101 protein-coding genes and 4 tRNA genes (2 of these 105 cut by a window edge) are annotated in these 115343 nt (G+C 39.0%); 55 read left to right on the plus strand and 50 right to left on the minus strand.

Annotated features, from left to right (window positions below):
* The 3 genes from ACTJJH_RS12025 to pheA all read right to left on the minus strand — a co-directional run.
* Nucleotides 1-165: the 5' end (the start) of a hypothetical protein gene (locus tag ACTJJH_RS12025; protein ID WP_002118252.1), read on the minus strand. 219 nt of this gene lie to the left of the window's left edge; the window shows 165 of its 384 coding nt (coding positions 1-165); it begins with the start codon at nt 163-165; the stop codon falls past the left edge of the window.
* A gap of 127 nt (nt 166-292) precedes the next feature.
* Nucleotides 293-2539: a bifunctional prephenate dehydrogenase/3-phosphoshikimate 1-carboxyvinyltransferase gene (locus ACTJJH_RS12030; RefSeq protein ID WP_440601169.1), complete on the minus strand. Its 2247-nt coding sequence runs from the start codon at nt 2537-2539 to the stop codon at nt 293-295.
* 107 nt (nt 2540-2646) lie between these two features.
* Nucleotides 2647-3756, minus strand: coding sequence for a prephenate dehydratase (gene pheA, locus ACTJJH_RS12035; RefSeq protein ID WP_002049199.1), 1110 nt, complete (start codon nt 3754-3756; stop codon nt 2647-2649).
* Nucleotides 3757-3940: 184 nt separating this feature from the next.
* Here pheA and ACTJJH_RS12040 point away from each other — a divergent pair, with 184 nt between their 5' ends.
* Complete coding sequence (locus ACTJJH_RS12040; RefSeq protein ID WP_440601170.1) at nt 3941-4885, plus strand: alpha/beta hydrolase; 945 nt, start codon at nt 3941-3943, stop codon at nt 4883-4885.
* A 108-nt stretch (nt 4886-4993) separates the two neighbouring features.
* Nucleotides 4994-5620 carry a hypothetical protein gene (locus ACTJJH_RS12045; RefSeq protein ID WP_440601171.1) on the plus strand — a complete coding sequence of 209 codons (627 nt, stop codon included), beginning with the start codon at nt 4994-4996 and terminating at the stop codon, nt 5618-5620.
* Between the two features lie 49 nt (nt 5621-5669).
* On the opposite strand, the gene ACTJJH_RS12050 is transcribed toward ACTJJH_RS12045, so the two are convergent.
* Together ACTJJH_RS12050 and ACTJJH_RS12055 are read right to left on the minus strand one after the other, a co-directional pair.
* Nucleotides 5670-6815, minus strand: a complete 1146-nt coding sequence (locus ACTJJH_RS12050) for an acyl-CoA dehydrogenase family protein (protein WP_002118240.1) — start codon at nt 6813-6815, stop codon at nt 5670-5672.
* A gap of 163 nt (nt 6816-6978) precedes the next feature.
* Nucleotides 6979-8337, minus strand: coding sequence for a dicarboxylate/amino acid:cation symporter (locus tag ACTJJH_RS12055; RefSeq protein WP_002118145.1), 1359 nt, complete (start codon nt 8335-8337; stop codon nt 6979-6981).
* Between the two features lie 503 nt (nt 8338-8840).
* Between ACTJJH_RS12055 and ACTJJH_RS12060 the strand changes: the two genes are divergently transcribed.
* Nucleotides 8841-9854 (plus strand): glycosyl transferase family protein, encoded by a 1014-nt coding sequence (locus ACTJJH_RS12060; protein ID WP_440601172.1) that lies wholly within the window; start codon nt 8841-8843, stop codon nt 9852-9854.
* Between the two features lie 201 nt (nt 9855-10055).
* On the opposite strand, the gene ACTJJH_RS12065 is transcribed toward ACTJJH_RS12060, so the two are convergent.
* Together ACTJJH_RS12065 and ACTJJH_RS12070 are read right to left on the minus strand one after the other, a co-directional pair.
* Nucleotides 10056-10328 carry a YeaC family protein gene (locus ACTJJH_RS12065; protein WP_044100998.1) on the minus strand — a complete coding sequence of 91 codons (273 nt, stop codon included), beginning with the start codon at nt 10326-10328 and terminating at the stop codon, nt 10056-10058.
* A complete protein-coding gene (locus ACTJJH_RS12070) occupies nt 10325-11233 on the minus strand; it encodes an NAD(+) kinase (protein WP_005073476.1) in 909 nt (302 codons plus the stop codon). Before ACTJJH_RS12070 ends, ACTJJH_RS12065 begins: the two co-directional genes overlap by 4 nt.
* 185 nt (nt 11234-11418) lie before the next feature.
* On the opposite strand from ACTJJH_RS12070, the gene mrcB reads away from it, so the two are divergent.
* Both mrcB and ACTJJH_RS12080 read left to right on the plus strand, forming a co-directional pair.
* Nucleotides 11419-13815 carry a penicillin-binding protein 1B gene (gene mrcB / locus ACTJJH_RS12075; RefSeq protein ID WP_440601173.1) on the plus strand — a complete coding sequence of 799 codons (2397 nt, stop codon included), beginning with the start codon at nt 11419-11421 and terminating at the stop codon, nt 13813-13815.
* 21 nt (nt 13816-13836) lie between these two features.
* A complete protein-coding gene (locus ACTJJH_RS12080) occupies nt 13837-14385 on the plus strand; it encodes a tetratricopeptide repeat protein (protein ID WP_284085734.1) in 549 nt (182 codons plus the stop codon).
* 24 nt (nt 14386-14409) lie between these two features.
* Here the strand turns inward: ACTJJH_RS12080 and ACTJJH_RS12085 are convergent, their stop codons facing one another.
* On the minus strand, nt 14410-15306 hold the full coding sequence (locus ACTJJH_RS12085; RefSeq protein WP_078225137.1) for an NUDIX domain-containing protein: 897 nt from the start codon (nt 15304-15306) through the stop codon (nt 14410-14412).
* A 136-nt stretch (nt 15307-15442) separates the two neighbouring features.
* Here ACTJJH_RS12085 and hemP point away from each other — a divergent pair, with 136 nt between their 5' ends.
* Nucleotides 15443-15613, plus strand: coding sequence for a hemin uptake protein HemP (hemP, locus tag ACTJJH_RS12090; protein ID WP_002118129.1), 171 nt, complete (start codon nt 15443-15445; stop codon nt 15611-15613).
* Nucleotides 15614-15685: 72 nt separating this feature from the next.
* On the opposite strand, the gene ACTJJH_RS12095 is transcribed toward hemP, so the two are convergent.
* The 4 genes from ACTJJH_RS12095 to ACTJJH_RS12110 form a co-directional block, all read right to left on the minus strand.
* The gene (locus ACTJJH_RS12095; protein ID WP_017402975.1) at nt 15686-17026 is read right to left on the minus strand and encodes a sensor histidine kinase; all 1341 of its coding nucleotides are present in this window, start codon (nt 17024-17026) and stop codon (nt 15686-15688) included.
* Entirely contained in the window at nt 17023-17685 is a 663-nt protein-coding gene (locus tag ACTJJH_RS12100) for a response regulator transcription factor (RefSeq protein ID WP_002118246.1), read from the minus strand. Before ACTJJH_RS12100 ends, ACTJJH_RS12095 begins: the two co-directional genes overlap by 4 nt.
* A 108-nt stretch (nt 17686-17793) precedes the next feature.
* Nucleotides 17794-18153, minus strand: coding sequence for a NirD/YgiW/YdeI family stress tolerance protein (locus ACTJJH_RS12105; RefSeq protein ID WP_002118236.1), 360 nt, complete (start codon nt 18151-18153; stop codon nt 17794-17796).
* Between the two features lie 80 nt (nt 18154-18233).
* Nucleotides 18234-19991, minus strand: a complete 1758-nt coding sequence (locus ACTJJH_RS12110; protein ID WP_440601174.1) for a GspE/PulE family protein — start codon at nt 19989-19991, stop codon at nt 18234-18236.
* Between the two features lie 255 nt (nt 19992-20246).
* Here ACTJJH_RS12110 and ACTJJH_RS12115 point away from each other — a divergent pair, with 255 nt between their 5' ends.
* The gene (locus tag ACTJJH_RS12115; protein ID WP_017398590.1) at nt 20247-21518 is read left to right on the plus strand and encodes an MgtC/SapB family protein; all 1272 of its coding nucleotides are present in this window, start codon (nt 20247-20249) and stop codon (nt 21516-21518) included.
* An 8-nt stretch (nt 21519-21526) separates the two neighbouring features.
* Here the strand turns inward: ACTJJH_RS12115 and tsaA are convergent, their stop codons facing one another.
* The gene (tsaA, locus tag ACTJJH_RS12120; RefSeq protein ID WP_440601175.1) at nt 21527-22258 is read right to left on the minus strand and encodes a tRNA (N6-threonylcarbamoyladenosine(37)-N6)-methyltransferase TrmO; all 732 of its coding nucleotides are present in this window, start codon (nt 22256-22258) and stop codon (nt 21527-21529) included.
* 101 nt (nt 22259-22359) lie between these two features.
* On the opposite strand from tsaA, the gene ACTJJH_RS12125 reads away from it, so the two are divergent.
* Complete coding sequence (locus tag ACTJJH_RS12125; RefSeq protein WP_002118187.1) at nt 22360-23139, plus strand: ferredoxin--NADP reductase; 780 nt, start codon at nt 22360-22362, stop codon at nt 23137-23139.
* 54 nt (nt 23140-23193) lie between these two features.
* Here ACTJJH_RS12125 and ACTJJH_RS12130 read toward each other — a convergent pair whose 3' ends face one another.
* Nucleotides 23194-24063, minus strand: coding sequence for a PhzF family phenazine biosynthesis protein (locus tag ACTJJH_RS12130; protein WP_440601176.1), 870 nt, complete (start codon nt 24061-24063; stop codon nt 23194-23196).
* Nucleotides 24064-24295: 232 nt separating this feature from the next.
* On the opposite strand from ACTJJH_RS12130, the gene ACTJJH_RS12135 reads away from it, so the two are divergent.
* From ACTJJH_RS12135 to abeS, 4 genes are all read left to right on the plus strand, one after another.
* A complete protein-coding gene (locus ACTJJH_RS12135; protein WP_440601213.1) occupies nt 24296-25762 on the plus strand; it encodes a PLP-dependent aminotransferase family protein in 1467 nt (488 codons plus the stop codon).
* A gap of 56 nt (nt 25763-25818) precedes the next feature.
* The gene (gene trhP / locus ACTJJH_RS12140; RefSeq protein ID WP_440601177.1) at nt 25819-27189 is read left to right on the plus strand and encodes a prephenate-dependent tRNA uridine(34) hydroxylase TrhP; all 1371 of its coding nucleotides are present in this window, start codon (nt 25819-25821) and stop codon (nt 27187-27189) included.
* Nucleotides 27190-27191: 2 nt separating this feature from the next.
* The gene (locus ACTJJH_RS12145) at nt 27192-27455 is read left to right on the plus strand and encodes a YfhL family 4Fe-4S dicluster ferredoxin (RefSeq protein ID WP_032035670.1); all 264 of its coding nucleotides are present in this window, start codon (nt 27192-27194) and stop codon (nt 27453-27455) included.
* A gap of 237 nt (nt 27456-27692) precedes the next feature.
* Nucleotides 27693-28022 carry a multidrug efflux SMR transporter AbeS gene (abeS, locus tag ACTJJH_RS12150; RefSeq protein ID WP_004700493.1) on the plus strand — a complete coding sequence of 110 codons (330 nt, stop codon included), beginning with the start codon at nt 27693-27695 and terminating at the stop codon, nt 28020-28022.
* Nucleotides 28023-28096: 74 nt separating this feature from the next.
* Here abeS and ACTJJH_RS12155 read toward each other — a convergent pair whose 3' ends face one another.
* The 5 genes from ACTJJH_RS12155 to ACTJJH_RS12175 all read right to left on the minus strand — a co-directional run bounded on the left by ACTJJH_RS12155 (nt 28097) and on the right by ACTJJH_RS12175 (nt 32363).
* The gene (locus ACTJJH_RS12155) at nt 28097-28873 is read right to left on the minus strand and encodes an ABC transporter ATP-binding protein (protein ID WP_440601178.1); all 777 of its coding nucleotides are present in this window, start codon (nt 28871-28873) and stop codon (nt 28097-28099) included.
* Nucleotides 28874-28882: 9 nt separating this feature from the next.
* Entirely contained in the window at nt 28883-29596 is a 714-nt protein-coding gene (locus ACTJJH_RS12160) for an ABC transporter permease (RefSeq protein ID WP_032035675.1), read from the minus strand.
* Nucleotides 29593-30282, minus strand: coding sequence for an ABC transporter permease (locus tag ACTJJH_RS12165; RefSeq protein ID WP_005073444.1), 690 nt, complete (start codon nt 30280-30282; stop codon nt 29593-29595). Before ACTJJH_RS12165 ends, ACTJJH_RS12160 begins: the two co-directional genes overlap by 4 nt.
* A gap of 91 nt (nt 30283-30373) precedes the next feature.
* A complete protein-coding gene (locus ACTJJH_RS12170) occupies nt 30374-31159 on the minus strand; it encodes an ABC transporter substrate-binding protein (protein ID WP_014207231.1) in 786 nt (261 codons plus the stop codon).
* A gap of 175 nt (nt 31160-31334) precedes the next feature.
* Nucleotides 31335-32363, minus strand: coding sequence for a LysR family transcriptional regulator (locus ACTJJH_RS12175; protein ID WP_440601179.1), 1029 nt, complete (start codon nt 32361-32363; stop codon nt 31335-31337).
* Nucleotides 32364-32563: 200 nt separating this feature from the next.
* Here ACTJJH_RS12175 and adeF point away from each other — a divergent pair, with 200 nt between their 5' ends.
* The 3 genes from adeF to ACTJJH_RS12190 are packed head-to-tail and all read left to right on the plus strand — an operon-like array spanning nt 32564 to nt 38458.
* Entirely contained in the window at nt 32564-33784 is a 1221-nt protein-coding gene (gene adeF, locus ACTJJH_RS12180; RefSeq protein ID WP_440601180.1) for a multidrug efflux RND transporter periplasmic adaptor subunit AdeF, read from the plus strand.
* Between the two features lie 6 nt (nt 33785-33790).
* Nucleotides 33791-36970, plus strand: coding sequence for a multidrug efflux RND transporter permease subunit AdeG (gene adeG / locus ACTJJH_RS12185; protein WP_440601181.1), 3180 nt, complete (start codon nt 33791-33793; stop codon nt 36968-36970).
* A gap of 12 nt (nt 36971-36982) precedes the next feature.
* Entirely contained in the window at nt 36983-38458 is a 1476-nt protein-coding gene (locus tag ACTJJH_RS12190) for an efflux transporter outer membrane subunit (protein WP_032035687.1), read from the plus strand.
* Nucleotides 38459-38518: 60 nt separating this feature from the next.
* Here the strand turns inward: ACTJJH_RS12190 and glyA are convergent, their stop codons facing one another.
* Nucleotides 38519-39772 carry a serine hydroxymethyltransferase gene (gene glyA / locus ACTJJH_RS12195; protein WP_002118126.1) on the minus strand — a complete coding sequence of 418 codons (1254 nt, stop codon included), beginning with the start codon at nt 39770-39772 and terminating at the stop codon, nt 38519-38521.
* Nucleotides 39773-39832: 60 nt separating this feature from the next.
* Here glyA and ACTJJH_RS12200 point away from each other — a divergent pair, with 60 nt between their 5' ends.
* Nucleotides 39833-39994 carry a hypothetical protein gene (locus ACTJJH_RS12200; protein ID WP_410561591.1) on the plus strand — a complete coding sequence of 54 codons (162 nt, stop codon included), beginning with the start codon at nt 39833-39835 and terminating at the stop codon, nt 39992-39994.
* Between the two features lie 23 nt (nt 39995-40017).
* Here the strand turns inward: ACTJJH_RS12200 and ACTJJH_RS12205 are convergent, their stop codons facing one another.
* Entirely contained in the window at nt 40018-41244 is a 1227-nt protein-coding gene (locus ACTJJH_RS12205; RefSeq protein ID WP_440601182.1) for an alpha/beta hydrolase, read from the minus strand.
* A 248-nt stretch (nt 41245-41492) separates the two neighbouring features.
* Here ACTJJH_RS12205 and ACTJJH_RS12210 point away from each other — a divergent pair, with 248 nt between their 5' ends.
* The 11 genes from ACTJJH_RS12210 to ACTJJH_RS12260 all read left to right on the plus strand — a co-directional run bounded on the left by ACTJJH_RS12210 (nt 41493) and on the right by ACTJJH_RS12260 (nt 50651).
* Nucleotides 41493-42179: a putative quorum-sensing-regulated virulence factor gene (locus tag ACTJJH_RS12210; RefSeq protein WP_032004601.1), complete on the plus strand. Its 687-nt coding sequence runs from the start codon at nt 41493-41495 to the stop codon at nt 42177-42179.
* Between the two features lie 144 nt (nt 42180-42323).
* Nucleotides 42324-42953, plus strand: a complete 630-nt coding sequence (locus tag ACTJJH_RS12215; protein WP_440601183.1) for a hypothetical protein — start codon at nt 42324-42326, stop codon at nt 42951-42953.
* A 102-nt stretch (nt 42954-43055) separates the two neighbouring features.
* Nucleotides 43056-43132, plus strand: a tRNA-Arg gene (locus ACTJJH_RS12220).
* A 117-nt stretch (nt 43133-43249) separates the two neighbouring features.
* Nucleotides 43250-44185 (plus strand): ABC transporter ATP-binding protein, encoded by a 936-nt coding sequence (locus ACTJJH_RS12225; protein WP_002118101.1) that lies wholly within the window; start codon nt 43250-43252, stop codon nt 44183-44185.
* Nucleotides 44182-44955, plus strand: coding sequence for an ABC transporter permease (locus tag ACTJJH_RS12230; protein WP_002118099.1), 774 nt, complete (start codon nt 44182-44184; stop codon nt 44953-44955). The genes ACTJJH_RS12225 and ACTJJH_RS12230 overlap by 4 nt, the downstream gene beginning before the upstream one ends.
* Entirely contained in the window at nt 44952-45764 is an 813-nt protein-coding gene (gene queF, locus ACTJJH_RS12235) for an NADPH-dependent 7-cyano-7-deazaguanine reductase QueF (RefSeq protein ID WP_005068224.1), read from the plus strand. Before ACTJJH_RS12230 ends, queF begins: the two co-directional genes overlap by 4 nt.
* A 23-nt stretch (nt 45765-45787) precedes the next feature.
* A complete protein-coding gene (locus ACTJJH_RS12240; protein WP_002118229.1) occupies nt 45788-46438 on the plus strand; it encodes a hypothetical protein in 651 nt (216 codons plus the stop codon).
* 126 nt (nt 46439-46564) lie between these two features.
* Nucleotides 46565-47707 carry a rod shape-determining protein RodA gene (gene rodA / locus ACTJJH_RS12245; protein WP_005068220.1) on the plus strand — a complete coding sequence of 381 codons (1143 nt, stop codon included), beginning with the start codon at nt 46565-46567 and terminating at the stop codon, nt 47705-47707.
* 19 nt (nt 47708-47726) lie between these two features.
* The gene (mltB, locus tag ACTJJH_RS12250) at nt 47727-48728 is read left to right on the plus strand and encodes a lytic murein transglycosylase B (protein ID WP_014207240.1); all 1002 of its coding nucleotides are present in this window, start codon (nt 47727-47729) and stop codon (nt 48726-48728) included.
* A gap of 289 nt (nt 48729-49017) precedes the next feature.
* Nucleotides 49018-49629 (plus strand): septal ring lytic transglycosylase RlpA family protein, encoded by a 612-nt coding sequence (locus tag ACTJJH_RS12255; RefSeq protein ID WP_002118141.1) that lies wholly within the window; start codon nt 49018-49020, stop codon nt 49627-49629.
* A gap of 572 nt (nt 49630-50201) precedes the next feature.
* On the plus strand, nt 50202-50651 hold the full coding sequence (locus ACTJJH_RS12260) for an Mpo1 family 2-hydroxy fatty acid dioxygenase (protein WP_440601184.1): 450 nt from the start codon (nt 50202-50204) through the stop codon (nt 50649-50651).
* A gap of 43 nt (nt 50652-50694) precedes the next feature.
* Here the strand turns inward: ACTJJH_RS12260 and ACTJJH_RS12265 are convergent, their stop codons facing one another.
* The 6 genes from ACTJJH_RS12265 to rpsB form a co-directional block, all read right to left on the minus strand.
* On the minus strand, nt 50695-51012 hold the full coding sequence (locus ACTJJH_RS12265; RefSeq protein WP_016145923.1) for an AzlD domain-containing protein: 318 nt from the start codon (nt 51010-51012) through the stop codon (nt 50695-50697).
* A gap of 1 nt (nt 51013) precedes the next feature.
* On the minus strand, nt 51014-51730 hold the full coding sequence (locus ACTJJH_RS12270; protein ID WP_032005283.1) for an AzlC family ABC transporter permease: 717 nt from the start codon (nt 51728-51730) through the stop codon (nt 51014-51016).
* An 88-nt stretch (nt 51731-51818) separates the two neighbouring features.
* On the minus strand, nt 51819-52643 hold the full coding sequence (locus ACTJJH_RS12275; RefSeq protein ID WP_440601185.1) for an AraC family transcriptional regulator: 825 nt from the start codon (nt 52641-52643) through the stop codon (nt 51819-51821).
* Nucleotides 52644-52748: 105 nt separating this feature from the next.
* Nucleotides 52749-53234: a DUF3465 domain-containing protein gene (locus ACTJJH_RS12280; protein ID WP_130118939.1), complete on the minus strand. Its 486-nt coding sequence runs from the start codon at nt 53232-53234 to the stop codon at nt 52749-52751.
* 65 nt (nt 53235-53299) lie between these two features.
* Entirely contained in the window at nt 53300-54175 is an 876-nt protein-coding gene (gene tsf / locus ACTJJH_RS12285; RefSeq protein WP_002118238.1) for a translation elongation factor Ts, read from the minus strand.
* Nucleotides 54176-54312: 137 nt separating this feature from the next.
* A complete protein-coding gene (gene rpsB / locus ACTJJH_RS12290) occupies nt 54313-55065 on the minus strand; it encodes a 30S ribosomal protein S2 (RefSeq protein WP_002118204.1) in 753 nt (250 codons plus the stop codon).
* Nucleotides 55066-55275: 210 nt separating this feature from the next.
* Between rpsB and map the strand changes: the two genes are divergently transcribed.
* From map to ACTJJH_RS12310, 4 genes are all read left to right on the plus strand, one after another.
* Entirely contained in the window at nt 55276-56103 is an 828-nt protein-coding gene (gene map, locus ACTJJH_RS12295) for a type I methionyl aminopeptidase (RefSeq protein ID WP_002118165.1), read from the plus strand.
* 203 nt (nt 56104-56306) lie between these two features.
* Nucleotides 56307-57425, plus strand: a complete 1119-nt coding sequence (locus ACTJJH_RS12300; RefSeq protein WP_069031302.1) for an OmpW/AlkL family protein — start codon at nt 56307-56309, stop codon at nt 57423-57425.
* Nucleotides 57426-57829: 404 nt separating this feature from the next.
* Nucleotides 57830-59176, plus strand: coding sequence for an MFS transporter (locus tag ACTJJH_RS12305; RefSeq protein WP_017480732.1), 1347 nt, complete (start codon nt 57830-57832; stop codon nt 59174-59176).
* A gap of 170 nt (nt 59177-59346) precedes the next feature.
* The gene (locus ACTJJH_RS12310) at nt 59347-60561 is read left to right on the plus strand and encodes an MFS transporter (protein WP_017480731.1); all 1215 of its coding nucleotides are present in this window, start codon (nt 59347-59349) and stop codon (nt 60559-60561) included.
* A 243-nt stretch (nt 60562-60804) separates the two neighbouring features.
* On the opposite strand, the gene sthA is transcribed toward ACTJJH_RS12310, so the two are convergent.
* Entirely contained in the window at nt 60805-62217 is a 1413-nt protein-coding gene (sthA, locus tag ACTJJH_RS12315) for a Si-specific NAD(P)(+) transhydrogenase (protein ID WP_002118117.1), read from the minus strand.
* Nucleotides 62218-62413: 196 nt separating this feature from the next.
* Here sthA and lipA point away from each other — a divergent pair, with 196 nt between their 5' ends.
* The 3 genes from lipA (at nt 62414) to ACTJJH_RS12330 (ending at nt 66658) form a co-directional block, all read left to right on the plus strand.
* Nucleotides 62414-63427, plus strand: a complete 1014-nt coding sequence (gene lipA / locus ACTJJH_RS12320) for a lipoyl synthase (protein WP_002118167.1) — start codon at nt 62414-62416, stop codon at nt 63425-63427.
* Between the two features lie 278 nt (nt 63428-63705).
* On the plus strand, nt 63706-66168 hold the full coding sequence (locus tag ACTJJH_RS12325; protein ID WP_440601186.1) for an acyl-CoA dehydrogenase: 2463 nt from the start codon (nt 63706-63708) through the stop codon (nt 66166-66168).
* A gap of 106 nt (nt 66169-66274) precedes the next feature.
* Complete coding sequence (locus ACTJJH_RS12330; protein ID WP_032005273.1) at nt 66275-66658, plus strand: carboxymuconolactone decarboxylase family protein; 384 nt, start codon at nt 66275-66277, stop codon at nt 66656-66658.
* 37 nt (nt 66659-66695) lie between these two features.
* On the opposite strand, the gene ACTJJH_RS12335 is transcribed toward ACTJJH_RS12330, so the two are convergent.
* On the minus strand, nt 66696-67232 hold the full coding sequence (locus ACTJJH_RS12335) for a cysteine peptidase family C39 domain-containing protein (RefSeq protein ID WP_320123613.1): 537 nt from the start codon (nt 67230-67232) through the stop codon (nt 66696-66698).
* Between the two features lie 221 nt (nt 67233-67453).
* Here ACTJJH_RS12335 and ahcY point away from each other — a divergent pair, with 221 nt between their 5' ends.
* From ahcY to ACTJJH_RS12365, 6 genes are all read left to right on the plus strand, one after another.
* Nucleotides 67454-68836, plus strand: coding sequence for an adenosylhomocysteinase (gene ahcY, locus ACTJJH_RS12340; protein ID WP_033847673.1), 1383 nt, complete (start codon nt 67454-67456; stop codon nt 68834-68836).
* 70 nt (nt 68837-68906) lie between these two features.
* Nucleotides 68907-69743 carry a methylenetetrahydrofolate reductase [NAD(P)H] gene (gene metF / locus ACTJJH_RS12345; protein WP_372552941.1) on the plus strand — a complete coding sequence of 279 codons (837 nt, stop codon included), beginning with the start codon at nt 68907-68909 and terminating at the stop codon, nt 69741-69743.
* Between the two features lie 18 nt (nt 69744-69761).
* Nucleotides 69762-70484: a 16S rRNA (uracil(1498)-N(3))-methyltransferase gene (locus ACTJJH_RS12350; protein WP_440601187.1), complete on the plus strand. Its 723-nt coding sequence runs from the start codon at nt 69762-69764 to the stop codon at nt 70482-70484.
* A 134-nt stretch (nt 70485-70618) separates the two neighbouring features.
* On the plus strand, nt 70619-73471 hold the full coding sequence (locus ACTJJH_RS12355; protein ID WP_440601188.1) for a putative bifunctional diguanylate cyclase/phosphodiesterase: 2853 nt from the start codon (nt 70619-70621) through the stop codon (nt 73469-73471).
* Nucleotides 73472-73707: 236 nt separating this feature from the next.
* Entirely contained in the window at nt 73708-75978 is a 2271-nt protein-coding gene (locus ACTJJH_RS12360; protein WP_002118176.1) for an NADP-dependent malic enzyme, read from the plus strand.
* A 91-nt stretch (nt 75979-76069) separates the two neighbouring features.
* Entirely contained in the window at nt 76070-77308 is a 1239-nt protein-coding gene (locus tag ACTJJH_RS12365) for a multifunctional CCA addition/repair protein (protein WP_347737813.1), read from the plus strand.
* A gap of 43 nt (nt 77309-77351) precedes the next feature.
* Here the strand turns inward: ACTJJH_RS12365 and ACTJJH_RS12370 are convergent, their stop codons facing one another.
* On the minus strand, nt 77352-78527 hold the full coding sequence (locus ACTJJH_RS12370; RefSeq protein WP_005068179.1) for a S1C family serine protease: 1176 nt from the start codon (nt 78525-78527) through the stop codon (nt 77352-77354).
* Nucleotides 78528-78721: 194 nt separating this feature from the next.
* On the opposite strand from ACTJJH_RS12370, the gene ACTJJH_RS12375 reads away from it, so the two are divergent.
* From ACTJJH_RS12375 to ACTJJH_RS12400, 6 genes are all read left to right on the plus strand, one after another.
* Nucleotides 78722-79480: a Nif3-like dinuclear metal center hexameric protein gene (locus ACTJJH_RS12375; protein WP_347737812.1), complete on the plus strand. Its 759-nt coding sequence runs from the start codon at nt 78722-78724 to the stop codon at nt 79478-79480.
* A 145-nt stretch (nt 79481-79625) separates the two neighbouring features.
* Nucleotides 79626-80252: a superoxide dismutase gene (locus ACTJJH_RS12380; protein ID WP_000208083.1), complete on the plus strand. Its 627-nt coding sequence runs from the start codon at nt 79626-79628 to the stop codon at nt 80250-80252.
* 146 nt (nt 80253-80398) lie between these two features.
* Nucleotides 80399-80474: transfer RNA gene (locus tag ACTJJH_RS12385), tRNA-Asn, on the plus strand.
* Nucleotides 80475-80482: 8 nt separating this feature from the next.
* A tRNA-Asn gene (locus tag ACTJJH_RS12390) sits at nt 80483-80558 on the plus strand.
* A gap of 181 nt (nt 80559-80739) precedes the next feature.
* A tRNA-Asn gene (locus tag ACTJJH_RS12395) sits at nt 80740-80815 on the plus strand.
* A 56-nt stretch (nt 80816-80871) separates the two neighbouring features.
* Nucleotides 80872-81315, plus strand: coding sequence for a DUF2726 domain-containing protein (locus ACTJJH_RS12400; protein ID WP_005068176.1), 444 nt, complete (start codon nt 80872-80874; stop codon nt 81313-81315).
* A 4-nt stretch (nt 81316-81319) separates the two neighbouring features.
* Here the strand turns inward: ACTJJH_RS12400 and ACTJJH_RS12405 are convergent, their stop codons facing one another.
* From ACTJJH_RS12405 to glnA, 5 genes are all read right to left on the minus strand, one after another.
* Entirely contained in the window at nt 81320-81520 is a 201-nt protein-coding gene (locus ACTJJH_RS12405; protein ID WP_000082753.1) for a hypothetical protein, read from the minus strand.
* Nucleotides 81521-81623: 103 nt separating this feature from the next.
* On the minus strand, nt 81624-82931 hold the full coding sequence (locus ACTJJH_RS12410; RefSeq protein WP_440601189.1) for a lipase family protein: 1308 nt from the start codon (nt 82929-82931) through the stop codon (nt 81624-81626).
* A gap of 109 nt (nt 82932-83040) precedes the next feature.
* The gene (gene ubiA / locus ACTJJH_RS12415; protein ID WP_284090356.1) at nt 83041-83919 is read right to left on the minus strand and encodes a 4-hydroxybenzoate octaprenyltransferase; all 879 of its coding nucleotides are present in this window, start codon (nt 83917-83919) and stop codon (nt 83041-83043) included.
* Nucleotides 83916-84425 carry a chorismate--pyruvate lyase family protein gene (locus ACTJJH_RS12420; RefSeq protein ID WP_032035713.1) on the minus strand — a complete coding sequence of 170 codons (510 nt, stop codon included), beginning with the start codon at nt 84423-84425 and terminating at the stop codon, nt 83916-83918. The genes ubiA and ACTJJH_RS12420 overlap by 4 nt, the downstream gene beginning before the upstream one ends.
* A gap of 125 nt (nt 84426-84550) precedes the next feature.
* Complete coding sequence (gene glnA, locus ACTJJH_RS12425; protein WP_002052696.1) at nt 84551-85966, minus strand: type I glutamate--ammonia ligase; 1416 nt, start codon at nt 85964-85966, stop codon at nt 84551-84553.
* Nucleotides 85967-86729: 763 nt separating this feature from the next.
* On the opposite strand from glnA, the gene ACTJJH_RS12430 reads away from it, so the two are divergent.
* The 6 genes from ACTJJH_RS12430 (at nt 86730) to ACTJJH_RS12455 (ending at nt 93548) form a co-directional block, all read left to right on the plus strand.
* Complete coding sequence (locus ACTJJH_RS12430) at nt 86730-88289, plus strand: peptide MFS transporter (RefSeq protein WP_078225155.1); 1560 nt, start codon at nt 86730-86732, stop codon at nt 88287-88289.
* Nucleotides 88286-90088, plus strand: a complete 1803-nt coding sequence (locus tag ACTJJH_RS12435; protein WP_440601190.1) for an aminopeptidase P family protein — start codon at nt 88286-88288, stop codon at nt 90086-90088. The genes ACTJJH_RS12430 and ACTJJH_RS12435 overlap by 4 nt, the downstream gene beginning before the upstream one ends.
* A gap of 295 nt (nt 90089-90383) precedes the next feature.
* Entirely contained in the window at nt 90384-90968 is a 585-nt protein-coding gene (locus ACTJJH_RS12440; protein WP_000925673.1) for an anthranilate synthase component II, read from the plus strand.
* A 9-nt stretch (nt 90969-90977) separates the two neighbouring features.
* Nucleotides 90978-92027: an anthranilate phosphoribosyltransferase gene (gene trpD / locus ACTJJH_RS12445; RefSeq protein ID WP_141314266.1), complete on the plus strand. Its 1050-nt coding sequence runs from the start codon at nt 90978-90980 to the stop codon at nt 92025-92027.
* Nucleotides 92028-92036: 9 nt separating this feature from the next.
* Nucleotides 92037-92843, plus strand: coding sequence for an indole-3-glycerol phosphate synthase TrpC (gene trpC / locus ACTJJH_RS12450; RefSeq protein WP_032035720.1), 807 nt, complete (start codon nt 92037-92039; stop codon nt 92841-92843).
* Nucleotides 92844-92852: 9 nt separating this feature from the next.
* A complete protein-coding gene (locus ACTJJH_RS12455; RefSeq protein WP_141314264.1) occupies nt 92853-93548 on the plus strand; it encodes a Smr/MutS family protein in 696 nt (231 codons plus the stop codon).
* Between the two features lie 10 nt (nt 93549-93558).
* Here ACTJJH_RS12455 and xdhC read toward each other — a convergent pair whose 3' ends face one another.
* Genes xdhC through xdhA form a run of 3 tightly spaced genes read right to left on the minus strand, consistent with a single transcriptional unit; the run spans nt 93559 to nt 98425 of the window.
* Nucleotides 93559-94542 carry a xanthine dehydrogenase accessory protein XdhC gene (gene xdhC / locus ACTJJH_RS12460; protein WP_284090301.1) on the minus strand — a complete coding sequence of 328 codons (984 nt, stop codon included), beginning with the start codon at nt 94540-94542 and terminating at the stop codon, nt 93559-93561.
* A gap of 6 nt (nt 94543-94548) precedes the next feature.
* Nucleotides 94549-96924 carry a xanthine dehydrogenase molybdopterin binding subunit gene (gene xdhB / locus ACTJJH_RS12465; RefSeq protein ID WP_440601191.1) on the minus strand — a complete coding sequence of 792 codons (2376 nt, stop codon included), beginning with the start codon at nt 96922-96924 and terminating at the stop codon, nt 94549-94551.
* A 1-nt stretch (nt 96925) separates the two neighbouring features.
* Complete coding sequence (gene xdhA / locus ACTJJH_RS12470) at nt 96926-98425, minus strand: xanthine dehydrogenase small subunit (RefSeq protein WP_440601192.1); 1500 nt, start codon at nt 98423-98425, stop codon at nt 96926-96928.
* A gap of 261 nt (nt 98426-98686) precedes the next feature.
* Between xdhA and folE the strand changes: the two genes are divergently transcribed.
* Nucleotides 98687-99235: a GTP cyclohydrolase I FolE gene (gene folE, locus ACTJJH_RS12475; protein ID WP_002118643.1), complete on the plus strand. Its 549-nt coding sequence runs from the start codon at nt 98687-98689 to the stop codon at nt 99233-99235.
* A 153-nt stretch (nt 99236-99388) separates the two neighbouring features.
* The gene (gene blaADC / locus ACTJJH_RS12480) at nt 99389-100540 is read left to right on the plus strand and encodes an ADC family extended-spectrum class C beta-lactamase (protein WP_262727777.1); all 1152 of its coding nucleotides are present in this window, start codon (nt 99389-99391) and stop codon (nt 100538-100540) included.
* Nucleotides 100541-100610: 70 nt separating this feature from the next.
* On the opposite strand, the gene ACTJJH_RS12485 is transcribed toward blaADC, so the two are convergent.
* The 4 genes from ACTJJH_RS12485 to hemE form a co-directional block, all read right to left on the minus strand.
* A complete protein-coding gene (locus tag ACTJJH_RS12485; protein WP_440601193.1) occupies nt 100611-102494 on the minus strand; it encodes an Lnb N-terminal periplasmic domain-containing protein in 1884 nt (627 codons plus the stop codon).
* A 70-nt stretch (nt 102495-102564) separates the two neighbouring features.
* Complete coding sequence (locus ACTJJH_RS12490; protein ID WP_440601194.1) at nt 102565-103035, minus strand: DUF3015 family protein; 471 nt, start codon at nt 103033-103035, stop codon at nt 102565-102567.
* Nucleotides 103036-103180: 145 nt separating this feature from the next.
* Nucleotides 103181-103975, minus strand: a complete 795-nt coding sequence (locus ACTJJH_RS12495; RefSeq protein ID WP_440601195.1) for a DUF817 family protein — start codon at nt 103973-103975, stop codon at nt 103181-103183.
* 5 nt (nt 103976-103980) lie between these two features.
* Nucleotides 103981-105054 carry a uroporphyrinogen decarboxylase gene (gene hemE, locus ACTJJH_RS12500; protein ID WP_440601196.1) on the minus strand — a complete coding sequence of 358 codons (1074 nt, stop codon included), beginning with the start codon at nt 105052-105054 and terminating at the stop codon, nt 103981-103983.
* Nucleotides 105055-105355: 301 nt separating this feature from the next.
* Here hemE and ACTJJH_RS12505 point away from each other — a divergent pair, with 301 nt between their 5' ends.
* Nucleotides 105356-106597: a L,D-transpeptidase family protein gene (locus ACTJJH_RS12505; RefSeq protein ID WP_440601197.1), complete on the plus strand. Its 1242-nt coding sequence runs from the start codon at nt 105356-105358 to the stop codon at nt 106595-106597.
* A 118-nt stretch (nt 106598-106715) separates the two neighbouring features.
* Here the strand turns inward: ACTJJH_RS12505 and basJ are convergent, their stop codons facing one another.
* From basJ to basE, 8 genes are all read right to left on the minus strand, one after another.
* On the minus strand, nt 106716-107885 hold the full coding sequence (gene basJ / locus ACTJJH_RS12510) for an acinetobactin biosynthesis isochorismate synthase BasJ (RefSeq protein ID WP_032005243.1): 1170 nt from the start codon (nt 107883-107885) through the stop codon (nt 106716-106718).
* Nucleotides 107886-108010: 125 nt separating this feature from the next.
* Nucleotides 108011-108766, minus strand: a complete 756-nt coding sequence (locus ACTJJH_RS12515) for a 4'-phosphopantetheinyl transferase family protein (protein WP_068557787.1) — start codon at nt 108764-108766, stop codon at nt 108011-108013.
* A 10-nt stretch (nt 108767-108776) separates the two neighbouring features.
* A complete protein-coding gene (basH, locus tag ACTJJH_RS12520; RefSeq protein ID WP_440601198.1) occupies nt 108777-109511 on the minus strand; it encodes an acinetobactin biosynthesis thioesterase BasH in 735 nt (244 codons plus the stop codon).
* Nucleotides 109512-109583: 72 nt separating this feature from the next.
* Complete coding sequence (barB, locus tag ACTJJH_RS12525) at nt 109584-111179, minus strand: acinetobactin export ABC transporter permease/ATP-binding subunit BarB (RefSeq protein WP_440601199.1); 1596 nt, start codon at nt 111177-111179, stop codon at nt 109584-109586.
* The gene (barA, locus tag ACTJJH_RS12530; protein ID WP_440601200.1) at nt 111176-112786 is read right to left on the minus strand and encodes an acinetobactin export ABC transporter permease/ATP-binding subunit BarA; all 1611 of its coding nucleotides are present in this window, start codon (nt 112784-112786) and stop codon (nt 111176-111178) included. The genes barB and barA overlap by 4 nt, the downstream gene beginning before the upstream one ends.
* Before the next feature lie 245 nt (nt 112787-113031).
* Nucleotides 113032-114183 (minus strand): acinetobactin biosynthesis histidine decarboxylase BasG, encoded by a 1152-nt coding sequence (gene basG, locus ACTJJH_RS12535; protein WP_440601201.1) that lies wholly within the window; start codon nt 114181-114183, stop codon nt 113032-113034.
* A gap of 116 nt (nt 114184-114299) precedes the next feature.
* Nucleotides 114300-115169: an acinetobactin biosynthesis bifunctional isochorismatase/aryl carrier protein BasF gene (gene basF / locus ACTJJH_RS12540; protein WP_440601202.1), complete on the minus strand. Its 870-nt coding sequence runs from the start codon at nt 115167-115169 to the stop codon at nt 114300-114302.
* Between the two features lie 17 nt (nt 115170-115186).
* On the minus strand, nt 115187-115343 hold the 3' portion of the coding sequence (gene basE, locus ACTJJH_RS12545; protein WP_440601203.1) for a (2,3-dihydroxybenzoyl)adenylate synthase BasE. 1472 nt of this gene lie beyond the right edge of the window; the window shows 157 of its 1629 coding nt (coding positions 1473-1629); the start codon falls outside the window, past its right edge; the stop codon is at nt 115187-115189.

A 115343-nucleotide genomic window follows, 5' to 3' on the forward strand; every position in this document is an offset into this window, starting at 1 on the left:
TACCTTTTCATGCTCATGCACAATATGCTGTGCATCGAAACCATAATGCCCCAATTGTTTAAATAATAAAGCCGCTACATATTCTTGAGTGATATGGCATTCATTTGGTGGATGATCAAGCACTCCATGTTGTGGGCAACTGGCAATAAATTGTAATTTTTTCATCCTTTGTCCTAACACTATTATCATTATCTGCACTTAGCATAAGCAATAAACAAACAGCAGCCAAGCCTTTAGCCCGCTGCTGCCGTTGCTATTGTGTTAGCAATTATAAAATGTGTCAGGTCAAAAGTTATTGGCTAACTTCGATTGTTAAGCCTGCACGATTCGCCAACTCAGTGAAAGTCGGAAAGCTTGTCGCCACAGTTTCAGTACCATGAATTGTAATCGGACCAGAATTACGAAGACCTGCCATACTAAAACTCATAGCAATACGGTGGTCATGATGTGATTCAATTTCGCCGCCAGCAAAGATTGGTGACCAATCGCCAGATTTGCCTTTACCTTCGATAATGATGCCATCATCAGTTGGCGTACAGTCAATACCCATGATTTTTAAGCCATCAGCCATGACCTGAATGCGGTCAGACTCTTTCACACGAAGTTCTGCCGCACCAGTTAATACTGTTTGACCTTCGGCACAAGCTGCTGCGATAAATAAAGCTGGGAATTCATCAATTGCCAAAGGTACTTGGTCTTCAGGCATATGGATGCCTTTAAGTGTGCGTGAACCTTTAATATGAATATCAGCAATAGGTTCTCCACCGGCAATACGTTCATTTTCAACAGTCAGGTCAGCACCCATCTGTTTTAAAATTTCAATTACACCAGTACGTGTTGGATTAATACCTACAGCTTCCAGAACAACATCGGAACCTTCAGTAATTGCAGCACCCACCATAAAGAAAGCAGCAGATGAAATATCAGATGGAACCTGAATATCAGTACCTACTAATTTTCCACCACCAACGAGTGAAATCTTGTTGCCTTCGGTTTTAACATCATAACCAAATGCACGAAGCATACGCTCTGTGTGGTCACGAGTTGGTTCTGGCTCAGTGACTGAAGTTTCACCTTCAGCCCATAGGCCCGCAAGTAAAATACCCGACTTCACCTGAGCAGATGCCATTGGCAAGTCGTATTGAATGCCTTTTAATTGCTGAGCACCAGTAATACTTACAGGTGGTGTACCTTTCTCACCTGTTGTCTGGATTTGCGCACCCATTAAACGCAATGGCTTAGCAATACGCTCCATTGGACGTTTAGAAAGTGATGCATCACCTGTCATCACTGAATCAAATTTTTGTGCTGATAACATGCCTGAAAGCAAACGCATGCTCGTTCCAGAGTTACCCATATACAAGGCACTCGCTGGTGCTTTTAAACCATGCATGCCCACGCCATGAATGGCCACTTCACCATTCTTAGGGCCTTCAATGCTTACACCCATATCACGGAAAGCTTGCAAAGTTGCCAAAGCATCTTCACCTTCAAGGAAGCCAGTGACATGAGTCGTGCCTTCGGCAATAGCACCAAACATAATGGAGCGATGTGACACAGATTTGTCACCCGGTACGGTAAATTTACCTTTAAATGCCTTATTTCCCGGTAAGATACTGAATTGCTGTGTCACCTTATTTTTCTCCATTAAAGGTTTTTTGGCTAACATATGATTGAAATGCTGACGTGCTGCCTGAGCATGGCCGAGTAAACCCATTAATGCATGAGAGTCTTCGTTTTCAATCAATTTTCTAAGTACGGTTAGTTGCTTTTCGAAGCCATCTACAGCATTTAATATGGCTGTTTTATTGGCAAAGAAAATGTCATGCCACATTTGTGGATCACTAGCTGCAATCCGTGAAAAGTCACGAAAGCCACCTGCTGCATAGCGGAAAATATCAAGATTATCTTCTCGGTTTGCAAGTTGCTCAACCAAATTAAATGCCATCAAGTGCGGTAAATGACTTGTATGTGCTAAAACTTCATCATGCTTGGCAACGTCCATACAAATGACTTCAGCTTTAGCAGCAGACCAAAGTTGAATCAGTTTATCAACAGCCCATTCTGCACTTGTTGACAACGGCGTTAAGATTACTTTGTGATTTGCAAATAAATCAACTTTACCCGCATGAACGCCCGTATGCTCACTACCAGCAATAGGATGTCCTGGTACAAAACCTGCGGGTAAATCTTCACCAAATACAGCTTTTGCTGCATCGACGACATTACCTTTTGTACTTCCCACATCAGTTACAATCGTGGTTTCTGTCAAATAAGGTTTAATTAGCTCAAGCACTTTTTGTGTCGCACGTACTGGCAAGGCTAAAACCACTAAATCAGCCCCTTTCACAGCCTCTACAGGATCAGAAAATCCTTCTTGTATTAAGCCAAGTGATTTTGCATCTTCTAAAGTTTTCTGTGAGCGTGTAGAAGCCACAATAGTTGTCGCCAACTTTTCGGCAACAATAACCCGTGCCAAACTCGACCCGATGAGTCCTAAACCAATAAATGCAACTTTTTTAAATAGGGGTTGTGACATAACTTCAACTTTGCTTTTGCTCAACGTGATTTAAACCTTTGAGCAATTTGTTTTTAAGCATAATGACATGACCATCTTGATGCATGTCATTATTCCAACATGAGTAATTAGAGAACAGCAGCAGGATAAGAACCTAAAATACGAAGCTCTTTTACCATTGGACGAATATCATTAATTGCTGCTGCAACATTTTCTTGATCGATATGGCCTTCTAAATCGATAAAGAATACATAGGCCCATTTTTCAGGTAATGCTGGACGAGTCTCAATACTCGTTAAACTAATATTATGTTTTGCAAACGGCGCTAAAATTTCTAATAAAGCACCAGCGCGGTCATGCGCTGAAATTAATAATGAAGTTTTGTCATTACCACTTTGTGGAATCTTTTCACGACCAATCACTAAGAAACGAGTGGTATTTTCCGGATTGTCTTCAATGTTGCTATGTAAGATTTCAAGGTTATACATGCCTGCTGCGATATCAGACGCGATTGCTGCTGAATGCCATTCGTTGCGAATACGACGTGCAGCTTCTGCATTTGAGTTTAAAGCAACACGTTCAACACCCGGATAATGCGCATCTAACCACTGGCGGCATTGAGCCAAAGTTTGCTGGTGGGCATAAATCTGTTTAATACTGTCTTTACGCGTATTTTCAGACACTAGGAATTGATGATGAATACGTAATTCAACTTCACCAATCACATTTAAATTCGATGTTTTAAAACAATCTAAAGTATGGTTCACAATACCTTCAGATGAGTTTTCAACTGGCACTACGCCGTAATGTGCACTACCCGCTTCTACTTCACGGAATACTTCATCAATTGTTGGTAGTGGACGAACAACTGCATCTTTACCAAAATGCTTAAGCACGGCAGATTGAGTAAAAGTCCCTTCTGGTCCTAAGAATGCAATACTTTGCGGAGCTTCTAAAGCAAGGCAAGCAGACATAATTTCACGGAACAAACGCGCCATGGTGACATCAGACAAAGGACCTTGGTTGCGCTCCATGACTTTGCGTAAAACTTGTGCTTCACGTTCAGGACGATAAAACAAAGGATTCTCTTCGGAAGCAAATTTAGCTTTAGCAACAGCTTCAGCAAGGCTTGCGCGGCGGTTTAATAATTCTTGAATCTGTTGATCTACACTATCAATATCTTCGCGAATTTGTTCCAAACTAAGAGAAGTCGTTTTGTTTTGATCATCGTTGATCATTAGAATGCAGCCTCAGTAAAATCATCTTTTGAACGAGAGTATAACAATAGTCTGCTTTGATTTGTTAGGCAATATGGCTGTAAAAGCTTTTTTCATTAACCTTTTTGCGCACATTTCTTTGATCACTTTATTTGATAATGATTTTCATTTATAATTTGCATAATAAATTTTATTATTCCCCATTATGCATAAATCATTTTTATTTTTATCTTCAAGTTTTTTATTAAGTACTTTAATAAGCTGTTCTGTTTTAGCTCAAACGCCTATACAAAATCAATCAAAAATCGTTTTTCAAAATAATCAGGCACAATTTCAAATTAAATCTAAAAATACAGGCCATGATTATCTTATTCAAATTTATAAACCACCTGTCGCCCCGCCCCAACATGGCTATCCAGTACTTTATATATTAGATGGAAATGCTACATTTCCAAGTGCTGCCAATATTGCTCAGTCGATTGGCGCTGGTTCTACCAAATTAGGACTAGATCCACTCATGATAGTAGCTGTTGGTTACCCTCAGCAAAAAACCTTTGATGTGCAAAAGCGTGCTTATGATTACACTCCAAAACCTTCTGCCCAATTTCAAGCACAAGGTAAATATAAATATGGGGGTGCTGATCAGTTTATTGCTTTTTTAAATAGCGAACTCAAGCCTACAGTTGCAAAACAATTTCCGATTAATAGCCAACAGCAAAGTCTTTATGGACATTCTTTTGGAGGTTTATTTGTGCTTTATCATTTTTTTCAAAAGCCAGATGCATTTCAGCGTTACTTTGCTGCAAGCCCTTCCCTCTGGTTTGACCAAGGCATGTTATTTCAGCAGTTAAATCATTGGCAAAGTCAGAAACCAAATTATTCCCCTTTACTCATGACCACAGTCGGTACACATGAGCAAGGTGGTCCTCACACTCAACTTAACAATAAATTTAATGAAGCAGATTTCTTTAAAGCCTTAGAAAATAAACGTTCAAACCAATTTAGTTATTGGCATTTTTATAATCCAGCTGAACAACACATTACAAATTTGTATGCGAGCTTGCCTAAAGCACTTATGTTTGCTTCTTGTCAAAATTTAGAAAGCTGTAAATCTTTATTTGATGGGCCATTGCAGCAGCCAGCCAAGTAAAAACATAATTATATTTAAAGATGATTATTTCGTTGTTCTTAAAGATAGTCCTCTTAATATATAGATTGTTTATACTGACCCAATATGTCATAACAACAGTAAAATAGAATGAATAAAATTATTGTTTTAAGCCTATTGGGTTTTACAACTTTTAGTTTAACGGCTTGTGGCGGTTGTCCAATAATTGCAGGTTGCAATGGTAGGGATAATTCTCCGTACTATATGACGAATGTCAGTAATCAAGTTCGTGGCATTCCAATTCCACCTCAAACCAAGCTGACATATCAGTCACAACATTTTAGGCAGAAATATGAGCAAACACATGCTTTAAAAGAGAAAAATTTATCAGGCATCTATTTACCACCAGATATAGCAATCATTTGGGGGGGTATGCCAGTAGATATGTTTATACAGTTTTCTAATCCCGAAATGAAAGGCTTCTCGGTCTATCCAGCACGAGGATTTAAAGCAGAATTATCAAATGAATTTTTACGTTTATGGAAAAGCTGTGAAAGTGATTTAAACATTAACTTAAAGAATCCAAATGATTGGTCATTTAATCCTGAAAATATGAAAATAACGGGTTGTGGTGTCGTCTTTCAAGAACGTAGTAAATACACCGAAGATTCATTCCATCAAGATGAAGCAGATGAGTTTTTAAGAAAGATGAATCATGCATTACAGCAATTACCGAAACAACAAGACTATCCTGTCATTCAACAGAAGACCAAATAGTTAAAAACAAAACAGCCCATTCTAGGACAGGCTGTTTTTCTCTGCTTAATTAAGCTTTGCCAATTAATCCACGCGCTACGATTTCTTTCATAATTTCATTTGTACCACCGTAAATACGTTGAATACGTGCATCTACAAAGAAACGTGAAATTGGATATTCAGTCATATAACCATAGCCACCAAAAAGTTGCAGCAAGTTGTCTGCGACTTTCATTTGCATATCCGTGCTGAAACTTTTAAGCGCTGCTGCTGTTTCAACATCAAGTTTACCTTCTTGATATAGAGCAACGTTTCTCTCGTAAAAAGCAGCTGTAGCAAGCTCATCAATTTTTGCTTGTGCTAAAACAAAACGAGTATTTTGGAACTGTGAAATAGGTTGACCAAATGCATGACGCTCTTTTACATAAGCAGTTGCCAAATCAATTGCACCACGAATAGCGCCAATTGCGGTAGATGCAATAGCTGTACGTTCACGTGGTAACTCTTGCATTAAATAAGCAAAGCCTTGTCCAGCTTGACCGAGTAACTGGTTTTTAGGAACCTTAACATTGTCAAAAAATAGCTCAGATGTGTCTTGAGAATGTAGACCGATTTTGTCGAGGTTGGTACCTTTCTTAAAGCCTTCCAGATGAGTATCTGCCAATAATAACGACACCCCTTTCGCACGCGCTTGAGGATCAGTTTTTACTGCAAGCACCACAAGGTCAGCATGTTGCCCATTTGAAATAAATGTTTTAGAACCATTTAGCAAATAATGGTCATCTTGCAAAATAGCGCTAGTACGCATTGATTGTAAATCCGAGCCTGCTCCAGGTTCAGTCATACCAATTGCACCAACCACTTCACCTGTCACCATTTTCGGCAACCAGTATTGTTTTTGCTCTTCTGTCCCAATATGTAAAATATATGGTGCAGCGATTTCAGAGTGGCAAGAAATCGCTGTTGATAAGGCACAAAAACCAGCACGTGCCGATTCTTCAACCAACATTAATGAATAATAGGTTGGCACACCATAACCACCGTATTCTTCTGGAACATCCACGCATAAAAAGCCATTTTCGCCCAGTTGATTCCAGACAGAGCGAGGCATAATTCCTTCGCGTTCCCATTGATCGTATTGCGGTGCAATATGCTCATTCATAAAACGTTTAAAATTATCACGGAATAATTCTAAATCTGCATCGTATGCCAACATAATATTTTCCTTCAGCTTTATTGTTTTATCGAATCTCATTGCTCTGCATGCTAATCATTTTTTTAGCAACTGTCATGGCATAGCTGCTCATTAAAACTGTACTTTTCAGTCAGCCAATAAAAAAGGAAGCCAAAGCTTCCTTTTTTATATAGGTTTATTTGAATTAATCTAAACCTTCAGCGACTTGAGGAGTTTTTTGCTCCATCATTTTTCTGTCGACTTCATCTGGATTATTTAAAGCATCATTTAGCTTATCTTTATCTAAAGCACCGACCCATTTTGCAACAACAATCGTTGCTAATGAGTTACCAACAAGGTTAGTTAATGCACGGGCTTCTGACATGAAACGGTCAATACCTAAAATCAATGCCAGACCTGCCACTGGAATATGTCCTACAGCAGATAAAGTTGCAGCCATAACAATAAAGCCAGAGCCTGTTACACCCGCAGCACCCTTAGATGAAATTAAGAGTACCAACAACAAAGTAATCTGATGTTGAATATCAAGCTGTGTATTTGTTGCCTGAGCAATAAAGATTGCGGCCATAGTCAAATAAATTGACGTACCATCAAGGTTAAATGAATAACCTGTTGGAATAACCAAACCAACTACAGATTTTTCACAACCTGCAATTTCAAGTTTACGTAACATGCGAGGCAAAACAGATTCAGAAGAAGATGTACCAAGTACAATTAATAACTCTTCACGAATCAGGCGAATCATCTTAAGGATACTGAATCCGCTAATACGGCTGATCGTACCCAAAATTAAGAAGATAAAGAGTAAGCACGTAATATAGAAGCAGATAATGAGCTGCCCTAATTGTACGAGTGAACCAACACCATATTTGCCGATAGTGAATGCCATTGCACCGAATGCACCAATCGGAGCTAATTTCATGACCATATTCACAATGTTAAAGAACACGTGTGCAACTTGATCAATAAATTTTAAAACTGGACGTCCTGCATCACCTAACTTATGTAAAGCAAAACCAAAGAGGATTGCAAAAAGAAGGACTTGTAAGATTTCACCATTTGCAAATGCACCAACCACCGTATCAGGGATGATGTGCATTAAGAAATCAATGGTAGATTGTGACTCACCAGAACTGACGTATTTTTGAATGCCCGAAGTATCGAGAGTGGTAGGGTCAACATTCATCCCTACACCCGGTTTAGCAATGTTAATTACAACAAGGCCAATTAGAAGTGCAATTGTTGAAACGATTTCAAAGTATAACAACGCAACGCCGCCAGTTTTTCCGACTGACTTCATGCTTTCCATGCCAGCAATACCGCTTACCACGGTACAGAAAATAACTGGAGCAATGATCATCTTGATCAAACGAATAAAGGCATCACCTAATGGCTTGAGTTTTTCACCTAACCCCGGAATATGCTGTTCGACACCATTGACAATTTGCGTTGAGCTTGGGGAAAAATGTCCTACCAAGATACCCGCAATAATCGCAATAATCACCTGAAAATAAAGTGATTTATAAATCGGTTTTTTAGCCATAACTTTACTTCAATCTATATTTCCAAGTCCGTTGGAAATACCAAAATGAAACGTCTATTCTTTACGAATACACAGCCCTAACCTTTCACATTAACACCGCAAAAGGGAAATGGTTTTTTGTGAACAAAAAACCTTCCTACTACCTCAATGAAAACAAAATCAATGTTTTCTAAAACAGGAGAATACCTGAAGTTTCTAACCACTTTGAGTAGCTCGAAATAACCTCTTACTTTTTCAATAAAAAGCTGAAGATATAGGAGAATCACATAAAATTATGATATGAGTGCTCAAAAAAGCACGGGAAAGTGTACTCGAATTAAATAACGATTCGATTAATTTTTTAGCTAATACGCATAAAAAACACTCAGGTAGCCTTAAGACTTTAGTATAAGAAACACTTTTGATATTTTTTCAGCAGCTTTTTATGTCATATTGATTAAATACCTGTGGACATTTCATTTTGAGCTGCCTACATCCCATCATTTTTATTGTTTTGAACTACGATGAATACTAAACGCAATATCTATAAAGATGCTGAACATCCCTTTGCTCAATATGTCCGTATTTTAGGTAAGGGGAAAACTGGATCTCGCTCTTTAAGTTATGAAGAAGCCTATCAAGCATTTACCATGATTTTAAAAGGTGAAGTGTTAGATGTGCAGTTAGGCGCATTTTTAATGCTACTTCGGGTTAAAGAAGAATCGATTGATGAACTTGCAGGGTTTGTGCAAGCGACCAAAGATCAGCTTCATTTTGAACCTTTAGATGTTGATTTAGATTGGTCATCTTATGCAGGTAAGCGAAAACACTATCCATGGTTTTTGTTAGCCGCTCTTACACTTGCCCAGCATGGCCATAAAATTGTTATGCATGGTGCATCAGGTCACACGCTTAATCGTGTTTATACTGAGCAAGTCTTAGAATATCTTGGTTATCAAATTTGCCATTCTGAACAAGAAGTTCGTACGCAATTAGCAGAACAAAATTTTGCTTACTTACCACTAGACGCGATTTCACCAGTTTTAAGCGAATTGATATCTCTAAGAAATGTCATGGGTTTGCGTTCACCTATTCATACTTTGGCCCGTTTAATTAATCCTTTTAACGCTAAGGCTACCTTACAAGCAATATTCCACCCTGCTTACAGAACTTCTCACCAACATAGCGCATTACGCTTAGGCTATCAAAATAGTGCCGTTATTAAAGGCGAAGGTGGTGAATTTGAACGAAACCCAGATGCTAAAACACTCATTTGCGGTATTAAAAATGGTGAGCTCTATGAACATGAGTTGCCAAAGCTCACACCTGAACGAAGCCCAATTGAAGAAGAATTAGATTTAGCAACGTTTAAAGCAGTATGGCTTGGTCAACAGCACCATGAATATGGAGAAATAGCAGTAACAGAAACCATCGGAATCGCGCTATATACCATGGGAGTTGTTGCTAGTTTTGAAGAAGCGATGCAAAAAGCAAAAGTGTTATGGGATACACGAAATTTAAGCAATCTTAATTCGTAGTTAACAAATGCTATCGTGAAGGTCGACATGGATGTCTACCGTATCACTGCGATACAGGAAGTATCGTCAGTGATACAAAGGATTTTTGGTTACTTTTGATCCTTCAAAAGTAATAAAAGCCTATATGCTATAACTTATGAAAAACATGCTATATAAGGCTGTATGGAATAACCAAAAATAATTTTTCTGTCTTATTAAGTTTTAAACAAAACGAATCGGTTTAAACTCTGGCTCATGCTTGTGATGGTCCTCATCACATTCTTCGCCTTCTTCTTTTGTACCACGGTCAATATAACCACTACGCTGATCTTCTGGTAAGTTCTTCAACTCCCAAGCGATTACAGCTTGCATACAAGTCTCACGCTGCTCTTTAGTTAAAACAACGCCATTTGGCCATTTACCAATTTCTACTGCTGTTTTTAAACGCTCTACAATTTCAGGGTTTAAAACAGATAGCATTTGTTCAATATTCATGATTCATCTCTTTGAAAAGATTCAAAATCTTGGTTCCAACCAAGTTTGGTACGGCAGGCCATATAGAAATCATAACCTGGTGGATGCAATAAACTTAGTTTAAATGGGTGTTTACGGATGTGTAAACTGTCTCCAACATTGAGCGAGACACTATGTTGTCCATCTGCACTCACCATTGGTAACACCCGATTTTCGCGAATAACGATTTTAATTTCGCTTTGACCACCGACTACGATGGGACGTGATGACAATGTATGGGGATGCATTGGAACTAATGCAATAGCATCCATACTTGGATGTAAAATTGGGCCACCACCTGACAATGCATAAGCCGTTGATCCGGTTGGCGTCGAAACAATTAAACCATCACTATGTTGGCGGTAAACATATTGACCATCAATATTAAGTTCGAAGTCAATCATGTGTACCGATTTGCCCGAATGCAAAACGACATCGTTTAAGGCAATCGCGTCATAAATGACTTCACCATTTGTTCGTACTTCCATTTCAAGTAAGAAACGACGGTCGAGCTGGAAATGCCCTTGAAGTACTTGGTCAAGTTTGAAAATGGCTTCTGAAGGTTTGATATCAGTTAAAAAACCTAACCGCCCGCGGTTGATACCAATAACAGGCGTATTGTAGCGAACTAAAGCTCTAGCAGCGTGGAGTAAAGAACCATCGCCTCCAACAACTATGACTAAATCAGCAACTTCACCCAATAAATGACGACTTACAATTTGTGCATGATCATAAGGCACTAATTCAGCAGTTTCCTGATCAAAAATGGGGTTTAAGCCTAGGTTCAACAAATGATCATGAATTAAACATAGTGTTTCTACTACTGATGATTTATCTGGTCGACCAATTAACCCGACGTTTCTGAAGGACTTATGTGAAATTTGCACGAATGAGTAAGCTCCGCTGCGATACTTGGCTATAATAACATTAACCTGATTAATTTAAAAAAACATAACAACAAGATGCTGTAAAATTCAATCTAAGTTTTCCAATTATTCACAGTTTTATCATTGCAAATTGATGACAAGCTATCGCATCATTACAGGCATTGTTAGGGTTTTATCTCATTTTTATGAAGTTTGAACGTGGTATCGGTTTCTTTGCACTAATCTTTTCCATTTTGGTCATTGGTGCTTTTATTGCTCTTAGTATCTATCTGATTCGTTTAGATAATATTATCCGTGAAAAATTTGAAGGACAACGGTGGGATATTCCTGCCAAAGTGTTCGCACGACCTTTGGAAATTTATAATAACGCACCTATTACCCAAGCAAATTTCACTCAAGAATTAAAACTCTTGGGTTACAAAACTTCAAGTAATTATGACAAGTCTGGAACCTATGTTGCTCAGGGTAGCAATATGTATATCCACACGCGTGGTTTTGATTACGGCGACAGTGTTGAACCCGAACAAGTACTAGAGTTAAGTTTTGCAAATGATCAGGTTGCTGAAGTTCGAAGTACAAAACCTTCTTCAACGGGTGTTGCGCGACTAGAGCCACTTCTGATTGGAGGAATCTACCCTCAACATAATGAAGACCGTGTTCTCATTAAACTGAATAATGTCCCTAAGCCACTTATTGAAGCCTTAATTTCAACAGAAGACCGTAATTTCTATCATCATCACGGTATTTCAATTCGTGGTACTGCCCGTGCATTAGTGAGTAATATCACAGGTGGTAAACGTCAAGGTGGTTCAACCCTGACTCAGCAATTAGTTAAAAACTTCTATCTCACACCTGAACGCACACTCAAACGTAAAGTTAATGAAGCATTAATGGCTTTACTCATTGAGCTGCATTACAGCAAAGATGAAATTTTAGAAGCCTACTTAAATGAAGTGAATCTAGGCCAAAATGGTAGCTACTCAATTAATGGCTATGGTTTGGCTTCTCAATTTTATTTTGGTTTACCGTTACGTGAACTTAGCGTTGCACAGCAAGCTTATTTAGTTGGTTTAGTGCAAGGCCCTTCTTTATATAATCCTTGGAAAAATCCTGAAGGTGCAAAAAAACGCCGCGATACCGTGTTAAATAACATGCGTGTAATGGGTTATTTAACTCAAGCAGAATATGAAGATGAAATTGCACGTCCTTTAAATGTGTTAAGTAAGCCAAGTTTAGGCCCTGCAAAATTCCCTGACTTTTTAGATATTGTGCGTCGTCAATTACGCACAGAATATCAAGAGAGTGACTTAACTAATCAGGGCTTACGTATTTTTACGACTTTAGACCCAATTACTCAAACTCAAGTTCAAAATGCGTTTAAAGCTTCAGTAGACCGCTTAGCAAATAGTAACCCAGCCCGTTTGAAAAACTTACAGGGTGCGGTACTCATTGCACATCCAGAAAACGGCGAGCTTGTTGCTGCTGTTGGTTCTACACAAGACTTTACTGGTTTTAACCGTGCTTTAGATGCAAAACGCCAAGTTGGTTCTTTATTAAAACCTGTCATTTATTTAAGTGCTATTGAATCTGGGCGTTACAACTGGGCAACCCAAATTGAAGATGCACCGATTAGTGTCCCTGTAGATGGTGGCAAAAGTTGGACACCTAAAAACTATAGTGGTGGCGGACATGGTGTAGTCAGCTTGAGTGAAGCTTTGGCAAATTCATATAACCTATCTGCTGTGCGCTTGGGTCAAGAGTTTGGTTTATCAACATTTACCAACAACTTAAGAAAGTTTGGTGTTGAGTCAACCATTCCTGCCTACCCTTCTATTTTCCTTGGGGCAGTCAATATGTCACCAATGGAGGTTCTGGGAATTTATGAGAACTTTGCTACAGGTGGCTTTAAATATCCGACTCGTGCGATTCGATCTGTCGTAGATGCCAATGGTCGCCTGCTTGACCGTTATGGCCTAAACGTACAACAAACCATTGATCCATCTGTTGGTTATATCATGAATTATGGTCTACAACAGGTCATGTCTTCGGGTACTGGTCGCGCAGCTTATAACAGCTTGTCTCCAGCTTTAAAATTGGCGGGTAAATCAGGTACGACTAACGATACACGTGACTCATGGTTTGCGGGTTACTCAGGTAACCACGTTGCTGTAGTGTGGTTAGGTTTAGATGACAACAAAGTGACTGGATTAACAGGTTCATCTGGTGCATTGCCAGTATGGATTAATGTGATGAAACAATTACGTCAAACGCCTGTAAACCTACGCCAACCAGACACTGTACAGTGGCAGTGGATTGACCGTGCAACGGGTGATTTATCTGCTCAAGCTTGTGATGGTGCTATGTATATTCCGATGCTAACGCATACTGTTCCGCACCGTGCTACGCCATGTGGAGCACCTTATTATCAAGTTGATCCAACATATACGCCACAAAGTGATAACACAATTCCTGACTCTCAGGATGATAATACCGACAGTTATATTCGTGAAAGTGAAAACCAGATGGAACAAGATCTATCAAACAACTCACGGGTAATTTCAAGTGGTAGTTATAACAACTAAGCGTTAACAGGAAATTAGGATATGTTGAAGAAAGGTGTTTTTTATATTGGTGCTGTTCTTATGGTCGGCTGCACAACTCTGCCCGATCATTCTGACTCCAAAGAGAAAACACCTACTCCTCCAGTCAAAAAGACGGAAACTCCATCAGGCGTAAAAATTACACCTTATGATCACCCAGAAATTCAACGTAAAAATTTGCAGGTGATTGTTCCGCAACAGAAAAAGCCTCAACATTTTAGTGATGATGGTAGCCAGTTACCTGCATTTAAAGTTTTAATGCAAAAAACACAGCAGGCTTATAAAAATCAGCAGTGGTCAGAGGCTGAGCGCTATGCGCTTCAAGCACAGCGTTTAGCACCACAAGCAGCTGAGACTTATTTATTTCTTGCGCTTACGGCAAATCATAAACAGCAATATTCTAACGCTGAGTCTTTAGCACGACGTGGTTTGAGTTTTGCCCAAAGTCAGGCAATGAAAAAGCAGCTGTGGTTAGTCATCTTAAAAGCTGGGCAACAACGCAATAATCAAAAAACTGTTCAAGAAGCACAGCAAGCATTAAAAGCCCTCTAGCTTTTAATGCTTTTAATTTTCTCATTAGAAATTACGAATACCTGCTAAGCCATATGCGCCATGCTGCTGCGCAGTGGCTAAATCATCAGGATGCACTCCTCCTAATGCAAAAACCGGAATCTGGCTATTTTGAGCGAGATCACTAAAACGTTCCCAACCTAATGCTACAGCTTCTGGATGAGTCTTTGTTGGTTTTACAGGACTAATAAAAACAGCATCGCAACCAATCTGCTGAGCTTGCTTTAGAGAAACGGCATCATGACAAGCAGCAATATAACGAACGCCCACTGTTAAATCGCCTTTATGTAAATTCATGAGTTGAGATTGTTTTAAATGAACGGTCTTTATTTGTTTTTGTAATTCAGGGCTTAATTGCCGCCAAATATCTACATTTATAATTAAATTTGATCGTTGCCCTTCATCTAAAGCAGTTAATTGCTCTATATATTGCGGCTCAAATTCTTCGATACGCCAGTACAATAAAGCATCACTACTTTCTACCGTTGAAAGCGTATTGCTAATTTTGATGAGATGAGGCCAATAGAGTCGTTTTATGATGTTTTTATTGGCTTTTGGAAAGTTTAAATGAAGTAGCTGATCACGTGTATACCATGCCCATGGCTGGTGAATAAGATTTAATAACTCATCAGGTACATAACTATGGAACAAATGAAGGTTGACGATAATGTCATCATATTCATGGTGAATATAATCAAACTGATGCCAATCTTTTAAACCAATACCCACCTCTTCATAAATCTCACGGCGGCAGGCTTCTTCTGGTGTTTCACCTTGTTCAACCTTTCCACCAGGGAACTCATGCTTTCCACCTTGATGTTGCTGCTCTTCGCGCCATCCAACTAATATTTTTCCACGATGGATCAAGATTGCTATAGCGACATCGACTATTGGTTTGGGCATCTTTTTACTCTCTAAAACTTTTCTCAAGTGTAAGCAAATTTTATCATTTTATAAAATCTTAAAAATCTAATTGACAGATCTATTCGATAATGATTATCATTTAAATCGTTCAAGAACATACCACGGAGCACAACAAATGAACGCACCTTTTAGCTTATTTACCCGTAACAATGACACAGCTCACGCCTTACCAATGTTACATTCTAATAACCTCTTTGCATTAGGCCGTGAAATTCGCATTATGCATGCTGGCGAGGAATATCGTTTACGCCTCACTCGCAACAATCGCCTAATTTTAACTAAATAAAAAACATACTCGCGTTTCAATAATATTCGTGGGAAAACAAAAAATGGATAGCATGGGTAACCATGCTATTTTTTATGAAGGAAGAATAATCTCTGCCCTCAGACCACCTTGTTCAGCATGCATAAAACGTAACTTGCCATTATGCAATTCAATAATTTTTCGAGTAATTGAAATTCCTAAGCCAGAACCTTGCTGTTGAGTACCGAGTACCCGAAAAAAACGCTGCCCTAACCGTAATAGCACTTCATCATCTACTCCATTTCCCGTGTCTTCAATAGACACCTTAATTTGCTGTTCATGCTGACTAATCTCAACATGAATAGAGCCTAATGTCGGGCTATAACGAATGGCGTTATCAAATAAATTTCTAAAAGCAATAAACAGTAATTCTTCATTCGCATATGTTTTAGTTTCTGCCGATAAGGTATTTACCTCTATCAACATCTGTTTAGCTTTCGCATCTAAATCTACAGTTTCAATCACTCTAGCCAGTAAGTAATTTAAATCGATAACTGTCTTAGGAAGTTCAGGCTGTTCAGCTTCATTAGGTTCTAAGCGGGCCAGAAGAAGTAAATTCTCAAGTATTTTTGTACTTCTAGAAACGTCTTCTTGTATGCGTTCAAAATCTTGATGAAGTTCAGGAAGATGTTGGTATTTACGCTGCAAGACCTGAAGACGCATTTGTATAGCAGACAAGGGAGAACGTAGCTCATGCGAAGCATCCGCGGTAAAACGCTGTTCAGCAACAAGAGCCCTTTGCAATCTCGCAAGCAATTGATTTAATGCATCTATAACAGGTTGAATTTCTGTAATGACATCTGGTTCTTGAATTGGCTCTAAATTTGATGCAGTTTTTTGAGCAATTCGTCTAGAAAGTAAATTGAGTGCAGCCAATTGATGCTCGGTACGCCAACTTACAATGACCCATTGCAGTAACCAAAACAACACCATAAGACCGCTATATCCAGCAAGTGCTTTGAGTACCTCTTCAACACGTGTACTCATTGGTTGAAAAACTTCAACTTGTAGCTGAGAGTCTTCTTGTTGTGCAGCCAGACTACGCCATAATTGGCCATCAAACCAAAAATACGAAAAACCTTCTGATAAGTTACCTTGTTCAAAAAGTTCATGCTGATAGGTATGAGAATGGGTAAGTACTTGGCCTGTGTTTAATAACTCATACTGAATATCAAATTCATCACTCAGCTCATCAAACTGTTTCATGGAATGTTCAGAAAGATCAGAAACCAGCAAAGTATCTGAAATTTCATCCATGATTTCGTCTTGCACTGACATGTTGTGATAGATCGAAAATATGGTGAGTAAGCTTAAAGCCAGTAATCCCACCACGATACTACTCCACATCGTAGTTTTAACCAGTTGCGACTGCAAAGATGAGCGATTCGATTTCATTTTAAATCTCCCATACGGTAGCCGAGCCCCCGTATGGTTTTAATACTGCTGCTTCCGATTTTTTTTCGAAGTTGATAAATAAATACTTCGATTGCGTTACTTTCAATTTCCTCGCCCCATGCATACAGTGCTTCTTCTAATTGATCACGGGTAATAATATGCTCGGGATGCACCATAAGCTTACGCAATATTTGGAATTCTTTTGCCGTTAAATCGATAGACTTGCCAGCGCTTAATACGACTTTCGCTTGTGTATCAAGTTGTAGGTCACCCCATGTTAAAACCGATTGCTGACTCAAAGTTTGTTTGCGTAATTGAGCGCGGATGCGAGCCGATAATTCTTCTAAACTAAAAGGCTTAACCAAATAGTCATTTGCACCTAAATCTAGCCCCTCTACCCGATCATGAATGCTGTCACGTGCAGTAATAAAAATAACAGGAACATTTTTTTGTTTATGGCGGATCGTTGTTAAAACCTTTTCACCAGCCAGTTGAGGTAGTCCCCGATCAAGCAAAATACAGTCATAATCATGCTGTTCGATTGCCGTAAGTGCATAATCACCTCTTTCGACCCAATCTACCTGATAACCGTCTAACTCTAACCATGATTGAATGCTTTCAGCTTGAGAGCGATCATCTTCTGCAAGCAAAATTCTCATCTATTTTTCCTGTTATATCCTGATTTGATCTTGCCAAGCCTTTATAAAAAAAGCAAAGCCGCATGATTTAAATGCGGCTAAAAGTAGTAGATCTACAGACCTTATTCATTAGAACTGAACTTGATCCACATCAATTTCTACGCGTTTTAAAGGTTTATAGTCAATGTCTACTTCACCAATTAAAGTCACATTTGTATTGGCTGAAATAGGGCGACCTTGCCAAAGTTCATCATCTACATCAATTGTAATGCTACCTGTCTTATCACGGAATTGATATTTTTCATCACCTAAAGACTTTACAACCTGACCATGTAATTTGATCGGTGTATTATCTTTTGAGGTTAATGCCTGTTTTACTGTGGTGACAGTTGCCGGAGCAATTGCAGCTTGATTCACTGGTGTATTCGCGACAACTACGCCAGCAGCAGTCATACCAGCAGTCATCAACATTACTTTAAGCATATTCATATTATTACCCTCTGTTTATGGTTCCCTCTTGGGATAAAGCAATTAAATCAACCATAAATGAGGTGAATCTTAAGAAAAACTTAATTTAATGGCACAACCCTCAAGACCTCTTCTAATGTCGTAAGTCCTTCAATCACTTTACGGGCTCCTGCAATTCTTAAAGGTTCTATACCTTCTTTTTTAGTTTGAGTTCTTAAATCATTTAATGTCACATGACTACTAATAAGGTGTTTAAGCTCAAGACTGACCGGCATAAACTCGTAAATACCGACTCGCCCTTTATAGCCTGTATGACGACATTCTTCGCAGCCTACCGCTTGATAAACCGTTTCAGGCATTTCCATAATATAGTCAAAGGTTAGGTGTTCCCACTCATCCTCATTAATATGAGTTTTTTGCTTACAGTGTGGGCAAAGCTGGCGGACTAAGCGCTGCGCGAGAACACCCAAAATTGTTGCAGCTGTCAGAAATGGCTGAACCTCTAGATCATGTAAACGAGTCAAACTAGACGGTGCATCATTGGTATGTAAAGTTGATAAAACCAAATGACCTGTTAATGCTGCCTGAATGGCCATATTCGCTGTATCTTGATCACGAATTTCCCCAATCATAATAATGTCAGGGTCTTGACGCATCAGTGCACGTACACCGTCTGCAAAGCCTAATTCAATTGCATTATTGACCTGCATTTGGTTAAAACTAGGCTCTAGCATTTCAATCGGATCTTCAATGGTACAGACATTGACCTGCTCGGTTGCAAGCTGCTTTAAAGATGAATATAGCGTAGTTGTTTTACCGGAGCCTGTAGGACCCGTGACTAAAATAATACCGTGGCTATTTTTTGTTAATTGTTGCCACTGTTGTAATAAACGCTCTTCAAAACCCAATTGCTGAAAAGAACGTACCAACACATCAGGGTCGAAAATACGCATAACCAGTTTTTCACCAAATGCGGTTGGTAAGGTTGATAAACGTAATTCGGTTTCTTGCCCTTTAGGTGTACGTGTTTTTAACCGGCCATCTTGTGGTTTACGTTTTTCCGCTACATTCAAACGTCCTAAAATTTTAATCCGAGAAATCACGGCGGTCAGCGTATTTGAAGGCATGTTATAAATGGTGTGTAAAACGCCATCAATCCTAAACCTGACTTTACCATTATCTTTACGCGGTTCCATGTGAATGTCACTGGCACTCTGCTCAAATGCAAACTGTAAAATCCAGTCGACTAATTTCACAATATGCTGATCATTAGCATCTGGGTTTTGGCTATCGCCAAGCTGCAAAAGCGCTTCAACATTTTTACTGTCATGGTCATGAGCTGCATCTTTTTGAGCAGAGTTTACCGCGCGACTCACCTGATAATATTCGCGCAAATAGCGTTGTAACTGTTCGGGATTAAGCAGTACCCGTTCAATTTTTTTAGGCGCTAGACTTCGTTCAAGGTTATTAAGCCAATCTGTTTGAAATGGTTGATCTGTTCCAATCACGATTCGGTCAGCACGAATTTCAACAGCTAAAATATGGTTGCGAATCGCAAACTCTTGTGACATGACCTGCGTTAAAGCGCTGACATCTGCCTTTAAAGGATCGATCACAAATAGAGGTAGCTGAACCCGATCTGCAAACCATAAACATAAGCGGTTTAAACTCAAATGGGCATGCGTGTGTTGCTGATCTTTTAAATTAAAATGTGCTATCCACTGTAATGGATGCCACTTTAACTGGTCTTTTTGGCGGTGACTTGTCTGTACCAGTAATTTATCTCGTTCTGTTATACGGCCTTCTTGTAATAGTTGTTCTAGACACCAATACGTATCTATTTCTACATGTGCATTCATGCGTTATCCCCAATATATTTTCATAATATAGCAGAGATGTTTTACATTTAAATATCCTTTAACATCAGTTAATTAAACAACTTCTCATCTTAATATTTTTTTGTGTCACAGGTCATATTTATAGAAATATTTTCTACATAGTTTTGTCTAAAAAAGACACTATGCTCACTATAATAAAAAGCATAAACTGAACATGAATACATGATTTTAAAATGATTCAAATCTACATATAACAATAAGCAAAGAGGAAGTAATATGGAGCTTCCAATGACAATGTCATTACAAACAGCATCATTTGAAGAATTCATTACAGTCATTGCTGCGGCGCTTGGTTGTGGCTTATTAATTGGTTTAGAACGAGAACGAAGTAAGCTTAAACATGAATATAAAACCTTTGCGGGATTTCGATCTTTTGCCATTAGTGCATTATTAGGAGCGGTCTGTTTTTTATTTGGCATTGAAATTGGAATTGTAGGTGCCTTACTCATTGGTGCCATTAGTATTGTTTCCCTCAAAAATCAACCCAATGACCCGGGCGTGACCACCGAACTCGCCTTTATTATGACTTATTTCATTGGGGCACTTTGTATTTGGAATATTTCGCTCGCTGCCGGCCTAGCTGTGATCATGACAACTATCTTAATAGCTAAGCAGTCTATGCATGGTATTGCCAGTCAGTGGATTACTGAATCGGAATTACGTGATGGTATTTTTCTACTTGCCTTACTATTAATTGCTCTGCCTTTAGTACCTAATAAGCCTTTTTGGGGACCAGTTTTAAATCCACATGTGATTTTAAAATTACTGACTTTAATCTTATTTGTGCAAGCCCTCGCTCATATAGCAAAGCGACTTTTGTCATCTAAAAATGCTTTATTGCTTTCTTCTTTAGCTTCTGGATTTGTTTCTAGTACAGCAACTATTGCCAGTTTAGGTTTAGAAGTACGCTCTGGCAAAGCCAATGCAACAACAAATGCAGGTGCTGCATTGATGTCTTGCGTTTCAACACTGATTCAAACCTTAATTATTGTGATCGGTATTAGCTTTGCTTGGTTCAAGCTGATTATATTTCCTACACTTATTGCCTTAGTAGTATTAGCAGTATGGGCCTTTATTTTATTACGTAAAGCCGAGCCTAGTACAGCTTCACCCGAGCTGGACTCAAGAATGTTCAGCTTAAAAGAAGCCATTATTATTGCAGGCACACTCACCCTCATTCAGGCAGGTGTTTATGGTTTAAGTCTATCTTTAGGCGATGCGGGATTAATCGCGGGGACTTTACTTGCTTCATTATTTGAAATACATGCAGCTATAGCGGCGGTCATTGTGCAAGGTGAACCTGATAGCGCACATATGACACCTTTATTAATTGCCTTTTTAGGAGGTTTTGCAGTTCACGCTCTTGCTAAAAGTGTGAACTCTGCAATTTCGGGCGGACTACGCTATGCTCTTGCTTTCGTTCCCGCCCAGCTCATTCATATGGCTATTTTTATTACTTTACTTTGGCTCAACATCCATTGGTTTTAAAATATCTATTATGCAAGCGCAGAAGTCTTCACCACATCAATGACGGTAACTACAAATTGATCGACCTTAAAATGAATATCAAAGTCTGAAAATTTCATTTTATAGATTCTTTCAGGGTCTTGTTGATAGGCAGGCCGAGGATCTAAAGCTAACACTTGCTCAAGCTCATCAATGTATTGCGAATCTATTTCTTTATTTTGCAGAAAATATTTTTGCGCTGTTAATGCAGCTTCAGTCCACATGACTGCCTTTCGTTCAGGTTCTGCATGTGCATAACCACTTTGAGCCTCCGCAATTGCATCAGAATATTGAATATAAGGTTTGATATCTAAAATTGGGGTGCCATTTAATAAATCACTTCCTGTGACATAGACACGCACAGACTTCCCCACTTTTTCCACTTTATTAAGTTTTACGACTGAAAGCCCGATTGGAGAAGGTCTATACATACTTCGTGTAGCAAATACTCCAATTTTTTCATTACCACCTAAACGTGGCGGACGAACCTGCGGACGGAACTTATCTGAACTGCCTTGATTTTTATTGTCATGAAACTGCCAAACTAACCAGAGATGACTAAATTGCTCAATTCCCTCAAATGCTAACAAGTCGTTATATGGTTCTACCATGTCAATATAAGACTCAATATTGACCAAATTAGGCTGGCGTGGAATACCAAATTTTTCACGATAGGGAGAGCACATGTGGCCAATGATGGGGAAGGTGACAGAATTGATCATCACTTTTTCTTATAAACACAATTAAATATATTCAGTTTATCGGGAATGAAATTAGATTAGAATAGCAATCTGTTTTCTTTTAATCGTGATCGAGACCTTTAATGGCTGCTTTTAACGTTGAACGCATTACTCATGTTCACCACTGGAATGACACTCTTTTCAGTTTTAAAACTACACGCGATACCAGCTTACGTTTTAAAAATGGTCAGTTCGTAATGATCGGACTTGAAGTGAATGGCAAACCGTTAATGCGTGCGTATTCGATTGCAAGTGCAAACTATGAAGAAGAGTTAGAATTCTTCTCAATTAAAGTACAAGACGGTCCTTTAACTTCGATTTTGCAAAAAGTACAAGTTGGTGATGAAATCTTAGTTTCTAAAAAACCAACAGGTACTTTGGTTCATGATGACCTTTTACCAGGTAAAAACTTATACCTTTTATCTTCTGGTACTGGTCTTGCTCCATTCTTATCAATTATTCGTGATCCAGAAACTTACGAACGCTTTGAAAAAGTAATCGTTGTTCATGGTACACGCTATATTTCTGAATTAGCTTATCAAGACCTTATCTTAAACGAATTACCAAACCACGAATTCTTTGAAGAGTTAGGTATTAAAGACAAGCTTGTTTACTACCCTACTGTTACTCGTGAACCTTTCCACACTCAAGGCCGTGTAACAACTGCAATTGAAACTGGCGCTTTATTTGAAAAAATCGGTTTACCACGCTTCAACCGTGAAACTGACCGTGCAATGCTTTGCGGTAGCCCTGCATTCTTAAAAGACGTTGCTGCATTACTTGACCAACACGGTTTAGTTGAATCACCTCGTATGGGTGAAATGGGCGACTACGTCATTGAACGTGCGTTTGTAGAAAAATAATTTTTTCTAGACATAAAAAAACCGAGGCAAAGTCCTCGGTTTTTTATGTCTGTTTTACAATTTAATTGTGCCATCGATACAGGTGACAGCGGTTCCACCCACTAAAATTTTATCTTGATACAATTCAAGTTGAAGTTGTCCGTCTCGACCTACCGCCCCACCTTGTGAAGAAAGTACGACATCATTTTGTGCGGGAAGAATCCCATAATAACGAATAAATGAAGCTACGCTACCATTACCACTACCACAAACAGGATCTTCATTTATTCCACATGAAGGAGCAAATGAACGAACTTCTATGTGTTTTTGTTCATCATTATTTTCATGAAAACCAAAAATTGTCGCACCCGTAACTTTCATTTCTAAGTCATGTTCTTTTAAAGCGGCAAAGTCTGGTTGGCTATCTGGAACAGCGTCAGCATTAACAGCTTGCAATACAATCCAGCGCGCCCCTACATCTACCAATGCAGCGTTCCATTGAGTATTAATTTCACATTTTAAAATTTCTGCTAATTTCTCAGTATGCATTGCATCTAGTGGAGTAATTTTAGGCTTAGGTAGTTCAAATGAAATATGACTTGATTCACTCACGGTCAGAGTCACCAAACCAGCACCGCACTGCTGTACCAGCTTACCTTCTTTCGCTTTAATTAGACCAGTCTCAAGTAAAGCATAGGCAGTACCAATTGTAGGATGGCCTGCAAACGGCAATTCACTTTGTGGAGTAAAAATTCGAACCTGATAATCAGCTTGTGAATCGGTCGCAGGGAGTACAAATGTGGTTTCAGAAAGATTGGTCCAGTTCGCAATGGCTTGCATCTGCTCAGACGTTAAGGTGCTGGCGTCCATAATGACCGCAACAGGATTTCCTTTAAATGCTTGTGAAGTAAAAACATCAACTTGTTTAAATGCAACAACAGACATAGACCCGCTCCTACTGATTTTGTAATTAAAAAATTATGGCTATTAAGTCCTTACCATTTCTTGATCTTACTGATTTATTTTTAATGGTCACAGTATCAGTTAATATTAAAAATAATAGACACAGTTGTTAAAAATAGATTCAAATTAAATGGATAAATCTATAAAACTAACAATATTTGAGATAATTAAAAGATCACTATAAAGTGTATCCATTGCTTTGGCTTTTTAATGAATTGACATGTACAAATATAAAAAAGTGAGTGATGACCTCACCCTTCAAATTCAAAATGGCAGGCAACCTGTGGGTTCTCGGTTGCCATCAATTCGAGATTGTGCCCAGCATTATCAGGTCAGTATTAACACTGTAAAAGAAGCTTATCGCCAGCTTGAAGATCAAGGTTTAATTTCAGTTCGTCCACAGTCTGGTTACTACGTTTGTCATGCACCTTCAAACTTACTAGAACTCGAAGAGCGTTATGTCAGTGAAGAAAAAGTATCTCTTTCAGGAATTAGCTGTTTTCTCGCACAAATTGTTAAAAAACAAATGGACCCCGACTATGTCAATTTGGCCCTAGCTTGCCCTTCTGGGGAAAATTTTTATCCAATTGAACGCTTAAAACGCTTAACTGCTCAAGTTTTACGGACACAGCCAGATATTTTTAAAAGCTATACCTTGCCGCCCGGTTCTATACGTTTACGTACTCAAATTGCTAGGCGAAGCTTACAGTTAGGTATGTTTCTTTCAGCAGATGATATTGTGCTCACTCATGGCACTATGGAGGCTTTAAGTCTCGCGATTATGGCAACCACCCAAGCAGGTGACAGTGTAGCGCTTGAGATTCCTACATTTCACAACCTGTACCCACTCCTTCATAATTTAGGTCGAAAAATTGTAGAAGTACCGACCTCGCCACATACAGGTATGTGCCTTGATGCACTTGAAGAACTCTTAAAATCTCAAAGTGTACAAGCCATTTTAACCATTCCAACAGGACACAATCCTCTCGGTTTTAGCATGCCTGAAAGTAACCGTCGTCGCTTGGCAGAGTTAGCTAATCAGTTTCAAGTTCCTGTTATTGAAGATGCGATGTATGCCGAATTGCAACTCACCGAGCCTCTCTTGCCCAACATCAAAGCGTTTGACCAAAATGGATGGGTTTTGGTGTGTAGCAGCTATACCAAAACTGTGGCGCCCGACTATCGAATTGGTTGGCTAGAAGCTGGACGTTTCCGCAATATTGTGCAGCAGCTTAAATTTACAACCACTGTTGCCGAGCCAGCTTTACTCACAGAAACGTTAGGCCTTTTCTTAGAAAATGGTGGTTATGACCTGCATTTACGTCAACTCAAAAAACGCTATCAACAACAAATTGACACCATCAAATCTTATATTTGCCGTTATTTTCCAGTCGGTACTCGAGTCAGTCGTCCACAAGCGGGGTTTATTTTATGGTTAGAACTACCCGAATCAATTGATACCCTAGAACTGTTTCACCAAGCAATGGACGAAAAAATCTTATGTATGCCCGGAATTTTGTGTTCAGCTGATAAACGTTTTAGTCATTGTTTACGTATAGCAGCTTGTTTTGAGTTAAATCCCAAAATGTTAAATGCTTTGATGCGCTTAGGAGAGCTAGCAAAAAATATGCTACCTGTACAAAAAGATAGTGATCAAATCCCTACTAATTCAGTAGGTTGAATCCCAAATGCGGAGTTAATAAAATAAAACCATATATTTTTTATGCCTTTTATTTTATGAAAACTGAGCTTCTCTCTCCCGCAGGTTCACTTAAAAACATGCGCTATGCATTTGCCTATGGTGCAGATGCCGTATATGCAGGACAACCACGTTACAGTTTACGTGTGCGTAATAATGCTTTTGATCATGACAACTTAAAAATCGGAATTGATGAAGCCCATGCTTTGGGTAAAAAGTTTTATGTTGTAGTGAATATTCAGCCACATAACAGCAAATTAAAAAACTTTATTCGTGATCTTGAACCAATTGTAGCTATGCAACCCGATGCACTCATTATGTCTGATCCAGGCTTAATCATGATGGTGAGAGAGCATTTTCCTGATGTGCAAATTCATCTATCAGTTCAAGCCAACGCTATTAATTGGGCCACTGTTAAGTTTTGGAAAGATTACGGTCTAAGCCGTGTGATTTTATCGCGTGAGTTATCTTTAGAAGAAATAGAAGAAATCCAGCAACACGTACCCGATATTGAACTTGAAGTTTTTGTACATGGTGCTCTATGCATGGCCTACTCAGGCCGCTGCCTACTTTCCGGATATATGAACAAGCGTGATGCCAATCAAGGTGCTTGTACCAATGCTTGCCGTTGGGACTATAAACTGCATGAAACCCAAGAAGATGCAAATGGAGATGTGATTCCAGTCACTCAGCTAAATACATCAGAAAAGTCTTGCTGTTCATCAGCACAATTAGAAACAACCTCGGCTCAAATGCTGCTGGTACAACGCAATGATGAAGAAATGTTTGCGGCTGAAGAAGATGAACACGGCACCTATTTTATGAACTCTAAAGATTTACGTGCGGTACAGCATGTAGATCGTTTAACCAAAATGGGCATTGCCTCACTGAAAATTGAAGGCCGTACTAAATCCTATTTTTACTGTGCCCGTACCGCCCAAATTTATCGAAAAGCTATTGATGATGCTTTAGCAGGCAAACCATTTGACCCAAGCTTAATGAACCAACTCGAAGGTTTGGCAAACCGTGGTTATACCGAAGGCTTTTTGAGACGTCATGTGCATAGCGAATATCAAAACTATGCTGATGGTTCATCGCATTTCGACTACCAACAATTTTGTGGAGAGGTTTTAGAACGTCACGGCGATTATATTCGCATTGAAGTTAAAAACCGTTTTGTGGTGGGCGACTCACTTGAGCTGATGACGCCTCAAGGTAATATCACCTTTACTTTAACCGAAATGCGCGATTTAAAAGGTAACCCAATTACCGATGCTAAAGGTTCGGGGCATTTTGTTGAGATTCCACTTTCACAAGATGTTGATGTTAGTTATGCCCTACTCATACGCAATTTGCCGCATGCCAAGGAAAACATTACTGCCTCAACATTAGCTTATTCAGCGAGTTAAACATGGCACTTTTGATTACAAGTGACTGCATCAATTGTGATATGTGCTTACCGGAATGCCCCAATACAGCTATTTTTGAAGGCAACAAAGTTTATGAAATTGATCCACTTCGTTGTACCGAATGTGTAGGCTTTTATGATGCGCCTACGTGTAAGGCAGTTTGCCCTATGGATTGCATAAAACCAGACCCTGCGCATATTGAGAATAAAGAGCAACTGCTAGAGAAATTTAAAGGGTTAAATTTACTCGGCGAATCTATTTCTTAAAAAGACTATCGAGGATCAGGCTAAAGTTGCTGATCCTCTTTTTATGACTATGCAGCTCAATGATTAAATAAATGAATAAAATAGCTGAGAACACTTTGCTAGTGATAAAATCAATTTATCAGTTCAGTTTGATTTAATGGTCATTTTGTACCAAAAAAATTAAACAATCGTTAAAACTGCCAAACCATTTCAACATTTCATGTAGATTGATCAAAAATCATTCTGGCGCAGCTCCCCATGTCTTATCTTTATTTAGCAATTGCGATTGCTTGTGAAGTCATTGCAACTTCAGCTTTAAAAGCATCTCAAGGTTTTACTGTTCCCATTCCGTCCATCGTTACTGTTGTGGGCTATGCAATTGCTTTTTATTTATTATCCCTGACGCTAAAAACAATTCCGATCGGGATTGCATATGCCATTTGGTCGGGTGCGGGTATTATTTTAATTTCTGCAATTGGCTGGATATTTTACAAACAGCATTTAGACTTGGCGGCCTGTATTGGTCTTACTTTAATGATTGCAGGTATTATCATTATTAATGTGTTTTCTAAAAATACCCATTTATAAAATATAAATAAAAATAAACCGAGTACGATGAAACTCTTTTTATAAAAAATTTCATCTTACTCGGTATGAACAGCTTATTTCAAACTGCCCGTCAAAAATTGTTTTAGACGCTCACTTTTCGGGTTATTGAGTACTTCATCAGGATAGCCCTGTTCCTCAATTTTCCCTTGATGCAAGAAAATCACTTGATTAGATACATGACGTGCGAAGCCCATTTCATGTGTCACCACAATCATAGTACGTCCTTCTTCAGCCAAGCCCTGCATTACTTTTAGTACTTCACCCACCAACTCTGGATCAAGCGCGCTGGTTGGTTCATCGAACAACATAACTTCTGGTTCCATAGCCAAAGCACGAGCAATCGCTACACGTTGCTGCTGACCACCAGATAAAAATGCCGGATATTTACTTTCAACAGTTTCAGGTAATCCAACTTTGCGTAGATATTTGCGTGCACGCTCTTCAGCTTCAGCACGTTTTACCCCAAGTACGTGAATGGGCCCTTCAATGACATTTTCTAGCACTGTCATGTGTGACCACAAATTAAAATGCTGAAATACCATCATGAGCTGCGTACGCATTTTTTGTAGTTGCTTTGGTTCAACTACTTTTAAATTGCCTTTTTTATCAAAGACTGTGCGTAGTTTTTCACCATTGAGCTTAATGGTGCCATTGCTCGGTTGTTCCAAAAAGTTAATGCAGCGGAGTAAGGTACTTTTACCTGAACCCGATGAACCAATAATACTAATCACATCACCGGCATTTGCATCAAGTGATATCCCTTTAAGCACTTCATGATCGCCGAATTTCTTATGTAAATCGCGAATCACTAGTTTTGCAACTTGTTCCATTTATGTCTCCTAATGATTCGATGGCTTTAAAAATGCCAACCAACGTTTTTCAAGCTTACGAAATAGCCCAATCAAAATAAAAGCCAGCATTGCATACAACACCGCGGCAATTCCAAAAGCATTGAAAGTGTCATAGGTTGCCGCATTCACATCACGCGCAATTTTTAAAATATCAGGAACTGTTGCTGTAAATGCAATGGTTGTCGCATGCAACATTAAAATCACTTCATTGCCGTAAAATGGCAGAGCACGTCGTAACATCGATGGAATAATAATGCGAGTGTACCGTTTCCATTTTGACATACCGAAAGCTTGTGCAGCCTCAATCTCTCCATGGGGAATAGAACGAATCGCCCCAGCGAAGATTTCAGTTGTATATGCACCAGTATTGAGCGCGAATGCCAAAATGGTGCAATTTATGCCCTCTCTAAAAAAAGCATCAAGTGTCTGGTGTTCATGGACATAATCAAAGCTATAAATACCTGAATAAATAATCAGCAGTTGGATATAAAGTGGTGTGCCACGAAAAACATAGGTATATAACCAAACTGGGCCACGCAACCAGATATTTTCTGATACTCGTGCAAGTGATAAAGGCACAGCAAGCACAAAACCAATGCCAATAGAAAGCACCAATAACCAAGTCGTCATCGCTACGCCAGTCATTTGCAAACCATCGGTCCAAAGGTATGCCTGCCAATATTGTTGAAGGATTTCAATCATAATTGTCCCTTCCTTACACCAGCAGAATAACGACGTTCAAGCCACATTAAAATCAGATTCGACACGGTGGTAATCGCTAAATAAATGGCAGCAGCCACGATGCTAAAAAAGAACAGTTGCATGGTACTTCTACCTGCATCTTGCGTAATTTTTACAATGTCAGTCAGGCCAATAATAGAAACTAGTGCGGTCGCCTTAATCAAAACTTGCCAGTTATTACCAATACCAGGCAAAGCGAAACGCATCATTTGAGGGAATAATACACGGTGAAAAACCTGCCACGGAGTCATTCCATAGGCCATTGCTGCTTCAATTTGGCCTTTAGGAACCGATTGAAATGCACCACGAAAGGTCTCGGTAAAATATGCACCATAAATGAACGCTAAAGTAATCACACCCGCCACAAATGGGTTGATATCAATTTGGTCCATTTGCAGTGCTTCAGTAATTTGGTTGAGACCCAACTGCAAGCTATAAAATAACAGCAGCATAATCACCAAGTCAGGTACACTTCGAATGAGCGTAGTGTAAGCGGTTGCTATATAACGTAAAATTTTAATACTAGAGAGTTTTGAGCTCGCACCAATTAAGCCAATAATCACAGAAAGTAAAAGTGATAACAACGCAAGCTGTATGGTCATCCATGTCCCGCTGAGCAGGAGTGGCCCAAAGCCAGAAAAAAACATGACTCATCTTCTCCTTAAAAACAATATCTAATATTGATGAGATGAGAATAGATCTAAAAATGTCGGCTTAAAGCCGACATTTTTCACATCATTAGTAAATGCTAAAGGAGAAATATTTTTTCTCGAGTTTTTTGTATGTACCATCTGCAATGATTGCAGCGAGTGCTTTATTAATATTGGCTTTTAAATCCGCATCTTCTTTGCGTAAACCGATCGCTGCACCTACACCTAGTGTTTTTGCATCAACCACATTGCCACCAGCAAAACTGAAGTTTTTGCCTTTTGGTTGTTTTAAGAAAGCGCCATCAACCATAATTGCATCTTGTAAAGTTGCATCCAAGCGACCTGACATCATGTCTTGATAAATCAAATCTTGGACTGGATAAGGTACAACCGTTACACCTTTTGGCGCCCAATAGGTTTTAGCATAAGTTTCTTGAATTGTGCCCTGCTGTACACCGACACGTTTACCTTTCAAAGAGGCAGCGGTAGGCAATAACGGCGAGCCTTTTTTTGCAACCATACGGGTTGGTGTATTGTAGATTTTGCTACTAAATGCAATTTGTTTTGCACGTTCATCAGTGACTGTCATTGATGAAAGAATGCCATCAAATTTTTTCGCTTTAAGTGCTGGAATCATCCCATCAAAAGAGTTTTCAACCCAAACACATTTGGCTTTGAGTTTTGCACAAATTGCATTACCCAAATCAACATCAAAACCAGTTAACTTGCCATCTGGTGTTTTATATTCAAACGGCGCATAAGACGACTCAGTACCAAAACGAATCACCTTCCAATCCTTTGCTTGAACATTCGTCGCAACAGCAGCCAAAACTAAAGTTGTTGAAACGAACATTTTTTTCATAAAGCTTGCCATCTTGAAGCTTCTCCTTAAAATTCTAATAAGGTGATAAAAACTTGAGCAATTTCTAAATTACTCTTCTGCCGAAAGAATTGCAATTTCTATACCAGTAAATTAAGGATTTATGAAGGTGTCTGAACAATGGATTGTATTAACTGTTTAAATGTTGAAAAATCACTCAAATTTTAAGTTAGTTTTTGAGTGTGTAAGCTTCTGCCATATTTTCATTTTCAACCAATGTCCGAATGGTATATTCATGGTTATGTTCTTTAGCACTGGCAAATTCACATTTTTGATCCAATGACATTGAACAACCACTCAACAATGGACAACCTGCAAATAATTCAGCCACCCAATCTACGAAGACTCGAACTTTAGGCGATAAATGACGATTTTGTAGATAAACGACTGATATTGGCATAGGTGCAGGTAACCATTCAGTCAATACTTCCCTAAGTGCACCAGATTCCAAATGTTTTGCTACCATGTAATATGGGCATTGAATTAAGCCAAAACCTTGCACTGCCAAATCAATATATGAATCACCATCGTTGACAGAAACACGCCCTTTCACACCAACGCTATGAATCTCACCATTCACCATGAAATCCCAGTCGATATTGCGTCCTGTACGGCTGTTAAAGTAATGCACGACCTGATGTTTTTGTAGATCCTCAATAGTTTTGGGTTCGCCATGCTCTATCAAATAACGTGGTGCAGCAACCGTCACACATTGAATTGTTCCGATACGGCGCGCAACTAAACTTGAATCTTTCAGTTGACCAATACGAATGACACAGTCCACTGCATCTTGAACTAAATCGACCGGACGATCACTCATTCCAATCACCAAATCAATATCAGGATACTTGGCATGAAAATCACAAAGCATTGGAATCAGAATCAGCCGCCCGATTGAAGCTTTAACATCAATACGCAGTCGTCCTCGTGGCCCACGTTCCGAATCATGGAAAGTTGATTCTATATCTTCCACATCAGCTAAAATTCGCGAAGTACGCTCATAATAAACTGCACCATCCGGTGTCAAACTAAGTTTGCGGGTTGTTCGGTTAAGCAATCGAACTTGTAAATGTCTCTCTAAAGCCTGAATGGTTGTCGTCACAGAAGCACGCGGTAGGCCTAAACTGTCAGCAGCTAAACTGAAACTATTTGTTTCGACAACTTTGTTAAATACTTTCATCGCATGAAATAGATCCACACGCACACTCCTATCAATCAATGCATTTTTTAATCAAACACATCAATTGTTATAAAAATACGAATAGTGTTATCGAATTTAATATATTTATTCGTGATTGACAAACTTTTATGCTCCGTCCATCCCATAAACCCTGTTTCTCCCATACGGACCAAAACTAAAAGTCTGAAAACAGGTATCCAAATAACTAGGAGCACCTCATGTCATTTTCCCGCAAACAGTTCGCACTGTCTGCCATCTTTGTTGCCCTTGTAGCAACAGGAGGCAGTTTTATGTTTTTACATGAAAATGCCGATGCAAAAGCTGCACCGACCACAGCCCAACAAGCTGCAACTGTTGATATTTCTAATGTCATCAGTAAAACCATTACCGATTGGCAAGAATACTCCGGTCGTTTAGAAGCAATTGATCAAGTCGATATTCGGCCTCAAGTTTCCGGCAAACTTATTGCAGTTCACTTCAAAGATGGAAGTCTCGTAAAAAAAGGCGACTTACTTTTTACAATTGACCCGCGTCCTTTCGAGGCAGAACTGAATCGTGCCCAAGCTCAACTCGCTTCAGCTGAAGCACAAGTCACTTATACGAGTTCTAACCTTTCTCGTATTCAACGTTTAATTCAAAGTAATGCTGTCTCACGTCAAGAGCTAGATTTAGCTCAAAATGATGCACGCTCAGCCAGTGCCAACCTACAAGCCGCTAGAGCAGCAGTTCAATCTGCCCGCTTAAATCTAGAGTACACCCGTATTTCAGCACCAGTTAGCGGTCGAATTTCCCGTGCTGAAGTCACCGTCGGCAATGTAGTTTCTGCAGGTAACGGCGCACAGGTTTTAACAAGTTTAGTATCTGTATCTCGCCTTTATGCATCTTTCGATGTTGATGAACAAACTTATCTGAAATACATCAGTAACCAGCGTAATTCTGCACAAGTTCCTGTTTATATGGGACTTGCCAACGAAACTGGTTTCTCTCGTGAAGGTACCATCAACTCAATTGATAATAACCTAGATGCAACCTCAGGTACGATTCGTGTTCGTGCGACTTTTGATAATCCAAACGGAGTTTTATTACCGGGCCTGTATGCACGAATCCGTTTAGGCGGTGGTCAACCTCGTTCAGCAATTCTGATTAGCCCAACCGCAGTTGGGGTCGATCAAGATAAACGCTTTGTCGTAGTAGTTGATGCTAAAAATCAGACGGCCTACCGTGAAGTAAAACTCGGTGCACAACAAGATGGTTTGCAAATCGTGAATAGCGGACTACAAGCGGGTGATCGTATTGTGGTGAACGGTTTACAGCGAATTCGCCCGGGTGACCCTGTGACCCCACACCTCGTTCCTATGCCAAATGCGCAAATCACTGCTAGCAGTACTACTCCTCAACCTCAGCCAACAGATAAAACATCAACTCCGGCAAAAGGTTAATCACATATGAATATTTCTAAATTTTTTATTGATCGGCCGATATTTGCTGGTGTGTTATCAGTACTGATTTTACTCGCCGGTCTGCTTTCGGTATTCCAGTTACCGATTTCTGAATATCCAGAAGTTGTTCCGCCATCTGTGGTGGTACGTGCTCAATATCCGGGTGCAAACCCTAAAGTGATTGCTGAAACCGTTGCCTCTCCGCTTGAAGAATCAATCAATGGCGTTGAAGACATGTTGTATATGCAATCTCAAGCAAACAGCGACGGTAATTTAACCATTACAGTGAACTTTAAGCTTGGTATCGACCCAGACAAAGCGCAACAACTGGTTCAAAACCGTGTGTCTCAGGCCATGCCTCGTTTACCGGAAGACGTACAGCGTTTAGGTGTCACTACTTTAAAAAGCTCACCAACTTTAACCATGGTAGTGCATCTGACCTCACCAGATAGTCGCTATGACATGACCTACTTACGTAACTATGCGGTACTCAACGTGAAAGACCGTTTAGCGCGTTTACAAGGAGTTGGTGAAGTCGGATTATTTGGTTCTGGTGACTACGCGATGCGCGTATGGCTCGACCCGCAAAAAGTAGCACAGCGTAACCTCACCGCGACCGAAATTGTGAATGCAATCCGTGAACAAAATATTCAGGTTGCAGCGGGTACAATCGGTGCATCACCAAGTAATTCACCTTTACAGCTTTCAGTCAATGCTCAAGGCCGCTTAACGACTGAACAAGAATTCGCAGATATCATTTTAAAAACTGCACCAGATGGTGCGGTCACCCGATTGGGTGATCTTGCTCGTGTTGAACTTGCAGCCTCTCAATATGGCTTGCGTTCATTACTCGACAACAAACAAGCAGTCGCAATTCCAATTTTCCAAGCACCAGGTGCTAATGCTTTACAAGTTTCCGATCAAGTGCGCAGTACGATGAAGGAGCTTTCAAAAGATTTCCCATCTTCAATTAAATACGACATTGTTTATGACCCGACTCAATTCGTACGTGCCAGTATTAAAGCGGTTGTTCATACTTTACTTGAAGCGATTGCACTGGTTGTTGTGGTTGTTATTTTATTCTTACAAACATGGCGTGCCTCAATCATTCCATTGCTTGCTGTACCAGTTTCAATTATTGGTACATTTGCGCTCATGCTCGCTTTTGGTTACTCAATCAATGCGCTATCACTGTTCGGGATGGTACTTGCCATCGGCATTGTGGTCGATGACGCCATTGTGGTCGTCGAAAATGTCGAGAGGAATATTGAAGCAGGCTTAAGCCCAAGAGACGCAACTTATCGCGCCATGCGAGAAGTGAGTGGACCAATTATTGCGATTGCTTTAACGCTCGTTGCCGTGTTCGTACCTCTTGCCTTTATGACAGGCTTAACGGGGCAATTTTATAAACAATTTGCCATGACGATCGCCATTTCAACGGTCATTTCGGCATTTAACTCCCTTACCCTATCTCCTGCTTTGGCTGCCATGTTACTAAAAGGACATGATGCTAAACCTGATGCATTAACACGCATAATGAATCGTGTATTTGGACGTTTCTTTGCACTGTTTAACCGCGTATTTACACGTGCGTCAGACAACTATGGTAAAGGCGTAAGTCGTGTTATCTCCCATAAAGCATCAGCAATGGGTGTCTATGCAGCACTTTTAGGCTTAACCGTTGGGATTTCTTATATTGTTCCGGGTGGCTTCGTACCTGCCCAAGACAAACAATATTTGATTAGCTTTGCTCAATTACCAAACGGCGCTTCATTAGATCGTACTGAAGCGGTGATTCGTAAAATGAGTGACACTGCACTTAAACAGCCTGGTGTAGAAAGTGCTGTTGCCTTTCCTGGTCTATCAATTAACGGATTTACCAATAGCTCAAGCGCCGGTATTGTCTTTGTGACCTTAAAGCCATTCGATGAACGTAAGGCTAAAGACTTATCTGCCAATGCAATTGCTGGTGCTCTCAACCAGAAATATTCAGCTATTCAAGATGCCTATATTGCGGTTTTCCCACCACCACCCGTGATGGGCTTAGGCACCATGGGCGGCTTTAAACTCCAACTCGAAGACCGAGGTGCATTAGGCTATTCAGCCTTAAATGATGCTGCCCAAAACTTTATGAAAGCAGCACAATCAGCCCCTGAACTGGGTCCAATGTTCTCAAGTTATCAAATTAATGTACCTCAACTAAATGTAGATCTGGACCGTGTGAAAGCCAAGCAACAAGGTGTTGCTGTAACAGATGTTTTCAACACCATGCAAATTTATTTAGGTTCTCAATACGTTAACGACTTTAACCGCTTTGGACGTGTTTATCAGGTTCGTGCGCAAGCCGATGCTCCTTTCCGCGCAAATCCTGAAGATATTTTGCAGCTTAAAACCCGAAACAGTGCCGGACAAATGGTGCCGTTATCTTCATTGGTAAATGTAACTCAAACCTATGGTCCTGAAATGGTCGTTCGTTATAACGGCTATACCTCAGCAGATATTAACGGTGGCCCTGCCCCAGGTTATTCATCTAGCCAAGCTGAAGCTGCGGTTGAACGTATTGCTGCACAAACTCTACCTCGTGGTATCAAGTTTGAATGGACAGATTTAACTTACCAAAAAATCTTGGCTGGTAATGCAGGACTCTGGGTATTCCCAATTAGCGTATTACTGGTGTTCTTGGTTTTAGCTGCTCAATATGAAAGTCTGACTTTGCCTTTAGCTGTAATTTTAATTGTACCGATGGGAATCTTGGCGGCTCTGACAGGTGTTTGGCTGACAGGTGGAGATAACAACATCTTTACCCAAATTGGTCTGATGGTACTAGTCGGGCTGGCTTGTAAAAATGCCATCTTAATTGTTGAGTTTGCACGAGAACTTGAAATGCAAGGTGCAACTGCCTTTAAAGCAGCTGTTGAAGCAAGTCGTCTACGTTTACGCCCAATTTTAATGACTTCTATTGCATTCATTATGGGTGTCGTACCACTGGTTACCTCAACAGGTGCAGGTTCTGAAATGCGTCATGCGATGGGTATTGCAGTGTTCTTCGGCATGATCGGTGTAACGCTGTTTGGTTTGTTCCTGACCCCTGCCTTTTATGTCCTAATTCGTACACTGAACAGCAAACATAAATTGCATTCGGCAGCAGTTCATGAAGCACCTTTATCTACCCCACATGATCATTAAGGAGGACATTTAATGGCTACATCAAAACAAAGCTTATTATTGTCCTCACTCATGGGAAGCCTGCTGCTTGCAGGCTGCTCTTTGGCACCGGAATATCAACCTGCAAAGGTCATAGTTCCCGTCAAATTTAAAGAGTCTGACCCTAAACTTGAAGACAATAACTGGAAAATTGCTCAACCTGCCGATCAGCAGGTTCGAGGTGAATGGTGGCGTGTTTTTAATGATGCTCAATTAAATGAGCTCGAACAACAAGCCATTTCTGGAAACCAGAGCCTTAAAGCGGCAGCGGCTAATATTCAAGCTTCACGTGCGTTACGTTCAGCAGCACAAGCTGAACGCTTGCCAAGTATTGGTGCTGGCTTTGGACCGACTCGTCAAAAACCATCTCCAGCTTCATTGGGTCTAGATGACAATGCTCATACGTCTGCACAAACCTTATGGCGTGCTCAAGCCAATGTTTCATATGAGCTCGATTTATTTGGCCGTATTGCCAGTAGTGTCAATGCAGCAACAGCTGATGTACAGCAACAAGAAGCTTTATACCAGTCGGCACTTTTAGCCTTACAAGCAGATGTTGCCCAAGGCTACTTTCTCATTCGTCAGCTTGATGCTGAACAAGCAATTTATAATCGCACTATTAAACTGCTTGGTGAGACAAGAGACTTAGTTCAAACACGTTTTAGAAATGGTTTAATCAGTGAATTAGATGTTTCTCGCGCACAGACTGAACTGGCTACCGCCCAGACCAATGCACTGAACATTGCTCGTAACCGAGCCAATGCAGAACATGCACTTGCAGTATTGTTAGGCAAAACACCTGCTGAGTTTAGCTTGGCAGTTCAACCTTTAACTGCAAACAGCATTCGTCTTCCAGCAGGTTTACCTTCGGCTTTACTGGAAAGACGACCTGACATTGCGGCTGCCGAGCGTGCTATGGCAGCAGATAATGCGCGTATTGGAATTGCACGTGCTGCTTTCTTCCCAAAACTGGACCTAACAGGTGCACTCGGTTATGAATCATCAAGTTTAGGTGAGTTGGGTAAATGGTCGAGCCGTACATTCTTACTTGGTCCAGTGGCAGGTACTATTTTATCTTTGCCATTATTTGACGGTGGACAACGTAAGGCTGGAGTTGCTCAAGCACGAGCTGCCTATGAAGAAAGCGTGGCAAACTATCGCCAAACTGTGTTGAATGCATTTCGCGAAGTTGAAAATGGTTTATCAGATCAAAGAATACTTGATCAGCAAATTCAAGCTCAAAATCAAGCACTCTCCTCTTCTCGTCATGCAAATCAACTGTCTCATTTACGTTATCGAGAAGGTGCTATCAGTTATCTTGATGTGATTGACTCAGATCGGACTATTTTGCAACAAGAACAACTTTCTGCACAGCTTAACGGCACTAGAATGATGGCTAGTGTAAATTTAATCCGTGCATTAGGTGGTGGCTGGCATAATGCCGAGTCATCGGTAAAATCTAAAAGTTAATTCTTATCTAATTAACTTGATAAAAAAAGCGCCATACGGCGCTTTTTTTATATTTACAACTTATTGTGCGTATACAGGGAATTTTGCACAAACAGTTTCAACTTTCGCTTTTACGTCAGCAATAACTTTTTCGTCACCTTTGCTGTCAATCACGTCAGCGATCCAACCAGCAAGTTCACGAACTTCAGCTTCACCGAAACCACGAGTTGTTACCGCTGGAGTACCGATACGGATACCAGAAGTCACGAATGGAGAACGTGGGTCATTTGGAACTGAGTTTTTGTTCACAGTAATGTGAGCAGCACCTAACCAAGCATCTGCATCTTTACCAGTTACATCTTGCTTGATTAAAGATAACAAGAACAAGTGATTGTCTGTACCGCCAGAAACAACATCATAACCACGAGCGATGAATACTTCAGCCATAGCTTGAGCATTTTTCACAACTTGTTGTTGGTAAGCTTTGAAGTCATCAGACATAGCTTCTTTGAAGCAGATTGCTTTAGCAGCAATCGCATGCATTAATGGACCACCTTGGTTACCAGGGAATACAGCTGATTGAAGTTTTTTCTCGATTTCTTCATTCGCTTTCGCAAGGATTAAACCAGAACGTGGACCACGAAGTGTTTTGTGAGTCGTCGTCGTTGTTACGTCAGCAATTTGAACTGGGTTTGGATATACACCAGCAGCAACAAGACCTGCAACGTGAGCCATATCAACAAAAAGGTAAGCGCCAACTTTGTCCGCGATGTCACGGAAACGTTGCCAATCTACAACACGGCTATAAGCAGAGAAACCAGCAACGATCATACGTGGCTTGTGCTCTAACGCTAAACGTTCAACTTCTTCGTAATCGATCTCGCCAGTTTCAGCGTTTAGACCGTATTGAACTGCATTATAAGTTTTACCAGAGAAGCTTACTTTTGCACCGTGAGTCAAGTGACCACCGTGAGCCAAGCTCATACCCAAAACTGTATCGCCTGGGTTAAGAAGCGCTAAATAAACAGCAGAGTTAGCTTGTGAACCAGCGTGTGGTTGAACGTTTGCGTAATCTGCACCAAAAAGTTCTTTAGCACGATCAATCGCCATTTGCTCGATGATATCCACATACTCGCAACCGCCATAATAGCGTTTGCCTGGATAACCTTCTGCATATTTGTTCGTAAGTTTTGATCCTTGTGCTTCCATCACAGCAGGAGAGCAATAGTTTTCAGATGCAATTAACTCGATATGTGCTTCTTGACGCTCACCTTCAGAAGCAATTGCTTGAGCTAATTCTGGATCAAATTCAGAAATGGAAATATTGGCAAACATTAGCGGGGGTCCTATAAATTAGGGCTTTTAAGCCGTGCTAAGATTGCGGCATATTGTAGCATGAACTTTATAATTAAACAGAATGAAGTTAGCTCAGTTTTAAATAAAAATGGCTCAAGTTTTATAAAAAATGAGCCATTGTTTATAAATCAAATAAAAAGCTCGTTTAAAGCTTATATTTTAAATTTATCCATCGTTAATCTTAGCTTACAACAATATTAAAAAGTCTTTAAATATCAATAACTCTATTGAGCAGCCAGTAAAGACTGAACATTTCCAACAATATTATCTACATTACTGCTCATCACCGTGCCATGATCCCAGTTACCCGTCACATAGCTATTAATTTTAGTACCTACGACAGTGGCATTAGATATCAAAATATCAGTAGCTACTTTCGGAACAGTTGTATCAGCTACCCCCTGATAAATAATAATCGGTGTCGTGACTTTTACTTGTAAGGGCTGCGAATCTTTATCTAAAAATGTTTTAACTAGCGGCACAGCCATAAAGTTAGGTTGTGTACGTGTATATCCATCCAATGTTCCATTGTGATCTGTAGCATACTTAGTCATACCTGCGCCAAAAGCTTGGCCCAATGGTCCGGAACAAATTGTTTCTGCTTGCGCTGCAATACCAGAGATTTGCGAAGTAAAGACTTGTGGATAATCAAAAGTGGGTTGTGTGTTGCGGATACCCGCACTAACTAAAGCTGTATAAGTATCAAGTTGAGCATACATTGATATTTTTTTATCTAGAGTTGCATTAGCAACAGATTGCTCTCCCGCCACTAGAATAAAGCCTAAATTAGAAGCTGGTGCTACCGCTACTGTACCTTTATAGTCTAGTTGTGCACGGCTCGCATATTGTGCAGCACCTAATGCAGCATGCCCACCCTGAGAATGTCCTACTGTTAACCATTTTTTTGAAGTTAATAAGTTACGCTGTAATAAATAATTGCGTGTTGCAACCACCGCATCTGTAATTGAAAAAGCCTCACTTTTAACATTTAAAAAAGGATGTATGCCTGGTGTACCTAAACCCTCATAGTCAGGTGCGACCACAACATAACCAGCTGCTAATAATTTACTAATTAAATCTTTTGTACTATCTGCTAAAGCTGCTTTACTTGGTGCGCAAGCATCTGCCACACCCGTAGTACCATGCGCCCAGACTACAATTGGCCAACCGCCTACTGGTGGTGGAGTGTTTGGTGTAAATACCAAACTGGTTGCCTGCACTTCTTGGCCACTTTGACCCAACATTTTATAAGTCAAAATACTACTTTCTGCGGCAACTGATCCTAAGTTGGTGCTTGTGTAAGCCTCGACCTTAACCACTGGATTTTGAATATTATTGGTTGGAGTCCCAGATGGAGTAGTAGGAGCTGAGCCATCATCACTACCTCCTCCACAAGCGACTAAAAATAAACTCGTGCTAAGAACGCTCGTCATTAATAGGTTCATTTTCATTGGTATATCTTCCCTTAAATTCCATTTTTGTTTTGCTTTAGTTTTTTAATCAACATTTCCTAATGTCTTAAAATATTTACGCCTAATCTTTATTTTCCGCAAGTTCTATTGGATGAAATTAATCTCTGAAAACTTTATTTTTAATATAAATTAACGTTCTAGCTACTCTCAGGCCTCACTTCATGTTTTAAAGTGGGTAGCCAACTGTTAACATTCTTGATTACTCGTGATTGATTAAAGGGCCAGTTATGCAAACCATTATTTTAGATACAGAAACACATACACTAAATGGTTTGCCTATTGAAATTGCGTATGCCCCAATTGAAATTAATGAAGGCAAATTGACTTTAGATAAGAGCAAATTGTTTGATCAGCTCTATCAAGTCGGTACCCCTATTTCTTACGCGGCTATGGCAGTTCACCATATATTAGAGTCAGATTTAGAAAACCAGCCCCACTATAAAACTTTTAAATTGCCAGAGACTACAACTTATATTATTGGTCACAATATTGATTACGATATTGCAGCGATTGCTCGTTGTGGTGTGGATGTATCGAATATCAAACCGATTTGTACACTAGCTTTAGCGCGTAAAACTTGGCCTGAAGCAGAAGCGCATAATATTTCTGCACTCATCTATATGATTTCTCAAGGCAGCGGTAAAGCGCGAGAATTGCTCAAAGGCGCGCACCGAGCCGATGCGGATATTATTTTGACTGCTAATATTTTGATGCATATTGTCTATCATTTAAATATTCAAGACATTGAAGAGCTTTACCGAGTTTCTGAAGAAGCACGTATCCCTACGACTATTAATTTTGGTAAGCATAAAGGCACAGCAATTGCTGAACTTCCTAAAGACTATATTCAATGGTTATTACGTCAAGATGAACTTGACATCTATTTACGTAAAGCGTTAGAAGGCGCATTTTAAAGTCTTAAATAGATGATATTCATCAATTCTTCATTATATTGTCATTTTTGAGTTTTATCGTTAACCCCATTTATATTTTATTAAAAACAGTACTGTTCAACCAAGAAAATTGGACAGTCTGATTTATTTTTTATTTGGGGAAAAATGATGGCTGGTTTTTATCGAACTAATTTAGGAAGAGTCGCGCTTCAACAACGCAACATTACTTTAAATGCAAAACAAAGACGTTTACTACTATTAATAGATCACGAGGATTTTCAAAATTTAAATAGCGAATTTAAAAAACGTATTGCATCTCCAGAGCTTATTCAACAGCTTATCGACTTAAAACTCATTGCTCCTTCTGGCGAAAATTATTCAGAATTAAATGAACAAATATCTTTCCCACAATCATCCATAACTCCAATAGAAGCTCATCAAAAAAATACTATTGATGATAATAAAAGTGGCGATATAGTTGGAGAAATTCAGGTTACTCAATCATCATCTTTTCAACTTTCACCTACTGAAATTACCCAACCATCAATTCCAGTTCAACAGCTCTCTTTTGAAGAGATACAACAGTTGATGAAGCAAAGCTTGAGTCAATATTGTGGGCTTATGGCAAAACCACTTATTCAGAAAATAGAGCAAATAAAAACGCTTCAAGAGCTTAAAATGTGCCAAATGCAATGGATTACCAGCTTACAGGAGTCGCGTATTCCGCCTAATGAGCTAGCACATACGCTTCATTCTATTAATTATTCAATTCAACTTATTCAACAACGCAACTAAAAAAACAACAAGCTGCTGTTTAATTAAGCATTAAACTCACTTGTTACCTATTTCGTGCTTTACCTATTGGTGTTTTTTTCCTATGATGTGGCCCACACATGTGCGCTCGTAGCTCAGTTGGATAGAGTACAGGTTTCCGAAGCCTGGGGTCGTGGGTTCGATCCCCGCCGGGCGCACCAGTTTATATATAATAACTTCATAAATTTATCTCAATTTTATAAAATTCCGACTATTTTACTTGGTTTATTAATCATTATCGCTCAAAATATACCCCTCTTTCATAATGTGAGAATTTCATGACTGATGCTTTGGTTTTAAGAGATTTGTCCAAAACATATCGTAATGGTTTTCAGGCGTTAAAAGGTATTAACCTCACTGTGCCTGAAGGTGAATTTTATGCGTTGTTAGGCCCAAATGGTGCCGGCAAATCAACAACCATTGGTATTATCAGTTCCCTCACGAAAAAAACCGAAGGAACAGTTGAGATTTTTGGACACAATCTCGACACTCATCCATCCTTGGCAAAACAACAACTTGGCGTTGTCCCTCAAGAATTTAACTTTGGACAGTTTGAAAAAGCGTTCGATATTTTAGTCACCCAAGCTGGCTATTACGGCATTCATAAAAAGATTGCAGAAAAACGTGCCGAACATTATTTAGAAAAGCTAGGCCTCTGGGAAAAACGCAATATACAAGCACGTATGCTATCAGGTGGTATGAAGCGCCGACTCATGATTGCACGTGCTATGATGCATGAGCCTAAACTTCTTATTTTAGATGAGCCTACTGCGGGTGTTGATATTGAATTACGCCGCTCTATGTGGGATTTTCTAACCGAAATGAACGAAAGTGGTACTTCTATTATTTTGACTACACATTATCTCGAAGAAGCAGAAATGTTATGTCGTCAAATTGCTATCATTGACCGCGGTGTCATTAAAGAAGACACCAGCATGAAAAGTTTCTTAAACCAGCTGAGTGAAGAGTCTTTTATTTTCGATTTGGCAGAACCCATTGCCCCACTCCAGTTAAATATTATTGGTGTGAAGTTCAACTTAATTGATAGCAGCACTTTAGAAGTGACAATGGATAAGGCCCATACATTAAATGACTTATTCCAGCTTTTAGAATCACAAGGTATTCGTGTTCGTAGTATGCGAAACAAATCGAACCGTCTAGAAGAGCTATTCGTCAAAATGGTCGAGAAAAATCTTGAAGGAGAGGCAAAATGAATTTTAGCCAACTGCAAATTGCCCTCTGGACTCTAGTTCGTAAAGAAGTACGCCGATTTCTACGTATTTGGCCGCAAACCTTGTTACCACCTGCGATCACGATGAGTTTGTACTTTGTCATTTTTGGTAATTTGGTTGGTTCGCGCATTGGACAAATGGGCGGCGTGAGCTACATGCAGTTTATCGTACCCGGCCTCATCATGATGGCGGTTATTACCAACAGTTATGCTAACGTATCTTCAAGTTTCTTTAGTGTGAAATTCCAAAAGAGCATTGAAGAACTGATTATGAGTCCTGTGCCACTACATATTATTTTGTGGGGCTATGTCATTGGTGGTATTTGCCGTGGTGTATTGGTCGGAGCAATTGTGACAACAATGAGCATGTTCTTTACAGACCTTTTTATACATAACTGGTTTGTGACTATATATACAGTCTTAATTACATCTGTTTTATTTTCCTTAGGCGGCTTCATTAATGCAGTCTATGCAAAATCATTTGATGATATTTCTATTATTCCAACTTTTGTCCTTACACCTTTAACCTATTTAGGTGGTGTGTTCTATGCCATTAGCGCACTTGGCCCTTTTTGGCAAAAACTTTCTTTAATTAATCCTATTGTGTATATGGTTAACGCTTTCCGTTTCGGCATTTTAGGTCATAGTGACGTGAACGTTACGTTCTCTTTAATCATTGTGACATTATGCTGTGCTGTACTTTACGGAATTGCCTACTATTTACTTGCTCGTGGTTCAGGAATGCGTGAATGAGTGTCGAACAGTCTTTATTGGGTAAAGAAACTCAATATCCAACTAACTATCAACCTGATGTTTTATTTCCAATTGCTCGTGCTCAGTCTCGTGAAGCTTACTCGCATATTGAAGGTATTACGCAAGGTAAAGATTGGTGGCATGTTTTTGAAATTTCATGGTTAAACGCTCATGCTATCCCGCAAGTTGCTATTGGCAGAATTACACTGCCAGCTTCTTCACCAAATTTGATTGAATCAAAGTCATTAAAACTTTACTTCAATAGCCTTAACTTCACTCAGTTTGACTCTAAACAGTCGTTTATTGAAACGGTTGAAAAGGATCTATCTGCTGCGGCAGGTACAAAAGTTGAGTTAACCTTATTTCAAGTAGATGATTTAGAGATTTCTAAGCCTCAAGGCATTTGTATTGATGACCTAGATCCAGAGCGTTTAGAGCAACATCCAGATGCGACTCTTTTAAAACGAGATGCGTCTGATGAAGAAGTCGAAATTGAACTGTATTCTCATCTTTTAAGAAGTAACTGCCCAGTCACGGGACAACCGGATTGGGGTACAGTTTTTATCCGTTTTAAGGGCAAAAAACCTTGTTATCGTAGTGTTTTAGCTTATATTATCTCGTACCGTCAGCATAACGGCTTTCACGAACAGTGTGTCGAGCAGATTTTTGCTGATATTTGGCAAAATTTGCAGCCTGAGAAGCTGATGGTTTATGCAACTTATACTCGTCGCGGCGGACTTGATATTAACCCTTGCCGAGTATCGGATCTTTCATGGATGCCAAAACCGATTCGATTGGCACGACAATAAAACGAATAATTTGAGGATACACCATGCCGTTTTTTGGTTTTACCCCTTCTGAAGGCTTATTGAACGATATACAAACTGGAATTGCGAACAAAAATTCTAGTGAGCCTTTATATCCACTTCGCGATAAGATTGCTTTACAACTTAATGAAGAGATTATTGATAATGTCTTAATTCAGTTAGTTCAGCACTTCCCTGCAAGTGAAAAGCGCGATACTGCCGAAAAACTAGCAGGCTATGTCAAATCAACAGTCGCTGTTCTTTTAAAACAATTGTTAAGCAAAGCGCCAAACGATGTTGTTAAACAGTCAGTAGAGTTCTCTGAAAAAAGCTTATTTAAAGATCCACAAGGTCAATATAAAGTAGGTGTAACTCTAGATCCTAGTTTAGTCACTAATCTTCAGCATAACTTCACTGAGCTTAAGGCGGGTAACGATATCAATAAAGCTGCATTGGCTGAACTGTATAAACAGTTTGGAGATGCTATGGTTAAACATTTTATGTCTGATTTTAATAAGACATTAGACCTTGGCATGATTAAGCGTAAAGCAGCTGATATTGGTGCGGCAGCTGTAACAAAAGCAGTTCATATTGCGATCGATAAACTGATCCCTAGCTTAAATCGCACTGAACTAAAAGCGATGGCTGAATATCACGAAAGTCTATTCTTTAACTAATAAAAAGTAGCCTATCGGAAACCTAGCGAGAGCTAGGTTTTTTTATTGCAAAATATTGATATACATTGCCATTAATCAGGTTTATGTTAGCATGCGCCAAGCACTGATTGACCTAGTTAACGCCGCATGTCTCCTAGCCCACAATATAAGTTTTTACGCCAAGCTCCTCGAGATGGTCTTAGCACCGCTATGCAACCATCAAGGTGGCAACAACTCCACATTGACCCGTGGTTATGTCTATTTTTGCTATTAAATGCGCTATTAGGTTTAACCGTACTATATAGTGCTTCGGCACAGGATGTAGGTCTGGTCAGTAAACAAGCCATGAGTTTTGGTATTGGCTTTTTAGTGATGTTTGGTCTAGCCCAAATTCCGCCTAAGGTCTATCAAGCGTTTTCCCCATACTTTTATTTGTTCGGCCTATTTTCGCTTGTGGCAGTTATGGTATTCGGTGAAGTCCGAATGGGTGCTCAGCGCTGGATTGATATTCCCGGTTTCGGGAGTGTCCAACCCAGTGAGTTCATGAAAATCGGCATGCCGATGATGATTGCATGGTTTTTAGCACGAAAACCTCTTCCCCCTAGTTTTTCACAAGTTGTTTTATCATTAATGTTAATTGGTATTCCCTTTTTACTGATTGCAGAACAACCTGACTTAGGAACATCACTTTTAGTATTAGCAAGCGGTATATTTGTCTTATTTTTAAGTGGACTATCATGGCGAATGATTGGTGCAGCTGCCGCATGTGCAGCAATCGTAATTCCAATTGCGTGGGAATTTCTTTTACACGACTATCAACGCCAAAGGGTTTTAACCTTACTTGATCCAGAGGCAGATGCACTCGGTACGGGTTGGAATATTATTCAATCTAAAACTGCAATTGGTTCTGGTGGTTTTTCAGGTAAAGGTTTCCTTGAAGGCACCCAATCACATTTACACTTTTTACCCGAAGGACATACTGACTTTATTATTGCTGCATATTCCGAAGAATTTGGGCTCATCGGTGTACTTATTTTAGTAATCCTTTATTTTGCGATTATTTTTAGAACATTCCAGATCGGTTTACAAAGCTTCCATAACTATGGACGTTTAGTTGCTGGCGCCTTTGGTTTGTCTTTTTTTGTTTATGTATTTGTAAATGCGGGAATGGTCAGTGGTATTTTACCTGTAGTAGGTGTTCCTTTACCTTTTATGAGTTATGGCGGAACAGCTATTATTACTTTAATGGCCACCTTTGGTTTAGTCATGTCCATTCATACACATCGATAATCTGGAATTTTAAAACGATATGTTGTCTCAACACTTAAATAAAACTTTAAAAATGCTCGCTTTGTGTACTGGCTTAATCAGTACAAGTCATTTCGCTCAGGCCAACGATTTTGCAACACATCCTGATTATTTGAATTTTAAACAAAAAACGATGAATGCTTATGGCTTAAGTAGCGATCAAGTCGATGCAGCCATGAGTGGCGCAAAAAATTTACCAAACATTCTAAATATTATGACTCGTCCGGGTGAAAGTAAGCCTTGGTATGATTATCGCTCTATGTTCTTGGTTGAAGGCACAATTCAACGTGGTGTCCGTTTTAAAAATCAATATGCAGATGCGTTAAATCGCGCAGAACAACAATATGGCGTATCTCAAGCTGTCATTTTAGGTATTTTGGGCGTTGAAACAGGTTATGGCGCGAATAAAGGTTCTTTTATTACACGTGATGCTTTAGCTACCCTTGCTTTTGGCTACCCTCGCCGTGCTGAATATTTTGGTGATGAGCTAGCTGCTCTTATTGCATGGACTTATAAAGAAGGCTACCCAACAAATAGTATTGTAGGCTCCTATGCAGGTGCGATTGGCTATCCACAATTTATGCCAAGCAATATTAGTAAATATGGGGTGGATTATGACGGTAATGGACATATCGACTTAAGAAACTCAGCAGAAGATGCTATTGGATCAATTGCAAACTACTTAGCAAAACAAGGTTGGCAACGCGATCAACCGATCGGGTTTATGGCTCGTTACACTGGGTCAAATCCAGAAAGTATTATTGCTAAAGATTTAACGCAACCTTTCCCATATGGTGCATTAAAGACACTCGGTATTTCTCCATTGAATCCTGTAGTTAAAATTGATGATCTCGATATGGTGAATGTCATTCAATTACAAGACTATAATGGTCCAATTTACTATTTAACTTACCCGAATTTTCAAGTGATTACGACTTATAATAAGAGCCGCATGTACGCTACAGCTGTATGGTTATTAGGCACCGAAGTAGCTAGCCGATAGGCTAGCTTTTTTATGCTTTATGTAAAAGTCAATAAATATTTTTGTTAAATAGATCACAATACATACATTTCTAATGATTTGTTACATTATTGATTATTTTTTAACCTAAAACTGTAAGTTTTTGCCCTTTTTGTAAAGATTTCTCGTTAAAGACTAGACACTCTCCGTAACCGATGAATATTATCCACCCCAATATAGCAATTGCAAAAGTGAATAATAAGGCATGTTCACTTTAAATTTCAGTCAATGGCTGAAAGAAAAAAGTACATGTTCTCAGGAGTTTATACAAATGCAGTTATCGCTGAAATACGTTCTTGCACTGACGGCTAGTTTAAGCATGGCCCCACTGCACGCTGAAATGGTGCAGTCATCATCATTAAACAGTGATGTAGATGGTCCTAATCTAGCAGCACGTGTGTTGAGTAAAGATACTCAAAACTTTAATTCTCGTTTTTCTAACATTAACAGTCTTTCAATCACTGAACGTTCTGGCGATCAAATCCGTCGTCAAGCGATCGCAGCAAAAATTGAAATCCCTGAAGATGAGCCTTCAGTGATTGAAAAACTTAACACAGTAGCTTCAAACACTGTTCGTAAGTTTAGCCAAACTGGTATGGCATCTTGGTATGGCCGCCAATTCCATGGTCGTAAAACTGCAAGTGGTGAAACATTCGACATGAATGCTTTAACTGCTGCTCACCGTAGCCTACCGTTAAACTGTTACATTCGAGTAACGAATAAAGACAATGGTAAAAGTGTGGTTGTAAAAGTAAATGACCGTGGTCCTTTCCATGGTAATCGTGTACTTGACCTATCTTACGGTGCAGCTAAACGTCTTGGCATTACCAATGCCGGAACTGCAAAAGTAAATATTGAGCGTGTTGATGGCCCAACTTCATAAGTTATAGCCTCTCGAGTTCATGTAAAAAGCCGCAATTTTTCTGCGGCTTTTTTATATTTTGAGTTATCAAAATAATTCCTCACTTAAAGTTTAAAAAATCCTCTTTTTTTAACCCTTATCCAGCTCTAAATTTGAATATTTTTTAAACAAAAAACCATGTTTATTTAATACTAGTTAATTTTACGTCTAATTTGCGTTTAGAGCGACTTTTTCAAATTTTCGCTACCCTAGTACCATTTTTCCAAAATAAAGGCTATTTATGGCCTTTTTAGAGTAGATGAGTAGAGCTTTTTCACACAATTTTCCCACCCATCTCAAAATTACTCTTTTTTTGCTGTTTTCATCATCTAGCAATAGAGAAAAAATATTATGAAAAATTGCCCCATTCTTGAGGTCGAATTGTTCACCTTGTCAATCACACTCACATTATTTTTTCATTTGCCCTTTCTTAAGTTTTTTAATGCAATGCTCCCTATAGTTGAATAGTGTTAGTTTCTTGTCGAGATCCTCAAGAACAGGCTAAAATATACTCACAAAAATAAATCGAAGTTAAAACAAGGAGTGTGCTACCAATGAAATCCATTACTGAATGGTTTGATGAATATAGCGAAAGTCATCAAAATCCAACCAATAAACAAATTCACTGGCTTTGCCTTCCCGCCATTTTATTTTTTATTATTGGAATCATTGCACATTTCAGCACATTGCTTACTGCTTTATTACTTGTGTTGACCTTAGTATTTTATGCACGTTTAGATCTTGTACTTGCTGTGGCAATGGCTGCTTTACTTGTTGTTATAGCATGGCTCATTTATACCCTACCTGTAGGAGTCGGGTTTTATATCGCTATTTTTGTGATTGCTTGGGTTGGACAATTTTACGGACATAAAGTCGAAGGCAAAAAACCTTCGTTCTTTAAAGATTTACAATTCCTACTAATTGGACCAGTTTGGTGTATGGATGCTTATCTCTCAAAAATTTTACCTAAATGGAAAAGCAGACAACAACAAGCTCCTGCTTAAAGATTAACTTAAAGCTGAATCCTTTCGATTCAGCTTTTGCATGTTAGTAATTTATTAGAAAATTTATAAAATAAAAAAATCCTAAACTTGCTATCACACTTAAAAGAACTTTTTTTAGGTACATAGCGATTACAATACAAAAGATTGCTGCATAAATATAAGGATTATTTATCACGCCTCTTAAATGATTACCATCGAAAAAAATAACTGGAATACAAATTGCAGTTAACAAACAAGGTGCAGAATAGTTAAGCATCTTATTCAGAATAAGCGGCAGTTTAATTTTTACTTGAGGTTCTAAAAAATAATAGCGATTAAAAAAGACGATTGCTGCCAAGCCTAAAATCATAAACCAAGACATATTATTGCTCCTTACCTATTTTTTCAGTTAAAACAGCAATTAACATTCCCATTAATCCTGAAAGTAAAATCGCACCCTCAATTTGATAAAATTTAAATAAAAACCCACTTAAACAAGTTGTTAGCACACCAACTATGACTGGAAATCCTTTACATAACGGCACAATCATGGCAATAAAAATAGCAACAATCGAAAAATCCAAATGGTAATTTAAAAGATCAGGTATCACTGTCGCCAGCAGTATTCCCACCAAACTAAAAGCAACCCAAAATAAATAAAAACATAAACCGGCTCCCAACAGATATTCCGAACTTCTTTTTTCAAATGGAGCACTCACCGCAAACAATTCATCTGTTAATAAAAAGCCTAAACTCAATCGTTTAGGTAAAGACAAAATAGAAATGTCATTTCTTAAAGTTAATGCATAAATAAAATGCTGAGCCGTTAAAAAGAAAATAGTCAAATAAATTGTAAAAACAGAAGCACCTTCCATAGCCATGCTTAAACTAACCAACTGAGCAGCTCCAGCAAAGACGAGTCCAGACATTGCTAATGCTTTATAGAAAGATAATCCTGCATGAATTGCCATAGATCCCGCTAAGATTGCCCACGGAATAACAGAAATTGATAAGGGCAAAATATCCATTACACCACGTAAAAATAAATAGGATGGCTTATTTTTTGAAAACCCAACCGGCTGATTAAGCTGAATATTCATATATAAAATCCAATATAAGAAACATCTCTATACCATGCTTGATGAGTGCCGACTTATATTGGATAAAATTGCTTTAAAACTAATTTATTTATATGTTCAAACTTGCTACATATTGAGTGGGTGTGACGCCCATTGCTTTTTTAAAGTGACGGTTAAAATGGCTTTGGTCAGAAAAACCACATTGTTGTGCCACCATGGCAATTTGGTCCCCCTGTTTTAATAACTGTCTTGCTTTTTGTAAACGTGCTTGTACAAGCCAAGCGTGAGGTGGCAGACCTACATATTTTTTAAATTGCCTTAAGAAATGCCAAGCGCTCAAGCCGACCATGTCAGCCAAATCTTGTAAAGAAAAGTTTGTTTCAGGCATTTCTACGAGTAATTCTTTAACTCTTAATATTTTTGAATATGCTTCTGGTAACTCACAAAAAGTATGATTTGATTTACCATGTCTCTTCATAAGACAAGCTAACGTTGTTAAATACATCGTTTCTTTGAGTAGAAAATTATCTTTTTGTTCTAATAAATCAAAAAGTAAGCAAAGCTGTTGAGCCAAACCTAGGTCGTGAATCACAGCTTGAGGAAACCATGGTGCTCCATGTGGGTTTTCAAAAAAATCTTGACTAACTTCTGCTAACATTTCAGGTGTTGGATAGATCGCTCGATAACGCCACCCTAACTCAACAGCCGATGAACCAGTATGAATTTCGTCAGCGTTTACTAAAATAATGTCGCCTTTAGGAGCTACATGCAGCTGTCCCGTCCTAAAAAAAGACTGTGCTCCCTCTTCAATCACACCAATACAGTACCCTTCATGAGTATGCTTTGAAAACTGTGTTTGGTGATAATGTGCTTTTAATAACTCTAAACCGCCCAACTCTCGCACATGCAGATAATCGGCTTGCTCCCGCTGCATAAATACGTCTCATCTATTCAATAAAAAAACCATAGCATGTTTTAATAAACTGAATAGAACAAAATTGCTCTATGAAAATAATCTGATTAAACGTTCACGTGAGCTTTATTGATAGATCTGTCCGTCATGTTTAAGCCAACCATTTTCATGACGACCTTGTGGATCGTGATGAGTCCAATGTAGTACACCACCTTTCGGGTTGTATTCATATTCGCCATAAAACTCAACGATGTCACCTTTATTTAGATTAGAAATTTTAGGTGCCAAATCGATATTATGTGCAACCAAAATTGAAAGACCATTTTTTAATACTAGAATGAATTTCTGGTGTCTTGACCCATCATTATCATCTCTTAAAATTGCTTTGACTCGACCACTTCCCTGCACTTGAACATTACTTTGTCTCTGCTCATAAGCAGCTTTTACAGTGTCCACCCCATTATTTGAAAGTGTAGTTTCATTACGCTGAGCTGCGGGTATAGTTGATGATGGTGATTGATTTTGCTTATGTCCAGATAAATCTAGACCAAAATACGCAGCAATCAATAAAATAATCACACCAGCAAAACTGAGATTTTTTTTATTTGTCATTGTATACCCTTATTTTAACTGAGATAAAAAAAGCCCCAATGGGGCTTTTTTTATTGTGATACGAATTACTTCGCAGCAGCTTGAGCAGCAGCAACTTCTTCAGCGAAGCTAAGTTCTGCTTTCTTCTCAATACCTTCACCAACTTCGAAACGTACGAATTCAGCAACAGTAGTACCAGTTGCTTTTAATACATCAGCAACTTTCTTGTCGTTGTCGATTACATACATTTGACGATCAAGAGCAACTTCGTTCAAGTATTTATCAACTGAACCAGTTACCATTTTCTCAACGATGTTAGCTGGCTTACCAGATTCTAACGCTTTCGCTTCAGCAATTTCTTTTTCTTTAGCGATAAGGTCAGCAGGAACAGCTTCAGCATTTACAGCTACTGGGTTGAATGCAGCAACGTGCATTGCAATACCTTTACCAGTATCAGCATCACCAGTATAAGAAACTACAACACCGATTTTTAAACCGTGTTTGTAGATAGCCAAGTTTTCGCCTTCAACGATTTTCGCGCGACGAACTTGGATGTTTTCACCGATTTTTTGAACAAGTGCAATACGAGCTTCTTCAACTGATTGACCGTCTGCTAATTTTAATTCAGCGATTTTAGCAGCATCAGTTTCACCAGCAGCTAAAGCAGCAGTAGCAACAGCTTTAGAGAAGTTAGAGAAGTTTTCGTCTTTAGCAACGAAGTCAGTTTGACAGTTAACTTCAACTAAAATTGCTTTGTTGCCTTCTTGAACGATTGTGATTGCACCGTCAGCAGCAATGTTACCAGCTTTTTTAGCAGCTTTAGCTTGACCAGATTTACGAAGGTTATCAATAGCAAGCTCGATGTCACCGTTCGCTTCTGTTAATGCTTTTTTGCATTCCATCATTGCAAGACCAGTACGGTCACGTAATTCTTTTACCATGCTTGCAGTAATTGCAGTCATGTTGATCTCCTAAAATCGGTAGAAAATAAATCTTTTCAACAAAAACGGCCCAAAGAAACTCTGGGCCGTTTGCACTCTCGACGCTTAATTTGCCACCATTACATGTCGCAAAAATGACAAGCCTGCGTCAAAACGCATTAAGCCTCAGAAGCGTCTTTCGCAGCGTCATCGCCTTTTGCTTGAGCGTTCGCTTGAGATTGAGCGTATTCTTTACCAGCAAGAATTGCGTCAGCCATAGCTGAAGCATATAGAGTTACTGCACGGATCGCATCATCGTTACCAGGAATAACGTAATCAACGTTGTCTGGGTTAGAGTTTGTATCAACGATACCGATAACAGGAATACCTAAGTTCTTAGCTTCTTTGATTGCAATCGCTTCGTGATCAACGTCGATTACAAATAATGCGTCAGGTAAACCACCCATGTTTTTAACGCCGCCTAAAGAGCGCTCAAGTTTTTCCATCTCACGAGCACGTTCTAAAGCTTCACGTTTAGTAAGCTTAGCAAAAGTACCATCTTGAGATTGAGTTTGAAGATCTTTTAAACGGTTGATAGATTGGCGAAGTGTTTTCCAGTTCGTCAACATACCACCTAACCAACGGTGATCTACATATGGTTGACCAGCGCGTTGAGCTTGTTCACGGATGATGTTAGAAGCAGCACGTTTTGTGCCAACGAACAAAACTTTGTTCTTTTTGCTTGCTAATTGGTTAGCGAAGTTCAAAGCATCATTTAACGCAGGAACAGTGTGCTCAAGGTTGATGATGTGAATTTTGTTGCGCGCGCCAAAAATGTATTGACGCATTTTTGGGTTCCAGAAACGAGTTTGGTGACCAAAGTGCGCACCTGCTTGAAGAAGGTCGCGCATGCTTACGTTGTAATCTGCCATTTTCTTTACCTTAAAAGTTGGGTTAGGCCTCCATATATCCGCATTCTCCACCTTTTTACGGGCACCCAGAGTAATGTGACGATATATGTGCGGATTTTTTACTCCATCTATCAAAATTGTTCGTAAAAGATATTCACGAAAAGCATTTGATAAAATGGGCGGCTATTTATACCATAGACACTTGTAAATTACCAAAAGTTTTTAGAGATCATGAACAGTACTTATACAGCTCCACGTCGATTAATCAAAACTCCAGATGAAATTGAAAAAATGCGCATTGCAGGACGACTGGCGGCTGAAGTTCTAGAGATGATCAAGCCCCATATTAAGGCAGGTGTAAGTACACTTGAACTTGATACCATTTGTCGTAATCACATTGAAAATGTGCAACATGCTATTCCTGCATGTGTAGGCTATGGTGGAGCTCCTGGGCGCCCTGCTTTTCAACACTCTATTTGTACTTCGGTTAACCATGTTGTCTGTCATGGTATTCCCTCTGAAAATAAAATTTTAAAAAATGGTGACATCCTTAATATTGACGTTACTGTCATTAAAGATGGTTATCACGGCGATACCAACATGATGTATGTCGTTGGTGGTGAAACTTCTATTTTAGCCAACCGTCTATGCAAAGTTGCTCAAGAAGCGATGTATCGTGGGATGGCAACTGTTAGAGATGGTTCATATTTAGGTGATATCGGCCACGCAATCCAAAAGTATGTCGAATCAGAACGTTTTAGTGTAGTACGCGAATATTGTGGTCACGGTATTGGAACTGTTTTCCATGATGAACCTCAAGTACTCCATTATGGTCAAGCTGGTACAGGTATGCGTCTGGAAGCAGGTATGACTTTTACAATTGAACCAATGGTAAATGCTGGCGTATGGCAAACTAAATTGTTAGGTGACAAATGGACTGTCGTAACCAAAGACCATAAACTTTCAGCTCAGTATGAACATACTATTTTAGTTACCCAAACAGGCATTGAAGTCTTAACTGCTCGTCCTGAAGAAGACTTATCTCGCTTCAACCAATAATTTAAAAAACTTAAATAAAAGGCTACTTTGTGTAGCCTTTTATTATTTATTATGTATTTTTTATTAATAAATCTTTCTAAATATAAACAAATATTTCAAAAAAATTACAATTATTAATTTTTAATACACAATCTATTCAATAAAACAAGGTATGGTGGGCTCAATAAAAATCAGTAAACAAATGTCGGACATGGAGTCCTTTTATGATGAAAAAGTCATTATTTTGTATGACAGCTGCCTTTTTTGCTCTGCCAACATTCACTTATGCCGCTTCACCATATTTTAGTTTTAAAGATGGCGATGGCTTCAAACGTTTTTCTGTCTCTGCTGGTTGGCTCCATGCTATGCCTCAAGGCTCAGGAAACCCTGTCAATATCAATACTAGCGTTGCAGAAGGTACAACATCTAAAGTTGGAGATGTATCTACAAAAGCCGTTTTAGATGCAATCGACCAAAGTAAAACTTCAGGAAAATTCTGGTATAGCACTATTAGCCTTCTTGATAAGTTTACAGACACTCTTCCCTCATCACTTGCAGGTACAGCAGAAGTTAATGGTCTTTCTCAATGGCAACAACAAGGTTCTGGCTTAGAAGCTGCTGATGTTGATACTGTTGGTCTTATGTTTAATTACAACTTTACGGACAATTTATCTTTAGAAATTAAAGGTGGTATTCCTCCTAAAGTAGATATTAATGGAAAAGGTAATATTTACGCTCCCCTTTCTGGAAAAGCGACTCCACTAAAAGATGGATCTTCGATTGGAGGAATCATAGGAGATGGAATTTCCAAGGCAGGTGGAGATATTCCTTTAAAACAAGACCTGCATATTACTGATCTTTCTCAGGGGGGTAAGGCTGCGACTGCTCGTGCATGGTTACCAGCCGTTGAACTACATTATCAATTTGGTAAATCAGGGGTAAATAAGTTCCGTCCTTATATCGGGGCTGGCGTGATGTATGCATACTTTAATGATTTAAAAATGAATCCCGGTATTGAGGCCGATTTAATTCAAGCGGGTCACATGATCCAGAATATCCATGATGGTAAAGCAGGTGCAGCATTAGATCGAAAAACATCATCAGCAAACCCTATCGTTAAACTAGAAGCAACCGATACTTTTGCCCCTATTGTGACTTTAGGTGCATCTTATGACTTCAACCCAAACTGGTTTGCTGTTGGTTCAGTTTCATATTCCAAAATGAATAATGAAGCAAAAATCTATGTGACTGACCAAAATACAGGTAAAGAGCTAATTAAAGCGAATACCAAAATTGATATTGACCCCCTCATTACATATGTTGGTGTCGGTTACCGCTTCTAATTTTTGTGTCACCCAAAGCTATAAAAACTTATGCATGTTTTTATAGCTTTCTTTTTTTTACATTTTGCTTCTTTTTAAATCAAAATGCTAAAAAAATGAGCACTTTTATAAAGCCGATAGAAAAAATTTACCGTATTCCTCTCTTATGAGCATTTACTGATTTATTTCTATTTTTTAATTAATTTTATTTTTAATAAACTAACCCAATAGAATTAGAAAGTAATTTTTCCTTTTTAGTAAAAATAATTTTTTGGCACGACCCTTGCTTTATTTACAGCATGATGAGTCAACGATGATTCAATGAATAAACCAAGACGGCCAACGATGTCCGCTCTGATCGGTCTGCAGATAGGCAATAAATTGCCATGCAAATTAAAATTTCGTTCAGTTCAGAGGGACGGCGTATGTCTTCAAATATCAATCTAGATGCAAAAAAAGCAACTGAAATAAAATTATTTAGCTTTTCTACTCCTGCAATGCGCGCTTTCCACATGACTTGGCTCGCATTCTTTGTGTGCTTCTTCGCATGGTTTGCTTGCGCACCACTCATGCCGGTTATTAAAGGTGAGTTCGGCTTAACCAAAGATCAAATTGCCAATATCAATATTGCCGCCGTTGCAATTACGATTTTAGTAAGACTCGTTGTCGGTCCGCTTTGTGATAAATATGGCCCGAGGATTACCTATACAGCCCTTCTCTTGCTTGGCAGTATTCCTGTATTTGGCGTTGCTGCTGCTAACAGTTATGAGTCTTTTTTATTCTTCCGCTTACTGATTGGTGCAATTGGCGCAAGCTTTGTTATTACGCAATATCATACAAGCGTTATGTTTGCACCTAATGTTGTAGGTACAGCAAATGCGGCAGCAGCTGGTTGGGGTAATGCTGGTGGCGGTGCAACCCAAGCTCTAATGCCTTTATTACTTAGTGCAATTGTCATGTTCGGTGTCGAACAAACTATGGGTTGGCGTGTTGCATTAATCGTACCAGGCGTAATGATGGTCATTGTTGGTATTCTTTATTGGAAACTCACCCAAGACTGTCCTCAAGGAAACTTCAAAGAAGTCCGCGCACAAGGTATTGAAGTTGGCAGTGGTAAAAAAGGTGGCATGGCAATTTTGATGCAAGCTGCTCGTAACTACCGTGTCTGGATTTTATTTGTGGCTTACGGTGCATGTTTCGGTATTGAAATTTTTATCCATAACGTTGCAGCAATGTACTATGTTGATCACTTCAAAATGGATTTAAAAACTGCTGGTTTAACCGCGGGGATATTCGGTCTTCTTGCACTCTTTGCTCGTGCACTTGGCGGTATTATTTCCGATAAAGTCGCACTCAAAAAAGGTTTAGATGGCCGTACTAAAGTACTAGTACTCATGATTTTAGGTGAAGGTTTATTCTTAATTCTTTTCTCTCAAATGAATGTGATAGCTCTTGCAATTATTTCTATGACGATTTTTGCCCTGTTTACTCACATGGCTTGTGGCGCGACATATGCTCTTGTACCATTTATTGATCGTAATGCATTAGGTGGTGTTGCAGGCATTATTGGTGCAGGTGGTAATGTTGGTGCAGTTGCAGCTGGTTTCTTATTAAAAGGTGTACTCGATATTCAAACTTGTCTATTTATTTTAGGTGGGTTGGTTATAATCGCTGGCTGTAGCGTAATTCTAATTCGCTTCACGACTGAACATAAAGAAAAAGAACAAGTACTTTTTGAACAAGCATTACTTGAACGTAATTCCGCAGCATAATTTCTACAAGAAGCAGAGATCAAAATGGTGTCTGCTTCTTTAATTTCCTTCTCATAAAATACGATCCTTAAGAACTTTTTAATTCTTCTTAAATATTCCCTCTAACTATATCGATATTTTTCGATATATCTTCTACAATAAATCATCATTATTATAATTTTCCATTAATCATGACTAAAACTGGCAACCAATTTTCTCAGTCCCTCATCTATATGCTGATTGGCAGTGCAATTATTTTGGCCCTTTCATTAGGTGTCCGTCATGGTTTCGGTCTCTACCTTGTACCCATGAGCCATGAATTTGGCTGGGGACAGCATGTTTTTAGTCTTGCGATAGCCATGCAGAACCTGATCTGGGGAGCTGTTCAGCCTTTTACCGGTGCAATTGCAGATAAATATGGCAGTAAAGTTGTAGTTGCTGTTGGTGGCTTACTTTATACCCTAGGCCTACTTTTAATGGCTTTTAGTTCAAGTGTACTCATTTTGAATTTAAGCTTAGGTCTTATTATTGGTTTAGCTTTATCAGCAACCTCTTTTACGGTTTTACTGAGTGCAGTAGGCCGAGCTGCCCCTCCAGAAAAAAGAAGTATGGCAATGGGTATTGCCAGTGCAGCAGGCTCTTTTGGTCAGTTTATTATGCTACCTTCCACCCTTCTCTTGCTTAAAACGGTAGGATGGTCGTCAGCTTTAATGGTGAGTGCGCTGTTAATTGCGTTTATCATTCCCCTAGCATGGATGCTAAAAGGACCAAGCAATCAAACGCCAAAAGCAATTGTTCAACCTCAACTCACATTTAAACAAGTACTGAATATTGCTAGAAAACATAAGCCGTTCTGGTGGTTAGCTTTAGGCTTTTTAGTGTGTGGATTTCAGGTGGTCTTTTTAGGTGTTCATCTGCCGGGCTATTTAATCGATCACGGCTTTGATGCAGCTACAGGCACTGTGTTTCTGGCACTAGTTGGACTATTTAATATTGTGGGGACTTATGGTGCTGGTTGGTTAGGAGATCGTTTCTCAAAACCTAAATTATTGATGGCACTTTACGGTAGCCGTGGCATCGCAATCATCGCCTTTTTATTATTACCTCTAAGCACTTATACGGTATATGCTTTTGGCGTCATTATGGGACTTTTATGGCTCTCTACAGTTCCACTTACCAACGGCATTGTAGCGAATATGTTCGGTGTTAAATACCTTTCAATGTTAAGTGGTATTGTGTTTTTCACCCATCAAGTCGGTTCTTTCTTTGGCGGTTGGCTTGGCGGTGTTAACCATGACTTAACAGGTAATTACAATGCGATTTGGCTATGTTCAATAGCTTTGAGTATATTAGGGGTAATCGTACATTTCTTTGTAAATGAGGAGGCTGTTATTCATGACGCATAATGCCTTACTTTTGAAAACAATTATGACTTTGCTCGTGATTACTCTGCTGGCATGTTCAATCATTTTATGGAAACAAACTCCTGATTTATTTGTATATTTCAATCAAGCATTTTGTGCCCACTAGAGATATAGACAGCCAGACGCATACTGCAAATTGTCATAAAAATATAAAAAACCTATGGTCTAATGAAAATAAAAAAGCCCGCAAGTTTGCGGGCTTTTTTATGGAAAACTTATTTAAAATCAAAACAAACGATTCATACCATTAAGCGCAGCTACACGATATGCTTCTGCCATTGTTGGATAGTTAAACGTTGTTTCAACAAAATATTTCAGAGTATTGTTTGGGCTGTGCATAACTGCTTGCCCAATGTGGATAATTTCGGCAGCGTTATTACCAAAACAATGAATACCTAAAATTTCCATAGTGTCGCGGTGGAAAAGAATTTTTAACTCACCCACTGTATCACCAGTAATTTGCGCACGAGCCAAATGACGGAAAGAAGCTTGACCTACTTCATACGGAATTTTCTCTTCCGTTAGTTCCTGTTCATTTTTACCAATTGATGAGATTTCTGGAATGGTATAGATACCTGTTGGGATATCACGTACTGGCTTCGCATCTTCACCACTCATGTTTGCGCCAGCACAGCGCCCTTGGTCATAAGCAGCAGAAGCAAGTGATGGCCAACCAATCACGTCACCAGCAGCATAAATATTTTCAACTTCAGTTTGGTATTGATCATTTACTGAAAGTTGACCACGGTTATTTGGTACTAACCCAACATTCTCAAGACCTAAGCCTTCTGTGTTACCTGAACGGCCGTTACACCAAAGAATCGCATCGGCTTTAATCTTTTTACCACTTTGTAAATGCAGTACAACATGGTCATCAAACGTTTCAAGATGATCCATTTGCTCATTGTGACGAATCAATACACCTTGTTCACGTAAGTGATAAGACAAAGCATCAGCAATTTCATCATCTAGATAACTTAATAATTTTTGCTGAGTATTAATCAAGTCAACTTTATGATCTAGACCAATAAAGATTGAGGCATATTCACAGCCAATAACACCTGCGCCGTAAATAATGATTTTTTGAATTGAATAATCAAGATCAAGGATTTTGTCCGAATCGAATACGCGAGGATGATCAAAGTCTAAACCTTGCGGATGATAAGGACGACTACCTGTAGCAATCACAATTTGCTTACAGATAATTGTTTCTTTAATGCCTTCATGGCTAAAAACTAAAACTGTATTTTTATCTTGAATATATGCACGGCCGTGGAATACACCGATTTTATTGCGATCGTAAAAACGTGTATGCGTATCAACCTGTTGTTGAATTACTTTGTGTGCATTACGCAAAACCTGTTTCATGGTGAACTGTTTCCATTCACCTACTTTTTGAAACATTGGATCGCGCTGATAGCGGATAATACTAGAAACTGTTTGACGTAATGCTTTACTTGGAATGGTACCAACGTGTGCACAGTTACCACCCAGTTGATCACGCACATCTACAATTGCAACACGCTTACCCGCTTTTGCAAGCTTCATTGCCGCGCCTTCACCTGCAGGTCCAGAACCGAGAACTACCGCATCGTATTTAACGAAATTCCCACTAACGACCTCTTTTTTACGTGGCATTGAAAGCTCCTTCCTCACTTGAATGACCATATTTTATAATAAATTATGGCTAATATGCGGTGAATTTATGTATTTCTCAACCCTATATTTCTGAATAACCACATTTATTATATGAATAGTTATTTTCCGCTATTAACTGCAGAAGTTCGCTATAATACAATGTCAATGTCTCTATAAACGAGTGGAAAAGTTAAATATGTCAGAACACCGTAAACCTGAACAGGGTGTAAAACTTCGTGGCGCAGAAAAAGTCGCAAGAATTCCTGTAAAAGTTGTACCTACGGTTGAAGTGCCGCGTAAACCTGACTGGATTCGTGTCAAGATGACGGCACCAGAAGAAGTTCAGCGTATTAAAACCACTTTACGTGCTCAAAAACTCCATACCGTTTGTGAAGAAGCTGCTTGTCCAAACCTACCAGAATGTTTTGGTGGTGGTACAGCAACATTCATGATCATGGGTGATATTTGTACACGTCGTTGCCCTTTCTGTGATGTAGCACATGGTCGTCCAAATGCACTCGATGCAGATGAACCTCGTCACATGGCAGAGACAATTGCTAATCTTAAGCTCAAATATGCGGTAATTACTTCGGTTGACCGTGATGACTTACTTGACGGCGGTGCACAACACTTTGTGGACTGTATTAAAGAAGCTCGTGCACTAAGCCCAAATACATTGCTTGAGATTTTAGTACCAGATTTCCGTGGACGTATGGACATTGCTTTACGCATTATGACTGAATGTCCGCCAGACGTATTTAACCACAACATTGAGACTGTGCCACGTCTATATAAAGCAATGCGTCCAGGTTCAGACTATCAACATTCTTTAAACTTATTAAAAATGTTTAAAGAATATTGTCCTGACATCCCAACAAAATGCGGTTTGATGGTGGGTATCGGTGAAACTGAAGAAGAAGTTATTGCATTGCTTGATGACTTGCGTGCTCATGATGTTGACTATGTGACTATTGGTCAATACTTACAACCTTCTAAACAACACGCGCCAATTGACCGCTTTGTAACGCCAGAAGAGTTCGAACGTTATGCAGAGCATGGCCGTAAACTTGGTTTTAGAAATATTTGGTCTGCACCAATGGTTCGTTCAAGTTACTTTGCTGATCGTCAATACCACGGTGAACCAGTACCGGAAGTTCGTCGCAAAGTAGATCCAGCTAAAAAAATCGCTGTTCAAGTTGTCGAAGCTTAAAATTTAAATATCTATAAAAGCCCTCTACTTCAGAGGGCTTTTTATTTGTATAAGAAAATCAATAACATTTCTTGACAAATCGATAAAACAACCCATTACACTTTCACTTAAAAATATCTTATACCTAAAAGTACGATATATCCCTGCTCTAGCATATACATCAATTGCGACATAAAAAATTAAATTTAAACAGCATTAAAAATTAGCTAGTTAAGCCTTAAATCTCTCCTCGCTTTTTGTAACTTCTAACTTGAGGGCTTATCTAGCAAGGAGCAAGTATGATTTTCCTACTCTTTGTTTTAAGCGTTGTCATTCAGCTTTTTGCAATATGGGCAATTTTCTTTTTTAATCTAAACAGAACCATTGGTAGTGTTATTACGATTGCTGTAGCCATACTTACTGCACTCATATTAACGCCATGGGCTCTCCTTTTAGGTATTCCCCTTATTGCCCTTAGTATCATTATTTTATTTGCACCATTACGCTTTAATCTGATTACTCAACCTGCATATAAAACATTAGCAAACTCAATGCCGAGCATCAGTACGACTGAACAAGAGGCTTTAGAGGCAGGTACCAGTTGGTGGGAAAAAGAATTATTTATGGGGGCACCCAATTGGTCACAATTTGAAAAATATCCCTACCCAACCTTGTCAGCAGAAGAACAAAGTTTTATCGACAATGAAGTTGAGCTCCTTTGTAGCATGCTAGATGAATGGGAAATTCATCATCACTTAAAAGATCTACCACCAGAAGTTTGGCAATTTATTAAAGATAAGGGTTTTTTAGGACTCATTATTCCAAAATCCTTTGGCGGCAAAGAATTTAGCTCATTTGCCCAAAGTCGTATTATGAGCAAAATTGCTTCCCGCTCACTCACCACAGCTGTGAGTTGTATGGTTCCAAACTCATTAGGTCCGGGTGAGCTACTCATGCACTACGGTACAGATGCACAAAAACAGCAGTATTTACCGGGCCTTGCTAAAGGTGAAGAGATCCCATGCTTTGGTTTAACCAGTCCAGAAGCAGGTTCAGATGCAGGCGCGATTCCAGATTCGGGTGTTGTTTGCTACGGCGAATATGAAGGTGCTCAAGTCCTTGGACTTCGCATGAATTTCTCTAAACGCTGGATTACGCTTGCGCCAATTGCCACCGTTGTTGGTCTAGCCTTTAAACTTTATGACCCAGAAGGCCTATTGGGAGATAAAGACAAAACAGAATACGGTATTACTTGTGCCTTAATTCCTGCAAGTCATGTGGGTGTAAAAATAGGAGCACGACATTTTCCTGGTTCTCCATTTATGAATGGAACCGTAGAAGGAGAAGATGTTTTTATTCCTATTGACTGGATTATTGGTGGCCAAGAAAATGCCGGTAAAGGCTGGCGTATGCTCATGGAATGTTTAGGTGTGGGCCGTGGTATTTCCCTTCCAGCATTAGCCACAGCCGCAGGTGAAATGAGCTATTTAACCGTTGGTGCTTTTGCGAAAATTCGTCAACAGTTCAATATTTCTGTCGGTAAATTTGAAGGCGTACAAGAAGCAACCAGTGAAATTGCCAGCGATGCCTATATGCTTGAAGCATTCCGTTATTTAGTGACATGTGGCCTAAACCAAGGTGGAACACCTGCCGTGATGACTGCTATGGCAAAATATTATGCAACTGAAACGATGCGTAAAGTCGTAAATCACGGAATGGATATTGCTGGCGGACGTGCAATTCAACTTGGGCCACGTAATTTCCTTGCCCTTACCTATCAGGCAATTCCAATTGCTATTACAGTAGAAGGCGCAAATATTTTGACCCGTTCATTGATGATTTTTGGTCAAGGCTCAATGCGTTGTCATCCTTATCTATTTGAAGAGTTACAACTCCTTCAATCTGAAGATAAAAATAACTCAGTCAAAAAATTCGATGATTTGTTATTTAAACATTTAGCCTATACCTTTAACCGTGGTGCAAGATCATTTGCCTACGGTTGGACAGGTGGCTCAAGCGATGCGCCTCAGTCAGCAGATCAATTCACTGCAAGTTACTATAAAACGATTAACCGTTTTAGTGCCAATTTCGCACTTGTTTCGGATATGTCACTTGGCTTACTTGCAGGAGATCTAAAACGCAAAGAAATGTTATCCGGACGCTTGGCAGATATTCACGCGCACCTCTTTATTTCTACTGCGATTTTAAAATTTTATGAAGCTGGCCAAAAAACTGAAGCTGAACAACTTCATGCTAAATTAGCTCTACAAAAAGCTTTCTTAAATATTCAGGAAGCATTTTGGGGATTATTTGAAAACTTCCCAGCTAAACTTCCCGCAGCATTTGTGAAATGGATCTGTTTCCCTTTAGGCCGTGTCATTTCAAAACCAGATGATGAGTTAAAACAACAAGTCGCTGAACTTATGATGCAAGAGCATTCTTTCAGAGAACAGCTTAAGCATCACGTATTTTATTCAACCAAAGCCGATGATGTAACTGGTCGTTTAGAGCATGCTTTCCAAATTCTACGAACGCTTGAACCACTTTGGGATAAGTTTAAAAAAGCTGAATCTAAAGGCAAATTTACAGGACTTACTTTCGAAGAGAATATTGCACAAGCGATAAAAGAAGGCTTTATTTCGGAAAGCGAAGCTCAACAATTATTGCAATACAACGCAATTCGATTCGACAGCATGCTTACAGATGTTTTTGATGAAAAACTCGACAAGGATCTTCCTTTGTCGAACCCTCATCAAATTTAGTGACTGATGCCTCCACTAATTCACTATTGCAATCACACTTGATTCGCATTAATTAATAAACAGCCATAAAAGCGTCACTCGACGCTTTTATTTTTAGGAGAAATTAATGTCTAAGCAAGATTACGAAAATGGATTAAAAGTTCGCACAGAAGTGATGGGAGAAGCTTTTGTAAAGCGTGCACAAGAAAATACCGTACCCTTTACCCAGCCTGTGCAAGACTGGATTAACGAGCATGCCTGGGGATCGACTTGGCAACGTGAAGGTGTGCTACCTCGTAAATATCGCTCATTAATTACTTTGGCAATGCTCACGGCACTAAAATCACCAACTGAACTCAAAGGCCATGTTCGTGGTGCACTCAACAATGGTTGTACAGTTGAAGAGATTCAAGAAACTCTATTGCACAGCCTGCCATATTGCGGCGCCCCTGCTACACAAGAAGCTTTTCGTGCTGCTTTAGAAATAATTCAAGAATATCAACAAAAATAACTTCAATATGAGCCAGCACTCTACTGGCTCTTTTTATCTAATTCAATTTGGATGAATGCATCTGAAAATTACGATCATCAATCACAATAGCCTGACGGCAAATCCCCTCTACTTGACGCTGCTTTTCAAAAACTCCCGCTGACATCGGTTCAAAACTATCAAAAAAGCAAATTTCATTTTGATCTATAGAATAAATGAGCGACTGGTTTCCAACCCCTTCTAAAGTATCGTAGTACACAATCACCATTTTTCCGTTTTGAATTGCAGCTTGAATATCTTGATAGCTCAGCGCTGGTCCAGTTGGAATTTTTAATACCTTTGCTTCTTTATAGCTCATGCGTTCGCTTTGGCTAATGCTAGGATCCTCATCTGAATGAAATGACACTTCAAATCCTAGCTTCTTTAAAGCAACAGCTAAGGCAATCGTATAGGTGCCTCCTTCATCGTGTCGGCAAACATTAATCAGCTCAACCACATCAATTTGTACTCCATGATGCTGAAGCACCATCCAAACTGCAAAAACGCCACAGTTTGAATCTAGGCTTGCCAACGACTCGGGAATATTTAATGCCATAATTAGAATCTAAAGTGATAATTACGCAGATAATAAACAAAACTGGATTGGCACTAAAAGCTTTTCCAAGTACAATGTTTCGCTAGTCGAGGGATGCTGCGACAATTGATCGGCACTAAAGATCAATTTGCCAGGCTCGACGATCGGTTAAACATTCGTTTTAACCAACAACGGCATCCGCGAACAGAATGATCAATACTATTTTTTCCTAGGAGATCCTGATGAACGCGGTTAATGCTTCATTTACAGATTACAAAGTTGCTGACATCTCTCTTGCTGACTACGGCCGTAAAGAAATCAAACTTGCTGAAGCAGAAATGCCAGCTTTGATCGGCTTACGTAAACGCTATGCGGCTTCTAAACCACTTGCTGGCGCAAAAATCCTTGGTTGTATTCACATGACCATTCAAACAGCTGTTCTTATTGAAACGCTTGTTGAATTAGGTGCTGAAGTACGCTGGACATCATGTAACATTTTCTCTACTCAAGACCATGCTGCTGCTGCAATTGCTGCTCGCGGTATTCCAGTTTTTGCTTGGAAAGGTGAAACTGAAGAAGAATATGTATGGTGCCTTGAACAACAGATCAATGTAAATGGTCAACCTTGGGATGCCAACATGATCTTGGACGATGGCGGTGATTTAACTGCTCTTGTTCATGAAAAATACCCTGCGCTTTTAGAACGTATTCACGGTATTACCGAAGAAACTACAACAGGTGTTCAACGTCTTATCGAAATGTGGAAAGACGGTTCTTTGAAAGTTCCTGCAATTAATGTAAATGACTCAGTTACTAAATCTAAAAACGACAATAAATATGGTTGCCGTCACTCATTAAATGACGCAATCAAACGCGCAACTGACATGCTTTTGTCTGGCCGTCGTGCACTTGTAGTGGGTTATGGTGACGTGGGTAAAGGTTCTGCTCAATCTTTACGTCAAGAAGGCATGATCGTTCGTGTCACTGAAGTTGACCCAATTTGTGCAATGCAAGCATGTATGGATGGCTATGAAGTTGTATCTCCATACAAAAACGGCGTACAAACAGGTAAAAAAGAAGATATTAACCAAGATCTTCTTGGCAACACTGACCTCGTTGTAACAACAACTGGTAACTACCACGTGTGCGATGCAGCAATGTTAGATAGCTTAAAAGCTGGTGCAGTTGTATGTAACATCGGTCACTTCGACACAGAAATCGATACAGCTTATTTACGTGGTTACAAGTGGGTTGAAGTTAAACCACAAGTTCACCAAGTTTATCGTTCAGAAGATGAAAATAACTACCTCATTCTTCTTTCTGAAGGTCGCCTTGTAAACCTAGGTAATGCAACTGGTCACCCATCACGTGTAATGGACGGTTCTTTTGCTAACCAAGTTTTAGGTCAAATTCACTTATTCCAAGAAAAATTTGCTGATCTTCCTGCAAATGAAAAAGCTGCAAAAATTCGTGTAGAAGTTCTTCCTAAGAAACTTGATGAAGAAGTTGCCGCTGCAATGGTTGCAGGTTTCGGTGGTGTACTTACCCAGTTAACTCAAGAGCAGGCTGATTATTTAGGCGTAGCTGTTGAGGGGCCATTCAAGTCTGACGCTTACAAATACTAAGAACTTAAGGGCAGACGGTGAACCGACTGCCCTTTTTTCTAAAATGTTTCGCTGTTTACAAGGATTTGACATGACTAAACGTACACCTATTTCTTTTGAGTTTTTTCCACCAAAAACTGATGCTGGTGCTGAAAAACTTCGTATTGTTCACCAAGAATTACAACTTCTGAACCCTGAGTTTTTCTCAATTACTTATGGGGCTGGTGGTTCTACTCGCGAACGTACTCTAGCTGCTATTGATGATTTCAATGGTAAAGGTACACCAGTTGCACCTCACCTTTCTTGTATTGGTGATGATAAAGCTCGTATTGCTGAGTTACTGGATTTATATAAAGCTCAAGGCATTAACCGTATTGTTGCTTTACGCGGTGACTTACCTTCTGGTCAGGTTGGACTTGGGGAACTTCCGTACGCACAGGATTTAGTACGTTTTATTCGTGAGCACTCAGGTGAACATTTTCATATTGAAGTTGCAGCTTATCCAGAAATGCATCCTCAAGCTGAAAACCTTGATTCAGATATTCAACGTTTTATTGAAAAAGTACAAGCTGGTGCCAATGCAGGAATTACTCAATTCTTCTTTAATCCAGATTCGTACTTTTATTTTATAGAGCGTTTAGAGCAAGCTGGAATTAACACTCCGGTGGCTCCAGGAATCATGCCTATTACCAATGCAAGCAACTTAATTCGCTTTGCAGACGGTACGGGTGCTGAAATTCCTCGCTGGATCCGTAAGCAATTACAAGCCTATGGTGATGACAGTGAAAGTATCAAAGCTTTCGGTCATGAAGTTGTTGTTAAGTTATGCGAACGCCTTATTGCAGGCGGCGCACCAAGCTTACACTTCTATTCAATGAATCAAGTCGAACCAACTCGTCAACTTGTTGTTGATCTTGGTTTAAATTAATTTTGTAAGGCGTACCCAATGAACCGTTTTTTTATCGAAACTGAACTTACAGTTGGCTCAACAATTCAACTGACAGAATCAGTATTCCATCATTGGGTGCGCGTTTTACGTGCACAACTACAAGAACAAGCGACTCTATTTAATGGACAAGGTGGTGAATATCTCGCGACTTTGTCCGAAATTAATAAAAAAAATGCGTTTGTCACCATTGAGAATTTTAACCCTGCAAACCGTGATGCCCCTTTTAAAGCTATTTTAGGTCAAGTCATGAGTAAAGGCGATCGAATGGATTATGCCATTCAGAAAGCCACTGAATTGGGTGTAAGTCAGATTCAATTGCTAACTAGTGAGCGTTGTGAAATGCGCTTAAAATACGATCGAGATCAAAAAAAATTAGATCACTGGCAAGCTGTTGCAATTGCAGCATGTGAACAATGTGGCCTCAATTTGGTTCCAGAAGTTTTAGCGCCTATTTCTCTTCATGAATGGTTAAGTTCTTCTGAGCTTCCACAATCTAAATTTGTTTTAGCACCAGAAAAAGAACAAAAAGATGTATTGGCGGGAATACAGCCTGAACTTGCCTTATTGATTGGCCCAGAAGGTGGCCTAAGTGAAAGTGAAATTAACCAAGCCAATCAAGCTGGATTTATGAACTGGTGCATTGGTGACCGAGTTTTGCGTACAGAAACTGCCCCTGTTGTTGCCTTGTCTATTTTAAATTATCGATTTTTATCCACCTAAGTTCTCTGCACATTGATTAAATCATTATTTAAAGTTAACTTACTTTTATTGTATGAATAAAATTTCAAATTCTTTTTCACTGATAAATCAGATTCTTTCTGTATATATGTAAAAAAATAGGATAGAAAAATCTTATGTCTGGGCTTCAGGAAGAATATCTACAGCATCAAACAAAAATTGAACAGCTGAAACTTTCAACTCAATATATCCGCTGGTATTTAATTAGCCTGATATTACTGTGCCTTATTTCATATGGTATTTTTTCTTATTATTTTTCATCTGCAATAACAATATTTAGCTGGTCTATTGGCCTTACCGTCGTCGCTCTTGTCTGCTTATTATTTATTCCAAATATTTTAACTCACTATCGCACGATTGATTTTACCAAAAAAGCTGATCGTGTCTTACAAAGTATTTGTTTATTCTCAGGAATTTTAATTGGAATAAATGTCACAATTATTCATTTTTATCTACCTCCTGACTTAATTGCACTACCAGATGCTCATATTTTAATTGCTTTATTTATTACTTCGGCTCATATCATTGGCCTTACTTTTTTAACACAGCAACCCCGATATTTTTATCTCTTATTTATTCCTAGTACCCTCCCTCTATTAATTGCTCAATTCACACATAATCCCATAACTCAGCTACCTTTTTATTTCGCCTATAACCTCACCTTTGTAGCAACTGTGCTTTGTGCATATGCAACTCAACGCAATTACCAAAAGATCTCTCAATTATTATTAAAAAACAAACAGCTTGTTCAAATTTCAGACCAGCATACCCAGTGGGCTGAAGAATTATGTGTACAACTCCAACAAGAAGTGAATAAGTCCAAAGATATTGAAGCCCAGCTTCAATTTAATAATCATTTACTTGAGCAAAAAGTACGTGAACGTACCTATGACCTCACAAAAATGAATGAGCAACTCGAAAGCCATCACTATAATTTAGCTTTTGCACATGAAACTGCGGGTATTCGGCCTTGGGATTGGGATATTGAAAGTCAAAGATTGGAAATTACATTTTTCGATCAACAAAAACAAACTCAAACCGCCGTTATTCATCTCAACACGATATTAGATCGTATACACCCAAGCGATAAAAAACTTTTTGACGAACGTTTAAAACAACATTTGGAAGGCGTTACAGATCATTTTAATATCACCTTTCGAATTTTACGTCGAGATGGTTCTTGGAGATGGATTCATGATGTAGGCCGTGTCATCACCAGAGATCCAAAGACACAAAAAGCGCTTCGTATGGTGGGAATGACCCGTGATATACATCAAGAGAAAAAGGATCAAGAACATCTAAGACTATCTGCAATTGTGCTCGAGCAAGCTGCGGAAGGAATATTTATTTTAGATGAGCACCTAAACTATATTGATGTAAATCCCTACTATGAAAAATTAACCGGATTTTCCAAGTCAGAGCTTCTGAGTAAAGAACTATTTAGCATTACAATTAATCAAAAAGAATTACAACAACAGTTTCATACATCAATAACCCAACAGCTCTTGGAGACAGGAGAATATATGGGTCAGTTTGACGAAAAGTTTAGTTCTGGTAAAAGCGTATATTTATGGTTGCATATCAATGTGGTCAAAGATGAATTCAATCAAATTACCAATTATATTGGATTTGCACGCGACCTCACTGAGCAAAAGCGCCAAGAGCAGCACCTATCTTACTTAAAAAACTACGATAGCCTCACCCACCTGCCTAACCGCCTTTACTACTACAATCAATTACATCAATATCTTGTAAACCCTTCATATAACATTAAAAATTTAGCTTTAATACGAGTAAATATTGACCGCTTCCGAGCTTTCAATGAGTTTTTAAATAATGATAGTGGTGATGAATTACTTAAACAGTTCGCACAAAGATTACGCTTAATCAATATCAATGCGATTTTAGTTGCCTATTTAAATAGTGATGATTTCGCAATCATTTATGAGATTTCACCAATTCATCCAAATATTGAGCAATATTGCCAAAATATTTTACAAGCACTCAATGCACCTTTTTACATTGATAATCACGAATATTTTATTACCGCATCTATCGGTGTTGCATGTTTTCCTGAACATGGCAGACAAATTGATCATCTCAACAATCATGCAGAGCAAGCACTTTCCGAGGCAAAACGTTTAGGTGGTAATACAATTTGCTATTATTGCAATAAAACAAATCACTCATATAAAACTGCCGATTTAGAGCAAGAGCTACGTAAAGCCATTCAAAATGATGAATTTGTCATTTATTACCAGCCCAAAATTAATCTACACGATCAATCAATTATCGGTTTTGAAGCACTCATTCGTTGGCAGCATCCTGAAAAAGGATTAATCCTGCCAAATATGTTCATACCATTTGCTGAGCGTAGTAGCCTGATTTCAGATATTGGGAAAGTTGTTTTAGATAAAGTTGGAAAGCAACTCCAAGAGTGGAAAAATGCTGGTTATATCGATATTCAAGTCTCTGTAAATATTGTCGCTCAACAAATACATCGAGGCTTATTACTCAATGACTTAGATGAGGTTTTGCAAAAATATAATATTCAAGGTTCAGATCTCGAACTTGAAATTACAGAGTCAGCCCTTTTAGACAATACTGCCAATGTAAAAACACTATTACACGCGATAAAACAACGAGATATCTCAATTGCCTTAGATGACTTTGGTACGGGTTATTCCTCTTTAGCCTATTTGACAGAGTACCCAATTGACGTATTAAAAATTGATCGTGCTTTTATTTCTAAAATTGGTGATCACAAACAAGAAGCAATTGTAAATGCAATGATCGCGATGGGTAAAAGTATGGGACTTAAACTGGTTGCTGAGGGTGTAGAAACAAAAGAACAAGTCACCTATCTACAAAAACAGCAATGTGATTTTTTACAAGGCTATTTCTTTAGTCGCCCTATTCCTGCCGAGCAGATTATTCCTTATCTACAAACAAATCCGCATATTTCTTAATTGTTCCAATCATCTATTTTACCTATGCTGCTTTTTCCAAAAATGAGCGTTTTTGACTGTGAGAAATAAAGAAGTAGTGTTATATTCTTTAGCATTTAGCTCACCACGGGGCTATTGGCAATTCGTCTACTATTCTCTTAATTGGTAAAAATTAAAGCGTAGTTAAAGAAGTGAGTTGCCTCTCCCTAAATGAGCAATTTGACTAGTTTGCTTTTTTGTATCAAATAGAGACTCAGATGGACGATCAATCTTTAAAACAGGCCGCTTTAAATTACCATGAATATCCAAACCCAGGGAAAATCAGCGTCACCCCAAGTAAGCAACTTGTCAACCAACGAGATTTGGCTCTAGCCTACTCACCAGGAGTTGCTGCGCCATGTTTAGAGATTGAGCGTGATCCATCTGCTGCTGCTAAATATACAGCTCGCGGAAACTTGGTTGCCGTAGTCAGTAACGGTACAGCTGTTCTTGGTTTAGGTAATATTGGACCATTAGCGTCTAAACCTGTAATGGAAGGTAAAGGCGTACTTTTCAAGAAGTTTGCTGGTGTTGACGTATTTGACATCGAAATTGCAGAAAACGATCCAGATAAAATTGTAGATATTGTTGCCTCTCTTGAGCCAACTTTCGGTGGTATCAACCTCGAAGATATTAAAGCGCCAGAATGTTTCTATATCGAAAAGAAACTTCGCGAACGCATGAAAATTCCTGTATTCCATGACGATCAACACGGTACAAGTATCATTGTAGGTTCAGCTTTGCTTAATGCATTGCAACTTGTAAATAAGAAAATTGATGAAATCAAAATTGTAGCTTCAGGTGCAGGCGCTGCTGCCCTTTCTTGTTTAGACTTGCTTTGTGCTTTAGGCGTAAATAAAGAAAATATCATTGTTGCCGATTCTCGCGGTCTACTCACTACTTCACGTGAAGGCTTGGATGAATCGAAAAAACGTTATGTTCAAGACATTAAAGCAACTCAGTTACATGAAGTAATGGCTGGTGCTGATATGTTCTTGGGTCTTTCTGCTGCTGGTATTCTCACCAAAGAAATGGTGAAACAGATGGCTGAGAACCCTATTATTTTTGCTTTGGCAAACCCAGATCCAGAAATTTTACCTGAACATGCACATGAAGTACGTCCTGATGTAATCATGGCAACTGGTCGTTCTGATTATCCAAACCAAGTAAATAACGCATTATGTTTCCCTTACATTTTCCGTGGTGCACTTGACGTTGGTGCAACAACGATTAATGAAGACATGAAAATTGCATGTGTACATGCAATTGCACGTATGGCACATGTAGAAGCAGATGCAGCAACTTATGGCGAAAAATCTGCGTCATTTGGCCGTGACTATTTAATTCCACGCCCACTTGACCAACGTTTAATTTTAGAAATTGCTCCTGCTGTTGCTAAAGCTGCAATGGACTCAGGTGTCGCAACTCGTCCAATCGAAGATTTCTCTGCATACCGTCAAAAATTATCTGAGTTTGTTTATAACTCTGCATTCTTGATGAAACCGATTTTTGCTCAAGCAAAAACTGATCCTAAACGCATCGCATATGCTGAAGGTGAAGATGAGCGCGTATTACGTGCAGTGCAAATCGCAGTTGATGAAGATTTAGCTAAACCAATTTTAGTAGGACGTACTGCTGTAATTGAAGCTAATATCAAAAAATTAGGCTTACGTTTACAACATGGCGTAAATATTGAGATTGTAGATCAAGAACAAAACCCGATGTATGAAGAGTTTTGGAAAGACTACTATCAAACAATGCAACGCAAAGGCATTACTGTTGAATATGCTCAACGTGAAGCTCGTCGCCGTTCAACTTTAATTGCATCTTTACTGGTTAAATTTGGTAAAGCAGATGGTATGTTATGTGGTACTTACAGTAGCTATAACATTCACCTTGACTTTGTACGCAATGTCATCGGTCTAAAAGAAGGTATGAATAACTTCTTCACCTTAAATGCATTAATGCTTGAAGATCGTAACTTGTTTATTGCTGATACATACGTAAATACAAACCCGACTGCTGAACAACTTGCTGAAATGACTATTTTAGCAGCTGAAGAAGTACGTCGTTTTGGTATTACTCCGCGTGTAGCCCTGCTTTCTCATTCAAGTTTTGGTAGTGACCAGACTGACTCAAGTGCTCAAAAAATGCGTGAAGTTTATCGTATTTTATCTGAGCAAGCTCCTGAGCTTGAAGTTGAGGGTGAAATGCACGGTGATGCAGCATTAGACGAAAACATTCGTCAATTTGCATTCCCTGGCTCACGTTTCAAAGGTTCGGCAAACTTGCTCATTATGCCAAACCTAGATGCAGCAAATATTTCATTTAACTTGTTGAAAGCGACTTCTGGCAACAACGTTACTATTGGTCCAATTTTACTTGGGGCAGCAAAGCCTGTTCATATTTTAACACCGACAGCAACAACTCGTCGTCTTATCAATATGACTGCTTTAACTGTTGCTGAAATCCAACAACAAGAAAAGTAATTTAGAAACTGCTTTTTACGAAAAGCATCTCTAATGACTTGAGAAAACCTCTATTCTGTAGCATGATTGCTTGAAGAATAGAGGTTTTTTCATGCAAGTGTATTTAGTAGGCGGTGCCGTCCGTGATTTTTTACTTGGGCATCCCTATCAAGAAAAAGATTATGTTGTTGTCGGTGCAACGCCGGAACACATGCTCGCCCAAGGTTTTCAACCTGTAGGCAAAGATTTTCCTGTGTTTCTTCATCCTGAAACGAAAGAAGAATATGCACTTGCACGTACTGAAAGAAAATCTGGTAAAGGCTACCACGGCTTTCAATTTTTTACAGATACCACAGTAAGTTTAGAAGAAGATTTAATCCGCCGTGATTTAACCATCAATGCCATAGCAATGGATCAAGATGGCAAATTATACGATCCATATGGCGGTCAAACAGATTTAGAAAATAAAACTTTACGTCATGTTTCAGAAGCTTTTTCTGAAGATCCTTTACGTGTTTTACGTGTTGCACGTTTTGCGGCTCGCTATTCTTCATATGGTTTTCAGATTGCGCCAGAGACAATGCAGCTTATGCAAACCATGGCCGAATCGGGTGAGCTTGATGCCTTAACACCAGAGCGTGTATGGAAAGAGACTTCTCGCGCACTTTTAGAAGATCATGCAGATGTTTATTTTCAAACATTGCGTGACTGTGGGGCGTTGAAACATCTTTTCCCTGAAATTGACGCATTATTTGGTGTACCACAGCGCCCTGAATATCATCCAGAAGTGGACTGCGGCATACATACCTTAATGTCCTTACAGCAAGCTTGTAAGTCAAACTATTCGCTTGATGTTCGATTTGCTGTTTTAGTACATGATTTGGGTAAAGCATTGACTCCAGCTAACGAACTACCTCGTCACATCATGCATGAAGAACGTGGAGTAAAACCTGTTACCGAATTATGTGAACGTTTAAAAGTTCCAACTCAAACTCGACAGTTGGCATTATCAGTATGTAAAGAACATCTAAAATGTCATCAAATTATGTCGTTAAAACCGGGAACTGTATGGCGTCTATTACAGCGTCTAGATGTATTACGTCGTCCTGAGAGAGTGGAAGCATTTGTACAAGCATGTGAATGTGATGCTAAAGGAAGACTAGGTTTAGAAGACCGTCCGTATCCTCAAGCTCAGTACATGTTAGATGCGATGCAAATCGTTCGCTCTATTAAAGTTCAGGATTTACCTGAAAACATTAAAGGTGCTGAGATTGGTGAAATGCTCATTCAGTACCGTATTGATGCTTTAACTGAGTTCAAACATCAGCATCAAGCACTATCTCATACTTAATTGACACCAAGAAAAAAGCCTCATTATGAGGCTTTTTTTATCTTTACTGTTTAGGCAGCGGTATAAATTGTGATTGAGTATTTTGGTTTTTTCTTTCCCCTACTGTCACCACAAAGTTTTGTTGCTTCCCATCTCGCTCAACCATTACATTAATTTCGCTGTTAGGCGCTTGTAATGCAACGTAATTAATCAAATGAGATGCTGAAGTGATTTGTTGATTATTCACCTGAATAATTTTATCACCAATCTTAATACCTGCTGATGCAGCTGGACCATTTTTCAAGACATCTGCAACCACAACACCAATTTGCTGTTTAGGTGCCAATACATCTTCTTGTGTAGGCGGTACTAAACTAATCCCTAACCATCCACGGACTACACGGCCATCTTTCAAAATTGAGTTTAAAACTTGTTGGCAAACTTTAGCGGGAATTGCAAAACCAATTCCTAAAGAACCACCTGACTGAGAGAAAATAGCAGTATTTACACCAATTAAATTCCCAGCCACATCAATTAATGCTCCACCAGAGTTACCTGGATTAATTGCGGCATCTGTTTGAATAAAGTCTTCATAGGTATTAATGCCTAAATCAGAGCGTTCAGTCGCAGAAATAATACCTTGAGTTACCGTTTGACCTACGCCAAATGGGTTACCAATAGCCAAGACAACATCACCTACTTCATTACCACTTAGCTTAAATGGCAACACAGGTAATTTATCTAAGTCGATTTTAATTACAGCTAAATCAGTATCAGGGTCTGTTCCAACAATCGTTGCTTCTGCACGACGGCCGTCATGTAATGCAACTACAATCTGATCAGCTTGAGCAATCACATGATTATTCGTCAAAATATAACCATCAGCTCGTACAATAACCCCAGAGCCTAAGCTATTTTCATTTTGCTGTTGTTGTTCAGGAACCTGATTTCCAAAAAATTCGCGGAATACTGGATCACTTAATAATGGATGATTTTGTTTAACTTTCTGGGTCGTAAAAATATTAACAACTGCTGGCGCTGCAACTTTTACCGCAGCGCTATAAGATACCACCCCGCCCGCTCTCGAAGTATCAACGAGTGGTTCAACTTTCTCAGCAGGCATTTGCACCCCATCAACTGCAACAGTTGGTTTCGGCTGATGGTATTTTTGCCATGCAATAAAACTGGCAATTACAATAATAAGTAACACCCAAGGTAACCATGTAAAGGTGCGGCGCACGTTCATATCCTCTACGCAAAGAAGTTTTTAATTAAATTAATATATTGAACAAAAAGAGTTTTCAGTTAAGCATTTTAAATTAAATATGTCGATATACATAAAAAAGTCAAAAAAGATTTGTCTAGCTTTAGTTACACAACAAAATATGTTTCTATAGCTTTAGCAATTATTTACTACTCAATTCAGGAAATATCATGGCAAATTTGCATGAAATTATTCAGTGGTGCGACCAAACCTTAAAAGCGGCAGAATTTAAAGATTACGCACCAAATGGCCTGCAAATTGAAGGTTCAACTGAAGTAAAACGTATTGTTTGTGCGGTTACTGCTTCCGAAGATGCGATTGATGCAGCAATTGCTCAAAATGCAGATTTATTACTCGTACATCATGGTTATTTTTGGAAAGGCGAACCGTATCCAATTACTGGAATGCGAGGCAACCGCATTAAAAAACTCATTCAAAATAATATTTCATTAGTCGCTTATCATCTACCTTTAGATGCCCACCCAACTTTGGGTAACAATGTAGCCATTGCAGAAAAACTAAACTTGCAGAATTTAGAACCACTCGATTTAACAGAGAAACATCCAATTGGTAATATTGGTTATTTAGAGCAAGCAGTTTCTGTAGATGAGTTTAAAGCACAGCTTCAAAACAGTTTTGATTTTAAGGTAATTCACTTGCCCTCAGAAAAACAAAGTATTCAAAAAGTAGGCTTCTGTACAGGTGGCGCTCAAGATTTTATTGCTAAAGCTGCTTTGCAAAATTGTGATGCTTACATTTCAGGTGAAGTCAGTGAACGAACTTTTTATGAAGCGAAAGAATTAGGGGTTCACTATTTCGCCTGTGGTCACCATGCTACTGAGCGTTATGGAGTTCAGCGTTTGGCACAAGCGATCTCAAAACAGTTTTCAATTGAAGCTGAATATTTTGAATTGAATAATCCGATTTAATTAAGTCTTTTTTTCAATCTGTGTTATGCGTATTAATTAGATCTTTATTGTGTATAGTTCTTTAAAACGATGCCCTATTGTTACCAGAATCATTTACAATAGAGCCACTTAATTGTATAACCCAGCAAATGCAAGGAATAGGAACATGACAACCATTACTTTACCTGCACTTCCATATGGCTATGATGATTTAGCGCCACATATTAGTAAAGAAACTTTAGAATACCATCACGATAAACACCACAATACCTATGTTGTTAACTTAAACAACTTAATCAAAGGGACTGACCTTGAAGGTAAAACTTTAGAAGAAATCATTAAAGCGACTGCTGGTGATGCATCTAAAGCTGGTATTTTCAACAATGCTGCTCAAGTTTGGAACCACACTTTCTACTGGAACAGCATGAAGCCAAATGGTGGTGGTAAGCCTACTGGCGCAATCGCTGCTAAAATTGACGAAGCTTTTGGTAGCTACGAAAAGTTTGCAGAAGAATTTACTGCTGCTGCAACAACTCAATTCGGTTCAGGTTGGGCTTGGTTAGTTGCTGATGAAGTAAACGGTAAATTATCTATTACTAAAACTTCTAATGCAGACACTCCACTTGCACATGGCCAAATTGCTGTATTAACAATTGACGTATGGGAACATGCTTACTACATCGATTTCCGTAACTTACGTCCTAAATACATCGCAACTTTCCTAGAAAGCCTTGTGAACTGGGACTATGCAAATGCAAAACTTGCAGGTCAACCAGCTGGTGTAGAGAAATAATTTTATTTCTTTATGAAAAACCACCCTATTTGGGGTGGTTTTTTTATTTTTAATACAGCAAAAGCATATTAATCAAGCAAACGATTCATTTTCTTTAATATTCTTATTGACGCTTTTAGATTTCATCCATAAAATGCGCATCAGATTCTCCAATAGCTCAGTCGGTAGAGCGACGGACTGTTAATCCGCAGGTCCCTGGTTCGAGCCCAGGTTGGAGAGCCATCTACTAATCTCCCATAGCTCAGTCGGTAGAGCGACGGACTGTTAATCCGCAGGTCCCTGGTTCGAGCCCAGGTGGGAGAGCCAAGATTCTAAAAGCCCGCATTTATTGCGGGTTTTTTCTTTTCTAATGATTTAATAATTTTTCATTATTTTGAATAAAATCAATGTTTCGAGTATTTTTAAACCAAACGATTAGATATTCACTCTAATTCTGTTATTAAGGCTTGACCCAGCCCTCTTTCCTGCCTAAAATCCTTTTCCAGATTCTCCCATAGCTCAGTCGGTAGAGCGACGGACTGTTAATCCGCAGGTCCCTGGTTCGAGCCCAGGTGGGAGAGCCAAGATTCTTAAAAACCCACTCATCATGAGTGGGTTTTTATTTGTATGATGCCTTCACATGTTCGAATCGAGTCACTTATTTTTTATTGTTTTAGGTTGCGTAAGCACCTGTATTTTTCTTCTTGTTTGTTTACGCCCTTATTTATTTCCAAAACAAAAATTCTTTGCTCGCCCTGTCATTACAAACTTTGAAACTCAAATGTTTATACGTTTAAAACAAAGTTTTCCAAATTATCATGTGTTAGCACAAGTGGCGTTTAGCGCATTAATTACCAGTAATGACTATAAAATTCGTAGTCAGTTCAATCGTAAAGTTACTGACTTTGTTGTGCTCAACGACAAGATGGAAGTCATGGCCATCATTGAACTAGATGACCCTACCCATCTTGAAAAAGTAGAAGAAGACCGTATTCGTGATCAAATGCTTACTGAAGCAGGCTATCTTGTAAAGCGTTACACAAATATTCCTACTGTACGCCAATTACAAAAGGATATTCATTAACAAGCTATTTCGATTCAGAATTTGCAGCTTCTTTCTCAGCTATTCTTTTTGCCATCTCTAAACGCTGTTGTTCATATTGTTTTTTATTCTTAGCATCGCTTTTTGCAGCCAAGAAAAGTATTCCAATAATTAGAAAAGGAATAAGTAAACCTAATCCCATTAATAACCAAGGAACAGATTTTTTTTCAACAGGTTGCTGGCTCATAAGTTCTTCAAACTCAAATAGTATCAAATCAAACTGTGTAACAATATAACAAAAAAGGCCCTTTTCAGGACCTTTTTAATTTGAAGATTTTAAATACAAAAAATTATTGTGCTATTCCAGTACATTCAACATTCTTACTAGCATCTATTACTGATGGATCAAGCACTATATTTGTTTTAGCTGGCATCTTAGATTGAACAAATTGATAAATTTCAGCATTTCTACATACAATCGCCTGAGTATGGGCAGCTCCAACAACAGGTACAAATGTCACATCAGTTCCCATTTTTTTAAGTCCCTCTTGTAAGGCATTAGTAACAGGATATGGTACAGCCATATCCGCAGTACCTTGAACAATCATGACTGGTGAATTAATTTTTTTGGTAGCAGGTTGATTATCTACCAAGAATTTTTGTACCGTTGGATTCTCCTGGAAATTACCAGCTAGGCCTGGATAATCTAGAACTGTTTTACCAGTATTAGTCGCAAGAAAATCTCGAATATCATCTGCAAATTTATTATGCAAATCAGTTAAACAGACTCCATTTTCACCCGTAGTGCCTTCTGCAAACTCAGCTATACTTTGAGAACGTTGTTGAAAGATTGCACGATAATTAAATTTAGGTTCATAAGCAGTAATACCCACTGTGGTATATGCAGCATATGCAAGTAGCTCGGCATACACTTCCACAGCCGTACCAACAGGTGCGGTACCAGCCTGCTCTTTTTGAAGAATGTCTCTAATTGCTTGCGGAGCAACTACAGAAATAATATAGCCAAGACTAGAGGCTGGTGCTGTTGCAACCGCTCCTTTGTAGTTACTGTCGTTATTAGCAAATTCAGCTGTTCCTAATGAAGCATGACCTCCTTGAGATTGTCCAATCGACATCCATGAACTATTCAATTGACTACCGTAATGATCTTTAGCAGCTTTAACTGCTGCAATTGCAGATTTAGCCTCACTTCCCAAATTAAGGTATGGATGCATCCCTCTAGTACCTAAACCTTCATAGTCAGGTGCCACAATCACATATCCAGCAGCTAATAAAGTATCAGCTAAAATTTTAAAGCGTGGATTAATCATATTATTACTTGGTGCACAACTATCCCCTACTCCTACAGTGCCGTGCTCCCATACCACTACGCGATAACCATCCTTTGGTTGAGCAACTTTCGGGAACATGACTAAAGCGGTTGCTTCAGCTGTTTTCCCTTGTACATTCACCATGTTATAAGTCATTACTTTTATAGATGAAGCGCCACTTAAGGTATCCTTAGAATAGGCTTTTTCAGAAACATAAGTTTTATCGGGATTAACACCAATATAGTCATCATCATCGTCATTACATGCTGTAAGAAATAATGCTGAAATTGATAATGTTATAGCTAAAGCAATTTTTGACCGTTTCATAGAATATCCTTTTTATGTGTTATTTATTCCGCATATTTTTATGCACAAATATTAAGACATAAAAAAAGTGCTCTGCATAGAACACTTTTCAACCTCACGGTCATTTTTACTATATGAAATTTAAAAATATTCCTAGAAAAATGATTAATCCCACCCAACGATTGTGACGAAATGCCCAAAAACATACTTGAGGGTTGCGGTCTTTGGTTTTAATTGTTTGATATACAAAATCAAAAGCCACTACAACTAAAGCAATAATTGCCCAGGGGAATAAAATATTTTCTAAATATAGTGCAGTACCAATCAAAACAAGACTAGTTGCTTGTAAAAGAGCAATAATCTGAATGTCATATCGACCAAAAAGAATAGCTGTAGATTTCACGCCAATCTTTAAATCATATTCACGATCTGTAATTGCATATTGAGTATCATAAGCCACAGTCCAAGCCAAATTACCAAAATAGAGCAACCAGCAAGTCAAATCTGGAGTTTTACCTACCGCGGTAAAAGCCATAGGAATTGACCATGAAAATGCTGCGCCTAAAAATACTTGGGGTAAATTGGTATAGCGTTTCATAAATGGATAAATAAACGCTAAAAATAATGCGCCAAATGACCAATAAAAAGTTTCTATAGGTAAAAAGAACAAAAGACATGCGCTTGCTAAAACAAGACCCAAGAAAACGTATACGGCTTCCCTTGCGCGAATAACTCCCGTTGCTAAAGGGCGCGTTTTAGTACGCTCAACATGGGCATCTACTTTACGATCAGCAAAGTCATTAATCGCACATCCAGCAGCGCGCATAAAAATCACGCCTAAAATCATGACAAATAAAATACCTAAATCAGGTATTCCTTTTGATGCAACCCAAAGTGCCCACATGGTTGGCCAAAACACCAGTTCAGTACCAATTGGCTTATCAAATCGACATAGATAATAATAAGCCTCTAAACGCTGACGCCATGTTGTGCCTGTTGCAGTCGTCATAGTAATTCCTTGTCGTGCTGCTGATTTAAAAAAGCTTCAAAAGCCGGTAAGAATGTTTCTTGGACGATAAATTTACATCCATGCCAAGTATAGCAACTTTGTCGCGTCCAGCCTTCTGGCAAACGAATGACACGACGGTCACAAAGCGGAGTTGTTCTTTGAAATAGGAAAAAGCCAATCGGTTTAGAACCGATGTGCTGAAATATACGCGCTCTTTTTTGTAAGCTTTGAATTGGAAAAATACTTTTTGCTTTCACCCACGGCTCTGCCTCACAACCATATAAATAGGTTTCCCTTACCCATGAAGTATGAGCATGAGGTATGTTCATCCATTGACTATCTGCCAAAGTTAAACGCTGAAAGTGCTCTTTAAAGGGCTTCACACTGAACTGGCCACCACCAAGCTCAGTGAGTTGTTGAGTCAGAGAACCAGAAGCATACAACCATGTTTTCAACTCAGGATTTAAAGCCTTTTCCTGTTTAAGTACTGGTTGTCGTTTACGCATAATCTGCTCACATGAAAACTCGCACTTAGTTTACTCCAATTTTTTGATAAAAAACGTAGAGAATTCAATCAACATTCCAGGCAATAAAAAAGCCTGCATATGCAGGCTTTTTTACGAAATACGTATTACAAGCTGTAGTACATATCGAATTCAACTGGATGAGTAGTCGTGTTAAGACGACGTACATCTTCAGTTTTAAGTTCGATGTATGCATCAAGCATTTCTTTAGTGAACACGCCGCCTTTTAACAAGAATTCGTGGTCTGCTTGAAGTGCTTCAAGAGCCATATCTAAGCTATGAGCAACTGTTGGGATTTTTGCTTCTTCTTCTGGAGGAAGATCATACAAGTTCTTATCAGCAGCTTCGCCCGGATGGATCTTGTTTTGGATACCGTCGATACCAGCCATTAACAATGCAGCGAAACCTAAGTACGGGTTCATCATTGGGTCTGGGAAACGAGCTTCGATACGCTTACCTTTAGGGCTAGAAACGTATGGAATACGGATAGAAGCAGAACGGTTACGTGCTGAGTAAGCAAGCATGATTGGTGCTTCGAAGTGAGGAACCAAACGCTTGTATGAGTTTGTAGATGGGTTTGTGATTGCATTCAATGCACGAGCGTGCTTGATGATACCACCGATGAAATACAATGCCATTTCTGAAAGGCCTGCATATTCATCACCAGCAAACAAGTTTTTGCCATCTTTAGAGATAGACATGTGAACGTGCATACCAGAACCGTTATCACCTACCATTGGTTTAGGCATAAACGTAGCTGTTTTTGCATATTGATGTGCAACGTTCCAAACAGCATATTTGAACTGTTGAACTTCGTCAGCTTTACGTACAAGTGTATTGAAGCTCACACCAATTTCTAACTGGCAAGAAGCAACTTCGTGGTGATGTACTTCTACACGACCTGGACCCATGATGTCTTCGATTTTTGCACACATTTCTGCACGCATATCTTGTGAAGAATCAACTGGAGGAACTGGGAAGTAACCGCCTTTAACACGTGGACGGTGACCAGAGTTACCAGACTCGTAGTCTTTACCAGTAGACCAAGCAGCTTCTTCAGCGATTAATGTATGACGAGCGCCAGACATATCGATGTCCCACTTCACTTCGTCAAATACAAAGAATTCTGGTTCTGGACCAAAGAATGCAGTATCACCGATACCTGTAGATTTTAAGTATTCTTCTGCACGGCGAGCAATCGAACGTGGGTCACGCTCATAACCTTGACCAGTTGAAGGTTCAATAACGTCACAAGTCACAACTACAGTTGGTTCAGCAAAGAACGGGTCGATAAAACCAGTTTCCGCATCTGGACGTAAAATCATGTCAGATGCTTCAATGCCTTTCCAACCAGCGATTGAAGAACCATCAAACATTTTACCGTCTTCAAAAGTATCTTCATCAATAGAATCAGCTGGGTAAGTTACGTGCTGCTCTTTACCCTTAGTATCAGTAAAGCGAAAATCGACCCATTTTGCGCCACTTTCTTGTATGAGTTGAAGGACCTTGTTCGCCATGCTCATTTTGCTCCAATGAAATTTTGTTGCACTTGTTAAGTGCGTGTTAGTTGCTGGTATTTATATAGCAATTCTCATACCAACTTTATAAGACTTACCTAAAACATTGAATTGCTTATAACTATCCATGATTTAGGCCCCTTGTCTTGAACCCATTATACTGTTTGCATAGTTAAATGCACCATATTCAGACATTTTCAAATTATGGCATACAAGAATAGCTCGCAATCGCCCTAATTTAGTGCAAAATTGTTGCGCTAATATGAATCACCGCATCAATATCTAACAGTAATTTGTGATCATAATACTTTCTTATATAGAAATCTGACTTTCTTACTGTAATGCTTAAAAATAATAATCTATTCCCGATGGAACTGTTAATTTCTAAATTAGACCATGGTATCTACAATATGCCTTTGCCAAAAAAGTTTGAACATAAATACGATTTCTAAGTAACTCTACACAATTTTTTTAAATAACATCAATTACCACTCTTCACTGCCCATCCATAGAAAGGTTGAGGTTTTAAAGTGTTAATTTAATTTTTCTTATCGTAGTTTTACGCTTGGGCTGGTCTGGTCAGCTTTGGTGCAGCAAGAGGAATCTTTTCGACTGATAATTTCAACTTTCTAATTTTTTTACCATTTGTTATATACCTTTTTTATACATGACCAACTTGCTTTTTCATTTTAAAAAATCTAAAAAATAAAACATAACTTTTTTTTATAATTAAACAAACTAAAAGTTTTGTTTTATCTAAACTACAAATATGTTCAAAGGATTTGAAATGAAGCATGAACTCGAACAATATGACAGAGCTTTTTTCGGCCATCCAAAACCATTAAAAACTTTATTTTTTACAGAGCTTTGGGAAAGATTTTCTTATTATGGCATTCGGCCTTTACTCGTTCTTTATATGATTGCAATGGTTAATGACGGTGGTTTAGGTCTTGACCGTCCAACTGCAGCCGCAATTGTTGGGTTATTCGCTGGATCTATGTATTTAATGACCGTTTTTGGTGGCTGGATTGCCGATAACTGGTTAGGTCAGGCACGATCAGTCTGGTATGGTTCTATTATTATTGCACTAGGTCATTTATCTATTGCCCTCACTACCATTTTTGATCAATTCTTTTTTTATTTCGGTTTAGTATTAATTGTTTTAGGTACCGGATTATTTAAAACCTGTATTTCAGTGATTGTCGGAACGTTATATAAAGCTCAAGATAGTAGGCGCGATGCTGGTTTTTCCATTTTTTACATGGGGATTAATTTAGGTTCTTTTATTGCTCCTCTTCTTACAGGCTTATTAGCACGTGATCATAACTGGCACTTAGGTTTTGGAATTGGTGGCCTTGGGATGTTAGTTGCATTACTTATTTTTCGTGTATTGGCTGTTCCTCAGTTACAAACTTTTAATGAGTTACGTCAAGAAAATGACAATTGGAATAAACCTGTCGTACAAAACAAAAATGCACCAAAAATTGCTTTCTCCTTTTTACTATCTGTTGCAGTCGTTATTGCTCTTACCTTATTTGGTGTCATTCATATCAATCCGGTCGAGGTAGCAACTTATTTAACAGTTGGGATTGGTATTGGGATTATTGCTTATTTTGCATATTTACTGCTTTTCCTGAATTTAGAACAACATGATAAATTTAAAATTATTATTTGCTTTGTTTTATTAGCAGCCTCTGCCCTATTCTGGTCAGCTTTTGAACAAAAGCCCACAACTTTTACTTTATTTGCACAAGACTATACAGATCGTATGTTTTTTGGATTTGAGATTCCAACTGTATGGTTTGAATCAATTAATGCCCTATTCATTATTATTTTTGCCCCAGTTGCAGCATGGCTTTGGGCAAGACTAGGTAAATCAAATAAAGACCCAAGCTATATCAGCAAATTTATTATTGCATTGTTATTCGCAGCAGGTGGCTTTCTTGTTATGTCTTTTGCTAGTCGTTTCGCAATTGCTGGCGGGCTAGTTTCACCATTTTGGTTAGTAGGAACTTTATTTTTACTTACCATAGGAGAACTGTGTTTAAGCCCAATTGGGCTATCAACCATGACTAAACTTGCACCTGATGTCATACGCGGTCAAATTATGGGGCTATGGTTTACTGGCACAGCTTTAGGTAATCTCATCGCTGGCTTAATTGGCGGGCATGTATCAGCAGATAATATTGATCATTTACCAAATCTCTTTATGCGATGCGTTTTGGCATTAGTCGTTGGTGCAATCGTGTTATTTTTATTAAAGAAACCTATCAATAGATTAATGAACAAAAGTACCAGTAAAGTTCAACCTGAGTTGGAAACTATATGAGCGTTTTAACTGTTCCAGAAAAACTTGAGAAACTTCGTCAACTCATGCGCAATCAGCATATTGATGCTTTGATTGTGATGAGTGCCGATCCCCATATGTCAGAATATTTACCAGACTACTGGAAAGTAAGGCAGTGGTTAAGCGGTTTTAGTGGTTCTGTTGGTACGCTTGTGGTGACCCAAAAGTTTGCAGGTCTATGGGCGGATGGTCGCTATTGGGTACAAGCCGAGCAACAACTCGCTGAAACTGGCTTTCAATTACAAAAACTCACCAGTGATGAGTCTTCAACACATCTCGCGTGGATTGAGAAAAATTTATCAACTGGTTCGGTCATTTCAGTAAATGGACAAACGCTTTCAATCCAGCAATTTAAAGCTTTGGAAAATACGGCAAAACAACGTGGCTTTAAACTTGAAACACAGCAAGATTTAATTGGTTCGATCTGGTCTAATCGTCCAGAACTTCCTTTAGAGCAGATTCATTTAATGCCTGAAGGGTTAAATGCCCTATCTCGTAAAGAGAAAATTCAGGCTATTCGTGAAACTTTACATAGCAAGAAGATTGCGGGTCATTTCATTTCATCTTTAGACGATATTGCATGGATCTTAAATGCACGTGGGCAAGATGTAGAATATAACCCTGTGTTCCTTTCACATTTATATATCAGTACTCAACAGGCTGTTTTATTTGTTGATAGCAACAAAGTTGATTTAACTATCCAACAAGCTTTCAAAGCTGATGGTATTGAGATTCGTGACTACGAAGATACAGCTAAGTTTTTAGCGAATATTTCTGATGCTTCAGTGCTTTTAGATCCAGCCAAAGTATCGATTTTTCATGAACAAGCCATCGCAAAAGATATTCGGATTGTCTACGACATCAACCCAAGTACACTTTTTAAATCGCGTAAACATGAAACTGAAATAGCTCATATCCGTCACGCAATGGTTAAAGATGGTGTCGCACTTTGTCACTTTTTTCACTGGTTAGAAAAAGCACTTCATCAAAGTCAACGCATTTCAGAACTCACTATTGATGAGAAGATTACAGCTTTCCGTGCTGAGCAAAACGGATTTATAGGCCCAAGTTTTTCAACGATTGCTGGCTTTAATGCTAATGGTGCTTTACCTCACTACCGTGCAACTGAAGAGCACTATTCATTTATTGAAGGCGATGGTCTATTGCTGATTGACTCAGGTGGGCAATATGTAGATGGAACAACGGATATTACTCGTGTTGTTCCTGTAGGCACGCCAACAGGGCAACAAAAACGTGACTATACTCTGGTTTTAAAATGTCACATTGCTTTGGCAAAAACGATTTATCCAGAAGGTTTAGCTGCACCACTACTCGATTCAATTTGCCGCCATACTTTATGGCAATATGGTTTAGATTATCGCCATGGCACAGGTCACGGTGTAGGCTTTGCACTTAACGTTCATGAAGGTCCGCAAGTTCTTTCTTATTACGCGCCTATACATGCCTATAGTAAGTTGCGTGAAGGAATGATTCTCTCTAATGAACCGGGCTTATACCATGAAGGACAATACGGCATTCGTATTGAAAATCTGGTTGCAAACAGACTTCACTCAGGGTTTGAGAAAACCTACGGCGATTTCTTAGAGTTTGAAACGCTAACCCTTTGCCCTATTCATTTAGATTGTATCATCGTTGACATGCTAACGAATGAAGAGAAAGACTGGTTAAATGGTTACCATCAAACTGTTCAAGAAAGACTGGCCGAACATTTATCTGGCGATGTTTTAGATTGGCTGATCTATAACACACGTAAGATTTAATCTTCTTTTTATTTAAGGCAGAATAGTTTTTTTATTTACAATAGAAGCTTATTCTGCCTTATTTGTACTTATCTATAATTTCAAAAAGCCTCACTTCTTAAACCATTTTTTCTGCAAATTTCTAACGAATGAAATAGTTAAACTGGTTACTTCTTTTTTTGCTATATTAGCCCATTAGAAAACGGCTTCTTATTTTTCAAACCTAAAAAGCCTTTTCTAAAAACGGGTATCAATATGGTTAACTATTTTAGTCACTTATTAAATATATTTTAATTATCATGAGGTTAAGTTCATCATGCTTCTAATGATCGACAATTACGACTCTTTTACCTACAACATCGTCCAGTATTTTGGCGAGTTGAATCAGGAAGTAAAAGTAGTTCGCAATGATCAAGTCACATTAGAGGATATTGAACGATGGCAACCTAAATATCTCGTGATTGGTCCTGGTCCTTGCTCTCCAAGTGAAGCTGGTATTTCAATTCCTGCAATTAATCACTTTGCCGGAAAAATACCTTTGCTTGGCGTGTGTTTAGGACATCAAAGTATCGGGCAAGCTTTTGGCGGGAAAATTGTAAGAGCTAAAACGGTGATGCACGGACGTTTATCTGATATGTACCACAGCAATAAGGGTATTTTCAGTAATCTTCCTAGCCCATTCTCGGCAACTCGTTATCACTCTTTGGTGATTGATCAAGAAACGCTGCCTGATTGCCTTGAAGTAACATGCTGGACCAATGAAGCAGATGGCTCAATGGAAGAAATCATGGGTGTTAAACATAAGACATTGCCTGTTGAAGGTGTGCAGTTTCATCCTGAATCAATCTTGAGTCAACATGGCCATCAAATCTTTAAAAACTTTTTAGATATTTATGCATAAGTGATCCCTATGAATATTCAACAAGCACTTAACCATATAACAAAAAATATTCACCTGACTCAGCCGCAAATGGAAGACATTATGCGTAGCATCATGCAAGGTGAGGCAACCGAAGCACAAATTGGTGCTTTGATGATGGGCCTTCGCATGAAAGGTGAAAGTATTGACGAAATTACTGCTGCTGCACGTGTCATGCGTGAATTTGCCATCAAAATTGATGTCAGCGATATCAAATATTTAGTTGATATTGTCGGCACGGGTGGTGATGGTCAAAACTTATTTAACGTCTCTACAGCTTCAAGCTTTGTAATTGCGGCGGCAGGTGCAACCATTGCAAAACATGGCAACCGAGGCGTTTCAAGCAAATCAGGTTCATCTGACTTGCTTGAGCAAGCAGGTATTAATCTTGATTTAGACATGCAACAAACCGAACGCTGCATCCGTGAGATGGGTGTAGGGTTTTTATTTGCTCCAAACCACCATAAAGCAATGAAATATGCTGTTGGACCACGTCGAGAGCTTGGTATTCGCAGCATTTTTAATTTACTTGGCCCGCTTACGAATCCGGCTGGTGTAAAACGCTTTGTGATTGGCGTATTTTCAGATGAACTTTGTAGTCCAATTGCCGAAGTGATGAAGCAGCTTGGTGCTGAACATGTCATGGTTGTCCATTCAAAAGATGGTCTTGATGAAATAAGTCTTGCCGCTCCCACTGCTATTGCCGAACTCAAAGATGGCGAAATTACTGAGTGGACGCTTAATCCTGAAGATGTCGGAATTGAGTCGCAAACTTTAAGTGGTTTGGTTGTCGCTGATGCAACAGCAAGTCTAAAGTTAATTAAAGATGCTTTAAGCAAAAATAAATCCGATATTGGTGAAAAAGCAGCAAACATGATTGCGCTTAATGCAGGTGCAGGCATCTATGTGGCGGGCATTACCAAAACTTATGCTCAGGCTGTTACATTCGCTCAAGATATTATCTATGGCGGACAGGCTTTAGAAAAAATGAGTGTTTTGGCTGAATTTACCAAAACATTAAAGCAATCTCAGGCAGATTAAGGATTTCTCATGATTAATATTCAAAATACCATTTTAGGTAAAATTGTTGACCGTAAACATGAGGAACTTGCTGCGCGTTTAAAACAACGTAATTTGCAAGATGTTGAAGAACTAGCAAAAGCTGCGACTCCAGTTCGAGGCTTTGCAAATGCTTTAAAACATAAACGCCCTGGTGTGATTGCTGAAATTAAAAAAGCGTCTCCATCAAAAGGAATCATTCGCGCAGACTTTAATCCTGCCGAAATTGCCCAGCAATATGAACAAGCTGGAGCAGCATGTCTATCGGTACTGACCGATGTTGATTTCTTTCAGGGAGCAGATGAAAATATTGCGATTGCTCGCAATCATTGTGCCCTCCCTGCTTTACGTAAAGACTTTCTGATTGACCCATATAATGTAGTTGAAGCTCGTGCTTTGCATGCTGACTGTATTTTATTAATTGTTGCTTGTTTGTCTGACCAGCAACTCGAAGAAATGTCTAAAACTGCGTTTGAACATCAACTTGATGTATTGGTTGAAGTTCATGACGAAGAAGAAATGGAACGCGCTTTAAAGCTTTCTGAGCAATGTTTATTAGGCGTGAATAACCGTAATTTAAAAACGTTTGATGTAGATTTAAATACATCCATTCGATTGAAAAAATTACTTCCGACCTCACGTTTATTAATTACTGAAAGCGGTATTGCGACACCAGATGATGTACATATGATGCAAGAGCATGATATTCACAGCTTCTTGGTGGGCGAAAGTTTTATGAAACAACCTCGTCCAGATCAAGCTTTTACTGCCCTTTTTGGACAACCCCAAACGGTTTAATGAAGATATATGAGTAATAAAGATTCATCGCTTTCTAAAGAGCAACAGAAGTTATTGAAGCAATTTAAAAAGCAAATCTCCAATCCTCATTCAAGCAAAATCACAAATCAGCCTGAGACTAAAAAATCTCAGGCTGAGTCTGAAGAATTGGAAGATACCCATCTGTTTCAACAGGCTGTTGCAGGTGTAAAACGCATCAACAATAGCAATGTTGCCGATGTAAAAACACCTCGTGCCAGAAAAGTCGACGCACAAACGCTAGCGAAACGTGCAGCTGCCGAAGGTGGTCGTGACACCGAACATGCCGAGTTATCAGATACGCAAGCTGCTTTAAATCCGGTCGCAAGCCAAGCAACGCTAAGCTATCGCATTGCGACTCTTCAACATAAAGTTTTTGAAGACTTAAAAGCAGGCAAGATGCGTTGGTTTGAAGCTGTAGATTTACACGGCTGCACGATTGAGCAAGCACGTGACGCAGTTTTACAAATTATCCAGATGGCAAAAGATGAAAATCAAAATGTCATCAAAATTGTGCATGGTAAAGGCCCTGAAGCGATCTTAAAAACCTATGTCAACGGATGGTTACGTCAACACCGCGATGTTTTGGCCTTCGTAAGTGCACCTGAAAATCAAGGTGGTACAGGTGCCGTTCTCGTACTGCTTAAACGTGCAGAAAAAAATCCTAAGTTCGAACAAAAAAAATGATCCTTTGGGATCATTTTTTTACATCAAATACTTGTAATAATTGAGCAACTACTGCAATGGCAATCATTGCAGGTTGTTTCGATGAAATCCCTTCTATCCCGATTGGGCAAACCAAACGTTGTAATGTTTCCTGAGTATAACCACGTATTTGCATACGCTTTTCAAAAATAGCCCTTTTACTTTTTGAGCCAATCATCCCAACATAAGCAAATGGTTTTGCCGCAGGTTTCAAGGCTGAAAAACATAGTTGCAAATCTAATTGATGGTCATGAGTTAATATTAAAATTGCGCCTGAACGGTCAAAATGCTCGATCTCGGCTTCTAAGGTATCAGTCGTTAAGCATTGCACCTGTTGCAGTAAATCTGGTGGGAAAATATCATCACGTGGATCAATCCATTTCACCCGAACACCAATAGGCAATAAACAACGGACAATTGCTTCACCCACATGCCCTGCACCACAAATCAGCACTTGCATGACATTTGGTTGAATCTGCTGGCCAAATTGCCATTCTTCACTGCTGCCAGAATGAAACTCGAAACTTGGTTGTTGCTTCATATCCATAGTCTGCCAAGTGGATGCATATTGATGTGAGACGTTACGCCATATATGCTTTCCAGCTCGCCATGCTTGCAAACTCACAGATAAATCCGACGCAATTTCAGCGGGTGATATTTTTTCAAACAATAACCACATTACTCCGCCACAACACTGCCCTAACCGAGCACTGAGGTTAAAGCGTTCAATACGTCTCACACAAGTTTCCGTTTCTTTTAACATTGCTTTAGCAATATCAATAGCCTGAAACTCTAAATGCCCACCGCCGATCGTATCTGACTGCTGCCATTGCTGTTGCAAATTAAACCGCAACAACATGGTTGCACCAACCTCTCGCGGTGTAGAACCATCAGCGCGGACTACTGTGACCAATACCATAGGCAGAGCATCAACTTGCCACGCTACAAAATCAGTCCACCATTGTAAATGTTGCATAATCTTCTACATTTTAGCCTGTGGGCGAGCAGCCAAAGCTTGTCCCCGTCCAATCGCAATTGCACGTAAAATTTCCTCGGCAGTTGCTGGAGCATTGAGCACGAGCGGAGCTTTTTCGGGAATAGCCGCCTGTACCGCCTGACGAATTGCAGAGAAAACAGATAATGCCAACATAAATGGGGGTTCACCTACCGCTTTGGAGCGGTAAATGGTGTCTGCCTGATTTTGATTATTGAACAGTTTGACATTAAAAATATGAGGAATATCTACACTGGTCGGGATTTTATAAGTTGAAGGCGCATGGGTAAACAAACGGCCTGCGTGTGGTCCCTGCGGCTGCCAATACAGCTCTTCTGTCGTAAGCCATCCCATCCCTTGCACAAAACCGCCTTCAATTTGTCCAATATCAATTGCAGGGTTAATTGACCGCCCGACGTCATGCAAAATATCAGCGCGCAATACTTTCATTTCCCCAGTTAAGGTATCTATTGCGACCTCACTAACCGCTGCACCATAGGCATAATAGAAAAATGGACGCCCTAAATGGTTGACCTGATCATAGTGAATTTCTGGAGTTTTATAAAAACCACTGTCCCATAGTTGTACACGTGCCATATATGCTCGTTGAACCAAGTCAGGAAATGTCCATGAATGACCATTCGCTGTTGAAACCATACTATCTTCAAACTGGACTTGTTCAGCTTCACTTTGACTTATTTCGGCTACAAGTTTAGCCAGACGCTCACGAATTTTAATACAGGCATTTTGAACAGCTTTACCGTTTAGATCTGCGCCACTTGATGCTGCAGTTGCCGAAGTATTTGGCACACGAGAAGTATCGGTTGCAATTAAACGAACGCTATCGATTGGTAAACCCAACTCATGTGCAGCGACCTGCCGTACTTTGGTATATAGCCCTTGTCCCATTTCTGTACCACCGTGCGTAATCGCGACAGTGCCATCCATGTAGACATAGACCAGTGCACCTGCCTGATTGTAATGCACGGCGTTAAACGAAATACCAAACATTAATGGGGTTAACGCAATACCACGTTTAATGATGTCATTGTTCTGATTAAAGGCCTGAATGTCTTGTTTGCGTTTCGCATAATCGCTAGTCTGCAATAATTCAGCTACCAATTTTGGCGCAACATTATCACGGACTTCTGCCCCATAGTGCATACGGTCACGTCCAGCACCGGGCTGTTCGGCAAAGAAATTACGTTGACGAATTTCAACCGGGTCACAACCTAAATAACGAGCAATGTCATCAATAATATTTTCGATGACAAACATGCCCTGCGGTCCACCGAAACCACGATATGCCGTGTTAGAAACAGTATTGGTTTTACAACGTAAGTTACGTAGCTCAACTGCATTTAGATAATAGGCATTGCCAATATGGCAAATCGCACGTTCATTCACTGGCCCAGAAAGATCAGCGGAAAAGCCGCAGTTTGAAGCCAGTTGCACCTTTAAGCCTTGCAGAACACCACTCTCATCAAAGGCTACAGACCACTCATAAGCAAAACCGTGACGTTTGCCTGTAGCACTCATGTCATCATCACGATCCAAGCGTAATTTACACGGACGACCTGTTTTTTGTGCTGCCAAAGATGCAATGCATGCCCACTGTGCCGACTGCGACTCTTTACCGCCAAAACCTCCACCCATACGGCGGCTTTCCACACTCACCTGATGCATATTCATGCCTAGTGCATGACAAATCAGTAACTGCATTTCGGTTGGATGTTGCGTCGAACAATAGACTTTTAAGCTCTGATTTTCTTGTGGAATCGCATAGGAAATCTGACCTTCTAAATAAAAATGCTCTTGCCCACCCAGCTCAATGGTTCCAGAAAGTTGATGGGCTGCGTTTTGAAATGCCTGTTCAACTTCACCATGGCTAAATTCAACAGGCGGTAACACCCACGATTCTTTTTCAATTGCATCTTGAATCGTTAAAATTGGGGTTTCGGGCACATACTCAATTTTTGCTAAGCGAACTGCCTGACGGGCTTGCTGATAACTCTCAGCAACAACCACGAACAAGGCTTGTCCATAAAACTCAACCTGCTCTTCGGCAAAAATTGGGTCATCTTTTACAATTGGTCCCCAATTATTTTCAACATCAATATCCTTTGCCGAAAAAACTGCATGAACACCGTCAGCCTGACGCACGGCATCCAAATCAAATTTAATAATTTTGCCTTTGGCACAATTTGAAAATCCGACTGCCAAATGCATGGTATTTTCAAGCTCAGGTAAATCATCAATATAAGTTGCCTGCCCAGTCACATGTAAATGTGCACTTTCGTGTGGAATCGAGTCGCCTGCTTTAGCTGATTTTTTAGAAATATTTAAGTCAATGGTTTGATTCATTTTAGATCTCCACCATAGCGATCAAGTCATTCACACGAGTGATCGTTTGAGACAGGATTTTTTCTACATAAAAACGCTGTAAACAGTTTTTCGCGACGTGTAAACGATATGCCGAGCTAGCACGTCCATCATCTAAAGGCTGATAGTCTTTTGACAAGGCCTCTTGTGCCAGAACGATCAATTCTGCTGTAAGTTGCTGACCTTCCAATATAGATTCTGCATATTTTGCACGTTTAGGAATAGCTGCCATACCACCAAAAGCAATTCTTACATTGTGAGCGACATCATCATTATCTAAATCGCATGAAATGGCTGCACATACCGCAGAAATATCTTGCTCAAAACGTTTGGCAATTTTATAGCTGGCAAATTTAAAACGTGTCTGCCCTTCGCGAAGCGGAATAACAATCGCCTCAACAAACTCACCAAGTCGTAATGCTGTTTTTTGATAGTCTAAATAAAAGTCTTCCAAAGCAATTTCACGGGTCTGCTCACCTACACGCAAAATCAATCGTGTACCTAGCGTAATTAATGCCGGCATTGAATCGCCAATCGGCGAACCATTGGCAATATTTCCACCTAGTGTTCCTGCATTTTTAATCGGCATGGAAGCAAAACGGCGCTGTAATTCTTGAAAGTCGGGATAAAAATCTGAAATTTTAACGAGTGCATCGCTCAAACTTACATTTGCTCCAATCGTTAAAGCATGGTCTGTGACTACAATCTTTTTCAGCTCTTCAACCTGGCCAATATAAAGCATATCGCCCAAATCACGGCCCTGCTTTGTTACCCACAAACCGACATCTGTGCTACCCGCAACAATACGCGCTTGCGGCAACTGCAAGCGCAATACGGCAAAATCTTGCAAAGTCTTTGGTGCAAAAAATTGTTGACCATGATCATTTAAATGTAATGCAGGTAATGTTCTGATCTCTTTTAATACATCAATTATTTTTTGACGGTTTAATAAAACGCGCGGATAGTCATATGCTTTTTGTGCTGCATCTAAAATAGGGCGATAGCCTGTACAGCGACATAAGTTTCCAGAAAGATAATCACTGATTTTATCTTTGCTTGGAGAATTTTGTTCATTTTCATACATTGACCATAACGACATGATAAAACCGGGTGTACAAAAACCGCATTGTGAGCCATGCATATCGACCATTGCCTGTTGTACCGGATGAAGTGTCCCATCTTGTACAGGCAATAAGCTACGAAGGTCTTCTACTGTAAATAGGGCCTTACCATCTAAAGTCGGTAAAAACTGAATACACGCATTCACACTGCGTAATTGCAGGTTGTCATTGACCAGTTCACCAATCACTACTGTACATGCACCACAATCGCCCTCAGCACATCCCTCTTTTGTACCAGTCTGCCTAGTCTTACCAGTTTGGGTATATTCTCGTAGAAATTGTAAAACCGTCATTGTGGGTACTACATTTTCTACTTGCTGCTGACCACCACGGAAAAAGAAGGTGATTGGACGTTCTAACATGTTTTATCCTTATGCTTTATAATAATGCTTCTGTGCAAATATGATGCCATTACGCGATCATTTAGAACTTACCAATATTAAGCGCACATTTCATGTCCAAACACTTGACTATTAACGATAAAAAACATGAAATTTATTCATCTTTTATTAAGCTTGCGCAAAACCAAAATAAATATAGTGCGAGGATTTATGAACATCAGGTCATGTTTCTGATACAATGCCGAGCTTGTCTAATAGAGTAAATTTATACGTCTTATGTCAATGCAGCAATCGTACGCAAATATCCTGACTGCCGTCGGTGAAGATCTTGATCGTCCCGGCCTTAAAGATACGCCTGTGCGTGCGGCTAAAGCTTTTTCATATTTAACTTCTGGCTATAGTAAAACTTTAGAAGAAGTCACCAATAATGCTGTTTTCCCATCAGATAACCATGAAATGGTATTGGTGAAGAATATTGAATTCTATTCGCTTTGCGAACATCATCTCCTCCCATTCTACGGCCGTGTTCATGTTGCCTATTTACCGGAAGGCAAAGTTCTTGGCTTATCTAAATTTGCACGAATTACCGAGATGTTTGCTCGCCGTTTGCAAATTCAGGAAAATCTGACTCAACAAATCGCAGAAGCTGTCGCAGAAGTGACTGGTGCTCGCGGAGTTGCTGTAGTCATCGATTCAGCACATATGTGTATGATGATGCGTGGTGTAGGTAAACAAGAATCTACAACCCGTACAGTTTCATTTGTCGGCGATTTTAAAACCGACAAAGAAGCGCGTCGTGAATTTTTAAGTGCAGTACCAGAAAGTTATTAATCCGGTTTTACTGCCAAAATAAAAGCCCGCCGAAGTTGGGCTTTTTTTTTATATCTATTTAAAGTACTTAACCTATAAAACATAACAATTAAATTAGGTGATTTTTGTTATAAAAGTACGCATCTTTAATTTTAAATAATTTATGAGTTAATCATGCGATTTAACAAGATTTCTTGCTTACTTTTATCTCCTCTTTTTATTTTTAATACATCAATTTATGCGGGCAATCCATCAAAAGAACAAGAAATTAAAAAACTGGTAGATCAGAACTTTAAACCGTTATTAGAAAAATATGATGTGCCAGGTATGGCTGTGGGTGTTATTCAAAATAATAAAAAGTATGAAATGTATTATGGTCTTCAATCTGTTCAAGATAAAAAAGCTGTAAATAGCAGTACCATTTTTGAGCTAGGTTCAGTTAGTAAATTATTTACCGCAACAGCAGGTGGATATGCAAAAAATAAAGGAAAAATCTCTTTTGACGATACGCCTGGTAAATATTGGAAAGAACTAAAAAACACACCGATTGACCAAGTTAACTTACTTCAACTCGCAACGTATACAAGTGGTAACCTTGCCTTGCAGTTCCCAGATGAAGTACAAACAGACCAACAAGTTTTAACTTTTTTCAAAGACTGGAAACCTAAAAACTCAATCGGTGAATATAGACAATATTCAAATCCAAGCATTGGTTTATTTGGAAAAGTTGTGGCATTGTCTATGAATAAACCTTTCGACCAAGTCTTAGAAAAAACAATTTTTCCAGATCTTGGCTTAAAACATAGCTATGTAAATGTTCCTAAAACTCAGATGCAAAACTATGCTTTTGGCTATAACCAAGAAAATCAGCCAATTCGTGTTAACCCTGGTCCGCTAGATGCTCCAGCATATGGGGTTAAATCGACGCTACCAGATATGCTGAGTTTTATTAATGCCAACCTCAACCCACAGAAATATCCGAAAGATATTCAACGTGCAATTAATGAAACACATCAAGGTTTCTATCAAGTCGGCACCATGTATCAGGCACTTGGTTGGGAAGAATTTTCTTATCCAGCGCCTTTACAAACTTTATTAGACAGTAATTCAGAACAAATTGTGATGAAGCCTAATAAAGTGACTGCCATTTCCAAAGAACCTTCAATTAAGATGTTCCACAAAACTGGTTCGACTAACGGTTTTGGAACATATGTCGTGTTCATTCCTAAAGAAAATATTGGCTTAGTCATGTTGACCAATAAACGTATTCCGAATGAAGAACGCATTAAAGCAGCTTATGCTGTGTTAAATGCAATAAAGAAATAATCTTTTGCTAAAACAAAAAAAGGGAAAAATGATTTCATTCATTTTTCCCTTTTTTTATTCGTAATGCTATTCAAAAGAACCAAACATATCCTAGACTTGATTTCATCCAGTCTTGATGATTTTGTTGTTCATAATCCCAGTTTAATCGAACAGCATTATTGCGATTAATCAGATATTGCCACTGCGTATTGACTCTCAAATTCCATTGATTTTGTTCTTCCCAATAGGGCAATTCGATTTGCACCACAGAGTTGAAACGCTCAAACCATTGGTTCATACAACCTAAAGTCGGGCCTACGCCTACACGCCACCCTTTATCTAGATTTGAACCCGTTTGTACATAAGTTTGTACTTGTCCATAGCAAATATGCTTTCGCTCATAGTCTGCAAGACTGTAACCGACCTGAGCATTAAAGCTTGCTACACCGTGTTGTTTGTCTTCGCTAAAGCGTCCATCATGAATAGCTTCCTGACGCCAACCTAAATTAAATCCCCAACTCAGTGGTGTTTTAAATGGTTGAATCGGGTTATAAGAGTTCACTTCTAACAGATCAAGACGTTCTAGTTTTAAATGGTCATTTCGCCACTGCGCGTTACCATTTAAAAATAGTAATTGAGTACCGGCACGATATCCGCCTTGAGGGTCTATTAAGTCATGGTAGGCTTGCCGATGACCAAGTTCAATAAACTTATCACCTTGCACCTCACCAGCTTTCACGGAAAAGTTACGCGCGTTATGGCCTTGGGTGGGTTCCTTTGCTGGCCTTTTTGGTTCTTGACGCTGCTTATCTAAATCAATCTGACTTCTGAGTGCTAAAAGCTGACGTAACTGCGGCTGAGCAATGCTTTCTTCTATTTTTCGGCTAATAAATTGGAGGTATAAATCATCGTAAGCCATCTCAAGGATTTTAGCCTGATCCTGCTCAGTAAATGATTTTAAAATCTGAGAAGACTGCTGTATAGGCAGCATCGCAATTTGATGAGCCACCTTCGCCAGTGAGGCGCCATGCTGATGAGCTTGGGCCAATAATTGGGTTTCTAAAGCAGGTCGATATACAGGAGCTTTGGTGAGCCCCTGCTGCTGCATCGATTTAATGGTTTCCATTGGAATCGATGCATAGGTGAATTTCTCTTGCAAGTTAGATTCAGGTTTTACTAAATCCACTAACCCCAACAATCGATAGGCACAGTTATCACTCACAAAATAATAAGGAAAGCTCACATGTTGCATTTCCCAAATATGGCTTACTAAAAACCGAGTTTCTTCAGGTGATAGATTTAACTCATATTCCCACAAATCGCGGCTTTCAAAATCACCATACTCTTTTACCTTACGATAATAAGGCATCAATGAATATTCGCCTGGATACTGCCCCGTTAAACCTTTCCATGCATATGACCAGTTGTCGTTGCCTGCCACAGTTGCTGCATAGTTTACGGCGTAAGAGACAAGGTTTAACTGCTGTTGATCTTTTGGGTCCAAACGCAATAACGTATGACCAAACATTGAGCTAGGATTGCCCATAAAATCGGTCGCATAAATTAAGGTCGCTTTATGAGGCTTAATCTGCCCAATCCAGTTTTCAAATTCGGTACACTTTACTTGAGGCAATTCATTTTCTTGAATGCCGACTTTTTGCATGAGCCATTGACTACGTGCCGGAAACTTACAACGAATCGACTGATTATCTTGAGCAGGCACAAATAATGCTGAAATGTCAGCTTTTAGTTCTTCTTTTAAGTTATTTTTTCCATTTTCTGATAAGAAATAGCCAGAATAAGTAACCTCACTTTTCTGATTTTTATTGGCATACATCAGCCTTTGCCATGTAATGTCTTGATCTAGATTTTGTTGTTCTGCAATTGACCAATATTTTTGAATAGATGGATTTATATCTGCTGAATAAGCAATATTCACTGCCAAAGAGGCAAAAACTAAAACAACTGACTTCATTAAGCTCATCAATTTTTATCATTAAATATAAGAAAAACCCTGCCATACGACAGGGTTTTCAGTTTCAAACTTATACGTAAGCTTTTAAAACGTCATCTTTAGCCATTACTGTTTGTAATGATGCTAAAACTTGAAGCGTATTTTGATTATTTGCAGAATAGATTTCACCAAAGTTTGCTTTTGAAACTTTAAAGAAACGATCTTTGTCTTGAGGTTTGATTTGCATTAACTCAGCAAGTACGTTCAGGCTTTCACCTTGGCCTACTGCCATATCACGTGCTAAAGCTTCAGCATTTTCATTTGTGAATGTAACCACTTGCGCAGTTACTGTTCCGCCTTGACGGCAGCCTAAAGTACCAAAAGTAATCCCTAGTAATTGGTTAGTAAAAATACCATTTGTTGTTGCAGCAAGAATTTTAGGCACCACTCCTTTTTGGCCAGCCCATACTTGCGTACCCACACCACAACCTACATCGTTATCAGCCATAGTAACACTTGAACCAGCTGCTAACAAAGCAGCTAAAGCTAATTTTTTTAACATAGATGTATATCTCCAAAATCATTATTGATTGTTTCTTATGTATTGTTATGTGTAATTCTTATTACACGATATTAAAGATAGCGAGAAGGCTGTGATTTAGCAATTAAAAAATAAATAATATGATGAAAAGTGCTAACGAAAAAATTTACCTTAGATTCCAGTTACCTTGATTATCTCGATGACCTAATATTTTAAGCACGAGAACCAAACTTAAAAGTAATAATAAATACCATGACCCCAGTTTACCCCAACCTACCATATGCCAAGCATCTACCTGACTTGGATAGAGCCAGATTTTATAAAAAGTACTAATATTTTCAGCAATCCAGATTAGAAAAGCGAGGGTCAACAATACAGGTAACATCGGGATTTTAAATTTATATTCATTTAGCTGAAAATAAAGTTTGGTCTTCCAAAAAATAAAAATACTGATCGCAAATAAAATATAGCGAATATCAGGTACAAAAAATTTACTCATAAAGTTTATATATGAGAAAAATGCGAGTAAAAGCATCGTTCCAAAACTTGGAAGTTTTTCAAAAGAAACCTTAAATAATCGGAGTGATCGCGCAAAAAAACTACCTACAGCCGAATACATAAAGCCTGCAAATAAAGGCACAGTTAAAATTTTAAATACCGCAGGCTGAGGATATTGCCATGATGCAATCGCAGGATGCGTTAAAAATATTTCCATGACCATCGCCATGACATGAAATAAAGCAATAACTTTAGCTTCTGCCCATGATTCAAGTTTTAAATATAAAAGACAGATCTGAATCAGCACTGCATAGATGAGTAAATAATCATAACGATAAAAACCCATATATTCATGGCTTCCCATCGGTGCTGTTAAGGCAAAAGCAATTAAAAGCAAAATACCAAACAAGGCTGCCGAAACAGCCTTGCCGATAAATTGAAGCGGTAAATTTAGATATTGCACAAAAACTATCCTAGATATTTAGCACTATACTCATGCACTGTATCTACAAAGATTTTTGGTTGTGCAGGGTCTACCCACTGAGTAATCCCATGGCCTAAGTTAGCAATGTAACCCGTCTTTTCACCATTTGCGTATGCGTCATCCAACATGGCTTTCACTGCTTTTTCAATTGAAGCAGCCGAACCATATAAAACAGCCGGATCAAGATTCCCTTGTAAAGCTACGCGTCCAGCCACCGTAGTTCGAGCTGTATCTAATCGCGTAGTCCAATCTAAACCTAATGCATCTGCACCTGTGCTAATCATTGGTTCCAACCATTGACCGCCACCTTTAGTGAACACAATGATAGGAATACGTCGACCGTCTTTTTCACGTTGCAAACCAGCAATGATTTTATTCATATAGTTTAAAGAGAATTCGACATATTCACGATGTGCCAATGCCCCGCCCCAGCTATCAAAGATCTGGATCGCCTGAGCACCTGCATCAATTTGAGCATTTAAATAGTCAATTACAGAGTGTGCTAAATGATCAAGTAAAGCATGCAAAATTTCTGGTTGCGCGTACATCATCTGCTTGGTAAAACGGAACTCTTTACTTGAACCACCTTCAACCATATACGTTGCTAATGTCCAAGGACTACCAGAAAAACCAATCAGTGGAACTTGGCCACCTAAAGCAGAGCGAATTGTGCTTACTGCATTCATCACATAATCAAGGTCTGACTTTGCATTTAGCTTGGGTAAATTCGCGACATCTTGTTCAGTACGAACAGTTTTTTGAAACTTAGGGCCTTCACCCGTTTCAAAATAAAGCCCTAAGCCTAATGCATCAGGAATTGTTAAAATATCTGAAAATAAAATTGCTGCGTCTAAATCGTAACGGCGTAAAGGCTGCAAAGTCACTTCACAAGCAAATTCTGTATTTTTACATAGAGATAGAAAGTCGCCTGCTTTTGAACGTGTTTCACGATATTCAGGCAAATAACGTCCTGCTTGACGCATCATCCATACCGGTGTGGTATCTACAGGTTCGCGTAACAAAGCTCGTAGGAAACGATCATTTTTCAAAGTCGTCATTACCAATCTCTATATTCTTTATGTGGCAGCATCATATCAAAAACATAGAGATTTTTATAATTTCAATTTCACACAAAAAACTCGTCAATCTACTAAAAAATGCATATTTACACAAAAGTCTACTGCAAGCAGCAAGGTTTTCTGCAATACTTGCAACATGTTACATCGGGTCTATTGATATTCTTTTAACCACTAAATTGCCAATCTTGGGCTCATAGAGATGAGTTATTGGTAATTTTATGCAATTTTAGATTAGATCATGCCCCTATTGCTTATATGAAAATTCTTAAGGTTGAATTACATGTTTGTTCGCTCATTACTCGCTATGAGTTTAAGTTGTATTATTGCTAATGTTGCTTTTGCTGCTTCAACAACTGAGCAACCCCTGAACCCTAAAAAGGTATCAGCTCCTGTAGAAGATCCGATTGATCCTTTAGCAGTAGATGCAGCTTCAACTGTAAAAGATCAAGCTTCGACACAAATTACCGCTCAAGAACAAAGTGACTTAAATCGAGCGTCAACAACATTACAAAATTTGCAAAAAACTGAAGACCAAAATGCTGATTCAGGTATTGCCGCTTCAGCACCGGTAGCCGTAGCTAAAACGACCACAACAACTGCAAAGACTTCAGCTCCAGCAGTTTCTTGGACATTAGATAGCTTAAATTCGGCTGAATGGTATGAAAATATTGGTAAAGGCCAGTTTCCAGTTTACGCTCGTGCTCACGTCATGCTAAATAATGCACATGCATCACCAGGTGCAATTGACGGTATGAGTGGCAAAAACACTTTAAAAGCAATCTCTTCATTCCAGCAAATGAATGGTTTATCACCTACTGGTGAACTGACTAAAGAAACTTGGGATGCATTAGTTGCTAAGCAAACAAAACCTTCATTTATTGAATACACCATTACTGATGCTGATTTAAAAGGCCCATATGCACAATCAATTCCTTCTGATTATGCTTTACAGGCTAAAATGAAAGGTTTGTATTACACTCGTGTTAGCGAAATGTTGGGCGAAAAGTTTCATATCGATGAAGCTTTCTTAAAAACAATCAATCCAACAGCAACATTCAAAAAAGCGGGTGAAAAAATCATTGTTCCAAACGTACGCAATGATTTACCAGAAGACATTCATTTGATTATTGCGCATAAAGGTGCAAAACAATTGTATCTCTTCAATAGCCGTAACCAAATGATTGCGTCATTTCCTGCAACAATTGGCAGTACTGATACGCCTTCTCCGACCGGTACTTACAAGGTAGTTGGTGTGGCTCGTAATCCTTGGTATAGCTACTCACCATCAAACTTTATTCAAGGTAAAAACTTGAAACCTCTTTCTTTACCACCTGGTCCAAATGCACCTGTAGGTAATATCTGGATTGGTTTAAGTAAAAAATCTTTTGGTATTCACGGAACACCAAACCCGTCTTTAATTTCTAAAACAGCTTCTCACGGTTGTATCCGTTTAACGAACTGGGATGCTAACGATTTAGGTAATAAAGTACGTTCAGGCGTAACTGTTAAATTCCTTGAGTAATCCATCTAAAAAGAAAGCCTGCTTTACGCAGGCTTTTTTATTAAATTTTTACTATATCTCACTAGAATACTTAGTTATTGTTTTGATTATAAAAATAAAACCAGCCTAGGTTTACTAATTACACAGCAATTTTTGTATTTAGAATATTCAACATGGTTTGCATTTTAGCTTCTGTTTCTAACCATTCAGCTTCAGCATCTGATCCTTCCACAATCCCCGCACCAGCATATAAGCGCATTTTATTTTCACTGAGTAGACCACATCGAATCGTCACTACCCATTCTCCATTACCCTCGGCATCCATCCAGCCTACTAACCCCGTGTAATAATGTCGGTCATAACCTTCATGATCTAAAATAAACTGCTTAGCAACATGAGTTGGTGAACCACAAACCGCTGGTGTTGGATGTAATTCTAATGCAAGGTTTAATGCATTCGGTGCCTGTTGTTTGAGCATACCTTGGAATTCTGATGATAAATGCAGCATTGTTGATGTTTCTAAAATATCTGGAAATTCAGAAACCTTAAGCTCTACACAATGAGTGGCTAAATTTCTAATAATATTTTCAACCACAATTCGATGTTCATGTTGGTCTTTCTCAGAATGATTTAATTCTTGTTGGCTGACGAAATTTTTTTCAGAAATCGGTGATTTGGGCCTAGAACCGGCCAAAGGATTACTGGTTACAATACGACCTTGTTTTGATAAAAGCAGTTCTGGGCTTGCGCCTAGAATATAATTATTATGTTCTACTGGAATCACAAAATTATAAGCATTTGGATTTTGTTTTAATAAAGCAGCCAATAAATTTTCTGGCTCTTGATGATGGTTAAACTCATATTCAACAGCCTGAGAAAGAACAACTTTTTCTACCTTCTTTTTTTCAAAAGCATCTAAAGCTAACTGTACTGTACCTTCAAATTTTTGGCGTTGAATGAGTAATGATTTATTAATTACCTCAATGTTATTACGTTTTTTTAATGAGTTAATCGTAGAAGATGCTTGTGTTATTTTTTTATGATCAGCATAAAAATTTAAGCTACTTTTCTTTGTAATATCAAAAGGTATAGCACCAATTAAAACTGGATTTTGATGGCCTTGCTTTTTAATTTCTTCAAAACATTTTGCAATCTCATCATTAAATAGTGCGGTATTTGCTGCAGGTGTATTTAGCGTTTTAACGAATTCGTTCACTTCGAGATAATAATTTTTCGTAGAGAAACATGAAAATTTCTTTTGACCGATATGATCTAAATTTTGCTCTACTGATATTTGAGTCTGCATCATCTGTATATCACCTCTCACATTGATTTTTTTTCAAGCAAATTCTGTAGTACTTCTTTTTAAATATAGGAGTATAAAAATACTGAAATACACATTAATGCAAATGATTATTATTATCAATAATAAAATTAGTTTTCAATGCAAGAAATTGTAATTATCTCGTTATTTGTATAAAAAAATTGAACTTTAATCTCTAGATTTATCCCGATTGAACTTTCTTGACTAAGATAAAAATAAAGAAACTCGCCATCTAGTTGTTTAAAATTTATATTTTTAAAATCAATAATTTGCTTATATTTTAAATAAATTACTTTAATGATACTTTCTTTAGCAGAGAATATTACCAAATATAAATATGCTTGTTTTTTTTGCAGCTTTTCAATTTCTGCTTGTTCATTTTTATTTAGAAAAACATCATAAAACTCATCTTTCTTTTGAAAAAAAATATGATGTTTTTGAGACTCTATATCGATTCCAAATATTTTTTCTCTAGGGGTATTATTTCTAGCATATGCGATGGCATGACATGATTTTTTTGATCCAACATGACTAATCCCACCCTTCACTCCTTCGGGCCATAGGGGTTCCCCATGTCTACCTTGATGGACAATAGAATGTTGTAAATTGAGGCTTTGTAATGCATGTTTTGCTGCTAAGCGCCCCGTCAAGAATTCTAATTGTCGAATGAAGCGTGAGTTTTTTATCTTCGGTGGAAGAAATATATTCAGCTCCTGATAGATATGATCAAGCTGAGGTATTTCTTTGATTTCACTGAGCTGGACTTTATGTATATCTAGCCCGAAAGCTGTTAGCTTTTCATATTGAATATTTATTTCATCCAGACATGAATTAGCCCCTCTACTTAACTGCTTCTCCGTATTCATAGCCTGTACTTTATTCAATATTCACGGTCAATGTTTCAACGATGGCAGCAATGTTTTCAAGCATCTTTATTCGGGTCTCGGGATTGAGAAAGTAGAAATGGTCCCCTTCAAACTCAATACTACCTAACCACTTTTCTGTGTGTTGTTGCCATGCATCCATCATTCTTTTGTTAGGAATATCAGGGTCTTGTTGGCCATAAAATGCAACAATCGGGACCTCAGTCTTATGAATCTTCTCGCTAAGTAATTGATCACTAAGATAGAAATCATTACGAATGATTTTGAGAAAGAATGTGAGTGCATCCTGATTATTTAAAATTTCATCAGGAAAATTATTGTATCGCTTCAATTCATCAATAATTTTTTTATCAGTTAGCTCATGCTTGTACCGCATATGTTGAATATAGTGGTGCTCAGGTCGGCTACTTATAACAATTAATCTCAACTGATCAATTATGGGTTTTTCATTCAAATAATTGAGTACTTTCCAAATCAAGCCACCTCCTACACTATGTCCAAATAAAATGAACGGTGTATCTGAATAAGCATGTATTTCATTGGCAATTTGCATAGCCAATAGATCAGGATCATCAATTAATGGTTCATTTATTTTTATACCATGACCCGAATATTCAATAGGAATAATACGAATATTGTCAGAGATCTGCTTTTTCCATGGATGATAAATACTCGCGCTACTCCCCGCAGGCGGTAAACAGAACATATTATATTGATGTTTATTCACTTAAGAATTCTCCAAATATTAAGCATTTTTCTTTTATAAAAAATGCTTAAATCAGATTTCTGCGCTATTTTTTTAAACAGAAGTTGAAGCTAAATTGATAGTTTGAGTCGGTTGCCAAATGGCTGAATCACGATGTGTCACAAAAATAACCGTAGAAGAAAGAGTACGTATCGTTGTAACGATTTCCTGCTCAGTCTCTTCATCCAAAGCAGAGGTAGCTTCATCAAGTATTAAAATCGGCGCATTTTTGAGTAATGCTCGCGCAATTGCGACCCGCTGACGTTCACCACCAGACAATGCGGTGCCTTGCTTACCCACCGATTGATTAATTCCTTCTGAACTACGGTCAATCATTGCGCCTAATGCGGCATCTCTTGCAGCCTTTTCTATTTCATCATCAGTTGCATCAGGTTTTCCTAAACGGATATTTTCAGCCAGTGTTCCTGTGAACAAAATAGGTTCTTGTGTGACATAAGCGATATTCGAAACCAAATCTTCATATTTCATTTGATCAAGAGCTATGCTACCAAGGGTAATTTTTCCTCTTTGTGGATCATCAAACCTTGTAAGCAATTCAAGTAAAGTACTCTTACCACTACCGCTTGGTCCGGTAACCCATACTCTGCTCCCCGATGCGATGTCGAGAGATATATTTTCAAGTGCTGGCGCATAGCTAACGTCTTGTATCGAAATATGATGGCCAGTAGGAATTTGAGGGTGTAATGGCTCAGGCAACTCAGGTGGATGGGTGATCTGATTAAAATTGCGCAGTGCGGCAAACAAATCATTGATATGCAACCCTGCGGTAGCAAGTTCACCTAATGGCGCTGCTGCACGTCCAATTAAGACGAGTAATGCCCACACCAAAGCAGCATGATTGACACCAGCAAGTACCAGATAAGTTGCCATCCCAGCAATCGGTAAAACACTTGCCAAGGTTGCAACAAAACTTGCAAATGCAGCAGCACGATTAATCCGTACTAATGTCTCTTCTTGCTCTTCCCAACGATGTTCTAGCCTTTGGACCGCACGTTCTGGTCCCGCGGCTGTGCGTAATAACTCAACATGATCAACCAATTCCAACGTTGCTTGTGAAGCAGCTAAATCGGCAGTATTACGTTTTTTATCAATATGCATGAGTGCACGTTGTGCTAGGAATTGAGCAAATAAAGAGAGTAAAAGTAAGCCTAAAGCGACAAATGCTACGCCTGCTCCAGCAAGCAGGCCTATTCCTATTGTGAGAAATAAAGGCATAAAAGGCGCATGTAAAAAGGTTTGCAATTGATGAGCAGGAATACTCATAAACCCAGGAATTCCCTGTCCAGCAATTGTCTTAATCTGAGCACGCTGTTCATTGGTAAACCAAGAGAGCTTGGCACGAGCTAAAGATTTGCCTAACTCAGCAAATAGGTCGCCTGCTAAACGCACACCAGTAAGGAAGCCAGCACGAGTGACCACCACTGTCACTAATATTGCTGCAATTGCACTAATGAGAACCCAGCTTGGTGACCATTGATTGACAATTGCAAATGCCAATACGGTATATGCGATTGCTTCAATTGCTGCAACAATGATCCATCCGATACCAACAATAATTAATTTTTGCTTGGCTGCACGAGGAAGCATCGAAAAAATCTGATCTTTATTTAATTTAGCAGGAGTATTCATAAAGATTTCCCTGAGTCAGTTGGGCCTTTAAGCACTAACCTGTTGTCGGCATGAGCAGCTAAGGCAAGATCATGAGTGACCATGACGATGGTTTTATTCTGGTTTTTAGCTAAGTGGCTTAATTCCAATATTATTTTTGTCGCATTGGTCTGGTCGAGTGCGCTCGTTGGCTCATCTAATAAAATAATAGGAGCTGAAGATAAAAACGCACGCGCTATTCCTAGGCGCTGTTTTTCACCGCCTGAAAGTAAAGTTGCATCTGCATTTAAATCTACTTTTAGTTGTGCCTTGAGTAGTGCCTGTTCAAGTTGTTCATCATTTGCATTAATGGCAGATAAGGACAAGTTTTCTCTTACTGTGGTCGGTAATACATCTCCACCTTGTGGAATAAACAAAACCTTTTCATGTCTTAGTTTTTCATGTAATTGCAAAATATCTGTTTTTGCTAATTGAACGACACCTTCTTGCAATACGGCTAATCCAGCAAGTGCTCGCAGTAAGGTTGTTTTTCCAACTCCACTCGGTCCTGTAATTGCAGTCATTGAATTTTTTGGAAATGAATAACTTAATCGATCCAATACTTTTTGATTTTCGATTGCAAAGCTTGCATTAACTATTTCGAGTGTTACATCTTGCTCAATCTGTTGTAGATTGCCCGATGAGAGTACTGGCTCTTTTAAGAATGCAGATAAACGACTAGCTGCAGCTCGCCCAGCAGCGACATAATCAAGACCATGCCCTAAACGTAGTGAAGGTGTCACGATGGCCAAACTAAAGAAAAGTGTTGCAGCCAAGGTCATGCTGTCGTATTGATAAGCCACGAGATAGGCTATGGCAAAGGTTGCAGCAGCTTGTAGTAATGCAGTGGCAACAGCAGCGAGTGTTGCGACTTTACTCACCCAAGACACCATATTTTGAGTGAAATTTTGTGCTGATTGGGTATAGGCAGTTAAAGCGCCTGATTGTTGCCCATATATACGGTTATCACGAATGCCGCGCGCATAATCATCAGCAGAACCAATAATATCTAACATGACCTGCATACGTGCAGCGCCATCCCGTTTTGATACATGGGGAACAATAATTAAATAATAGAGTGAAGCAATTGCCCCAGGTAATAATACCCAAAGTGCCATCGGGCCAACCAACACAACTAATAAAACAATAGAAACCAAAGGGATTACAGCAAAAATCGCAATTTCCGACGGTAAATGTGCCACCATATGGTGTAAGGTTGCGATATCGTCTGAAACCAGTCGTTTTAAGTTTTGGTCACCCTGTTTTGATAGGGTTGTGTTAGGTAACCGAATTAAATGATGAGCAATTTGACGACGTAATCGTGCCGAAAATCCAGCCTCTGCATCATGCACTAACCATGAGGCCAGTGCTGCCAATGCTGCCCCGACTATCCAAAAAACCGCTGAAAAGATCACCCAATAAGAAGATAAATAACCAATCAGCTGAATCATGCCCCACAGGGCAGTTAAAATGGCTAAACCAGAAAATACGGCAGCAAGCGTTCCTGCAAATAATTTAGGAAATGCTGGCTTGAGTGCAGGTGCCAAAGAAGAGTCTGTCATCAGATGAGATAACTTTAAATCAGACATGCTTATCTCTCTTTATATTCATAGAAAAAGCGGTACTTAAAATAAAATCTCGCTTCAATTGACCAGCAAGAATTGCTATTTTCGGCTTTAAAAAAGCATGAATAAGAAAATCATATAAAAAGTATTTTTTTAAAAACTTTAATTGCATCAAAAACTTCCTAACCGCCCTATCAAAATATTTTTAGATCATTTTCTAGACTGTAAAAATTAATAAGGATTTGTCTAAATCATTCTGGTTGATATGACTAAAAACCAACTGTACGTTTAGAGGCACCTTGTAAATCAAAAATAACGTCGTCAATTAAGCTATCAATCTGACGTGTATCTCGGTGATGTGCCGTAGTAATTAAATGAGCCATATTTCCCGAGGTTGCCAGATAATGCTTTTTCCAGATGTGTTCAGAAGGACACGGAAATACCACAGTGATTGAATTCGGATTCCGCCAAGCAGGAATGCCCACTGCTTGAAAGCGATCAACTGCGTACTGGGCCATTTTTAGGCAATGTTGAATTCTCTGTCGTCTTTGTAAATTAGTTTGGCTACGTATTGCCGCCCACATCAACAAGACAGTATGGCCATTGCGAGAACCACTAATGGTTTGATCACGTGTAGAGATATAGTCTACATCTACTGATATACGCTCTACATTTTGGCGTTTGGCCACAACAATGCCACACGGAATCGGTGAGCCAATCATTTTATGACCAGACACACAAATCGAGTCGATACCATGAGCAAAAGAAAATGCTTGAGGATGATCAACAAAAGGTAAAATCATGCCACTTAAGGCAGCGTCGCCATGAATATAATAATCTCGGCGCATGATTCCGATTTGCGCTAAGCGCTCTTGAATCATTTCAATATCATCAATTGCGCCAGTCATGGTCGTACCAATATTTGCAAAAATAATGGGGTGACTTTCTTTATTGGTTTTTATTTTATGGATTAAATCATCGTAGTCGATTTCACCATTATTCAATGATTCGATCACACAAGATTTCATCTGCAATAATTTGGCAATTTTTCCCACCGAATAATGCGTATCTTTTGAGTAATATAATGTTGAATCTGGAAATAGCTCACGCGCCAGATAGCAGCCAAACATATTACCTTCTGTGCCACCATTGGTTACATATCCCCAGCTTTCTTCAAAGGGAATTTGAAAAATTTCGGCAAAATACGCCATCACATCTTTTTCAAAATCAAAAGAATTCAATGCGTAATTGCTATAGTCTTTCCAATCACCACAATTATTAATAGAGAATTTGAAAAAACGAAATAAAGCGGAATAATCAAAATCTGCAGATTCAGGATATCCAATATTGAAGTATTGATGTTTTAAACAGTAATTCCAGAATGTCTCTATTTTCTCTTGATCAGCAGGCGATAAAATCATTTTTTGCTCCGTTAATATGACGATTACAAGTCGTCTAAGGAGTCGCTATCAAAGATATAAATTTTATGTAAAATTTAGCGACCAGGATTTGTCGTATGCCTTATGATGGCAACCCTCTACCCTGCAATCCGTTGCCGTGCATCAACCAATGACCACCAATTTGATAAAGTGGGTGTGCGTCCTAATTCCTCAAAACTAATATTGATTCCCTGTGCTTTGAGTTCCGAAGAAAACTGCATAATTCGTAATGAGTCCAATCCATAAACAATCAGGTTTTCTTCTGGATCTAATTCATCTTCTTCAATAAGCTGCTGGACCCTTTGCTCTAGCCAAGGTCGTGTAATGCCTGTTGCCACCTGCCCCACTACAGATTCAGTATCCACGACTTGACCACAACGTGAAGATACATATTTCAAAGCTAAGCGGTGTTCTTCTTCTGAAAAATCGGCAACTGCATCGCCAACCAAAAAGGGTTGTATGTCACTCATAAAGGCTTCAATTGCCGTAACCATACACCCGATATGAGCATAGACACCGCCAATAATGAGCTGATCACGATTCCAGTTTTGCATTCTTTCAAGCAAATCCGAACGTTTAAACGCGCTATAACGCCATTTCGTTAAGACAATGTCATGTTCAGCAGGAGAAAGTTGATCAATAATTTTTTGCTGATCGATTGTTGAGGCTGGCAAACCCGGCCCCCACATGGCATTCAGTAATGCACGATCTGCCGCTGGCTGTTCATAAGGCTGTGCTGTATAGACAACAGGAACATTGTTCTGATGTGCCCAAGTTCTTAGTTGAACTAAATGATTTACAACCGTTTTAATTAATTCACTTTCAGCATCGTAAAAATTTAAAAAGTAGCGTTGCATATCATGAATTAATAAAACTGCTCGAGAAGGATCTAACTGCCAATCTGTTTTGTTATTTGGATAACTCTCTCGTTTGGGCATGAGATAAGTAGAAATTTTTGAAATAGCCATATGCTGCTCAATATTTATTAAGATGTTGTAGATGTATTTAAAATGCTGCGAAGTTGTTTTTTGTCCACCTTACCGACTGCAGTCAGTGGCAAACTTTCGATTAATTTGATCTGGTCTGGAAGTTTGTATTGTGCAATACCCAACTCCATGAGATGGCGTCTGAGCACAACAGCT

The sequence above is a fragment of the Acinetobacter sp. 22301 genome (assembly GCF_052045285.1).
Classification (GTDB): domain Bacteria; phylum Pseudomonadota; class Gammaproteobacteria; order Pseudomonadales; family Moraxellaceae; genus Acinetobacter; species Acinetobacter pittii.

What these genes read in the sequence shown, in the direction of transcription:
- ACTJJH_RS12030 (WP_440601169.1), bottom strand. Translation starts at nt 2,539, where the DNA reads ATGTCACAACCCCTATTTAAAAAAGTTGCATTTATTGGTTTAGGACTC.
- pheA (WP_002049199.1), bottom strand. Translation starts at nt 3,756, where the DNA reads ATGATCAACGATGATCAAAACAAAACGACTTCTCTTAGTTTGGAACAA.
- ACTJJH_RS12040 (WP_440601170.1), top strand. Translation starts at nt 3,941, where the DNA reads ATGCATAAATCATTTTTATTTTTATCTTCAAGTTTTTTATTAAGTACT.
- ACTJJH_RS12045 (WP_440601171.1), top strand. Translation starts at nt 4,994, where the DNA reads ATGAATAAAATTATTGTTTTAAGCCTATTGGGTTTTACAACTTTTAGT.
- ACTJJH_RS12050 (WP_002118240.1), bottom strand. Translation starts at nt 6,815, where the DNA reads ATGTTGGCATACGATGCAGATTTAGAATTATTCCGTGATAATTTTAAA.
- ACTJJH_RS12055 (WP_002118145.1), bottom strand. Translation starts at nt 8,337, where the DNA reads ATGGCTAAAAAACCGATTTATAAATCACTTTATTTTCAGGTGATTATT.
- ACTJJH_RS12060 (WP_440601172.1), top strand. Translation starts at nt 8,841, where the DNA reads ATGAATACTAAACGCAATATCTATAAAGATGCTGAACATCCCTTTGCT.
- ACTJJH_RS12065 (WP_044100998.1), bottom strand. Translation starts at nt 10,328, where the DNA reads ATGAATATTGAACAAATGCTATCTGTTTTAAACCCTGAAATTGTAGAG.
- mrcB (WP_440601173.1), top strand. Translation starts at nt 11,419, where the DNA reads ATGAAGTTTGAACGTGGTATCGGTTTCTTTGCACTAATCTTTTCCATT.
- ACTJJH_RS12080 (WP_284085734.1), top strand. Translation starts at nt 13,837, where the DNA reads ATGTTGAAGAAAGGTGTTTTTTATATTGGTGCTGTTCTTATGGTCGGC.
- ACTJJH_RS12085 (WP_078225137.1), bottom strand. Translation starts at nt 15,306, where the DNA reads ATGCCCAAACCAATAGTCGATGTCGCTATAGCAATCTTGATCCATCGT.
- hemP (WP_002118129.1), top strand. Translation starts at nt 15,443, where the DNA reads ATGAACGCACCTTTTAGCTTATTTACCCGTAACAATGACACAGCTCAC.
- ACTJJH_RS12095 (WP_017402975.1), bottom strand. Translation starts at nt 17,026, where the DNA reads ATGAAATCGAATCGCTCATCTTTGCAGTCGCAACTGGTTAAAACTACG.
- ACTJJH_RS12100 (WP_002118246.1), bottom strand. Translation starts at nt 17,685, where the DNA reads ATGAGAATTTTGCTTGCAGAAGATGATCGCTCTCAAGCTGAAAGCATT.
- ACTJJH_RS12105 (WP_002118236.1), bottom strand. Translation starts at nt 18,153, where the DNA reads ATGAATATGCTTAAAGTAATGTTGATGACTGCTGGTATGACTGCTGCT.
- ACTJJH_RS12110 (WP_440601174.1), bottom strand. Translation starts at nt 19,991, where the DNA reads ATGAATGCACATGTAGAAATAGATACGTATTGGTGTCTAGAACAACTA.
- ACTJJH_RS12115 (WP_017398590.1), top strand. Translation starts at nt 20,247, where the DNA reads ATGGAGCTTCCAATGACAATGTCATTACAAACAGCATCATTTGAAGAA.
- tsaA (WP_440601175.1), bottom strand. Translation starts at nt 22,258, where the DNA reads ATGATCAATTCTGTCACCTTCCCCATCATTGGCCACATGTGCTCTCCC.
- ACTJJH_RS12125 (WP_002118187.1), top strand. Translation starts at nt 22,360, where the DNA reads ATGGCTGCTTTTAACGTTGAACGCATTACTCATGTTCACCACTGGAAT.
- ACTJJH_RS12130 (WP_440601176.1), bottom strand. Translation starts at nt 24,063, where the DNA reads ATGTCTGTTGTTGCATTTAAACAAGTTGATGTTTTTACTTCACAAGCA.
- trhP (WP_440601177.1), top strand. Translation starts at nt 25,819, where the DNA reads ATGAAAACTGAGCTTCTCTCTCCCGCAGGTTCACTTAAAAACATGCGC.
- ACTJJH_RS12145 (WP_032035670.1), top strand. Translation starts at nt 27,192, where the DNA reads ATGGCACTTTTGATTACAAGTGACTGCATCAATTGTGATATGTGCTTA.
- abeS (WP_004700493.1), top strand. Translation starts at nt 27,693, where the DNA reads ATGTCTTATCTTTATTTAGCAATTGCGATTGCTTGTGAAGTCATTGCA.
- ACTJJH_RS12155 (WP_440601178.1), bottom strand. Translation starts at nt 28,873, where the DNA reads ATGGAACAAGTTGCAAAACTAGTGATTCGCGATTTACATAAGAAATTC.
- ACTJJH_RS12160 (WP_032035675.1), bottom strand. Translation starts at nt 29,596, where the DNA reads ATGATTGAAATCCTTCAACAATATTGGCAGGCATACCTTTGGACCGAT.
- ACTJJH_RS12165 (WP_005073444.1), bottom strand. Translation starts at nt 30,282, where the DNA reads ATGTTTTTTTCTGGCTTTGGGCCACTCCTGCTCAGCGGGACATGGATG.
- ACTJJH_RS12170 (WP_014207231.1), bottom strand. Translation starts at nt 31,159, where the DNA reads ATGGCAAGCTTTATGAAAAAAATGTTCGTTTCAACAACTTTAGTTTTG.
- adeF (WP_440601180.1), top strand. Translation starts at nt 32,564, where the DNA reads ATGTCATTTTCCCGCAAACAGTTCGCACTGTCTGCCATCTTTGTTGCC.
- adeG (WP_440601181.1), top strand. Translation starts at nt 33,791, where the DNA reads ATGAATATTTCTAAATTTTTTATTGATCGGCCGATATTTGCTGGTGTG.
- ACTJJH_RS12190 (WP_032035687.1), top strand. Translation starts at nt 36,983, where the DNA reads ATGGCTACATCAAAACAAAGCTTATTATTGTCCTCACTCATGGGAAGC.
- glyA (WP_002118126.1), bottom strand. Translation starts at nt 39,772, where the DNA reads ATGTTTGCCAATATTTCCATTTCTGAATTTGATCCAGAATTAGCTCAA.
- ACTJJH_RS12200 (WP_410561591.1), top strand. Translation starts at nt 39,833, where the DNA reads ATGAACTTTATAATTAAACAGAATGAAGTTAGCTCAGTTTTAAATAAA.
- ACTJJH_RS12205 (WP_440601182.1), bottom strand. Translation starts at nt 41,244, where the DNA reads ATGAAAATGAACCTATTAATGACGAGCGTTCTTAGCACGAGTTTATTT.
- ACTJJH_RS12210 (WP_032004601.1), top strand. Translation starts at nt 41,493, where the DNA reads ATGCAAACCATTATTTTAGATACAGAAACACATACACTAAATGGTTTG.
- ACTJJH_RS12215 (WP_440601183.1), top strand. Translation starts at nt 42,324, where the DNA reads ATGATGGCTGGTTTTTATCGAACTAATTTAGGAAGAGTCGCGCTTCAA.
- ACTJJH_RS12225 (WP_002118101.1), top strand. Translation starts at nt 43,250, where the DNA reads ATGACTGATGCTTTGGTTTTAAGAGATTTGTCCAAAACATATCGTAAT.
- ACTJJH_RS12230 (WP_002118099.1), top strand. Translation starts at nt 44,182, where the DNA reads ATGAATTTTAGCCAACTGCAAATTGCCCTCTGGACTCTAGTTCGTAAA.
- queF (WP_005068224.1), top strand. Translation starts at nt 44,952, where the DNA reads ATGAGTGTCGAACAGTCTTTATTGGGTAAAGAAACTCAATATCCAACT.
- ACTJJH_RS12240 (WP_002118229.1), top strand. Translation starts at nt 45,788, where the DNA reads ATGCCGTTTTTTGGTTTTACCCCTTCTGAAGGCTTATTGAACGATATA.
- rodA (WP_005068220.1), top strand. Translation starts at nt 46,565, where the DNA reads ATGTCTCCTAGCCCACAATATAAGTTTTTACGCCAAGCTCCTCGAGAT.
- mltB (WP_014207240.1), top strand. Translation starts at nt 47,727, where the DNA reads ATGTTGTCTCAACACTTAAATAAAACTTTAAAAATGCTCGCTTTGTGT.
- ACTJJH_RS12255 (WP_002118141.1), top strand. Translation starts at nt 49,018, where the DNA reads ATGCAGTTATCGCTGAAATACGTTCTTGCACTGACGGCTAGTTTAAGC.
- ACTJJH_RS12260 (WP_440601184.1), top strand. Translation starts at nt 50,202, where the DNA reads ATGAAATCCATTACTGAATGGTTTGATGAATATAGCGAAAGTCATCAA.
- ACTJJH_RS12265 (WP_016145923.1), bottom strand. Translation starts at nt 51,012, where the DNA reads ATGTCTTGGTTTATGATTTTAGGCTTGGCAGCAATCGTCTTTTTTAAT.
- ACTJJH_RS12270 (WP_032005283.1), bottom strand. Translation starts at nt 51,730, where the DNA reads ATGAATATTCAGCTTAATCAGCCGGTTGGGTTTTCAAAAAATAAGCCA.
- ACTJJH_RS12275 (WP_440601185.1), bottom strand. Translation starts at nt 52,643, where the DNA reads ATGCAGCGGGAGCAAGCCGATTATCTGCATGTGCGAGAGTTGGGCGGT.
- ACTJJH_RS12280 (WP_130118939.1), bottom strand. Translation starts at nt 53,234, where the DNA reads ATGACAAATAAAAAAAATCTCAGTTTTGCTGGTGTGATTATTTTATTG.
- tsf (WP_002118238.1), bottom strand. Translation starts at nt 54,175, where the DNA reads ATGACTGCAATTACTGCAAGCATGGTAAAAGAATTACGTGACCGTACT.
- rpsB (WP_002118204.1), bottom strand. Translation starts at nt 55,065, where the DNA reads ATGGCAGATTACAACGTAAGCATGCGCGACCTTCTTCAAGCAGGTGCG.
- map (WP_002118165.1), top strand. Translation starts at nt 55,276, where the DNA reads ATGAACAGTACTTATACAGCTCCACGTCGATTAATCAAAACTCCAGAT.
- ACTJJH_RS12300 (WP_069031302.1), top strand. Translation starts at nt 56,307, where the DNA reads ATGATGAAAAAGTCATTATTTTGTATGACAGCTGCCTTTTTTGCTCTG.
- ACTJJH_RS12305 (WP_017480732.1), top strand. Translation starts at nt 57,830, where the DNA reads ATGTCTTCAAATATCAATCTAGATGCAAAAAAAGCAACTGAAATAAAA.
- ACTJJH_RS12310 (WP_017480731.1), top strand. Translation starts at nt 59,347, where the DNA reads ATGACTAAAACTGGCAACCAATTTTCTCAGTCCCTCATCTATATGCTG.
- sthA (WP_002118117.1), bottom strand. Translation starts at nt 62,217, where the DNA reads ATGCCACGTAAAAAAGAGGTCGTTAGTGGGAATTTCGTTAAATACGAT.
- lipA (WP_002118167.1), top strand. Translation starts at nt 62,414, where the DNA reads ATGTCAGAACACCGTAAACCTGAACAGGGTGTAAAACTTCGTGGCGCA.
- ACTJJH_RS12325 (WP_440601186.1), top strand. Translation starts at nt 63,706, where the DNA reads ATGATTTTCCTACTCTTTGTTTTAAGCGTTGTCATTCAGCTTTTTGCA.
- ACTJJH_RS12330 (WP_032005273.1), top strand. Translation starts at nt 66,275, where the DNA reads ATGTCTAAGCAAGATTACGAAAATGGATTAAAAGTTCGCACAGAAGTG.
- ACTJJH_RS12335 (WP_320123613.1), bottom strand. Translation starts at nt 67,232, where the DNA reads ATGGCATTAAATATTCCCGAGTCGTTGGCAAGCCTAGATTCAAACTGT.
- ahcY (WP_033847673.1), top strand. Translation starts at nt 67,454, where the DNA reads ATGAACGCGGTTAATGCTTCATTTACAGATTACAAAGTTGCTGACATC.
- metF (WP_372552941.1), top strand. Translation starts at nt 68,907, where the DNA reads ATGACTAAACGTACACCTATTTCTTTTGAGTTTTTTCCACCAAAAACT.
- ACTJJH_RS12350 (WP_440601187.1), top strand. Translation starts at nt 69,762, where the DNA reads ATGAACCGTTTTTTTATCGAAACTGAACTTACAGTTGGCTCAACAATT.
- ACTJJH_RS12355 (WP_440601188.1), top strand. Translation starts at nt 70,619, where the DNA reads ATGTCTGGGCTTCAGGAAGAATATCTACAGCATCAAACAAAAATTGAA.
- ACTJJH_RS12360 (WP_002118176.1), top strand. Translation starts at nt 73,708, where the DNA reads ATGGACGATCAATCTTTAAAACAGGCCGCTTTAAATTACCATGAATAT.
- ACTJJH_RS12365 (WP_347737813.1), top strand. Translation starts at nt 76,070, where the DNA reads ATGCAAGTGTATTTAGTAGGCGGTGCCGTCCGTGATTTTTTACTTGGG.
- ACTJJH_RS12375 (WP_347737812.1), top strand. Translation starts at nt 78,722, where the DNA reads ATGGCAAATTTGCATGAAATTATTCAGTGGTGCGACCAAACCTTAAAA.
- ACTJJH_RS12380 (WP_000208083.1), top strand. Translation starts at nt 79,626, where the DNA reads ATGACAACCATTACTTTACCTGCACTTCCATATGGCTATGATGATTTA.
- ACTJJH_RS12400 (WP_005068176.1), top strand. Translation starts at nt 80,872, where the DNA reads ATGTTCGAATCGAGTCACTTATTTTTTATTGTTTTAGGTTGCGTAAGC.
- ACTJJH_RS12405 (WP_000082753.1), bottom strand. Translation starts at nt 81,520, where the DNA reads ATGAGCCAGCAACCTGTTGAAAAAAAATCTGTTCCTTGGTTATTAATG.
- ACTJJH_RS12410 (WP_440601189.1), bottom strand. Translation starts at nt 82,931, where the DNA reads ATGAAACGGTCAAAAATTGCTTTAGCTATAACATTATCAATTTCAGCA.
- ubiA (WP_284090356.1), bottom strand. Translation starts at nt 83,919, where the DNA reads ATGACGACTGCAACAGGCACAACATGGCGTCAGCGTTTAGAGGCTTAT.
- ACTJJH_RS12420 (WP_032035713.1), bottom strand. Translation starts at nt 84,425, where the DNA reads ATGCGTAAACGACAACCAGTACTTAAACAGGAAAAGGCTTTAAATCCT.
- glnA (WP_002052696.1), bottom strand. Translation starts at nt 85,966, where the DNA reads ATGAGCATGGCGAACAAGGTCCTTCAACTCATACAAGAAAGTGGCGCA.
- ACTJJH_RS12430 (WP_078225155.1), top strand. Translation starts at nt 86,730, where the DNA reads ATGTTCAAAGGATTTGAAATGAAGCATGAACTCGAACAATATGACAGA.
- ACTJJH_RS12435 (WP_440601190.1), top strand. Translation starts at nt 88,286, where the DNA reads ATGAGCGTTTTAACTGTTCCAGAAAAACTTGAGAAACTTCGTCAACTC.
- ACTJJH_RS12440 (WP_000925673.1), top strand. Translation starts at nt 90,384, where the DNA reads ATGCTTCTAATGATCGACAATTACGACTCTTTTACCTACAACATCGTC.
- trpD (WP_141314266.1), top strand. Translation starts at nt 90,978, where the DNA reads ATGAATATTCAACAAGCACTTAACCATATAACAAAAAATATTCACCTG.
- trpC (WP_032035720.1), top strand. Translation starts at nt 92,037, where the DNA reads ATGATTAATATTCAAAATACCATTTTAGGTAAAATTGTTGACCGTAAA.
- ACTJJH_RS12455 (WP_141314264.1), top strand. Translation starts at nt 92,853, where the DNA reads ATGAGTAATAAAGATTCATCGCTTTCTAAAGAGCAACAGAAGTTATTG.
- xdhC (WP_284090301.1), bottom strand. Translation starts at nt 94,542, where the DNA reads ATGCAACATTTACAATGGTGGACTGATTTTGTAGCGTGGCAAGTTGAT.
- xdhB (WP_440601191.1), bottom strand. Translation starts at nt 96,924, where the DNA reads ATGAATCAAACCATTGACTTAAATATTTCTAAAAAATCAGCTAAAGCA.
- xdhA (WP_440601192.1), bottom strand. Translation starts at nt 98,425, where the DNA reads ATGTTAGAACGTCCAATCACCTTCTTTTTCCGTGGTGGTCAGCAGCAA.
- folE (WP_002118643.1), top strand. Translation starts at nt 98,687, where the DNA reads ATGCAGCAATCGTACGCAAATATCCTGACTGCCGTCGGTGAAGATCTT.
- blaADC (WP_262727777.1), top strand. Translation starts at nt 99,389, where the DNA reads ATGCGATTTAACAAGATTTCTTGCTTACTTTTATCTCCTCTTTTTATT.
- ACTJJH_RS12485 (WP_440601193.1), bottom strand. Translation starts at nt 102,494, where the DNA reads ATGAAGTCAGTTGTTTTAGTTTTTGCCTCTTTGGCAGTGAATATTGCT.
- ACTJJH_RS12490 (WP_440601194.1), bottom strand. Translation starts at nt 103,035, where the DNA reads ATGTTAAAAAAATTAGCTTTAGCTGCTTTGTTAGCAGCTGGTTCAAGT.
- hemE (WP_440601196.1), bottom strand. Translation starts at nt 105,054, where the DNA reads ATGACGACTTTGAAAAATGATCGTTTCCTACGAGCTTTGTTACGCGAA.
- ACTJJH_RS12505 (WP_440601197.1), top strand. Translation starts at nt 105,356, where the DNA reads ATGTTTGTTCGCTCATTACTCGCTATGAGTTTAAGTTGTATTATTGCT.
- basJ (WP_032005243.1), bottom strand. Translation starts at nt 107,885, where the DNA reads ATGATGCAGACTCAAATATCAGTAGAGCAAAATTTAGATCATATCGGT.
- ACTJJH_RS12515 (WP_068557787.1), bottom strand. Translation starts at nt 108,766, where the DNA reads ATGAATACGGAGAAGCAGTTAAGTAGAGGGGCTAATTCATGTCTGGAT.
- barB (WP_440601199.1), bottom strand. Translation starts at nt 111,179, where the DNA reads ATGAATACTCCTGCTAAATTAAATAAAGATCAGATTTTTTCGATGCTT.
- barA (WP_440601200.1), bottom strand. Translation starts at nt 112,786, where the DNA reads ATGTCTGATTTAAAGTTATCTCATCTGATGACAGACTCTTCTTTGGCA.
- basG (WP_440601201.1), bottom strand. Translation starts at nt 114,183, where the DNA reads ATGATTTTATCGCCTGCTGATCAAGAGAAAATAGAGACATTCTGGAAT.
- basF (WP_440601202.1), bottom strand. Translation starts at nt 115,169, where the DNA reads ATGGCTATTTCAAAAATTTCTACTTATCTCATGCCCAAACGAGAGAGT.